Below are 113,365 nucleotides of genomic sequence, written 5' to 3'. Positions count from 1 at the left end.
GTAGAACACTGCCATCGACATACCCGAGGCTGGCGCGACCACATCCAGGTTGATGACCGCCTGCTGCCAACTGCCGCTGAAGATCAGCCAGCAGATGTACAACATCATCAGGTGCCCGATGACCAGGCAGAGGCGCTTGCCGGCCGGAGGCAGGCGTTTGACCAGACTGTCGAGCCCCAGATGGGCACGGTCCTTGAGCGCCACCAAGGCGCCGAGAAAAATCATCCAGACGAAGAACCAGCGCGACAGTTCCTCCGAGACGCTGATGCCTGAGTTGAAGGCATAACGCAGCACCACATTGCCGAACACCAGCACGATCATTGCGACCATGCACAGCACAATCAGCAGTTTGAGCAGTTTGAAATACAGATCGACGACCTTTGTCATCTTGAAGACCTCCCGGACTTGTCGAAGCACCGGCATCTCGCAACCGGCGCGATAGGACCGCAACGATGGGCGGGGAGCTATCGGGTCAGGACACAGCGACTGAGCGTTGTTCCGGGGCCGGAGCAACGAAGCGAGGGATAGGGGCTGAGCGCTTGCAGACGGGTACGCATGGGGGTTCCTCAATTTTTTATTATGGTCTTGGTCAAGCTGAGCAAGAGGTGTTGCGCCTAAAATGTACCAACCGGTTAGTTCGGTCAATCACCTTGGCGGGAGGCCCACACAAAGCGTGCGATTATCGGATAAGCGTGTGGGCCGGCTTATCCGGTCTTTTTCCTGTTCGACCCCGTGCCCGAGTGCGTTTTTTTATTTATCAACAGACAACTTTATTTATGAACTAGCACTGCACAAAACTGTTCAACTCCGCCGATCTGAAAATCCAATAATAAAATTGAACCTTATTTAACTTCTGCACTTCACCGGCAACCCGCCAACTCGATAACACTTCCAACCTCGACAACAAACAGGCGTCATTTCAATGACAAACATCCAGGCACCTTTATATAAAGCGGCGCCAAAAATAAGACCTCAATAGACTTGGCGTGATCAAGCCGCCCTTTCCAGCACTCAATAAATTACGAAAAAACCTTATATTTCAGAATCTTACACGATTTTTATTTCAGAATAAGAGCGCAACTTTCCAACCTCCCCTCAACCCTTCTTAGTCAAAACAACAAAATACCTTTCAAATAAAACTTTGCGCCCGTGTTCTTTGGTGTTATTACTTCGCCGCTCCAAACTGCAATAGGCCATTACGCAACTTTCCGCGTGCGTAACGCGCCTGCCTGATATTGGATCCCACTTAATTCAACTTGCTTGTTTACTCAAACGCATGATCGCGCTTGGGCGAACGGCTGTGCAGCGCAGCAAACTGCGCGAGGAAGGGCGTCATCGCTACTCATCAGTCACGGATCAGGATTCTTTCGATCTTCGGTACCCGTCCGGAAGCCATCAAGATGGCACCTTTGGTCAAGGCCCTCGCCGCCGAACCGGGCATTGAGTCGCTGATCTGTGTCACCGGCCAGCATCAGAGCATGCTTGAGCAGGTGCTGGACCTGTTCGATCTCAAGGCGCATTTCACCCTCAACGTGATGACGCCGCACCAGACGCTCAACTCGCTGACGGCTGCGTTGTACGGCGCGATCGACCCGGTACTGGAACAGACCCGGCCGGATCGGGTGCTGGTCCATGGCGACACCACCTCGGCCATGGTGGCTTCGATGGCCTCCTTTCATCGACGCATTCCCGTGGGCCATGTGGAAGCCGGGCTGCGCACCGGCGATATCTACAGCCCATGGCCGGAAGAAATGAACCGTCGTTGCATCGACCTCAGCGCCGACCTGCTGTTTGCCCCCACCGCACAATCTCGCGATAACCTGCTGGACGAACGTCTGCAGGGCCGCTGCCTGGTGACCGGCAATACCGTCATCGATGCGTTGCAGATGACCGCCCGGCGCATCGAGCAGGATGCACAACTGCGACAAACACTGGACCAACAGTTCCCGTTCCTGCAAACCGGACGCAAGCTGCTGCTGGTCACCGGCCACCGCCGGGAGAACTTTGGCGAAGGCTTCCTGGACATCTGCAAGGCCTTGCGTCACTTGGCCCAGCGTCCCGACATCCAGATCGTCTACCCGGTGCACCTCAATCCCAGCGTACTGGGCCCGGTGACGGAACAACTGGGTGACCTGCTCAACGTGCACCTGATCAAGCCCCTGGATTACCTGGCGTTCGTGCGCCTGATGCAACACGCCCACGTCATCCTCACCGACTCCGGTGGTGTGCAGGAAGAAGCGCCGTCCCTGGGCAAACCGGTGCTGGTGATGCGCGACGTCACCGAACGCCCCGAAGCCGTAGCTGCGGGCACGGTGCGTCTGGTCGGCACCTCCCCGGCCTCGATCATTGCCGGCGTGGACGCACTGTTCGACGACAAGGCCTTGTGGCGCCGCGCGTCTCAGGCAGCCAACCCCTATGGTGATGGCAAGGCCAGCCAGCGCATCGTCGATACCCTGATGGGGCGCCCGATGGACGAATTTCTCGTGGGCCAGTCGCAATTGCCCCAAGGCTGGGCTCACCCACCGATGTACGCGCCACGCCAGTTGCTCGCCTCCTAATCGCTGCTCCCCCTTATCAGAATCGAGATTTACCTGAATGAAGCCTTCCGTTGCCATCTCTACGGGTGCGCTCAGCGCCCTTGCCTGTGGCCTGAGCCTGCTTGCGCTCATGCCAACCTTTGCCTTGGCTGCCGATAGCCCGCTTACCCAGGCAATCCATCGGCTCAACGCCGATACCCGCCAGGAGCGCGAAGTCCGCTTGAGCGACCTGGGCATCAGTGCGCCGATCCTGCTGGGCGCCAGCGATTCCCGACGGGAACTGTATCTACCCGTGCCGGCCGGGGTTGCCCTCAATGAGGCGACCCTGCAACTGGACGCCAGCTATCTCAATGGCGAAGGGGGCCGCAACACCCTGCTGCTGTCGCTCGATGGCTATCCGGTGCGCGCCGAAGGACTCAGCGAACCTCAGGGCAGTGCCAGCGCCACACTGGGCGTCGACAAGGCTGCGCGCGACAACGGCCTGGTGCGGCTGGGCATTGCCTGGTCTTCGGTGGTCTCCCGGCCGTTGTGCGAAGACGACCGAGTCATCGGCAACGTGCTGCGCATCCAGCCCGACACACGCCTGAACTACAGCTACGACGCCAGCCAACTGCAGGATGTCGGTGCCGCCTGGACGGCATTGCCTGCTCAACCCGGGATCCTGGTTGCACCCGGTTCGTTGTCCGCCGACAGCTATGACGCGGCCTGGCGATTGGGCGTGGCCCTGGAGCGAATGGGCAAGCACAGCCGCATCCTGCCGTTCCCTGCCGTACAAGACAGTGTGGATTTGAGCGCTCTGCGCATCCCGGCCGAACTGTTGAGCCTCCCGGCCTTCGCCAGCCTCAACGCGAAGGGTCAGCACAGCCTGGCCAACCCGGCTGAGATCGGCGCGCTGCTGATGCTGGGGCAAACCCCGAATGTACAGGCCGATCTGGCCATCAACGACCCGCAATTGCTCCAGGCCATCAATCAGTCCCTGGATGCGTTGCAGAGTCAGGTCCAAAGCGTCGACCCAACGGCGGCCAGTGCATTGACCCAATGGCGCGCACAACACGTCAACGCAGCCACAGCAGGCGCCGGTCCAGACGATGTGCGCCTGGCGCTGCTGGGTACTCGCCCGGTCCTGATGATCGCCCCGCACGCCACCGGCAAAGCCCTGTCGCTGCTTGGTTCAGCGTGGAACAAACTGGCGCGCAGCCGTCAGTTGAACGTCAGCCAAGCGCAAACGCCTTTGAGCAAGGATGGCCGCGTGGCCCTGTCGCGACTGGGCGGCGCACCTGGCACCTATGACGTGGCCTCCCGATTCGACTGGAGCACTTCGTTCCCCTTGGGCAGCGTGGCGTATGACGGTCGCTTGCCGGTGACAGCCGTGGTGGACCTGTCCGCAGCACCGGGGGCTTCACACACCCCGCCCGTGGCCTCGCTGTTTTTCAACGATTTCCTGATCGGGGCCCAGCAGTTGACCACCGATGGTCAGTCACAACGCATCCAGGCCCATATCCCCAGCTATGCCCTGGGTTCAAAAAACGTATTGCGCGTCTCGTTCCAGCGCCAGCCTGTCAGCGATCGCTGCCTGGAAACACCCCAGGCCTTCCCGGTAGCGGTGCTGCCGAGCAGCCATATCGTGCTGGAAAAAATTGCCCTGGACGACGGTTTCTCCGGCATGGCCGCGCGCTTCGCCGTGGCGACCCAGATCCTCGTTCCCCAGGCATACCTCGACCAACCGGCCGCCAGTCTGGCCCGGGTGATCTCGGTGGCCGATGCCGCCGGTGTTTCACCGTTGCGCGCGCAGTTGAACGTCAGCGCCGATCCCAAAGCCGTGGTCAGCCCGGACAAAGCCTTCCTGGCGTTCGAGTTGCCGCTTGAGGACAGCAAGGAATCGGTCCTGGTCGATGAACAGGGACGTCTGCGCATCAACCATGAAGATCACTTGCTGCTGGATGTGCAGCCTCTCAACCAACTGGCTTCGCTACAAGTGGTGCAAGCCTCGGGACAGCATGGCCTGGTGTATCGGACCTTGGGCAGCCAAGCGCCCGACTTCGCCCAGCCGATTGTGCTGACCCGTGGCGATGTGGCGATTCTCGGCGACAGCGGCGCGGTGACGATCATCGACAGCAAGGACCCCAGCGGCAGTCGGTTGCTCGGCCGTGAAGAACCCAAAGGGCTGGATGCCTGGCGTAAACCCTCGCTGCTCTGGCTGATCCCTGGCGCCATTGTGTTGTTCCTTCTCCTGTTGCTGGCTGGCCGTAGCGCCCGTCGCAATCGCCAGTAACGGTACCCTTCGATGACGTCGCTTTATTGGCCCTATTGGCTGGCCCACTACTACAACTACCTGGAAGCGGCGACCATCGTCGTCGCGGTGGTGATCCTGATCTCCAGCCTGGACGACCTGATTATTGACCTGTGGTACTGGTCTCGCCGCCTGTACCGCAAGCTCACCGCGGACCGCAAATACCGGTCGCTGACCGTCGACCAACTGCTGGCCCGGGACGAACAGCCCCTGGCGATCATGGTGCCGGCCTGGCTGGAATACGACGTCATCGCACCGATGATCGAGAACATGGTTTCGACGCTCGATTACCAGAACTACGTGGTCTTCGTCGGCACCTATGTCAACGACCAGCGCACCATCGACGAAGTCGAGCGGATGCGCCGGCGCTACAAGCAACTGCACCGCGTGGAAGTGCCCCATGCCGGACCGACCTGCAAGGCCGACTGTCTGAACTGGGTGATCCAGGCGATCTTCCTGCACGAGAAAACCCATGGCATGACCTTCGCTGGGGTGGTGTTGCACGACAGCGAAGACGTGCTGCATCCATTGGAATTGCGGCTGTTCAACTACCTGCTGCCGCGCAAGGACATGATCCAGTTGCCCGTGGTGTCGCTGGAGCGCAACTGGTACGAATGGGTGGCGGGCGTCTACATGGACGAGTTCGCCGAATGGCACGGCAAGGACCTGGTGGTGCGTGAAAGCATGACCGACACCGTGCCCTCGGCCGGCGTCGGCACCTGTTTCTCCCATCGCGCGTTGCGGGTACTGGCCGGCGAAACCGAAAACCAGCCGTTCAACACCGACAGCCTCACCGAGGACTACGACGTCGGCGCGCGACTGGCCAAGGTCGGCATGAACGCCATCTTCGTGCGTTTCCCGGTGCAGTTTCGGGTGCTGCGCAAATCCTGGTTCCGCAAGCCCTACGAATCGACCCTGACAATGCCACTGTGCGTGCGCGAGTTCTTCCCAGACACCTTCCGCACGGCGTTCCGACAAAAGGCCCGCTGGACTCTGGGCATCGGCCTGCAAGGCTGGGAACAGATGGGCTGGAGCGGCTCGTTGGCCAACCGCTACCTGCTGTTTCGCGACCGCAAGGGCGTGGTGACGGCGTTCGTCAGTATCATCGCCTACGTGATTCTGGTGCAGCTGCTGGGCTTGATCATTCTGCGCAACAGCGGCTGGTGGGACGTCACCTTCCCGACGCCCTTTGAAACCAACGACCTGATCAAATACCTGCTGGTGGCCAACGGCATTGCCCTGCTCTGGCGGATCCTGCACCGTTGTTATTTCACCACCGTGCTGTACGGCTGGCAGCATGGCTTGCTGTCGATCCCGCGCATGCTGGTGGGTAACTTCGTCAACTTCATGGCCGCGTCCAGAGCCTGGCGGATGTTCCTGGTGGGCAAGGTGATGAATCGCAAACTGGTCTGGGACAAGACCATGCACGACTTCCCTTCCACCGACCTGGTGGCCATCGCGCCCCGCCGCCTGGGCAGCGTGTTGCTGTCCTGGCAGGCCATTACCGACACCCACCTGCAGAGTGCCCTGGACCAGCAACAATCACGCAACATGCCCCTGGGGCGCATTTTGCTCAACAACGGCTGGCTGGACGACGAAACCCTGGCCGAAGCCATCGCGTTCCAGAATGACCTGCCCCGGGTCTTCGACGTGGCGCAAAAAGCCGCCGCCTCCACCTCGTCACTGACCGGCGAGTTTGCCCTGCGCTGGCGGGTCATTCCCCTGGGCCGCAACGCTGACGGCTGCGAACAGATCGCCGTTGCCAACCCCCTGTCCGACGAAGGCCTGCAACAGATCGCCGCCGAACTGGGCAGCGAGCCGGTGCAACTGATTGCCAGGGAAAGTGAAATTCTCGCGCTGTTGCGCCAATTGCCGGAACGCAACGGCCACGCCGTACCGAATGCCAGTGCACCGCTACTGGGTGACTTGCTGATCGAAATGGGCCTGCTCGATCGCGATCAGTTCAGCCGCGCCATGTTGCAGTATCGACCGCAGCACCACGGTCGGATCGGCGATTACCTGGTCGACAGCGGTGTGCTGCCCCGGGCCACTATCGAACAGGTGGTGGCGCGTCAGCACAGCGTCTACCCCATGGAGCTTCCGGCATGAACCGCGCCCTTCTGACCCTCTTGGCCACGGGGCTGAGCCTGATACCGGCCGTGGCTGCTGCCGAAACCTTGCCATTGCCGTTGTCCGGCCCGGCCTACACCGCCGCCAACCAAGCCTACAGCGCCTACGAGCGCAAGGACTACGACCTGGCCATCGCCAAGGCGCGCGAGGCCCTGCGACTGCGTGCCGACGTGACGCGTCTGCACACCCTGATCGCCATGGCCGAACGTGACAAGAAACGGCGCGACCAGCCCCGGACCGCCGCTTCGTCCGCCGTGGCCGCGGCACCGGGCTTCATGGCCGCCACCCAAGGGTACAGGGCCTATGATCGCGAACGGTTCGGTCTGGCTGCGCAATCGGCTCGCGAGGCGATTGCCCAGGCTCCCCGTCGCCGGGAGTACCGGCTATTGCTGATCGACGCCTTGCAGCGCCAGCATCTTCTGGTCGAAGCCGACCAGGCTGTGGGCGAGGCGCTCAGGGTCTTCGCCAACGATGACGCGCTCCTGATGCGTCGAACGGCGATTCGTCGCCAACTGGCGGCGCCGCTGGCGGTCCAGGGCTACCGTGCCTTGCAGCAAGGCGATGCGGTGCTGGCCGTGGACAAGGCTCGCCAAGCCGTGGCTTGGGCTCCGGAAATCGCCGCCAACCAACAATTGCTCAACAGCGCGCTGCTGACGGCCGAGGATCGCGACGCACCGATTCTCGAGTGCCAGGAAAGTACCTTCGGCCTGACGTGCGCCACCCGGCCGGATAATACCGAAGGACAGGCACCGGTCAGTGATTTGCAGCTGGCCTATGATTCAGTCCGGGCCGGTGACGACGAGGCGGCCCACGCCGCGTTCCGCAGGGCCGATGCCAGCACCCGGCTCGCCCCGGCAGCGGCTCAGGATGCAGCTTACAACGCCATGCGCGTTCATGAAGACGACGAAGCGGTGGCGTATTTCAAGCGCGTCATCGATGCCCAGGCAACCGCTGAGTCGCCCATGTCAGCACAACAGCTGTTCGATACCCGTCGTGCCGTGGGCGACATTTCACGCACCATGGGCTTGACCAGCACCACCAGCTATCGCGGCAACAGTTCCAGTGGCCTGAGCGCTGCTCCGGGCACCAGCAACAGCGGCAGCCAAAGCAATGATCAACTGCAGAACAGCACTGAGCTGTCCTGGCGGCCGCTGGGGTATCGCAATGCGCGTTTCGTCGAACTCTACGGGCGCGTCACCGACACCCTGTGGAGCAAGAACAGCGACTCGGACACCGGTGCGGATGCCTTGCAAGGGGCGCTGGGGGTACGGATCAAACCCTTCAGCTCCATCAACATCATGGCCGCCTTTGAACGCACCTTTCCCCTAGGCTCCTCGAACGTCGAGGGCGACTGGCTCGCGCGCCTGGGCTACGGTTCGAGTATCGGCACCGACCTGCGGGTCGATGCGCCCAGTTGGTGGACTTCGCAGCTGTACGCCGAAGTCGGTCAATACATCAACGACGAACGCAATTATTTCAACAGCGAATGGCAAGTGGGACGCAGCTATGCCATCGGCGGTACCGGCTCGCGCTGGGTGACCTTCCCCCATGTCGTGGCGGCGGTCGACTACGATTCCAAGATGAAAAGCGGCGCCGACGGTGACTTCTCGTCAGGCAACGCCGGCGGGATCGGCGTGGGCAACAACGTACGCTACTGGTTCCGCGAAGACGCCTACAACGCCCCGCGCTCCTATGTGGATTTTTCCCTGCAGTACAGGGCCAGGGTATTTGGCGAGGAACGCGCCAAAGGCGTGTTCGCTCGCTTGACCTACTCCTATTGAGGCCGTTGATGTGATGTGCAATTGCAGGAAGACGTTCGCTTGAAAATCTTCGGCCATATCATCAGTCGCACGGCTGTGGCGGCGCTCTCGCTGGCCACGGCCCTCGGCGCAGGCACAGGGACGTATTACATGATGAACCAGGAGGTTGCACCGGACATCGTTGGCATCGTCTGGCAGCCAGACAACCAGACCGTGGGCATCAAAGGCGAGTGGGAAAAGCTGGGGGTGCGCGAGCTGCTGGTGCAATGGACGGTGGTGGATGACCAGGCCTTCGTGCCCGGCACCGGCCTGCCCAGCGTGCCGCTACTGCCTGACTGGGCGCGCATTGCCAAGGCGCCCTGGGCCCAGGATGTCATCCTCGGGCTGGCCGGCCATTTCAGTGAAAACCGCTCCAGGGACAACATCGAGCAACTGGCCACGGTGTCGGAGCGCATTGCGCAACTGCCGACGCCACTGCACGTGACCGGGTGGTACTTTCCGGCCGAGGTCGATCCCAGTTGGTCTCGCGCCAAGGAACTGCCCGCCTTGCTGGCCAAGCTGCCGCGCCCGTTGTGGATCAGCGTCTACGACGGCGCCAACATCGGCCCCGCCGCCACTGCCGACTGGCTCAAGCAATGGTTGCCGGACGATATTGGCGTGTTCTTCCAGGATGGCGTCGGCGTCTACGCCCGCACCGCCCCGGTGGCCCGGGACTACGCCGACACCCTGCGTGACCGGCTCGGGAAGGATCGCGTGCGGATCATCGTCGAAGCCTTCCGCCCCAAGTTCGGCGGCGGCTTTCGCTCGGCCACGGTTGCCGAACTCACACCCCAACTGGCCGCCTATGCCGGCTATCCGCTGTACCTGTTCGACGGCCCACATTACCTGACGCCTGAGTTGGTGGAGCAGCTGGAGCAATCCTTGGCCAAGCCGTGATCATGGCTCGAGGCCTTCGTCCTGGCCTGGCCCCATAGATTTGTATCGCTGTGTATATGAACGGCGAGTTGATACGAAATCGCTGACTTCGAGCCTTGCCGACACACAACGTCGATACACCTTCGCGTTTAACTGTGATCACCGGACAGCAGCACACCCGTTGCCACCGGCCCACTCAATCAAGCGCAAGGAGAATCACCATGTTCACTTTCTCGAAAGTTTCGTCCCTGGCAATCGCTCTGACACTGATGGGCGGGCTCGGCCTGTCAAACATCGCTTCGGCCACGGCCATGAGTGCAGCGGCGAAGGGTCAGGCTGCACAGTTGGTGGTTGAAGGCGGCTCCGATCGTCTGAGCCAGAACCGCGTAGCCGAAGGAGGCTCCGATCGCCTGCTTCAGAACCGCGTGGCTGAAGGTGGCTCCGATCGTCTGCTTCAGAACCGCGTGGCCGAGGGTGGCGCTGATCGTCTTCAGGAACTGCGCGAACGCAACGCTTAAGAGTTGCCGATAGCCGTGCCGAGTTTGGATCGAAGTCTCAGCGCAATGGATTATTCGGGGTTAGGGAGCTTGCCCTCTCACCCCGAATGTTTGCCTGGCTCACGGCTTGATGTTCTTCAGCTCGTTGAGCAGCGCCAACAGTTGCTGCATCTTTTCTTCACCAAACTGGTCTTCGATGCGGCGATAGTTGCTTTCCATCCCCTCACTCATCGACACGAAGCACTGCTGCCCACGCTCGGTCAGCCCTACGAAAACCCGACGCTGATCCTGGCTCGACTTCTGCCGACGCACCAGCCCATCACGCTCCAGACGGCTGAGCACACCGGTCATGCTGGGTTTGAGGATGCAGGCCTGATGAGCGAGCTGGTGGCTCTCCAGCTCTCCTTGCTGATGCAGGATACGGATCACCCGCCATTGTTGTTCCGTAAGGTCATGCTGGTTCAGCGCCGGGCGGAAAAAAGCCATGGCCGCTTCGCGCGCTTGCAACAGGGTCAGTGTCAATGAAGGTCTGGGGTTGGCCATGTTCGGACTGTTTGGATGGACGAGCTGGCAGCTTAGTGTTGCGGACAAGCGGCTGCAAGAAACAACGCCGCGCACTGGACGGCTGCATGACGCCGGTGGCGAGTGCTCCACCAGCAGCGACGCTCAACGCAACCCCGATTGCCGCTGGCGATACTCCCCTGGTGTGAGCCGGGCGTAGCGCTGGAAGAAACGACTGAAATACGCCGGGTCCTTGAACCCGAGCTGGTAGCAGATTTCATTGGCTGAACTGCCGGTAAACAACAGCAACCGCTTGGCCTCCTGCATCAGCCGTTCCATGATCAGTTGCTTGGAAGGCAGGTCGGCGATCCGTCGGCACACATCGTTGAGCCGCGCCTCGGTGACGCCGATGCCCTCGGCGTAGCGCGACAACGGCCAATGTTGCAGATAGTGAGCTTCGATCAGCTCATTGAAGCGGTGGAAAATCTTCAGGTCCTCATGCCGGGCCGGTCGTGCCTGCAGAGAATTGGAACACAGACGCAGCAGACTGATCATGATCAGCCGCGTCAAACCGTCCAGCGCCGCGCTGCGCCCCGGCCGCTCGGCACAGACCTCCTCGCTCAGCTCCTCGAACAGGTACTCCAGTCGCCGCACCTCCCCCGCCTGTTCCGGCCCCAACTGCGCCAACGCAACGCAGGCCGCAGGCATTTGCACACCCGCCGGCGCCAGGCTCGGATCAGCGTCGATCAACTGCCACACCAATTGCTGACGAACGGTCAACACATGCCCGTCACTGTCGGCTTCGGTCACAAAGGAATGGGGAATGGTGGGTGGCGTAAGGAAAAACATAGGCCCGGATTCGACGTATTGCTGGTCGTCCAGATACACCCGTACGGCGCCGCTTTTCACGTAGTGAACCTGAAAGAAACGGTCATGCCGATGCACCGGCATATTGCGACCGAAGAAACCCGCCAGGTTGGCAAGCCGATCGTAGTGAACCTCGGCATCGCTGTAACGCTGGTCGTACACCTGGCCAATGTTGATGTTGGGGATTGGCTGACGGTCAGTCATCACGCATTTCTCGTTTTTTATTCTGATTCAGGCAGCGGCTTGGATTCATCCTGCGCCGATTTCCCGAGGGCAACCAGTGTCCGGTGATTCTGCCACGCTTGACGATAGTTAACATCTTAATTATAACTGTTAACACATTAACAATATCTGCAGAGCCCTCATCTCTGCCGCTGCCAGGAGACAAGCATGAGCCGTGCCCTGCATGACGTCGCGACCGGCACCCTGTTTGGGGTTGCACTGAACTATCAGGGGCTGCTGAAACAGCGCCTCGCCGAGTTCGAGCAACCGCCTTACCAGAAGCCGCCGGTCAAACCGGTGTTGTTCATCAAGACACCCAACACCCGCAACCGGCACGACGCCGACGTGGTTCATCCAGGTCACGGCCAGCGGCTGCAACCGGGGCCCGCGCTTGGCGTGGTGATGGGCAAGTCGGCCAGCCGTGTCAGCGCCGCCGAAGCACTGGACTATGTGGCCGGCTATACCGTGGTCAATGAATTCAGCCTGCCGGAAGACAGCTATTACCGCCCCGCCGTCAAGGCCAAGTGCCGGGACGGCTTCTGTGCCATCGGGCCTGAACTGGTGCCCACGGCCAACGTTGCCGACCCCCATAGCCTGACAATCAGGCTGTACGTCAACGGCGAGGTGCGCCAGCACAACAACACGGCCAATTTCGTTCGCAACATTCCCCAATTGATCGCCGAGATCAGCGAGTTCATGACGTTGCATGCCGGCGACGTTCTGATCACTGGCACGCCCGAGGGCCGGGTTGATGTCGTGCCTGGCGATCGCGTCGAAGTGGAGATCAGCGGCCTGGGCCGCCTCGTCAATAGCGTTGTGGCCGAGCACACAGGAGCACGTTCATGAAACACGCGCGCATTGGTTTTGAAGGCCAGGTCCACACGGTCACCGTTGAAGCTCACAACGCCGTTCGCCTGGCCGACGGTAGGCTGCTGGCCGAGGATCAGGTCCAGTGGTTGCCGCCGGCCACCGGCAGCATGTTCGCCCTGGGCCTGAACTACGCCGATCACGCCGCCGAACTGGCGTTCAAGCCGCCAACCGAACCGTTGGCGTTCATCAAATCCCCGGGCACCTACACCGGCCACAACCAGATGACCTGGCGCCCCGACAACGTCGCTTACATGCACTACGAGTGCGAGCTGGTGGCGGTCATCGGCAAAGCCGCGCGCAACGTCAAGCGCGAGGACGCGCTGGGTTACCTGGCCGGTTACACCGTGTGCAACGACTATGCGATCCGCGACTACCTGGAAAACTACTACCGCCCCAACCTGCGGGTGAAAAACCGTGATGCCACCACACCTGTCGGCCCGTGGATGGTCGATGTGGCCGATGTACCGGACCCCGGCAACCTGAAATTGCGTACCTGGATCAACGGCGAACTGCGCCAGGAAGGCTCGACCCGCGACATGATTTTCGACATCCCCTACCTGATCGAATACCTGTCCAGCTTCATGACCCTGCAGCCCGGCGACATGATCGCCACCGGCACACCCGAAGGTCTGGCGGACGTGGTGCCCGGTGATGAAGTAGTGGTGGAAGTGGAAGGCGTCGGCCGCCTGGTCAATCGAATTGTCAGCGAAGCCGAGTTCTTCGCATCCCGTAAAGAGGCGTGAGCAGCATGATCAAGCACTGGATCAACGGCCGTGAGGTCGAAAGCAAAGATGTGTTCGTCAACTACAACCCGGCCACCGGTGAAGCCATTGGCGAAGTTGCCAGCGGCGGCGCCGAAGAAGTTGCCCAGGCCGTGGCTGCGGCCAAGGACGCTTTCCCGAAGTGGGCCAACACGCCGGCCAAGGAGCGCGCCCGACTGATGCGCAAGCTCGGTGAACTGATCGAGCAGAACGTGCCGAAACTGGCCGAACTGGAAACCCTCGACACTGGCTTGCCGATTCATCAGACCAAGAACGTGCTGATCCCGCGCGCCTCCCACAACTTCGACTTTTTCGCCGAAGTCTGCACGCGGATGGACGGCCACACCTATCCGGTCGACGACCAGATGCTTAACTACACCTTGTACCAACCAGTCGGTGTCTGTGCATTGGTCTCGCCCTGGAACGTGCCGTTCATGACCGCAACCTGGAAGACCGCGCCGTGCCTGGCGCTGGGCAACACCGCCGTGTTGAAAATGTCCGAGCTGTCGCCGCTGACCGCGAACGAGCTGGGGCGCCTGGCGGTGGAAGCCGGCATTCCCAACGGCGTGTTGAACGTGATCCAGGGTTACGGTGCCACGGCCGGCGACGCATTGGTGCGGCATCCGGATGTGCGGGCGATTTCCTTCACAGGCGGCACCGCCACCGGCAAGAAGATCATGCAGACCGCCGGGCTGAAAAAGTATTCGATGGAACTGGGCGGCAAGTCGCCGGTACTGATTTTCGAAGACGCCGACCTTGAACGGGCCCTCGACGCAGCGCTGTTCACCATCTTCTCGCTCAATGGCGAACGTTGCACCGCCGGCAGCCGGATCTTCATCCAGGAAAGCGTCTACCCACAGTTCGTGGCCGAATTCGCCGCCCGGGCCAAACGCCTGATCGTCGGTGATCCGCAAGACCCGAAAACCCAGGTCGGCTCGATGATCACCCAGGCCCACTACGACAAGGTCACCGGCTACATCAAGATCGGCCTCGAAGAAGGCGCCACGCTCCTGGCCGGCGGTCTGGAGCGCCCGGCCAACCTGCCGGCGCACTTGAGTCGCGGCCAGTTCATCCAGCCGACAGTGTTCGCCGACGTGGACAACAACATGCGCATCGCCCAGGAAGAAATCTTCGGCCCGGTGGTGTGCCTGATCCCGTTCAAGGACGAAGCACAAGCCTTGCAACTGGCCAACGAGACTGACTATGGGCTGGCCTCGTACATCTGGACCCAGGACATCGGCAAGGCCCATCGCCTGGCCCATGGCATCGAGGCCGGCATGGTGTTCATCAACAGCCAGAACGTGCGCGACCTGCGCCAGCCTTTCGGCGGCGTGAAGGGTTCCGGAACCGGCCGCGAAGGTGGACAGTACAGCTTTGAAGTCTTCGCCGAGATCAAGAACGTCTGCATCTCCATGGGCGGGCATCACATTCCGCGCTGGGGGGCATGATCACAGACAAATCGGGTGATTAACCTTGTGGCGAGGGGATTTTTTATCCCCGCTGGGCTGCGCAGCAGCCCTACACCCGACGACTCGGTGTGTCAGGCCTATTGAGGGGCCGCTCCGCGCCCCAGCGGGGATAAATCCCCTCGCCACAAGTGCAGTGATCTACCCAGAGCATCAAGACCCGATTCACCCGTTATCCGAGATTCAACAAGAACAATTTTTCAGGAGAATCATCATGGGCGAAGTCGTCCTGGCTGCGAAAATCTGCCACGTTCCCTCGATGTACCTGTCGGAGCTGCCGGGCAAACACCACGGCTGCCGCGCAGCGGCCATTGCCGGCCATAAGGAAATCGGTCGCCGCGCCCGTGAACTGGGCGCCGACACCGCCGTGGTGTTTGACGTGCACTGGCTGGTCAACAGCGCCTACCACGTCAACAGTGGCGCGCACTTCAAAGGCATCTACACCAGCAACGAGTTGCCGCACTTCATCAAGAACATGGAGTACGAATACTCCGGCGCTCCGGAACTGGGCGAATTGATCGCCGCCGAGGCCAATGCCGCCGACGTGCGCACCCTGGCCCACAACATCCCGAGCCTGGAGCTGGAATACGGCACGCTGGTGCCCATGCGCTACATGCACATGGATGTTCCGCAAGACCAGAAATTCAACGTGGTGTCGGTTGCCGCCTGGTGCGCCTGGCACCGTCTGCAAGACAGCTTCACCTTCGGTGCCGCCGTGCGCCGGGCCATCGAAAAAAGTGATCGCAAGGTGCTGGTGCTGGCTTCCGGCTCGCTGTCGCACCGCTTTTCCGATGATCGCAATGCCGAAGCCAACATCCACAACTGGACGCGCGAGTTCGACAAACAGGTCGACCTGCATGTCGTGGAGCTGTGGCGCCAGGGTCGCTGGAAAGAGTTCTGCGCCATGCTGCCCGATTACGCCGAGCACTGTTTCGGTGAGGGCAAGATGCATGACACCGCCATGCTTCTGGGGCTGCTCGGTGGGCCGGACTATGCCAAACCCGCCGAAATCATCACCGAACCTTTCGGCAGTTCCGGTACGGGCCAGATCAACGCCATTTTTCCAGTTTGAGCCACAGCGGCAGCCGACCACCCTCGACTTGCCGCTTGAAGCTTGCCACTCACAGCTGCCGACGCAGGAGGCCTCCATGCCCCACTTCATTGCCGAATACACCGACAACATCGAACAACAGGCCGATCTGCCCGGCCTGTTTGAAAAGGTTCACACCCTGCTGGGTGACAGCGGTGTGTTTCCCCTGGGTGGTATCCGCAGCCGTGGTGTGCGCCTGGATACCTGGCGCATGGCCGACGGCAAGCACGACTATGCCTTCGTCCACATGACCTTGAAGGTCGGCCATGGCCGTGACCTGGCTACCCGCCAGAAAGTGGCGCAAAAGCTCTTTGAAGTGATCACCGCGCACTTCGCCGAACTCCAGGCCCAGCGCTTGCTGGCGCTGTCGTTCGAGATGATCGAGCTGCACGAACAGCTCAACTTCAAGGCCAACAACGTTCACGCCTTCCTCAACGCCCAGGCCCATTAAACCCGCCTGCCCGTTCGCCCTTCGGCCTCTCTGACAAAAAGTACAAAATCATGAGCACAGCCAATACCGCCGACACTGCCGGCACAATCGCCCACGACCGCACCCATGCCACCGTCACCTGGCGACTGATGCCATTGCTGTTGGTCTGCTACCTTTTCGCCCACCTGGACCGCATCAACATTGGCTTTGCCAAGATGCAGATGAGCGCCGACCTGCAGTTCAGCGACACGGTCTATGGCTTCGGCGCGGGCCTGTTCTTCATCGCCTACGCGCTGTTCGGCGTGCCGAGCAACATCGCCCTGGACCGGGTCGGCCCGCGCCGCTGGATCGCCACGCTGATGGTGGTCTGGGGGGCTTTGTCCACCGGCATGTTCCTGATCGAAAGCGCCGCTGGGTTCTACGTGTTGCGCTTTCTGCTGGGGGTGGCCGAAGCCGGGTTCTTCCCGGGCATTCTGGTCTTTCTCAACCGTTGGTACCCGGCACGACGCCGCGCCCAGGTGACCGCGCTGTTTGCCATTGCCGTGCCGATGGCCGGCGTGATTGGCGGGCCCTTGTCGGGCGGCATCCTTGAACACTTTCATGACTTCGGTGGCCTGCGCGGCTGGCAGTGGATGTTCGTCATCGAAGGGCTGCCGGTGATTCTGCTCGGCCTGGTGGTGCTCAAGTGCCTGCCGGACAGTTTCGAGACGGTCAACTGGCTGACACCGCAAGCCAAACAGCAATTGCGCGCGCAACTGAGCGTTGAAGAACAACGCAAATCCATCACCTCGTTCTCGGCGATTCTCAACAACCCGCAGGTCTGGTTGCTGGTGGCGGTGTATTTCGCCGTGATGCTGGCGGTGAACACCCTGGCTTTCTGGATGCCCACGTTGATTCACGGCGCCGGAATCGGCAGTGACGGTCAGGTTGGATTGCTCAGCGCCGTGCCGTATCTGGCCGGCTGCTTTTTCATGATCGGCTGCGGCCGTTCGTCAGACCGCCATCGCGAACGGCGCTGGCACCTCTGCGTACCGCTGCTGATGGCGGCGGCAGGCATTGCCATCGCCGGTCTCTCACCCACCAGCCCAACCCTGGTACTGGGTGGCCTGATCATCGCGGGTATGGGTGCCAGTGCAGCGTTGCCGATGTTCTGGCAACTGCCACCGGCCTTCCTGTCCAACAGCACCCAGGCCGCCGGCATCGCACTGATCAGCTCCTTCGGCAGCATTGCCTCATTCCTGGCGCCCTATCTGATCGGCTGGATGCGCGACACCACCCAGAGCGCCAGCCTGGCCCTTTATGTGCTGGCGCTGCTCATCGCCGTGGGGGGCCTGCTGGTGCTTCGCACCCAGGCCGCCATCGTCAACCCTCAATAAGAGATGCTCTTCATGCTCGATCAAAACCTCATCCAGCAGGCCGCCGCCCGCCTCGACCACGCAGAACGTTCGCGCGAACAGGTGCGGCAGTTTTCCCTCGACCATCCGCATATCACCCTGGACGACGCTTACGCCATCCAGCGCGCCTGGGTTGCGCAAAAGATCAAGGACGGCCGCAAGCTGGTCGGCCACAAGATCGGCCTGACCTCCCGGGCCATGCAGGTCTCGTCGAACATCACTGAGCCGGACTATGGTGCCCTGCTCGATGACATGTTCTTCGACGAGGGCACCGACATCCCGTTCGAGCGCTTCATCGTGCCCCGGGTGGAAGTGGAACTGGCGTTCATCCTCGGCAAGCCGTTGAAAGGCCCGAACGTGACGGTATTCGACGTGCTGGACGCCACCGAATGGGTGATCCCGGCACTGGAAATCATTGATGCCCGCATCCAGCAGATCGATCCACAAAGCAAGGCCACCCGCAAAGTCTTCGACACCATCTCCGACAATGCCGCCAACGCCGGCGTGGTCATGGGCGGGCGCGCGGTGCGCCCCACTGAAATCGACCTGCGCAAGGTGCCTGCGGTGCTCTACCGCAACGGCGTGATCGAGGAATCCGGCGTCTCGGCAGCGGTGCTCAATCACCCGGCCAAAGGCGTGGCCTGGCTGGCGAACAAACTGGCGGCCTACGACGTCACCCTGCAGCCGGGGCAAATCATTCTAGGTGGCTCCTTCACCCGTCCCGTGGCGGCCAACCCGGGGGATACCTTCCATGTCGACTACGACATGCTCGGTTCCATCGCTTGCCGTTTCGTCTGATCGGAGACTGACTCATGGACATGCCCATCAATACCTTCAAGCAACGGCTGCGCAGCGGTGAGGCGCAGATTGGCCTGTGGCTGGGCCTGGCCGACGCCTACTGTGCGGAACTGGCGGCCAACGCCGGCTTCGACTGGTTGTTGATCGACGGCGAACACGCGCCCAATGATGTGCGCGGGATGCTCGGCCAGCTCCAGGCCGTGGCCCCCTACCCCAGCCAACCGGTGATCCGCCCAGTGGTCGGCGACACCGCATTGATCAAACAGGTGCTCGACATCGGTGTGCAAACCTTGCTGGTGCCGATGGTCGAAAGCGCCGGCCAGGCTCGCGAACTGGTGCGCGCCATTCACTACCCGCCTCAAGGCGTCCGAGGCGTCGGCAGTGCGCTGGCCCGTGCATCACGCTGGAACAGTATTGCCGGTTACCTCGATAAGGCCGACGAACAGATGTGCCTGCTGGTGCAGATCGAAAGCCGCGAGGGCCTGGCCAACCTGGATGCCATCGCCGCAGTGGAAGGTGTTGACGGGGTCTTCATAGGTCCGGCGGATCTGAGCGCGTCCATGGGTTTTCGTGGCAATCCCGGGCATCCGACCGTGCAAGCCGCCATCGAGGACGCCATCGCCCGCATCCGCCAGGCCGGCAAAGCGGCCGGGATTCTCAGCGCCGATGAACAGCTCGCCCGGCGTTATATCGAGCTGGGCGCTGGGTTTGTCGCGGTGGGGGTGGATACAACCGTGTTGATGCGCGGTTTGCAAAGCCTTGCGGCGACGTTCAAAGACACACCAAAACCTGCGGCTAGAGGTGTGTACTGATAGCAACACAAACCTCTGTGGAGAGGGGGCCTGTGGGAGCAAAGCTTGCTCGCGAAACCGGCACCTCGGTTTCTGAGAGACCGCGGTGCCTTCATCGCGGGCAAGCCTTGCTCCCACAGACGTTAACCAACCCGGGATCTCAACGCCTGATCGCTTTCAGGTCATTGAGCAACTCCAGCAACGTCTGCAACTTCTGCTCCCCCAACTTGCCCTGCAAACGCTGGTAATTCTCTTCCATGCTCTGGCTCATCGAATCGAAGCTCGCCTGCCCCTGCGGCGCCAGGCGCACCAGCACCCGCCGCTGATCCTGTTCGGCCTTGCGCCGTTCCACCATGCCCGCCGCTTCCATGCGCGTCAGCACGCCGGTCATGCTCGGTTTGAGAATGCAGGCCAGTTCAGCCAGGCGATTGATCTCCAGTTCGTCGTGCTGGCTGAGGATACGGATGACTCGCCATTGCTGTTCGGTCAAACCGTGCTGGTTGAGGGAGGGACGGAAAAAACCCATGGCCGCTTCACGGGCCTGTAGAAGGGTGAGGGTCAAGGATTGGCGCGGTTTGGGCATAGGTGTGTTCGCGAGGAAATTTAGTTAATGAGTTAACTAAATCTTAACAGCTTCGGCGCCAAGTTACCTTGGGGCGAAGGGATTTCTCTCCTCGCCACAAGGCTGAGTGTCGCGCTTGAACCCCTGTAACAACTCAAGCGCCTTTGATGACGCCTTTGAGCACGGCCTTGAAATGCTCCACCTGTTGCTCGCTGAACTGGCCGAATACCTTGTCCTGCTGCTCCTTGGCAATTGCCCAGAGTCCTTCGGTTTCGTCCACGCCCTTGACGGTCAGACGCACTCGCTCGCCCTCATCGGTGACCAGGCCCTTGCGCTTGAGGTTAGCCACGGCCTCTTCGATCTCACGCGCCGGCATCGCCACTTCCCGTTGCAGGTCGCACAGGTTCAGCCCTGCATCGTTTTCCAGCACCATCAACATCCGTGCTTCGCTGGTGCGCAGCCCGGTGGACAGCTGGCGCGGCTGGTAACTGGCCTGATAGGCCCGCAGCGCCTGGGTCATCAGGTAATACAGGTTGTGGCTCAAACGGCCCTGGAAGTGACTGCTGGGGGACTGTCCCTCCTCCCGTTTGGTCATGCGGGTGTGGGGCAAGATCATCGAGTAGGCGCCCTGGTGATAGAGCAACGGTGAGCGGCCGTAATCATCAAACGCCACGACTTTACCGATCATGATCCAGTGATCACCGCCATCGACCTGTTGGAATTTTTCACAGTGAAAACGCGCCGAGCAATCGACAAACACCGGAGCACCTCCCTCCCCGGCCTCGAACTGGATCTCGGCGAACCGATCCTCCTTGGGCCGAGCGAAGTTGTTCGACAGGTCGATCTGATCGGCGGCCAGCACGTTCACCGCAAAATGGCTGGCGGCCTCGAACACACCGTGACTGCTGGAGCGCTTGTCGATGCTCCAGAGAATCAGCGGCGGATCCAGGGACACCGAGTTGAAACTGTTGGCCGTCACACCGACCTTGCGACCATCTTCGGCGGCCGCGGTGACCACGGTCACGCCAGTGGCAAAGTTACCCAGGGCCCGGCGAAACGCACGGGTGTCGAAAGCGCTATCGCACACATCAGACATACAAGACTCCCGGCCGCCTCAGTCGACGGCCTCAATTGTTTTTATATGAGCCAGGCTCAGCGAGCAGGCGGTCAAACCATGGTGGGGTCGGGCTCCAGGCCCATCAGTTCACGGCCCAGAATCTGCGCGCAGACGTCGTAGTCGGTGTAGGCGTGAGCACCGGTCAAATGGGCATCGCGGAACAGTCGTTGCAGTTCATTGGTCTCGAACCAGGCGCCACCCCCGGCTGCTTCCATCAGGCGATCCACTGCCTGAATGCACATTTTGGTGGCGTACCCCTGGTTGGTCCGCCAAAACGCCAGGGTTTCGCGGCTGGGGTATTGGTGGCGCTCACTGTGCTCGGCATGCTCTTGCCAGGTTTTCTCCAGAAACGCCCGGGCTGCCGCCACCTGATGAGTGGACTCGGCCAGGCGCATCAGCGCTGGAGTGGCGGCGCCGACCGCCGCGCCGGTGTAGGCGCGCACGCGGGTTCGGGTTTTCTCGCGAAAAACCTCTAGCATGCGTTCCGCCACACCCAGGCTCACGGTGGAGAAACCGCTGGCGAAATACGGGCGATACGGCGAGTAGAAAATCTTGCTGTCGGGGTACAGGCCAAACCCGGCGGATTTGCCTTCCATCATGTCCTTGGCTTTCTGAATCCGGTGTTCCGGCACAAACGCGTTGTCGATGATCAAGGTCTTGCTGCCACTGCCGCGCATGCCTACCGCGTACCAGTCATCGCGGATTTCATAATCGCTGCGAGGCAGCACCGCGAAGCAATAGTCCTGGGTTCCTTCGGCATTTTTGCGGCGAAATCCCACGATCGCCCACTCGGCATGGTCACAGCCGCTGCTCCAGCCCATTTCGCCGCTGAACATCACACCGCCCTCGACCTCCTCGGTGCGACCGAAAGGTGCAATGCTGCTACTGGCAGTCGCATCGGGATCGTCACCCCAGACTTCTTCCTGGGTTTTGGCCGGGAACATTGCCAATTGATGGCTGTGGGTGCACAACAGGCTCATGGCCCAGGCGGTGCTGGCGCAGGAGCCGGCCAGCAACGCGATGCAGTCGGCGAACTGCGGTAGCGATATTTCCATGCCGCCGTACTTTTTCGGCTGGAAAGCCCGGTGCATGCCGATACCTTTGAGCAAGGCTATATTTTCGACAGGAACGCTACGGTCCTTCTCTGCCTGGAAGGCATTGGCGGCAATGACCGGCAGGATAGGCTTGAGGTCTTCGAGCAACGGATTTGGCTTTTTCATGGACGGGCTCTTTTATTATTGGCATCTGCCGATCCCGCCTTTGCCCGGCAACCCGGTGCTGCAGAAATGGCGGAATCAGTGATTAAGGCCCGTTCAGTATGGGTAATCCGGGGCAACTGAAAAATGCACCTTCCAGACCCAAGATTGTACTTTCCACGGTGCGACCTTCACTGCCATGGCGCGCTCGATCAAATCCGCCGGCACGGATGATCAAGACAGGCGCCAGCACCAGGGCTCTTAATAGGGCCATCGCGTGCAGTGTCTTGCGAAGGCGCTTGTCACGGCGTTTCTTTTCACTTTGTCAGGTTGCGTCATGATCAATATCGAAACGCCCACCTATTACACCGCCACCAAGAAATACAACCTCAGTTTCCCAACCCTGGAACAGGACGTGGAAGCCGACGTCGTGGTGATTGGCGGCGGTTTCTCCGGCATCAATACCGCGCTGGAACTCGCTGAAAAAGGCATTACCAATATCGTGGTGCTGGAGGCGCGTTACCTGGGGTTCGGCGGCACCGGGCGCAATGGCGGGCAGATCATGGCCGGCATCGGCCATGACCTGGAAAAAATCAAGAAGGATGTGGGAGAAGACGGGCTGCGGCAGGTCTTCGAGATCAGCGATCTGGGCGCGGACATCATCAAGGACCGCATCGCCAAGTACGACATCGATGCCGACTTCTGCCATGGCTACGGCTACATGGGCTTCAACGCTCGCCAGGAAAAAACCCTGCGGGCCTGGGAAAAAGACTTCAAGTCGATCAACAGCAAGCATGAGATCCGCTTTCTCGGCGGTTCCGACGTGCAGCAAATCATCGGGTCCAAGGCCTACAGCAGTGCATTGCTGCACATGGGCGGCGGGCACGTGCATTCGCTGAACCTGTTGCTGGGCGAAGCCAAGGCACTGGTCAGCCACGGCGTGCGGATTTTCGAGAACAGTCCGGCCCTGGAAGTCAGCTACGGCGAGCGCATCACCGTGCGCACCGGGCGTGGCTCGGTCAAGGCCAGCAAGCTGTTGTGGGCCTGCGACAGCTTCCTCAACAAACTGGAGCCGGAGCTGCATCGCTCGACCATCAATACCTATGCCTTCCAGATGATGACCGAGCCATTGTCGGAGGAGCTGATCCAGCGCATCAGCCCGATTCGCGGCGCCTACAGCGATATTCGCCCGGTGATCGACTACTACCGCGTCACCAATGAAAACCGCCTGCTGTTCGGTGCGGCGACGCCGTTGATAGAACACATCCCCCAGGACCTCAAGGCCTGGAATCGGCGCCTGATGCTGAAGATTTTCCCGTACCTCAAGGACGTGAAGATCGACCTGGCCTGGGGCGGCCCGATGGCGTGCAGCCCGAACCTGTTTCCGCAGATCGGCACCCTGCCCGGCCGCAGCAATGCGTTTTTCGTCCAGGGCTATTCAGGCTTTGGCGTCACCCCCAGCCACATCATCTGCAAGGTGCTGGCCGAAGGCATGAGCGAAGGCTCGGCGCGCTACGACCTGGTCAGCTCCGTCAGGCGTCCGACCATCATCGGCAAGGACGCCATCCGTCCACTGCTGCTGACCGCCGGCAAGTCCTGGCACCAGCTGTCGGGTTACTGGAATGGCCGTCGCTGATGGCCATGATGCCAGTCAGTTAGGCGCTCCCACAGATCCCAGCGCCTTCACGGACCGGTACTAGACATACATACCCGCTGTTTTTTTCACTCATCAGGAGTCACTGCCATGCCCCTTATCAACCTCAAGAAAGACATCCAGCTGTCCGACCTGGACGCCTGGGGCACCGTCGCCGATCTCGGTTCGCAGATTCTCGAAGGCGAAGTCAAAGCCTTCGGCAAAATGACCTTCGGCGCCCCCACCGATGCGGTCAGCAGCGCCTACTTCGGCACGACCAAGGGCAAGTTCCGAATGGTTTATCCGTTCGCCGAACAGGCCACCGTGGTCACTGGCGAAGTGGTGCTGACCGATGAAGCCAGCGGCCAGAGCACCCGCTACAAGGCCGGCGACAGCTGGTTCGTGACCAAAGGTACGCCGGTATTGTGGGAAGTGGTCAGCGAAAGTTTTGTCAAACACTACTTCGCGGTAGTCTGACCGGACCCGGCTGCCGGATTCACCGGCAGCCCTCTTGGCGAAGGTTGCGAGCATGTACGTCATCCCCTCCCAGGACATCGCCGGCCATTGCCTGCACGCGTTCACCCAGCTCGTTCCCGCCAGTCGAGCGGCCTTCTATTGCGTCGACCGACAGTTGCAAGCCCATGACTTCAGCCTGCATGGCATGAGCGGCGAGATGCATCGCGACTATCTGGACAATTATCGCCAGTTCGATCCGTTGCAGCCGCGCAACTACGTTTCCAGCGACCTGGCCGTGGTGCCTCTTGGGCTGGCCATGGCCCGCCAGCCAATCCGTGACAGCCATCGCTACCGCCATTTTTTACAGCGCTACGACGTGGTGGATGTGGTGGAAGTCTTCGCCCATTGGGGCAGTCGGCCTCAAGCGGCTATTTCCTTGTTGCGCACCGCCGAGCAAGGCGTCTTCACCAGCGAGCAACTGACGCAGCTCGCAGCGCTGCAAGCGTTACTGCAACTGGCCGTCGCCAACCTGCCGCCGCAGGACGACTCGCTCAGTAGCCTGACCCCCAAGGAACGCCAGATAGCGTTGCTGCTGCGCCAGGGCGTCAGTAACAAAGAGTTGGCCCGAGAGCTGGACGTCGGCCTGCCCACGGTCAAGACGCATCTGATCAACCTGTTTCGCAAGACCGGCGTGAGCAATCGAACCGAGCTGGTCAGCAGCCTGTTCCTCTAAGCCATTGCCTGTGCCGGTTCAACCATTCGGTTGATGGGCCAGCCCCGCGCAAGGCGCCATGATCCGGGTGGCTATCTCATCCAACCGGAGTCTTGCAATGACCACACCTACAGACTGGATCACCGTCGGCGCCCTGGCCGACGGCTTTGCCCCTGAAGCGTTCATCCTGCCGAACCTGGCCGACCTGAACGGTAAGACCTTCACCCTGAATTTCGCCAATGGCTGGCAGATCGAACACCGCTTCGAACAGCAAACCCTGTCATGGAACGCAGCCGATGGTCATTCCAGCGGCACCGCGCCTTATCGGGCCACGTCGGTGCGGCCAGGCCTCTACCTGGTGGATTTCGTCAAGCACGAAGGCGCACAACCCTGGTCGGTCAGCCTGGTACTTGATACCGCTCACGCGGCGTTCACCGCAGTGATCGGCAGCATGCCCGGGCAAGAACAAACTCGCGAAGGTCTGTACAGCCGCGCGCTGGCCGGCCAGCCACTGACGGGCGTGAAAGTGGAGTTCCTTCACGGCAGTCTCGACCGCCCCTGGCAGCAGGGCCTGTGCCCACATGCACCGACCACCGAACTGGTGGGCCTGCGCAACCTGTATCGCTACAGCCCCAGCGAAGTCTACGAACACATCTATCTCAACGACCGGTTCTATTCCTGGCAGTGCCTCAAGGGTGTCGAACAGGGCCTGTGCGATACCGACCGGTGTGACACCTACAAGATCGCCGATCAGTTGTACCTGTTCGTCTGGCGGGAAAAGATCATCCCGACCCTGGGCCTGGTGCTGATCGACATGCATCAGCACCGCAGCGACGGCAAGATTTTCGGTTATGCCGGCGCGTCTTTCGATGAGTTTTCCAATTTCCCCGTCAGTTCCTACTGCCAGGTTCTCAACCGGACGGAATATCCCGATGCCTGAATTGCGCACCATCGTGATCACGGGCGCGGGCACTGGCATCGGTGCCGCCTGCGCCCGGTTGTATGCCGCTGACGGCGCCAACCTGGTGCTGATCGGCCGACGCCGCGAACCTCTGGCGCAACTGGCCGAGGAAATAGGCGGCCTGGTGCTGGTGGGCGATGCCGCGTGCCCGACGACCTGGGACGGCTTCGTCGCACAGATCCGCGAGCGTTATGGCCGGCTCGATGTGCTGCTGGCCTGCGCTGGCGGCATGGGCCTGGGCAGCGCCACCCAGACCAGCCCGCAGACCTGGGAAGCGGCCATGCGCAGCAATCTCGACAGCGCCTTCTACAGCGCCCGGGCGTGCCTGCCGCTGCTGCAGGAAAGCGCTGGCAACATTGTGCTGATCGCATCCATCGCGTCGTTGGCGGCAGGCCCGCAAGTTTGCGGCTATACCACCGCCAAGCACGCGCTGCTGGGGCTGACCCGCTCCCTGGCGCGCGATTACGGCCCGCGCGGGGTGCGGGTCAACGCCGTCTGCCCGGGCTGGGTGCGCACGCCGATGGCTGATGAGGAAATGCAGGTCTTGATGCAGTTTCACGGCGAAACGCTGCAGCAGGCCTACGACAGGGTCTGCGCGGACGTGCCATTGCGCAGGCCCGCCAGCGCGCTGGAGATTGCCCATGTGTGTCGCTTCCTGGCCTCGAATCAAGCCTCGATCATCACTGGCGCGGCACTGGTGGTCGACGGTGGCTCCAGCATCGTAGACGTACCAACCCTGGCCTTCAGCCGGATGGAGGTCATGGATGCCTGATGATCTGGATTTCAGCGCAAAAACGGTGCTGGTCACAGGCGGTGCCCAGGGTATAGGCCGGGCCATCGTCGAAGCCTTCGCCTGGCGTGGGGGCCGTGTGGTGATCGCTGACCTGGACCTGGCACAGGCCGAGGCGGTGGCGAGCGAATTGACCGCTACAGGTTGTCAGGTACAGGCCGTGGGCGTGGACCTGGCCGATGCAACGGCGATCAGTACGCTGATGGCTGATCTGGAGCAGCGTCTGGGGAGGCTGGATGTTCTGGTGCACAACGCCGGGTACTTTCCCCTGACACCCTTTGCCGGGATCACACCAGCGATGCTTGAGCGCACGCTGGCAGTCAACCTTTCGGCGCTGTTCTGGCTGACTCAGGGAGCATTGCCGATGTTCCGTCGGCAGGGCCAGGGCTGCGTGCTGGTGACCTCCTCGGTCACCGGCCCGCGGGTGGCTTATCCAGGGCTCAGTCACTATGCGGCGTCCAAGGCCGGAGTCAACGGGTTCATCCGCAATGCGGCACTGGAACTGGCGAGTGAGCATATCCGGGTCAACGGCGTCGAACCCGGGATGATCGCGACACCGGCCATGGCGAACCTGGGGGATGATGCGGTCAATCAAGACATCGCCCGTCGGGTACCGCTGGGACGCCTGGGCACCCCGTCCGACATCGCCGGCGCCATGCTCTTTCTGGCATCGGACCTGGCCGCGTATGTGACCGGACAAACCCTGGTGGTGGACGGCGGCTCGACCTTGCCCGAAGTTTGAGCGTGTGGGAGCGGTGCGTCGGCTGGCGATGATGTCGACGCAGCCGTCATCACCGGCAGCCCTGCTCCCACAGCCCCATCCTCCCCCCATCCACTGTGGGAGCGAGCCTGCTCGCGATAGCCGTGGGTCAGCTTGAGCCGACCCTGAATGCGCCCACCACTCAAACCACCCCCTGTACCTGTTGCAGATGGCTGGCACGAAATTCCTTGGGCGATAGCTCGAACTGTTTCTTGAACGAACGGCTGAAATGGGCCGAATCGGTGAAGCCCCATTTGTAGGCGATCGAAGTGATGGATTCGTCCCGCAGGAACGGATTGGTCAGGTCATCGGCGCTGCGCTTGAGCCGGGCCCGCTGGATGTAGCGGCAGACGCTGTCATCCTGTTCTTCGAATAAACGGTACAGGTGGCGCACCGAAATGTTCAGACGGTTGGCCAGGCCCACCGGGCTCAAGCCGGGCTGGGCCAGGGACTCGTCGATGACTTTCTGCACATAACTGCGCAAGTGACTGCCTTGCAACGCAACGCCGTCATCCTCCGATCCGGTGCCCTGTTCCAGGGCCGAACCGAGCAGCGAAACAAACGCATTCTGCAAGGCTTCGCCTTCTCCTGTGGCGCCCTCACCGTCGGGAGTGTCCTTGCACAGCTGATCCATCAAGACGTGCAACATGCGCCCACAAGCCTTGCGCGAGGAGATCTTGCCGAAGGTCCGGGTTTCCCCGCCCAGTTTCCTGGACACATCCTGGCGGGACAGAGACAACACCGCGTGTTCAATCAGGCCGAACGGGCTGATCTCGAGCGAGCCCACCGAATCCATCAATAGCAGTTCGCCGGGCGCCAGCTGGATGCTCAGGCCGTTCTGAGTAATGCGCGAGTATCCACTGCGCTGACTGACCAGGAAGCAATCCTGGTCGTCATCGTGGTCGGGATTTGGCGAGTGACGCTTGATACAGCCAGCGTTGGTACGCAAGTTGGCGAGGGAAAGACCGCCACGGAAGAAATTCGACACCTCACCGATAAACAGCGCGCGATTAAAGGCCAGTTCCGTCTCGAAATGGCCGCAAGTCGCGCGCAGATCCCGGTTCCAGGTCTCCAGCCCGTCTTGCCCAACCTGATGCATACTCATGGCGCTCTCCGCAGTGGCTTATTGTTTTTGTACGGCAATAGTTAACATGTTATCTATATGCACGCAACAAGTACCTGATCGCCAGAGCAGTAGCACAATTGATGCCAGGGCAAAGCCCACAAATCAGAGTGTTCCCAGCACCCTTTGCAAGCCGCTCAAGACCGCCCACAAGGCAATCCGTTGCTCGCGGCTCAAAGCAATGTAGCGCCGAAAGGCCGGCATCCGATTCACCACCTCACTGCCGCCCATGTGCTCCAGCCGCACGCACCACTGGTGGTCTTGCAGATCGATGCGCAGGCGTTTGAAGTCCAGCGGCATGAGGGCTTGGTACAGCGCCGGATCGCCCTCTATCGCCGTCTTCAAACGAGCCGACATCTGATTGTCCCCTTCCTTGAGCCGACAACGAATACCCTGGCGACGCACGGCCCCGCCATGGTGCAGTTCCACGCGTGCCGTGCCCTCTCTCGACGCAGGCACGCGCAGCACGAACTCGGTCATCACCAGGTGCATCAACAACTGCGACTCGGTGCGCTCGACGATCTCCACCTGCAAGCAACCATCATCGGTGACGGCCATCGCCGTCACCGGGCCGGACATCTCGAATCGCGCCAGCCCGAGGTTGCGCCGCAAGTGTTCCAGCGTCACCCCGGGACGATAACCGACCGGGGCGCGGTGGGCACTGAACAGCTCAGACAGTCTTCGCAGCACGTTCGTCAAACTCGCTGACAGGTTGCCCTGGCTCATGGGAAAACTCCTTGGCCAGCACGTCTTCCACCGACGCGGGCTTGAATGGATTGACCTTCTGCACCACCAGGGTCCAGAACAAGGCGTAGGCCGCAGTGCCACCGAGCATCACCGCGAATGGAACGTAAATGTCTGCCGGATTCATGCCTGGTGGAGTGATGAACCACATGCCGATGACGATGCCGACACTGGACAGGATCTGAGGCAGCGGGAAAAACGGTGAGCGATAGGCCCGTGGCAGATCCGGACGACGGATCCGCAGGCTGATCACCGACACGGTCACCAACAGGTAGGCAAAACTCCAGGCACACACTGCAGCCAGCACCAGGTGCATGATGTTGTCGGTATTGCCGCCGAGCCACAGCGCGTGCAGACAGGGAATCAGCATCGCCACAAGGATGCACAGCACGGGGGTCTTGAAACGAGGGTGCAGATAGGTGAAAAACCGCGGCAGCGCACCATCCACCGCCATGCCATACAGAATCCGCGGCACACCGGCCATCAGGGTGTTGATGGTCGCCGCTCCGGCAAACAGGAAGCCGATCCCCAGCCACATCGGGCCGATATCGCCCATGACCTGCTCGGCGAATCGCGGAATCGCCATGGGCGTGTCCAGCAAGTGCACGCCGCTGGTGGCATCGAGCAGCACGTTTTCGACCTGGCGCTTCATCGCCGCGCCATAAATGAACATGCACGTGGCAACGCCGAACAACCCCAGCATCATGGCCCGCGGCATGGTCGTGGCCGAGCGCCGCAGGTCCGGCGCCAGTGGCGTGACGAACTCGCAACCGACAAACATGAACATGGCCATGCCCACCAGCGACAGCACCGTCACCAGGTCGGTGCCCACCACGGATGCGCCAAACCACCCCTCCAGCTCCACCGCCGGAGCGGCGATCAAGCCCAATACGCCGAACACCATCAGGGTCGTCCACATGCCGAACGTGAGGATGATCTCGGCCCGGCCGAAGGCGCTGACACCAAACGCGTTCAGCACGCCGAAGACCACGACGAACCCTACGCCCAACAGCCAGGAGCCACCCGCCGATTCGGCCAGGGTGTTGAGGTGCTCGAAATTCACCAGGGCCATGACCCCGGCCAGGATCGTTTCCGCAGTCCCGGCGAACACATGGACAATCAGGTAGGCCGACAGCGTACCGGTGATTGCAAAAAAGCGTCCCATGCCACAGTTGATGTAGTCGTAGACCGAGCCGGTGGTGGGCAGGATCGAGGCGGCTTCGGCGAAGGTGGTCGCCTGGGCCAGCATCATGACCACGGCGATCAACATCGCCACGGCAAAGGCGCTGCCGCCAATACCGAAGCCCATGGTGGCGGTGAGAATCACCGGGCTTGCCATGATCAGGCCAATGGTGCTGGCCAACGCGGTGGGAAAGCCCACCGTACCCCGGTTCAAGTGCTCGGTGAGCCTGTCATTGATCGACATCGTGAAGATCCTCGAAAGCGGATTTTTAGTATGGATGCCACTGCCGTCCAGGAGCCGGCGCTCAAGCCTTCCCCAGCCAGTCCCTGATCGAAACGGCGTCGCGTGCAGGATCACTGTGCGCCGCCCTCGGCCCGAGCGTCTTGCCCGTGTCTGCCGCCGGTTTTGTTGCTGCCTGCCAGCGCTCGCGCCTTGGCGGGCTGGATCAATTATCTGGCAGGCAGGTAAAAGACTTCCCTGCCCCGGTCTCCCCTTAATGGGCGCTCTGATGTCCTATCACACTGGGGAAAACACCATGGAGCACACCCGCAATACACCTTTGCTGCGCAACGCCATCGGCCTTGGGATCGCCCTGCTGGTGGCTGATTCGTCGGCCCAGGCCTATGAGCTTTACGCCGACGACGACACCACGGTTACCGGCAACTTCCTGGCGGTCTACGGGATGTTCAATAGTCGCAAGAACTATGACGGCACCCGCGGCGGCTCAAGTTGGCGTGAGGGTTTTATCAAGTATGGCCTGAGTATCGACCAGACACTCGGTGCCATGGGCAGCGTCTACGGGACGGCCAATCTGGTCAGCTCCGGCACCTGGGGCGACGGCGATGCCGCGGGCCTGAGCGACGGATCCGAACGCACCACCAAGTTCGATGAAGCGTTTGCCGGCTGGCGTTCAGGGGATCTGTTCCCGGCGCTGGGCAAGGACGGCGTCGACCTGTCCTACGGTCGCCAGGTCATTACCCTCGGCGATGGCTTCATCATCAATGACGACGGTCTGAATCTGGGCAAAGGCGTGGCCGACGGTGAGTTCAACCGCGGCGGCGCCTATTACCTGGCGGCCCGTCATGCCTTCGACAAGACCGCCGTGCTGCGCCTGGGCGGCCAGGAAGGCGTACACGGCAGCCTGATGTGGATCAAGTCCGACAACCGCGCCCAGGCCAATACCGAAATGGCCGCCGGTACCCTGCAATACAGCGCAGCACCAGGCACACTGGGGCTGACCTACATCCATGGCATCGACGTCGATGATCGCTACGCCAGCGAGTTCCAGAAGCAGCGCGAAGGCATGGACATCTACAGCCTGCGGGGCGCGGGGAATGCCGGCATCGACAATGCCCACTTTGCCTTCGAATATGCCTGGCAGGACAAGGACGCGGGCCCGGAGAAAGCCTGGTACACCGAAGCCGGCTACACCTTCGCTGAGCTGCCCTGGTCCCCGGACCTGACCTATCGCTACAGCCGCTACTCCAAGGACTGGGACTCGATGTTCAACGGCACGAGTCGCGGCTATGGCACCTGGTTCCAGGGCGAAGTCACCGGCAACTATTCCGGGCCGTTCAACAGCAACACCGCTGTCCAGCACCTGGGGCTCAAGCTCAAGCCAACAGAGGCAGTGACTATCGGCGCGCTATTCTTCGACTACAAGACCCTGCACACCCGCGACGCGCTGAATCTCGATGGACGGGAGCTGGACCTGTATGTGGAATGGGCCGTGAACGAACACCTGATCGTCACGCCACTGGTGGGTCTGTACAAGCCGGAAAAGGACGCGAGCAACGGCGGCAATCAAGTGAATGGCAACGGCACCAATGTCTACAGCCAACTGGTGGTAGCGGTTCCATTCTGAAGCAACCGGGAGCTGCCCCGAAGGCAGCTCCCGGGCGGATTATTGTTTGTGCTGATGCAACATGGTCTGGATCTGATGGGTCGCCTGACGAGTGCTTTCTGCCAGTTTGCGCACCTCATCGGCCACCACGGAAAAACCGCGCCCGACCTCGCCCGCCCTGGCCGCTTCAATGGCGGCGTTCAAGGCCAGCAGATTGGTCTGCTCGGCGATGCCCTTGATCACCCCCACCACGGTGGCAATCTGGGCGTAGGTCACTTGGTTCTGCTCCAGCATGCGCTGGTGGGTGGATTGGGCCGAGCGTTCATCGCTGATATCGCGCACCGCACCGATGACCCGAACCAGGCGTGCGTGCGAATCCCGTAACGCCCGACCACGCTCGCGACACCAGATGTAATCCCGGCTCTTATGGCGCATCCGGTATTCGAATACGTACTCGCCGCTGCCCTGGGAGCCAAGGATTTCCCGCTCGAAAATCGCCATGATCTTTGGCAGGTCGTCAGGGTGGGTGATGCTGACCTGGGCATCCCAGCCATCGGGTAACTCATCGGCGGTGTAGCCCAGCAGCGAGCGAAACTGACTGGAAAAACGCATGGCGCTGGCGGGGTGTTGCAGATCGCCATTGACCACCGTGATGTCCCAGCAGCCTTCGGTCAGGGTCGATTGCAGCAGCTCCCAGATGTGCGCTTGCTGCTGGAGTTGCTGCAACTGCTGGCGGTGTTCATCCAGGCGTGCTTCAAGCCGATGCTCGCGCTCCAGGGCCTGTTCCAACTGCTGGCGAGTCACCTCAAGTTCATGCTCACGTTGCCGGCCTCGCGCGCTCTGCTCGCTCACCTGTGCCTGGGCATTGTGCAGGTCTTCGCTTGCCTGCGTCATCTGCCGTGCGTGTTGCTCAAGACAGTCCCGCAGTGACGGATACACCTCCAGCATCGGGGCGTCGCCGCCCTCTCCGGCCAATGCGCGTTGTATTTGCGCGATCAACGCCAGCTTCTGTTTGTTGGTCTGGAGAAACATCGCCCGCCCCTTTGCCCGTCAGTCGAAACACTGATCTGAACGCAAACCGGTCGCGCTGGCTTGTACATGGCTGCAATGGCTTTTGCTCCTGGCTGCCAGCCCCTCCCGGAAACTGGCAGCCACAGACATACCCCGCGGCAGGCACAGTCAAGCCGCATCGGCCCCCAGGGATTAACCTCCAGACTTTCCCTTGCCCGCGATCAGGAAACCCTCATGAGCGATATTGCCCTGCTGCCTCAGGTCGAAGCTTTTCTCGCCCGACACCACGCGCTGTTCATCGACGGTCGTTATGTCCAAAGCCAAAGCGCGCAGACGCTGGACGTCGTCAACCCCGCCACCGGCCAGGTCATCGCACAGGTCAGCGAAGCCTCGCCAGGCGATATCGATGCGGCGGTGGAGTCGGCGCGGCGCGGGTTCAAGCAGTGGTCTGCGCTGGCACCGGCGGTGCGCGGTCACGTGCTGCTCAAGCTGGCGGACCTACTGGAGCGCCATCGCGAAGAACTGGCGCAGATCGAAACCTGCCAGTCGGGCAAGATCATCCAGATATCCCGCGCTTTCGAGGTCGACCAGGCCGCGCATTTTTTGCGTTATTACGCCGGCTGGGCCACCAAGATCAGCGGCCAGACCATCACCCCGTCGCTGCCCTCCTTCGCCGGTGAACGCTACACCGCGTTCACGCTGCGCGAACCGGTGGGCGTGGTGGTCGGCATCGTGCCGTGGAACTTCTCCACCATGATTGCCATCTGGAAACTCGCCTCGGCACTGGTGACCGGCTGCAGCATCATCATCAAACCCAGCGAGTTCACGCCGCTGACCATCCTGCGCATCGCCGAACTGGCCATGGACGCGGGCCTGCCACCGGGTGCCCTCAACGTGGTGACCGGCGGTGGTCAAGTAGGCAAAGGGTTGATCGAGCACCCTGGCACAAACAAGGTTTCGTTCACCGGTTCCGTGCCAACCGGCCTCGCCGTCGGCCAGAGCGCCATGGGCGCCGGGCTGACCCGTGCCACACTGGAACTGGGCGGCAAGAATGCGGCGGGTTTTCTGCCGGACGTGGCGGCGGACGTGGCGGTCAACGGCATCATCGAAGCGGGTTTTCTGCACTCAGGGCAAATCTGCGCGGCGGCCGAGCGGTTCTTTGTCCATCGTTCGCAGCTTGAACCGATCATGGACAAACTGGCCCAGCGCCTGAGCAAACTCAATATCGGCTCGCCCCTGGACGAAGCCACCGAGTTCGGCCCGGTCACCAACCGCCAGCATCAGCGCAAACTCGGTGAGTTCTTTGCCAAGGCCCGGGCGCAAGACAACACCATCATTCACGGCGGCAAGTTGATCGACGGACCGGGCTGTTATGTCGAGCCGACCATCATCCTTGCCAACAGTCGCAGCGATACCTTGCTTCACGAAGAGACCTTCGGCCCGATCGCCACGTTCTTGCCTTACGACAGTGAAGAAGAACTACTGGAGCTGATGAACGACACGCCGTTCGGCCTGAGTGCCAGCCTCTGGACCAATGACCTGGGCAAGGCCCTGCGCATGGTGCCCGCCATCGAAGCCGGCACCGTATGGGTGAACATGCACACCCTGCTCGACCCGGCCGTGCCCTTTGGCGGCAGCAAGTCTTCGGGGATGGGCCGGGAGTTCGGCAGCGCCTTCATCGACGACTACACGGAACTCAAGTCCGTGATGATTCGCTACTGAGCCGCGACGTGGCGCTCATCCCAGGTAACGCTTGAACCACTCAAGGGTGCGCCCCCACGCCAGTTCGGCAGCCGCTTCGTCATAGCGCGGGGTCGAGTCGTTGTGGAAGCCATGGTTGACGCCCGGATAGATATAGGCCTGATAGGTCTTCTTCCCGGCCTTGAGCGCTGCTTCATAGGCCGGCCAGCCTTCGTTGATGCGGGTGTCGAGTTCGGCGTAGTGGATCAGCAACGGTGCTTTGATTCGCGGCACGTCCTCAGGTTTGGGCCCGCGCCCGTAGAATGGCACCGCCGCGCCGAGCTCGGGATACGCCACGGCGGCGGCATTGGCCACCCCGCCGCCGTAGCAGAAACCGGTGATGCCGACTTTCTTGCCGCCAATGGCGTCGTGTTTCATCAGAAACTCAACAGCAGCGAAAAAATCGTTCATCAGCTTCTCGGGATCAACCTGCTGCTGAAGCTCGCGCCCCTTGTCATCGTTACCCGGATACCCGCCCACCGAGGTCAGGCCGTCCGGCGCCAGCGCCACGAAACCGGCCTTGGCCACACGCCGGGCGACGTCCTCGATATAGGGGTTCAAGCCACGGTTCTCATGGGCGACCACCACACCGGGCACCGGGCCGCTAGCCTTGGCTGGCCGGACCAGATAGCCGCGCACCTGACCGTGACCGTTGGGAGAGGGATAAGTGATGTACTGCGCCACGATATCCGGGTCGGTGAAGTTCACCTGCATCGCTTGGGCATAGTTGGGGCTCAACGACGCCAGCAGTGCGCCGGCCGTCAGCCCGCCCACCGCAAACTGACTGGCCCGCTCCAGGAAGATCCTTCGGGATATCTGGCCGTGGGCGTAAAAATCGTAAAGCTCGAGCAGTTCGGGGGCAAAGTCCTTGGCGGTCAGGCGAGTCATGGTTGGATCCTCTTCGGGGATCGAAAAATCATAGACGAAAAAAAACGCCGCTCGATGAGCGGCGTTTTTTATTCACCAGACAACGTCCGGTTTACAGCGCCATGTCGGCCGCCGGGTTGCTTTGCGGGGCAGCGGCCGGCGCAGTCGGTGCAGGCGCGGTGCGCTGCTGGCCGATCGTCGGTGGCGTGTCCAACTGCAGGACTTCGCTGGTGTAAGCCCACTCCTGAGCCACACGCTCAGGGCTTTCGTTGAGCTTGGTGCCGTAGCTTGGCACGATCTGATGCAGTTTTTCCTGCCAGGCCGGGGTGGCGACCTTGTCCTTGAAGACCTTCTCAAGCACCGTCAGCATGATCGGCGCAGCAGTCGAGGCACCTGGCGAAGCACCCAGCAGAGCGGCGATGCTGCCGTCCTGGGAGGCGACCACTTCAGTACCCAGTTTCAGGACGCCGCCCTTCTCTTCATCACGCTTGATGATCTGCACGCGCTGGCCGGCCTGCCACAGGCGCCAGTCTTGTTGCTTGGCGTCCGGGAAGTATTCCTTCAGGGCGTTGAAGCGATCTTCGTCCGACTGCATCAACTGGCCGGCCAGGTATTCAACCAGCGGGTACTGTTCGATACCCACCTTGGTCATCGGCCACACGTTGTGGGTGGTGGTGCTGGTCAGCAGGTCAAAGTACGAACCGTTCTTCAGGAACTTGGTGGAGAAAGTGGCGAACGGGCCAAACAGAATCACACGCTTGCCGTCGAGCACGCGGGTGTCCAGGTGCGGAACCGACATCGGCGGTGCGCCAACCGAAGCCTTGCCGTAGGCCTTGGCCAGGTGCATCTGGGCGACGGTCGGGTTCTCGGTCACCAGGAACGAGCCGCCTACCGGGAAGCCGGCGTATTCACGGGCTTCGGGGATGTCAGCTTCCTGCAGCAGGTGCAAGGCACCGCCGCCAGCGCCGATGAACACGAACTTGGCGTCGGTCTCGGTTTCGCTACCGTCCTTCAAGTTCTTGTACGCAACGCGCCAGGTGCCGTCTTCGTTGCGGGTGATGTCCTGCACTTCGCTGGACAGCTTGAGGGAGAAGTTCGGTTTGGTTTGCAGGTGAGCAGCAAACTGACGGGTGATTTCGCCGAAATTCACGTCGGTGCCCAAGGGACTCCAGGTGGCCGCGACTTTCTGGCTCGGATCACGCCCTTGCATCATCAGCGGTACCCACTTGTTGATCTGCTCGCGATCTTCGGAGTACTGCATGCCGGCGAACAACGGGCTGGCCTGAAGGGCTTCGTAGCGCTTCTTCAGGAACGCGATGTTGTCCTCGCCCCAGACAAAGCTCATGTGCGGGGTGGAGTTGATGAACGAGCGCGGGTTCTTCAGCACGCCGTTCTTGACCTGCCAGGCCCAGAACTGACGGGAAACCTGGAACGCTTCGTTGATCTCGATGGCCTTGGCGATTTCGACCTTGCCATTCTTGTCTTCGGGCGTGTAGTTCAGCTCGGCCAGCGCGGAGTGGCCGGTACCGGCGTTGTTCCAGCCGTTGGAACTCTCTTGGGCAACACCGTCCAGGCGCTCGACCATTTCCATGGTCCAGTCCGGTTCCAGCTCATTGAGCCAAACGCCGAGTGTCGAGCTCATGATGCCGCCACCAATGAGCAGGACATCCACTTTTTTTGCCTCGGCGGCGTGCGTGGTCGCAAGACCCATCGCCATCGCCAGGCCCAGCAGCGCCGTGTGTGTTTTCTTCAACATGTGTGTATCCCTAGGGTAGAACGCCATTCCGCCCACCAGTCCGGCAATGATAGACCACGCCATGGCCGGCATACGGCATGACTGGGGTCGAGACGAGACTGGAGGATGGACCTACAGGGGCCGAGAATCATCGGCCTCGCTTTTATGTCTCTCCGGCGCTGACTTCTTGTAGGTCTTGGCTTCAGCTGGGTGAGGGACACTGCAAAACGCTTGTAATCGGGCCAGACATGGCCGCGCCCGATTGTCGCAGCGGGGGGAGTTTACAGAATGAACTAAACAGACCGAAGCCTCTTTTTTCATTCAAGGCATAAACACCGACCAAATGACGGCGTTTTGATGGCGCGCTGGCTGAAAAATGTGGGAACGAGCCTGCTCGCGATGGCGGTGGCGCATTAGACAGTGATGCAAGCTGACCCAGTGCTATCGCGAGCAGGCTCGCTCCCACAAGGGATTGTTGGTGAAATCTGGCGTCACCTCTCCACCCGCTACCCGAGCAACTGACTCAACACCGCCCGCAATTTGCCGGGCTTGACCGGTTTGTTGAGCAGTGGCGCATTGAGTTTGCGCAAGGCGCGGCGGCACTGGTCGCTGCGATCGGCGGTGATGATCACCGCCGGGATCGTCTGTTGGAAATGCTCGCGCAAGTGCTTGACCACTTCGCACCCGACCACGCCATGGTCCAGGTGGAAATCCGCCAGGATCAGTTCCGGCGCGCGGCCTTGCAGCACGTCAAAGGCACCCGCCTCGTCCGTGGCGGTCAACACGTCACACCCCCACTGCCCCAGCAGCGCGGCCATGCTTTGCAAAATGCTCAGCTCATTGTCGATGACCAGCAGACGGCGGCCAGGCAGCGGGTTACCGGCGACGGCCTGGGCGGGCATCTGGGCCATGGGCAGCAGTCTTTCAGCAGACAACGGCACCTCGATGCTGAATACCGAACCGCGCCCCGGGCGGGAACGTACCTGGACCCGATAACCGAGAATGTGGGCGATACGCTCGACAATCGCCAAACCCAGGCCGACACCCTTGCGATCGGCAGCGCGACCTACGTCCAGCTGGTTGAACTCCAGGAAGATCGACTCCAGGCAGTCGGCAGCAATACCGCGCCCCGTGTCCCAGACCTCCAGGCTCAACCGCTCGCCCCGACGCCGCGCGGCCAACAGGATGCCGCCCTGAGCGGTGTAGCGACAGGCATTGCTGAGCAGGTTGCGCAAGATCCGGGTCATCAGCCGCAGGTCGGTCATCACTGTTTCGTCGCCGAAACGTACCCGTAGCTCCAAGCCGGCAGCGCCAGCCACCGATTGAAACTCCGAAGCCAGCGGCGCGAGCAACTCATCCAGCCGATACGGCGCCAGGTCCGGCCTGACTGCAGCCTGGTCCAGCCGGGAGATGTCCAGCAGGTCGGTGAGCAGGTCCTCCGCCCCTTCGAGCGCCTGGTGGGTACGCTCCACCAGCACGTGTTCGGAGGTGGTCAGCGAGCGTTCGCGTAATGTGGCGATCAGTAAGCGTGCGGCGTTGAGTGGTTGCAGCAGGTCATGGCTGGCGGCGGCCAGGTATTTGTCCTTGCTGCGGTTGGCCGCCTGCGCAGCGTCCCGAGCATCGCGCAGTTGTTGTTCGATCAGCTCGCGCTGGGTGATCTGTTGTTGCAGGTTGCGGTTGGCCTCCAGCAGCGCGTCGGTACGTTCGGCCACCCGCTGTTCCAACTGATCGTTGAGCTGTTGCAGGTGTTGCCGAGCCTGTTCCAGCTCATCGAGGCGCGCGGCCAGTTCCGGATAGTGGCTCTTGCGCGTGGAGTGATTGCCCAGACCGAGCAGCCCGGCCAGGGCTTTTTGCTGTTCGTCAGAGGGCTTCGCCATAGACGACCTCGACATCCCGCTGGCTCGACTCCCGAGGGTTGGTGAGAATGCACGGATCATGCATCGCATGTTGCGACAGGAACGGAATATCCGAAGTACTCACCCCGTGCAGCCCCAGGGTTTCGTGAAAGCCGATGGTGCGTTTGAGGGCAATCAGGTGTTCCACCAGCCGGGTGCGGATCTGCCGGTGATTGAGGCCCCGGCAATCGATACCCAGCGTCTGGGCAATCACCTTGAAACGCTCGGGCGCCGAGTTGTAGTTGAACGCCACCACATGCTCCACCAGCACCGCGTTGCACAAGCCATGGGGCAAATCCAGGAACCCGCCCAGGCTGTGGGACATCGCGTGCACCGCACCGAGAATCGCGTTGGAGAACGCCAGGCCGGCCTGCATGCTGCCCAGCATGATCTTTTCCCGCAGGGCGACATCCGCCGGGTTGGCGATCATCTGCACCAGATTGCTGTTGATCAGCCGCATGGCCTCCAGCGCATGGGGGTCGGTGAGCGGGCCGTGGCCGGTGGATACAAACGCCTCGATGGCATGCACCAGCGCATCGATGCCGGTGCAGGCGGACAGGAACGGGTCCATGCTCAGGGTCGTTTCCGGGTCGATCAGCGACACGTCCGGCACCGCGGCCTTGCTGACGATGGAAAACTTCATGCGCTCTTGCTGGTTGGAAATGATCACGAACTGCGACACGTCCGCCGAGGTGCCGGCGGTGGTGGGAATCAGGATCAACGGTGGGCTGGGCACGTGCAAGGTGTCCACGCCTTCGAATTCCAGGATATTGCGACCATGGGCAACGACGATGCCGATGCCTTTACCGCAATCCATGGGGCTGCCGCCACCGACCGCGACGATGACATCGCAGTGGTTTTCCCGGTACAGCTCGGCCCCGAGCATGACTTCTTCGACCCGGGGATTGGGCGAGACGGCACTGTAGATGCAGTAATCGATGGCCTGGGCCTGGAGGCTGGCCTCGACGTCGGCGACCCATCCTGCGGCGATCACGCCGGGATCGGTGACGATCAGCACCTTGCGTGCGCCGAACGTCTTGGCGTAATTGCCGACATTGTGCCGGCAACCGGCGCCAAACATGATTTCAGGTGAAACGAACTTGCGCAGCGGGCTGAGACTCTGGCTCATCGGTAAGCCTGTTCTTATTGTTCCGGGAATACCCTGAGCCTAAAGCATCCCACCGTGATTGCAATCAGACCAAATGGGTAGCCCGGCCTGAACATCTCAGGCCGGGCCAGCGCTCATCGGTTGGCGAAGTACATCGTCACTTCAAAGCCTATACGCAGGTCGGTGTACGCGGGTTTAGTCCACATGGGTCTTTCCTCTTCTTGTACCGGGCCATTCCGGCAGGTTCATTAATGCACAGGGCGCCCAGGGCTCGAATGCTACTTTCGAAGCGGTGAGTGGGGTGCGTTGGTAGCAATGCTGCAATCACACAAATCCAAATGTGGGAGCGAGCCTGCTCGCGATGACGTCGGAACATTCAACATAGAGGTTGAATGATCTACCGCTATCGCGAGCAAGCTCGCTCCCACAGGGGGGTGTTTCTGGGTTAGAAGAAGCCCAACGGATTAACGTCGTAGCTCACCAGCAGGTTCTTGGTCTGCTGGTAATGGTCGAGCATCATCTTGTGGGTTTCACGACCCACGCCGGACTTCTTGTAGCCACCGAACGCGGCGTGGGCCGGGTACAGGTGGTAGCAGTTGGTCCAGACACGCCCGGCCTTGATTGCCCGGCCCATGCGGTAGGCGCGATTGATGTCGCGGGTCCAGAGACCGGCGCCGAGACCGAACTCGGTGTCGTTGGCGATCGCCAGGGCTTCAGCTTCATCCTTGAACGTGGTCACGCCCACCACCGGGCCGAAGATCTCTTCCTGGAACACGCGCATCTTGTTGTGGCCCTTGAGCAGGGTCGGCTGGATGTAATAGCCGCTCGACAAATCCCCTTCAAGATGTTCCGCCGCGCCGCCCGTGAGCAGCTCGGCGCCCTCCTCCCGGGCGATGTCCAGGTACGAAAGAATCTTGTCGTACTGCTGCTGGGACGCCTGGGCGCCGACCATGGTTTCGGTATCCAGCGGATTGCCGCGCTTGATCTTGGCGATCTTCTTCATGACCTCGGCCATGAACGGCGCGTAGATCGACTCCTGCACCAGCGCCCGTGATGGGCAGGTGCAGACTTCGCCCTGGTTGAAGAACGCCAGCACCAGGCCTTCGGCGGCCTTTTCGATGAACGCCGGCTCAGCCTGCATGATGTCTTCGAAGAAGATGTTCGGCGACTTGCCGCCCAGCTCCACGGTGGACGGGATGATGTTCTCGGCGGCGCATTTCATGATGTGCGAGCCCACCGGGGTCGAGCCGGTGAAGGCGATCTTGGCGATGCGCTTGCTGGTGGCCAGGGCTTCACCGGCTTCGCGGCCAAAGCCATGGACGATGTTCAACACACCGGGCGGCAGCAGGTCGGCGATCAGCTCGACGAACACGGTGATCGACAACGGCGTCTGCTCCGCTGGCTTGAGCACGATGCAGTTACCCGCGGCCAGGGCCGGGGCGAGTTTCCAGGCGGCCATCAGCAGCGGGAAGTTCCACGGGATGATCTGTCCGACCACGCCCAGCGGTTCGTGGAAATGATAGGCGGTGGTCAGTTCATTGATCTCGGCGGCCCCACCCTCTTGGGCGCGGATGCAGCCGGCAAAATAACGGAAATGGTCGGCCGACAGCGGTACGTCGGCGTTGAGGGTTTCGCGCACGGCTTTGCCGTTGTCCCAGGTCTCGCTGACAGCCAGGCGTTCCAGGTTCTGTTCGATGCGGTCGGCGATTTTCAACAGCACCAGGGAGCGATCCTGCACCGAAGTCTTGCCCCAGGCATCGGCAGCGGCGTGGGCTGCGTCCAGGGCCTTGTCAATGTCAGCGGCGTTGGAGCGTGGGAACTCGGCGATGACCTCGCCGTTGACCGGGGACGTGTTGGTGAAATACTCGCCGTTAACCGGCGCGACGAATTCGCCGCCGATGAAATTGCCATAGCGCGGCTTGAAGGTAACGACGGCGCCTGGGGTTCCGGGTTGTGCATAGATCATAATGGGCCTCTGCCTGGTCGATGCCTGTCGCGGGACAGGCGATAGGCCGATGGTAGAGAGACCCGCATGCTGGACGAATGCGTCATTGGCAGGGGGGCTCTCGTTATTTGGTCGTAGGTTTGTGGATTTTTCAGGACACGAAAAGCGGGAACAAGCGCTGCCTTTGTGGCGAGGGGATTTATCCCCGCTCGAGTGCGCAGCGCTCGCAAAGATTTTGGGGCCGCTTCGCAGCCCAGCGGGGATAAATCCCCTCGCCACAAAAGCAGCCCCCGGCTCAATGACAACTCAGCGCTTGGCCACCAACTCTTTCGGCAACTTGAAGGTCCAGAGCATGCCGCCCTGGTTGAAGTCCTTCACGCGCTTGGCCACTTCGCCGCCCCACAACGGCACCGCGCCACCCCAGCCCGAGAGGACGGAGACGTATTGCTCGCCATCCATTTCCCAAGTGATGGGCGAACCGAGCACACCGGAGCCGGTCTGGAATTCCCAGACCTTTTCCCCAGTCTTGGCGTTGAAGGCCTGCAGGAATCCTTCAGGCGTGCCGGTGAACACCAGGTTGCCCTTGGTGGTCAGCACTCCGCCCCACAGCGGCGCGAAGTTCTTGTGACGCCAGACCTCCTTGCCAGTCTTGGGGTCGATGGCCCGCAGCACACCGATGTAGTCCTCGTTCAGCGGCTTGATGGTGAAACCGGCCCCCAGGAACGCCGCGCCCTTCTTGTAGGCGATGCCTTCGTTCCAGATGTCCATGCCCCATTCGTTGGACGGCACGTAGAACAACCCGGTGTCCTGGTTGTAGGCCATCGGCATCCAGTTCTTCGCCCCGAGGAACGCCGGCGCGACAAACACCGAGCTGCCCTTGGCTTCGCTGCCCGGCGCGCCCGGACGGCCGGCCTCGTTGTAGATCGGCCGCCCTTCCTTGTCCAGGCCGCTGGCCCAGGTGATCTTGTCGACAAACGGGAAGCCGCGGATGAACTTGCCGTTGGTGCGATCGAGCACGTAGAAGAAGCCGTTGCGGTCGGCGGTGGCCGCAGCCTTGATGTCCTTGCCCCCTTCCTTGTAGTTGAAGGAGATCAGTTCGTTGACGCCGTCATAGTCCCAGCCGTCGTGAGGGGTGCTCTGGAAGTGCCATTTGATGCTGCCGTCGTCTGGGTTGAGGGCCAGGCGCGACGAGGAATAGAGGTTGTCGCCAGGGCGCAGATGGGAGTTCCACGGTGCCGGGTTACCGGTGCCAAACAGCAGCAGATTGGTTTCCGGGTCGTAGTAGCCGCCCAGCCAGGGCGCCGCACCACCGGTCTTCCAGAGATCCCCCGGCCAGGTCTTGCCGGCTTCGCCACCGGAAATGCCATTCTCGATAGCCTTGCCGTCCTTGTAGACATAACCCATGTGCCCTTCCACGGTCGGACGGGTCCACAGCAGCTCGCCGTTTTTCGGGTCGTAGGCGCTGATCTTGCCCACCACGCCGAACTCGCCGCCCGCCACGCCGGTAATCAGCTTGCCATTGACGATCATGGGCGCGGCGCTGATGGAATAACCTTCCTTGTGGTCAGCGACTTTCTTGCTCCACACCACCTTGCCGGTGTCCTTGTTCAGGGCCACCAGCTTGGCGTCCAGGGTGCCGAAATACACCAGGTCGCCATACAGCGCCACGCCACGGTTGATCACGTCGCAGCAAGGACGAATGTCATCGGGCAGGCGCGCATCGTATTGCCAGAGTTTCTTGCCGGTGCGTGCATCCACCGCGAACACCCGCGAGTAGGAACCGGTGAGGTACATCACCCCATCCTTGATCATCGGCTGGGCCTGCTGGCCGCGCTGCTTTTCACCGCCGAAGGAGAACGCCCAGACCGGACGCAGATCCTTGACGTTATTCACGTTGAGCGTGTCGAGTGGGCTATAGCGTTGGCCTTGCACGCCGAGGCCGTTGGTCACGACCTGCTGCGGGTTTTTCGGGTCCTGGAGAATTTCCTGATCGGTCACGGCGGCCAAGGCCGAACCGGACAGCAGCATGGCACTGAGCAGCAGGCTCACGGCGAAGGGCTGGCGACGTGCGGGATGAGTCATGACGGCTACCTCTGCGGTTATTGTTATACCCGGGAAATTTTCCCGGTCTGCCGCAGATTCTTGGCCTTGGGGCCGTCGTCAACAATTGCCCGCTGTGTTGAGTTTTCTAGTTCCTTGGTACATGTGAAGACCGGATTGGACCGTTACAACGCTGTTCCCTCAGGAAGCCGGTAAGGTGGCGCCAGCCTTACGTGAACGGCATGCCGGCTTCAGGGCGAGTCGGCTTGGAAAAAATCGCGCAAGATTCGGGCGAATTCGTCGGGACGTTCGTCGGCCGGCCAGTGTCCGGCACCTTCAATGACGGTCCCACTCAGGTGCTGCGCCACCGGTTCGAGGAGCAGGCTGGTCTTCTCGGCGAACCCCCATCGACCACCAATGCCGAGCACGGGCATCTGCAGTTTGCCCCGCCGAGCGGTTTCGGAATGGTCGTCCATGTCCTGCCAGACCGCAGCGTAGTAATTGAGGCCCGCTCGCAGCGCGCCTGGTTTGATGATCTGCCGGACATATTCCTCGAAGTCCTCGCCGCTCACGCCCTCAGGGTTGGCGGACATCTTCCAGAAAAACCAGGAGAGCAGCTCGCGCTCCTTTCCGCGAATGAACATTTCCGCAACATCGGGCTGAGTGAAGAAGCTGAGTTGCCAGCTGCTGGCAACGTCCCAGTCTCGAGACGGCGTCAGCTTGGCCTCGTAGCCGAACCCCGGCAGCGCATATTCGGCGAGGGCCAGCCGTCGAACCTCGTTGGGGTGCGCGCCGGCATATTGGTAAGCAACGCCAACACCGTGATCGTAGCCCACAAGGAAGACCGGCCCCAGGTTGAGCTTCTCGATGAGGGCTCGTAGATCGCGCGCCATGGTCCGCTTGTCGTAGCCCCCGGGCGTAATCGACGATCCTCCGGCTCCGCGCAGATCCGGGGCAATGATTAGATACTGGTCGGCGAGTTCCGCCATGACCCGATTCCACATCAGAGAGTGTTGTGGCCAGCCGTGGAGAAGGACGATCGGTGCCCCTTGCCCGGTAAACCGATAGTGCATTTCGATGCCATTGGCGTGGACTTTGTCGTGGAGGATTTTTGTGATGGTCATTTCATCGCTGCTCCAGAGTTCTGCCTTGCGTAGAAAGCACTCTGCGGCCATGACATCTTCGGTTCCGCGACTTCGGCTATTTTTTCAGGCACCACACCCCTGCTGTGTCCTTAACAATGACCTTAGACCAAGGCCCGCCTTTTTTCATTTTTGGCGCTAGCCGGGGGATTTGCCGGGACTACTCAATCTTGGCATCTACTCGCTTCATCCCTACCCGCTCATAACGCGGATAAAGATGACTGACACTGCGAATCAGCTCATACCGACTCAAGCTGATTCCGGCAAAACGCTCGGGGATGGGGCTGCGGATCATCTCGGCCATGTCATCGCCCCGGGCCGCGCCGTCGCGCATCAGTTGGTCGAGCCAGCTGAGGTAGTCGCGCATTTGCAAGAAAGGCCGGGCATCGCTCGCCACTGGACCATGGCCGGGTACGATCTGCTTCCACGACAGGCTTTGCAGGGTGTCCAGATCCTTGAGCCAGACCTCCAGACCGGGGCTGTTCGGGGTGGTCAGGGCTCGTTCGTAGAACACCAGATCGCCGGCAAACAACACGCCGGTGGTTTCATCGAGGATCGCCAGGTCCGCCCCGGTGTGCCCGGCCAATGCCAGCAGACGCAACGAATGGTTGCCGACCTTCAGCGGACCGGGAACCAGCACTTGGTTTGGCAATACCACTTCGGTGCCACGCATCCAGTCACCGACCAGCCGGTACATGTTCTCGGCCATGGCATCGCCCTGCTGGCGCAACAGATCCGTGGTCCCCGCCAGCGCGCCGATGGGTACGTCGCTAAAGGCCTGGTTGCCCAAGACATGGTCGGGGTGATGATGGGTCAGCAACACCTGGATCACCGGCTTATCGGTGGTCGCGGCAATCGCCTGGCGCAAGGCCTGCCCGTAGCGCCGGGACGGGCCGCTGTCGATGACCACCACGCCGGCCTCGGTGACAATAAAAGCGGTGTTGACGATGTTGCCGCCGTTGGCCTTGGCAAAATTGTCCGTGCTGCCTTCCAGCAACCAAGTGCCTTCGGCGATCTGCCGGGGCTTGAGTGAATAGTCCGCTGCGGCCCATGTCGGCAGGCACAGGCCCAGCCAGATCAGCAACAACCAACGCATGGCGCGCTCCTTGTGGTCAGGGGACCGTTGCCTCGAATTCATTGCCGCTGTTGTCACGCAACAACAGGCGGGTCTGCCCGGGGCCTTGAATGTCGAAGCTCAGGTTGGGGTTTTCGCTGACGGCCGGGAACAGCTCCAGGCGCGCCAGCACCTGGCCGTCGGCGTCCAGCAACTGCGCCTGGTTGAGGTAAAACTCCGGGATGCCGCTCACCAGCCCATTGTCCATCGGGTGGGCGACTTGCAGGCGCAGGCGGCTGTCTTCACCTCGGGGGTAACGAGCTCCCAGCACTTCGCCCAAGTGTTCTTCCCAGCCCGGCTGGGTCCGCACCACGCTTGGCGCGGTGCAGCCGCCACCGGCCGCGTCGATCAACGTCGAGCCGACGTGCCACAGGCCGTCACGGGTCTGCACGGCAGCGCGCAACGGCGTGGCCTGCTCGATACGAATGCGGATCGACAGCCAGGGCAGCACCCGCTCCCCCGGCTGGAAATCGACGATCTTGGGCAGTGGGTTCAGTTCGGCCCAAACCAGCATGCGCACCACGTCGCCGGTGAATGCGCGGGCATCGATCTGCAATGGCACCTGGCGCGCGTCTTCGGCAAAAGGCGGCGCCAGCAACCGGACCCGGTCGTCGAACACGAACGGCGCCTCACCCAGCAATTGTTTGTGATAGAAGGCCCACATCACCGAGGGCACCGGGTCCTTCCCGGTCTCGAGCGCCGTCGCCGTCAACGGCAGGCAGCACAACAGCAGACCCCACGCTCGCCAGTTCATCCCTGCGCTCCTATTGATACATCTCGGGCACTTCGTAACGCAGGCCGTAATGGGCATAGATGGTTTTGAGACTGCCATCGCGGATCAACCCTTCCAGCGCTTCTTCCACCGCATAAGCCAGCTGCCGGTTGCTCTCATGCACCGCCATACCGATTTCCCACCGTTGCTTGCCCATGTTCGGGTAAGCATTTTCGGCCAATGCCAGTTGCGGATCGGCTGCCTCATGCAGTTGCCAGTCGATCTCCCCGCGCATGGCCATGACCGCGTCGACCTGCCCGGCCCGCATGGCCTTGAACGCCTGGCCTACGCCGGGAAAGTGATGGGTCCTGGCGCTGAGCATGCCGTTGAACACCGAGGTCAGGTAGAACGACGGCACGCTGTCGACTTCAACGCCAATGGGGTGCTGCTGGAATACCGCGACACTGCCTACACTTTCAAGCCGTCGGCGGTCGTACGCCACTTGCCAGCACTCCTGCTGATAAGGCCCGAACATGGCGACCTGGGCGTTTTCCAGTTCACCGATGTCGTTGCGCTTTTGCACGTAGTCGCGATCGTAAGGCACGCGCATCATCAGGTCGGCCAGTTGCCGACCATGCAGGGCGCTGCTGCGCCAGATGTAATCGCGCAGGTCGTCATCGAGCTTTTCGCCGGGCGGCGCCCAGATCAATCGCAGGCGCACGCCAAGGGCTTTGGCGAGGGCCTGGGCCAGCTCCACATCCACGCCCCGAGGCTGGCCGTGGTCTTCGAAGCTATAGGGGGCAAAATCCTTGTACACCGCCACTTTCAGCTCGCCGGCGGCGATCATTTCGTCGTAGTTACGCACCTGTGCCTGAACCGTCTGGCCACACAGCAACAGGCTGCAGAATATCCACGCGAACAGGCGCATGGCGATCACTCCTCGACGTGCACGCTGTCGAGATAGGTGCGCACCGCCCACAAGGCTTCCTGGCTTAAGTAGTCCGCCATTTTCGGCATGTAGACCCGGCCGTCGCGCACCGCGCCGTGACGCACGCGCTCGACAAACCACTCATCTCCGGCTTCGGCGGCGTCCAGCATGCGCAGATCCGGCGCAATCCCACCGGACTTGGCTTCCAGGCCGTGGCACGCGGCGCAGTTCTGGTTGTAGGCCGAGGCGCCGATTTCCACCGCTTTGTCTCGCTCGGGAGAACTGCGGTAAGGGTTTTGCGCGAGCCAACCATCGCCATCTGTTGGCAGGCCGGTGTCCTTGATCGGGGTCAGCCCTTTGGTTTCCACTGCCTGGGGCACTACGTTGCCATGGGCCCACACGGAGCCTGCGCCGGTCAGCCCTATCAGCAATGCGGTAGCGATGATGGCGTTGCGTTTTGTTGTCATTGTTATGCCCTCGAATTTGCACGCAAGACCTCTCTACAGAGGCCGTGCCGTCATCTTAGGAACGCCTGCACCCCAGCCGAATGCTGCTTTGGTGGCCGCACTCTAGTTCCTTGGTAGCGGGTCATCCGGCGCGGTTCGCAAAGACAGCTGGTTCGGGAAGTCTTCCCGGCAAGGGCGGGACTTTTTCCGTATCGGTAGAGCCCTGACGCGACCCAACCTAGTCAGGCCAAAACCTCACTGGGAATGCCCACCATGACAATAAAAACGCTCCCCGCCCTCTCTTCCCTGACCGTTGCCTTGCTGCTGGCCGGCAGCCTGTCCCTGACTCCGCAGGCGAACGCCGCAGTCACCTGGGAAGACATCGCCAACGACCACCTGACCACCCGCGACGTATTGCAATACGGCATGGGCACCAACGCCCAGCGCTGGAGCCCGCTGGCCCAGGTCAATGACAAGAACGTGTTCAAGCTCACGCCGGCCTGGTCTTATTCATTCGGCGACGAAAAGCAGCGCGGCCAGGAGTCCCAGGCCATCGTCAGCGACGGCGTGGTGTACGTCACCGGCTCTTACTCGCGGGTATTCGCCCTCGACGCCAAGACCGGCAAACGCCTGTGGACCTACAGCCATCGGCTGCCGGACAACATTCGCCCGTGCTGCGACGTGGTCAATCGGGGCGCGGCCATTTACGGCGACAAGATCTACTTCGGCACGCTGGATGCGCGGGTGGTCGCCCTGAATAAAAACACCGGCAAAGTGGTGTGGAACAAGAAGTTCGGCGATCACGCGGCCGGCTACACCATGACCGGAGCCCCGGTACTGATCAAGGACAAGACCAGCGGCAAGGTGCTGTTGATCCATGGCAGTTCCGGGGATGAGTTCGGCGTGGTCGGGCAACTGTTCGCCCGGGACCCGGACACCGGTGAAGAAGTCTGGATGCGGCCTTTCGTCGAAGGCCACATGGGCCGTCTCAACGGCAAGGACAGCACGCCGACCGGCGATGTGAAAGCACCGTCCTGGCCCGACGACAAAACCACCGAAACCGGCAAGGTCGAGGCCTGGAGCCACGGCGGCGGCGCACCTTGGCAGAGCGCCAGTTTCGACCCCGAAACCAACACCATCATCGTCGGCGCCGGCAACCCGGGGCCATGGAACACCTGGGCGCGCACGGCCAAGGATGGCAACCCGCAGGATTACGATAGCCTCTACACCTCCGGCCAGGTGGGCGTCGACCCGAGTACCGGCGAGGTGAAGTGGTTCTACCAGCACACGCCCAACGATGCCTGGGATTTCTCCGGCAACAACGAGCTGGTGCTGTTCGACTACAAAGACAAGGACGGCAAGCTGGTCAAGGCCACCGCCCACGCCGACCGCAACGGTTTTTTCTACGTCGTGGACCGCAACAACGGCAAGCTGCAGAACGCCTTCCCTTTCGTCGACAACATCACCTGGGCCAGCCACATCGACCTGAAGACCGGCCGCCCGGTGGAAAATCCAGGTCAGCGTCCGGCCAAGCCACTGCCGGGTGAAACCAAGGGCAAACCGGTGGAGGTCTCACCGCCCTTCCTGGGAGGCAAGAACTGGAATCCCATGGCTTACAGCCAGGACACCGGGCTGTTCTACGTGCCGGGCAACCAGTGGAAGGAGGAATACTGGACCGAAGAAGTGAACTACAAGAAAGGCTCGGCCTACCTGGGCATGGGCTTTCGCATCAAGCGCATGTATGACGATCACGTCGGCAGCCTGCGGGCGATGAACCCCACCACCGGTAAGGTGGTCTGGGAGCACAAGGAAGCCTTGCCGCTGTGGGCCGGGGTGCTCGCCACCAAGGGCAATCTGGTGTTCACCGGCACCGGCGACGGCTTCTTCAAGGCCTTCGACGCCAAGACCGGCCAGGAGCTGTGGAAGTTCCAGACCGGCAGCGGCATCGTCTCCCCGCCCATCACCTGGGAACAGGACGGCGAACAGTACATCGGCGTGACCGTCGGCTACGGCGGCGCCGTGCCGTTGTGGGGCGGCGACATGGCCGAGCTGACCAAGCCGGTGGCCCAGGGCGGGTCGTTCTGGGTGTTCAAGATTCCGAGTTGGGATAACAAGGTGGCCCGCCAATAACCCTTGCGGGAGCGATCCTGCTCGCGATAGCGGTGGTTCAGTTGGCAGTGATGTTGAATGTGCCGACGGCTTCGCGAGCAAGCCCGCTCCCACTCTTGATCTCATTGGACACAGATTCTGTGTCCAGCAAAGATCCCTTGTGGGAGCGAGCCTGCTCGCGATAGCGGTGGTTCAGTTGGCAGTGATGTTGAATGTGCCGACGGCTTCGCGAGCAAGCCCGCTCCCACTCTTGATCTCATTGGACACAGATTCTGTGTCTAGCAAAGATCCCTTGTGGGAGCGAGCCTGCTCGCGATGGCGGTGGTTCAGTTGGCAGTGATGTTGAATGTACCGCCGCAATCGCGAGCAGGCTCGCTCCCACAGTTAACTCGAGTTCCTGCCATGAACTATCCACTGGTTTTATTGATCGTGTTCGCCGCAAATGCCAGCGCCGCCGACCCCGACATGCCCCTGACCATCAACGGCTGCATCATCGCCGAGTCCAGCCAATGCCCCGGCGCCGACCTTCGCGGCGCCCGGCTGGCCAACCAGGACCTGCGCAAAATGAACCTCAGCGGTGCCGACCTGCGGGGCGCCGATCTGCGCCATGCGCGGCTGGACCTGGCCAATCTGGAAAAAGCCCGTCTGCAAGGCGCCAACCTGACCCGAGCCAGCTTGCAGCAAAGCAACCTGCGCCTGGCGGATTTCAGTGGGGCCACGCTCAAGGCTATCCAGGGCTGGGGCCTGTTTGCCCAGGGCGCGCAGTTCCAGAAAGCCGACCTGAGCGCCGCGTATCTTCAATTCGCCCGGCTGTCCGGCGCCCGAATGCACGAAACCAACCTGCAAGCCGCCGACCTGGAAATGGCCTGGCTGAGCAAGGCAGACCTCAAGGGCGCCGACCTGCGCGACGCCAACCTGCAGGAAGCCAAGCTTGGCGAAAGCAACCTGGAAGACGCCAACATGAGCGGTTCACGCCAGCATTACGGGAATTTTCAGGATGCGAATATGCAAGGGTGTACGGGTTGCCCGACGACTTGGGATTAGTACCCATTCAAGGACCGACACAGATCCCGTGGCGAGGGAGCTTGCTCCCGCTGGGCTGCGCAGCAGCCCCCATCCAGACAACTCAATCTTCCTGATGCACCGAAGCGATTGGTATTGGGGCTGCTTCGCAGCCCAGCGGGAGCAAGCTCCCTCGCCACAGTTGTGTATTGCTTTCAAGGATGGGATTCACCCCGCCACCCGCACCACGCCCATGTCGATCCCCAGGTGCACCAGTTCGGCATGGGAGCTGACCTGCAGCTTGCTCTTGAGCAGCGTCAAGTGATTGGACACGGTCTTGGCGCTGATGCACAACTGTTCGGCAATGGTGCGAGCCGGGGTGCCCCTGGCGAGCATGACGAAGATCTCCAGCTCGCGCTGGGTCATGCATTGCAAGCGCGGGTCGGTGTCGTGTCGGGTACTGGCGCAGGCCAACTGGGTGGCCAGGGCTTGTTCGATGTAGGCATGGCCGGCCAGCACCCGGCGCACGGCCTCCACCAGTATCTGAGGTGCCGAATTCTTGGTCAGGTAGCCCGCAGCCCCGGCGTCCAGCGCCTGACGGACCAATGGCAGTTCATCGTGCATGCTGAAGAACAGCACCCGCAGTTGCGGCAGGCGCTGGCGCAGGCGCCGGGTGGTTTCCAGCCCGCTGATACCGGGCAGGCCGAAATCCATGATCACCAGATGAGGCACCTGCTCCAGCACTTGACTCAACGCCTCCTCACCGGTGGCGGCTTCGCGCACGTGCAGCTCCGGCATCAGCGCCCGCAATAGGCTGGCATAGCCCTGCCGAACCACCGCATGATCGTCGACCAACAAGATGTTCATCACGCCTCCAGGGGAATATTCAAGGCCAGCGCCCAACCGGCACCGGGCTGGCTGATGATGCGCAGTTCGCCACCCAGGCTGCGGGCGCGCTCGGACATCGAGTGCAGGCCAACGCCCGCTCGATGGGGCCCGGTCGCTCCCCGGCCGTTGTCACGCACCAGCACTCGCAAACGCCCGGCCCGATGGTGCAGGCGAATCCGCACCTGCGTGGCGCCGGCATGCCGGACGACATTGGTCAGCGCTTCCTGCAACAGGCGATACAGGTGGGTCTTGTTCGAGCCCGACAACGGCGGCAACGGCGCGTTGATCCGCAGCTGACAGGCGATGCCCTGGTTTTGTTGCCACTGAGCCACCAGCAGCTCGATGGCCTCGGACAGCGGCAGGTGCTGAAGCACCACCGGATACAGGTCTTGCACCAGCGCACGGAATCCCTGTTGCAGATGCTCGCAATGACCCTCGAGCTGGCTGACGGTCTGCTCCAGCATCGGCGGCTGATCGATCACCAGCCGCAGCAAGCATGCCCGGGCGCGGATCCCTGCCACGTATTGGCCCAGGTCATCGTGCAGGGTCCGAGCCAGCTGCGTGCGTTCCTGCTCCTGCACAGCCAGCAGGGCTTGAGTAAGCCGGGTGTTATCGGCCTGCGCCTGAGTCAGGGCAGCGGTCATGCGATTGAAATGCACCGCCAATTGCCGGGCCTCCGGGATAGCATCAGCGGCCAGCCGCACCCGCAGATCGCCGGCGCAGACCTGACGCAGGGCCTGCAGCAATTCATCGAGCAATCCCATACCCCGGCGCACCGCCCAGCGGATCACCAGCAGGCTGACCAACAGCGCCAGCGCACAGACGCCGAGCAGTTGCACCAGGGAATCGAGGACTTCTTCGATTTCGTCCCGAGGATCGACCGCGATCCAGGCCCGGCGACCGTCGCGCAAATCCACCACCGCGGCAGCCGGAGCGTCGCCCAGTAACCAGCGACCAAGCCAGGCGCTCACCCCGCCCTCGCTGTTCCCCGGCTGCACCTGCCCCGCCGCCAACCAGTGAACCCGTACATGACGCAGACTGCCGGTCAACCGCGACTGGAGACTGGCCGGGTTGCGCTCGGCGGTTTCACTCAGGTAATGCACCACGGACTCGGCCGATTGCAGCTCACGTTTCACATCAGCCGTGGCTTGATGCAGCAACAGGACCGCACAAGCCAGGGTGACCAGGGCGAAAAACGCCGTCACCCAGAGGTTGATTCGCCAGAGGGCCGACATGGTTAGCGGCCCAACCCATGGCCGGCACAGTACTCCTGTGGGAGCGAGCCTGCTCGCGATGAGATCGGCACATTCAACAGCGCTGTCGACTGAACCACCGCTATCGCGAGCAAGCTCGCTCCCACAGGGGAACCTCTGTGCTCGCAGGTTTTGTGTTCGCGGCAGCTCTTTGGTTTGCCAGACAACCGATCCACGCCAATCAGACTCAAGATCAGCAACAACGGTAGCAGCAGGGCTTTGAGAATCCGCACGGTCTGTCCGCTCCTGATGAATGGCGATGACTGGCATCCTAAAACCCCGGCGTCGACAGCGGGTTACTACCTTGGTACTGGCCCGGCGGTACTTTCTGCATATTTCCCCCTGGACACAGGCTTCCTATGCTGGCGCTACCCGCAATGGAGGTGTTATGCGCCGGCTCGTCAGTTACGCCTTGATCCCTTTGCTCGCAGCGGCCAGCGCCGGGTTGCCGGTCGCCGCTCAGGCTGGCGACGGCGCGCCGCTGCAAGTGCGCATCGGCTACCTGGGTTACCGCCCCGACCCGGGCCCGCTGCTGTCCAACGTCATTGAAGAGCCCGCCGATGCCGGGCTGCGCGGGGCGCAGTTGGCGATTGTCGACAGCAACAGCACCGGGCGTTTTCTCAAGCACGATTACCAGCTGCAAAGCGCCAGCGTCGACAGCCCCGAAGCCTTGCTCCAGGCCGCCCAAGCGCAGCATGACCAGGGCCTGCGGTTGTTTGTGGTCAACGCACCATCCGCCAGCCTGCGCCAACTCAGTGCCGCCCTGCCCGACAGCCTGCTGTTCAATGCCGGCAGCGCCGACGACAGCCTGCGCACCACCGATTGCCTGGGCAACGTGCTCCACAGCCTGCCCGACCGGGCGATGCTCGCCGATGCCCTGGTGCAGTTCAGCGTCGTACGCAAATGGCAGCGGGCATTACTGATCGTCGGCCAGACCGCCGAGGACCAGGCCTATGCTGCCGCGCTACGACGAGCCATGAAGCGTTTCGGCATGAAGGCCGTCGCGCAAAAAGACTGGCAGTTCGACAACGACCAACGCCGCAGCGCCCAGGCCGACATGCCTTTGTTCACCCAGACCGCCGAATACGACGTGGTGCTGGTGGCCGACGAGCGCGGCGACTTCGGCGAATACGTGCCCTATCAGACCTGGTACCCGCGTCCGGTGGCCGGCACGCAAGGCCTGACCCCCACCGCCTGGCACAAGACCGTGGAAACCTACGGTGCGGCACAGCTGCAAAAACGCTTCGAAGCCCTGGCCGGGCGCTGGATGAATGATCGTGATTTCGCCGCCTGGATCGCCGTGCGCAGCATCGCCAGCGCCGTGAGCAAACTGCGCCAGGACGACCCATTGGCCATCCGCCAACTGGCGCTGAGCGAGCAATTGCCGCTGGACGGTTTCAAGGGGCGCAAGCTCAGTTACCGGCCGTGGAACGGGCAACTGCGCCAGCCGATTCCCCTGGTTCAGCCGCGGGCGCTGGTGAGCACCTCGCCCCAGGACGGTTTTCTGCACCCTACCAACGAAATGGACAGCCTGGGCTACGACCGGCCCGAAGTGAGCTGCCGCTACCCCTGATCCCTTCAAGAACAACAATAAGGAAACCGCCATGCGCCGCCCCCTGCTTGACCCGACCCGGTTCCAACCTGCCCTGCTTTGCCAGACCCTCACCCTGGCGGCGGCGTTGTTGGTCGCCGGCCCCGCCGCCGCCAGCATCGCCTGGGTTTCCAATGAGAAAGACAACAGCCTGAGCCTGATCGACATGCAGAGCCTGGAGGTCATCGAGACCCTGCCGGTGGGCCAACGCCCCCGAGGGCTGTTGCTGTCCCACGACAACCGCTTGCTGTACATCTGCGCCAGCGATTCGGACCGGGTCCAGGTGATGGACGTCGCCACCCGCAAGATCATCAAGGAATTGCCCTCCGGCAAGGACCCGGAGCAGTTCGCCTTGCACCCCAATGACCGCTGGCTCTACGTGTCCAACGAAGACGATGCCCTGGTGACCGTGATCGACACCCAGACTTCCGAGGTGCTGGGACAGATCGGCGTCGGCGTCGAGCCCGAAGGCATGGCCGTCAGCCCCGATGGCAAATGGGCGGTCAACACCAGTGAAACCACCAACATGCTGCACTGGATCGACACCAGCACCCAGACCTTGGCCGACAACACACTGGTGGACCAACGGCCGCGTTTCGTCGAGTTCAGTCGTGACGGTTCGCAGCTCTGGGCCTCGGCGGAAATCGGCGGCACGCTGACGATTCTCGATGTCGCCAGTCGCCAGGTGCTCAAGACGCTGACGTTCCAGATCAAGGGCGTTCACCCCGACAAGGTACAACCGGTGGGCATCAAGCTCAGCGCCGACGGCAAACTCGCCTTCGTCGCCCTGGGCCCGGCCAATCACGTCGCCGTCATCGATGCCAAGACCTTCGAAGTGCTGGATTACCTGCTGGTGGGGCGGCGCGTCTGGCAACTGGCATTCACCCCCGATCAACGCCAACTGCTGGCAACCAATGGCGTCAGCGGCGATGTGTCGGTGATCGACGTGCAGAGCCGCAAAGTGCTCAAGTCGGTGAAAGTGGGGCGTTACCCCTGGGGTGTAGTGGTGACGCCATGAACGCCCTGGAAGTCAGCGACCTGAGCTTCGCCTACGGCGCGCGCGAAGCCCTCAGGCAGGTGAGTTTCAACCTCGCAGCCGGGCGCTTCGCCGCGTTGCTGGGCCCCAATGGCGCCGGCAAATCGACGCTGATTGCCTTGCTCACGCGCCTGTATGACGTGCAGCGTGGTGAGGTCCGCGTCGGCGGCCATTCGTTGCAGACCTCGCCGCGGCCGGCCTTGCGCCAGTTGGGCGTGGTGTTCCAACAGAGCACCCTGGACCTGGACCTGAGTGTCGAGCAGAACCTGCGTTACCACGTCGCGCTGCATGGCCTGTCGCGGCGCCAGGGCAGTGTGCGCATCGACGCGGAACTGGCCCGCCAGCAGTTGACCGAGCGGCGCCAAGAACGAGTGCGTGCCCTGAATGGCGGCCATCGTCGCCGGGTGGAAATCGCCCGGGCGCTGCTGCATGAACCGCGCCTGTTACTGCTCGATGAACCCAGCGTTGGTCTTGACCCGGCCAGCCGGCTGGCTCTGAACCAACACGTCCGCCAGTTGTGCCACGAGGGCATCAGCGTGCTGTGGACCACGCACCTGCTGGACGAAGTACAGCCCAGCGACGATCTGCTGATCCTGCATCAAGGCCGCCTCGTCGCTAGCGCACGCGCCGACGCCGTGAGCCAGGCACACGGCGGCACCCTCGGTTCGGCCTTCACACATCTGACCGCAGCGGGAGTTCACTCATGAACGCGTATTGGCAATGCTTCAGCGGCATCGTGGTGCGTGAATGGCTGCGTTTCGTGCTGCAACGCACGCGCTTTCTCAGTGCCCTGGTGCGGCCGCTGCTGTGGCTGCTGGTGTTCGCCGCCGGCTTTCGTGCGGCACTGGGCATCGCCATCATTGCCCCCTATGACACCTACATCCCTTATGAGGTGTACATCGTGCCTGGGCTTGCCTGCATGATCCTGTTGTTCAATGGCATGCAGGGTTCGCTGTCGATGGTCTATGACCGGGAAATGGGCAGCATGCGCGTGCTGCTCACCAGCCCCCTGCCGCGGGCCTTCCTGCTGGCGAGCAAGTTGCTGGCAACCTCGCTGATCTCGTTGTTGCAGGTCTACGCATTTCTCGCCATTGCCTGGCTGTACGGCATCCAGCCACCGGCCATGGGTCTGCTGCTGGCATTTCCGGCGCTGCTGCTGGTGGCCCTGATGCTCAGCGCCCTGGGCCTGCTGCTGTCCAATGCCATTCGGCAACTGGAGAACTTTGCCGGGGTGATGAATTTCGTGATCTTCCCGATGTTCTTCCTGTCCTCGGCACTGTATCCATTGTGGAAAATGCTGGAGGCCAGCCCTTGGCTGTACTGGCTGTGCGCGGTGAGTCCGTTCACCCATGGGGTGGAGCTGGTGCGTTATGCGTTGTATGAACGGTTCAATCTGCTGGCAATGGTGGTGTGCGCGGGCTTGACCCTGGTGTTCGCATTACTGGCGGTGTGGACCTTCAATCCGCAGCATGCGGCGTTGCGCAAAGCAGGCTGATTGCACGACGAATAACCCTTGTGGGAGCGAGCCTGCTCGCGATAGCGGTGCGTCAGTCACGTCTCTGCCAACTGAACCACCGCTATCGCGAGCAGGCTCGCTCCCACAGGGGATAGAGCATGACCTAGGTTTGACACTTGTCTTTGAGCCCGAAATTACTACTTTAGTACCGGTTTTCCTGTCTATGGTCGCATTCACAAGACCTCGACCCTGGCATGTAATGGGCGCATAACAAAAAGGATAAATTCCCATGCCCCGTTTGCTGGTGATCGTCTTGCTGGGCCTGTGGCTGAATGTCGCCCAGGCTGACACTGCGCTGTTCTCCGCGCAGGGCTATCGCATTGCCCAGTACCGCAGCCCGACGCCCGCCACCGTCGATGGCGCAGAGACGCTCGATACCCAGGCACTGCAACAGCTGATGATGCAAACGCCATCTGCGATCCTGATCGACGTCTATCGCCGCCCCTGGCTCCAGGGACGCTTCATCGACAACGAGCCCCACGCCAACCTCCCCGGCAGCCTGTGGCTGGCCAATACCGGCGACGGCGAACTCGACCCGACCTGGCAGGATTACTTCAACCATCACCTGGGGAAAGCCACGGGCGGGCGAGCGGATCAACCGCTGGTCTTTTATTGCCGATCTGATTGCTGGTTGAGCTGGAACGCGGTAAAACGCGCCGCCGCCATGGGCTATAAACAGTTGTATTGGTACCGCGACGGCCTCGACGCCTGGGAGGCGGCCCGCCTGCCCTTGCAAGCGGCCCGGCCCGAACCCTTTCCCTGATTTCAATGAGTGCGTGCCCCCGCTCCACCCACACGACAATAACGAGGTGAATGGCCATGTATAAGATCCTGATAGCCGACGATCACCCACTGTTTCGCGAAGCCATCCACAACGTCATCAGCGACGGTTTTCCTGGCAGCGAGGTGATGGAAACCGCCGACCTGGACAGCGCCCTGGCGTTGACCCGCGAGCACGACGACCTCGACCTGATCCTGCTGGACCTGAACATGCCCGGCATGCACGGCCTCAATGGCCTGATCAACCTGCGCAACGAGGCGCCGACCATCCCCGTGGTGATCGTCTCCGCCGAACAGGACAAACAGGTGGTGCTGCAAGCCATTACCTACGGCGCGGTGGGGTTCATCACCAAGTCCTCGCCGCGCTCGCAGATGACCGACGCCATCGAGCAGATTCTCAACGGCAACGTGTACCTGCCACCGGACATCATCCGCACGCAGAAAAGCCCGATGGGCCGCCGCCTGAACGAAACCCCGGCCTTTGCGCCCGAGCTGCTCCAGGCCCTGACCCGTAAACAATTGCTGGTGCTGGAACGCATGACCAAGGGCGAGTCGAACAAACAGATCGCCTACACGCTGGAGATCGCCGAAACCACGGTCAAGGCTCACGTCTCGGCCATCCTGCGCAAGCTCAATGTGCACAATCGGGTGCAAGCGATTCTCAGTGCCGGGGATATTGATTTCGGGGCTTATCTGCGTCGTTGAACCGCGACACATCGCCCCTGTGGGAGCAAGGCTTGCCCGCGATGAAGATGACGCGATCTCCCCAGGATTCGCGGCGCCTGCATCGCGGGCAAGCCTTGCTCCCACACGAATCCCCTCGCCACAACAGCGTTCGGCTCAATGACTCTTGGGCCCACTCAACAAATGACTCATCGCAATCTTCAGTTTCATCGGCCGCACCGGCTTGTGCATCAGGGTGTGGCCGCGTTCGCGGATCTGCTGCTTGAGTTCGTTGCTGTAGTTGGCGGTGATCATCATGGCCGGGATCGCCGAGGCCCGGCGGGCGTTGATCCGGGCCACGGCGTCGACGCCGTTCTGCTCGTTGTCCAGGTGATAGTCGGCAATCAGCAGGTCGGCCTCGGCATGGTAGTTGTCCACCTGGCGCGCCAGGTCCTGCTCCGACAGCGCGGTCACCACCCGACAACCCCAACCTTCGAGCAACGTACGCATGCCGGCGCAGATGGCCGCGTCGTTATCCAGCACCCAGACCCGGGCCCCGCGCAAGCGCTCAAGCATCGGCTCGCTCATCTCCAGGCTCGGCAACGGCTTGGGCGCGGTGGCGCTCAGGGGCACGTCGATGGAGAACACCGAGCCCTTGCCCGGCCATGAACGCACCTGGATCCGGTGCCCAAGGATCCCGGCGATTTTCTCGACGATCGCCAGTCCCAGGCCCAACCCTCGATCCTGATCCGGGCGCTGTACATCGCCGCGCTTGAACTCCTGGAAGATCTCTTCAAGACGGTTTTCGGCAATGCCGATGCCGCTGTCCCAGACCTGGATGGACAAGCGCTGGCGGTGCCGGCGACAGCCCAGCACCACCCGCCCGCTGGGGGTATAGCGAATGGCATTGCTCAGCAGATTGCGCAGGATCCGCGCCAGCAACTGCATGTCGCTGCGCACCAGGGCCGAACACGGCACAAAGTGCAGTTCCAGCCCCTCACTGCGCGCCACCTGGACGTATTCGGCGGCCAGGTTGTCGAGCAACTCGCTGAGGGCGAACGGCGCGATATCGGCCTTGATCACCCCGGCATCAAGCTTGGAAATGTCCACCAGCGTGCCCAACAGGTTTTCCACGTCCTGCAGCGAGTGGCTGACGTTGCGCACCAGTTGCGCATTCGCCACCGGCTCACGGCGCTCGAGCAAAGCGCTGGTGAACAGCCGCGCGGCGTTGAGCGGTTGCAGCAGGTCATGGCTGACCGCCGCGAGGAATTTGGTTTTCGACAGGTTGGCCTGCTCGGCCTCGCGCTTGGCCTCGCGCAAGCGCAGCTCCACCCGGCTGCGCTCGTCGATTTCGCGCAATAGCTGGTCATTGAGGGTGGTCAGTTCGGCGGTGCGTTCCTGGACGCGCTGTTCCAGGTTCTGATAGGCCTGGTGCAGCGCCTCGGCGGTGCGACGCCGCTCGGTGATGTCGCGGATCAGCACGAAGATTCCCACCACTTCACCATTGGCCAGCCGATTGGGCACGTAGGAACGCAGCATATAGCGTTCCTGGTTGTTGATATTGGTCTCGGCAAACTCGAACGTCACACTCTCACCGGCCAAGGCCCGGGCCACGTAGGCCTCCAGGCGCTGGTAATGCTGTTCGCTGTGGGCCTCGCGCAGGCTCTGGCCGAGCATCACGCCACGGGGCCAGCAATACCATTGCTCGTAGACTTTGTTGGTAAATTCGTAGACCAAGTCGGCATTGAGGTAGGCGATCAGCGCCGGCACATGGTCGGTGATCAGGCGGATCCAGCGTTCGCTTTCACTCAGGGCCTCGGCGTGCTGGTAGCGCTCGGTGATGTCGGTGAAGGTGTTGACGTAGCCGCCGGTGGGTAGCGGATGGGTGCGAATCTCCAGGACCCGGCCATCCGACAGGCGCTGCTCGCTTTCGTGGATGAGCCGGCCATTGCTGTCGCGACTGGCCGGGGTCAGCAGTTGCAGTTCACTGTCGGCGATCACCTCGGAAAACGGCCGATGGGCCGCCACTGGCGCCAGACCGCTGAGTTCCAGGAAGCGACGATTCCACAACTCCAGCACACCCTGGGCATTGACCATGGCCACGCCCTGGGAAAGGTTGTCCACGGCCCGTTGCAACAAGTGCGATTTCTGCGCGATGGCCTGTTCGCGACGCACGGTTTCACTGAGTTTGACGTCGGTGATGTCGGTAAACAGAATCACTCGACCGCCTTCCTGGGTTGGTCGTTCGCTGACTTGCAGCCAGCGCCCGTTCTGCAAGCGGTAAAGCACATGCTCGTCGGCCTGGCCACGCGGTTCTTCGCTGAACAACCCGTTGGCGGTCATCAGTCGCTTGACCTCGGAAATGCGCATCCCGGCGATGATGCGCACGCGACTGTGGGCCCAAAACGCCTTGAAGCGGCTGTTGAACAGGACGATGCGCTGTTGTTCGTCGAACAGCACAAACGCATCGGAAATGCTCTCAATGGCATCGATCAGGTGCCGGTGGGCGGTTTCCGCGCGCAGCCGCGCTTCGCCCAGCAGGTGATTGCCGGCCTTGAGTTCGGCCATGGCCTGGTTCAGGGCATCGGTGCGCTCGCGAACCTGCTCGGCCAGCACCACTGAATGCTGGAATGCCGCATACGGGTCGTTGCCCCGGGTCACGCCGGACTCCACCCGTTCGATCAGTGCGTCGTTGATCCGCCGCAGTTTGCGGTTTTCGTGCTGCAGGCTGGCGATCTGCGCCTGCAGGTCAGCGATGGCCGGGGACGCGATGGCGGGCAATGGCAACTCCGGTGAAGGTCTGGTTGATGTGCATGCCATTGAACTGCTCTCCGTAGGTGTTGAAGCCCATCACGCGATGGTCGCGCAGGAACTGGCCGATCTGCTCCAGGCCACCGCGATCTTCCAGTTCCATGCGCCTGAGAAAACAGTCACAGCCGATGGTCAGCAGCAAGTCACCCAGGCGCCCCTGCAAGCCGCTGAACAGTTCTTGCAGGTTGTGCAGCAAAGGGCCCGGGGTCATCGCCGTGAGCACGATGCCGTTCTCCACCGCACAGTAAAAACTCAAACTCAGGTCCGAGTGCACCTGCTGGATCGCCCGCACGTAATACTGGTCGTTGATACGCACCGCCAGCGGATGGGCGGCGAAGACCCGGTAGTTCAACGCGTTCACCGGCACACCGATGTGCCGGGCATATTCCTCGGCGGCGGGCTCGGCATTGAGCTCGTAGACACGCCGCGAGGTGCTGTCGGCCCCGGTCACGACCAACTTCTCCTCCCGAGGCAGGATGTGATGGGTGGTGAACACCTCGAAATCCAGCCAGGTGTTGATCAGCACCACCACGGCCGCGCCGCTGTGGAACTGACCTTCGTAGTACACGTGGGTGTGAGTCAGGTAGTTGTCGTCGCCGGCCGAACCGCCGAAATGCGGAATGTCCCCCAGCGCCGCGCTCAACGCCGCCAGCACCATCTCCTCGCGACTGGACAACCCATCGAGCAAGGTCAGGGCAAAGCTGTGGCCCTTGATCGGCGCCAGCGCATTGCTGCGGCAACCGCTGGCCAGTCGTTCGACCATTTGCTGGGCGTCGATCAAGCTGAAGTGCTCCATTTCCCCGATCAGCTCGGCGGCAATGGAAAAATGCCGATGATCGAAACCCACCGCTGTGACGCAGTTGCGGCCATAGCCTTGACTGGTGATTTCTCCGGCGCTGGTGCAGCCCACCAGGCGAATCCCGCCGAAGCTCTGGGAGAGCGCCTGGCCAAGAGCCGGCAAGTCGTATTCGGCGGAGCAGAAAAACAGCACGAAACCCAAGTGCGGGTGCAACAACTGCCGCGCCAGCTCCTGGGCAACTTGCTGGACGTTCGTTGCCTGGGACATGGCGCTTATCACACCTTCGCTCTGGGCCTTTAGCATCTTCGCCTCCGACGGGTGCGTGACAGGAACCTTGAGTGTACGAAGCGGCGCCCGACTCACGAATGCTACTTGGGTAGCGGGTAGACGCTTCCATGGGAGGAGAACAGTGGCGGCCCCTGCCGCGATGCGCACGGCAGGGACCACCACAAAAAACCCCGGGCTTCGGCTGGAATGCTCCTGTGGTGAGGGGATTTATCCCCTCACCACAGGGTTGTGCATTGCTCCCGATGGATCCTCTTTACCAGGTCAACACCGCCCCCACCGCAAAGGTGTCGGTGTCTTCGTTCTGGGCGCTGGTGTCATGGCCGTTGATTTCGAACTGGTTGTATTCGGCCACGAGCTTGAGGTTGTCGTTGACGTCATGGAACAGCGCTATGCCACGGGTTTCATAGTCGGCGCCGCTGCCCACCACGCCATTGCCGTCGTCCTCGGTCTTGCCGTAGGACAGCGCCAGGCGGTTCTTGCCCAGTTTGTAGGAGCCCTGCAACAGGTAGCCGGTACTGTCGACATTGCGCAACGTCGCTTCGCCGGCGTTGTTGGTGAAGAACGGGTTGATACCCTTGGCCTGGAACCCGGAACCGGTGAGCGACAGGCCGCCCATCTTCGCCTGTACGCCATAGCCCAGGCCTTTGGAGGTCACTGAATCGACCGTGGTGTCGGTGTTGTCCGAGGTCTGGTAGCTGCCGTTGAGCCAGCTATAGATCTTCGCCCCACCCAGGTCGAACTGGTAGGTCACCTCACTTTCAGTACGCGGATTTTCCTGGTAGGCCTTGCCGGTGGCACTGCTGTCGTTGGTGTCCACCGGGTCCATGATGCCCACCGCCACCCGCAGCCCATCCATCACCGGCGTGCGGTAGGTGATCTGCGAAGTCGGGAACGGATACGGGTAGCCGCTGCCGATGTTGCCGAACGACACCCCGCCGCCGTCCACCAACCCGAGGGTGTCGCTGACCTGCCCGTAACCGGCCAGTAACTCGTCCAGCAGAATGTTGGAACGGGCGAACAGACCGAAGTCCTTGCCGACCAGCACTTCACCCCACTGCGGATTGGCGACGGTGCCGTAGAACTGCCGCACGTCGATGGCGGTGTCGGTGCCGTTGGTTTCGCTGTCGTTGATGGTCACCCAGAACGAGGCACGGGCGCCAAGCTTGAGGTCATCGACCTGCTTGCCCATGTTGAAGCCCAGGTAGTTGGGCAAGAAGCCCATCTTGACCCGCGCCTGCCGACGGTCGAACTGCTCCCCTGCCCGGTCAACATCGCTGTTGACGTAAAAGGCGTTGATATAGCCGTCGGTGGAAAAGGTGGTCTGGTCCTTGTCGTACAGCATGATTTCAGCCTGGGCCCACGACGTCAGGCCAAGGCTCGAAAGGCCGGCGATGACCGCAGGCAAAAAACGGTGGCGAGTATTTTTATTGTTGTGCATGGCGCGCTCCGCAACATGAGACGGGATGTCGGAGGCGATTATCGAAAGGCGACAGGCCGCGTCATACGCTGCCTTGGAGGCAATTGGCGGATGCTTTGGAGGCGCCGGCCCGGCGCGGCAGTTTGGGTGTAAGACTGCGATGTGACGGAGGGGCAATACTTAGGGCCTAACCCTGAAACTAAGGTGGGAGCGAGCCTGCTCGCGATGGCGGTGTGTCAGCCACCCTAAATGCTGCTGACCCAACGCCATCGCGAGCAGGCTCGCTCCCACAGGATCCTTGGCTCAGAACCTCGGTTTGACGGTTTTCCAGTCCGGCTTGTAGCGCTGCATCTGCCGCACATCGTCGCGCTGGCGGATGCCGCAACTGAGGAACTGCTCATGCAGCTTGCCCAGTTGATCGCGGTCCAGCTCCAGTCCAAGCCCCGGCGCACGGGTGATTTTCACGCAACCATCGACAATCGGCAGCTTGCCGCCCTTGATCACCTCTTCATCCGGTTCCTGCCACGGGTAATGGGTGTCACAGGCGTAATCCAGGTTCGACACCGAAGCCGCGACGTGGGCCATGGCCATCAGGCTGATTCCCAAGTGGGAGTTCGAATGCATCGACACGCCCAGGCCAAAGGTGTCGCACATTTTCGCCAGCGCCTGGGTGTCTCGCAGCCCGCCCCAGTAATGATGGTCGGCCAAGACGATCTGCACGCTGTTGAGGGCCACGCTGCGACGGAACTCGTCGAAATCGGTGACCACCATATTGGTCGCCAGCGGCAGGCCCGTGCGCCTGTGCAGTTCGGCCATGCCTTCGAGCCCTGGTGTGGGGTCTTCGTAATATTGCAGGTCATCGCCCAGCAGCTCGGCCATGCGAATGGAAGTTTCCAGCGACCAGTTGCCATTGGGATCGATGCGCAGCGGGTAGCCGGGAAACGCCTGTTTCAACGCCTTGATGCAGGAAACCTCGTGCTCCGGCTCCAGGGTGCCAGCCTTGAGCTTGATACTCTTGAAGCCGTAGTCCTGGATCATGCGCCGGGCCTGGGCGACGATCTGCTGTTCGTTGAGCGCCTCGCCCCAGCTGTCCGGCGGATACGGCGAATCGACGTGCTCGGCGTACTTGAAAAACAGATAGGCGCTGAACGGGATCTCATCCCGAATCGCCCCGCCCAGCAGATCCACCAGCGGCACGTTCAGGTAATGGGCTTGCAGGTCCAGGCAGGCCACTTCAAACGCTGAGTAAGCATTGCTCACCGCCTTGCTCGCATGGGAACCCGGCGCCAGCTCCGCACCGGCAACGCTGGCGGGCCGGTGGGCGGCCACGGTGGCCTGGACGATGGCCCGCAACTGGTTGAGGTTGAACGGGTCGAGCCCGATCAACTGGCTTTGCAGTTGCTGCTGGATCGCCAGGGCCGGCGCATCGCCGTAACTCTCTCCCAGGCCGATGTAACCGTTGTCGCTCTCGATCTCGATGATCGAACGCAACGCGTAGGGCTCATGAATGCCGCTGGCGTTGAGCAACGGCGGATCGCGAAAGGCGATGGGTGTGACGGTGACGCGGGTGATCTTCATGCAGCGGCTCCGATCATTGTTTTTGTAGAGAACGGGCCGATGATGGACGGAGGGTATTGTTCCCGTCTAATCTAACTTGGCACTTGATTGATACCTGGATTGAATCAATGTTTGAACTGGCCCAGCTACGCTGCTTCACTACGGTGGCGACCGAACTCAACTTCCGTCGCGCCGCCGAACGTCTGAACATGACCCAGCCTCCGCTGAGTCGGCAGATCCAGTTGCTGGAACATCACCTGGGTGTCGAACTGTTCACCCGCAGCACTCGCAGCGTGGCGCTCACCGCCGCCGGACGGGCGTTTTTCATCGAAGCGCAGAACCTGCTGGAGCAGGCGCAACAAGCCGCCGTGGCCGCCAAGCGGTTTGCCCAGGGCGACATCGGCTCAGTCACCATCAGCTTCGTCGGCAGCGCGGTGTATGAGTTTCTACCCAAAGTCATCGCCGAAGCCCGCTTGAAGCAACCCCAGGTAAAAATCGTTCTGTCGGAGATGAACACCTACCAGCAACACGAGGCCCTGCGCGCTCGCCGCATCGACCTGGGGATCGTCCGCTCGCCACTGCTGGAAACTGGCTACGCCACCGAGTGCCTGGTGCGCGAACCGTTCGTCCTGGCCGTGCCCGTCGGGCATCCGCTGGCCAGTGCCGATTCGGTGGGCGTCGAAGATCTCGACGGTGAACCCTTCCTGATGTACTCCCACTCCGCCTACCCACCTTTCAACGAACTGCTCACCGGCATGCTGCGCTCGGCCCGCGTTGCACCGCAGTTCGTGCAATGGCTGGGTTCCTCACTGACGATCCTGGCGCTGGTTAACGCCGGCATGGGTCTGGCACTGGTGCCCCGGTGTGCCACCAGCGTGGTGTTCAGGCAGGTGGTGTTTCGTGAGATCGATCTGGGTGAAGGGGTACAAAGCGAGTTGCACCTGGTATGGCGCCAGGACAATGACAACCCGGCGTTTGCCATGTTGCTGGAGGGCATTCGCGGGGCGGTTCGCGAGGGTCTCTGAATCTGAAGCCTACCGATGTCGCCCTCCGCAGTGACCAAACTTGACGACCTATTCCCGTCACCCCAAACAAGTTGTACGATGACAGACGAGATCAGCTGAAAACGCTAATCCGCTCCGATACCTACAAAAATAAGGAAATACCCATGAAAAAAGCCACATTGGTCATCAGCTTTCTGTGCCTGTTCAGCGGCTACGTCGCGGCTGCCTCTTCATCGGCCGAGCAGGAAGTGGCCCAGGCCGTCGACCACCTGACCCAAGCCATGCTGCACAAAGACATCCCACAACTCCAGGCACTGGCCGCCGAAAACCTGACCTACGGGCACTCCAGCGGGAAGATTCAGGACAAGAAAGCCTTCATTGCCGACATCGAAACCGGCAAGAGCGCGTTCAAGACCCTGGAGATGAAGGATCAGAAAATCACCCTGTCAGGCGATGTGGCCCTGGTGCGTCACCACTTCTCCGCGCAAGCGCTCAAAGGCACCGAAGTGGTTCCGACGGAAATCGAGAACTTTCAGATCTGGCAGAAGCAGAAGAATGGCAAGTGGCTGCTGATTGGGCGGCAGGCGTTTCGGTTCTGAGCTAAAAATCTCCGTGGGCGCCGTTAGTTAACGTGAAGCGGCAGGGATTCAATGTGGCGAGCGGATTTATCCCCTCGCCACAGGTCACCGTTACTTCAATCCGCCGCCCACTGCTCCCGGTACTGCAGCAGGAAATCGACAAAGGCGCGCACCCGCTGCGGCACGTACCGACCGTGGGGATACAGCAAGGTGAACGGACGTGAGCGCCCTGCGAAAGGCGCAAGTACCTCCACCAATTGTCCGTTGGCCAGCTCCTGCTCCACGATGAATTTGTAGGTCTGGAACAAGCCGGCGCCATGTTTGGCCAGCGTCACGCCGCCGAGCACATCGTCCGAACAGCAATAACCCCCTTCGCCGAACACCTCCTTTTCCTTGCCTTCGACATTGAACAACCAGGAAATCCGCCGGCCGCTACTAGGCAGCTCGAACTGGATGCACTCGTGGTCGTCCAGGTCTTCAAGGACCTGCGGCGTGCCGGCCTTGCGCAAGTAATCCGGGGACGCGACCACCACCAGTTTCGCGTCTTCCAGCAGCCGAGCGATCATCGATGAGTCGGGTTGCGCTCGCACCCGGATGGCGAGGTCATAACCTTCGGCAACGAAGTCGATGTTTCGGTTGCTCAGGTGCAGGTCCACCGTCACTTGCGGGTACAGCGCCCGAAAGGCCGGCAGCAAGGGCAGGATGCGGTGATGACCGTAGGTGGTGGGCAGGCTGATGCGCAGTTGCCCGGACGGCACCGATTGCGCGCCCATCATCTCCTGTTGCGCCTCCACCAGTTGCGTCAGCGCTTGCCGGCATTGCTCGAAATAGGTCTTGCCGGCTTCCGTCAGCCGAATGCTGCGTGTGGTGCGCACGAAAAGACGCGAACCCAGGCGCTCCTCCAGACGAAAAATCGAGCGACTCACCGCCGCCGGAGTCACACCGGCAAGCTGCGCCGCCGCAGTGAAACTCCCTGCCTCCGCCGCCAGGCAGAACAGTTCTATGCTGCCCAACTGCAAGTCTTCGAAATGACGCTTCATGATTCGTTACACCGCGTATCAACTGAAGTTTCCAGACACCTGTTTATCAGCCGCAGGCGTATAAATATAGTGGCCCCCGTGGCGCGGGAACCTCCTGCGCTCATTTCTCATCAGCAGGAGTGCATCATGCCTTTCGTCAATGTGCGTATAACCCGCGACGGCGTCACTCGCGAACAGAAAGCCCAGGTCATTTCCGAGATCACCGAAACCCTGCAACGGGTGCTGGGCAAGGACCCGCACTTGACCCACATCGTGATCGAGGAAGTCGACACCGATAACTGGGGTTACGCGGGTATGACGACGACGCAATACCGAAGCTTGCCCAAAGAGTGACGGTTCTACCTTCCCGAGCCCGGTCCAACTGACCGGGCTTTTTTGTGCCTGATGATTAACCCTGTGGGAGCGAGCCTGCTCGCGATGGCGATGGACCCGTCACATTGATGTTGGCTGGAATACCGTCATCGCGAGCAGGCTCGCTCCCACATTGAATTAATTACATGACGTATCAACTCAAGTACCAGCCCCCGTATTTATCAAACCCAAGCGCATCAATACCCTGATCTCAACCACCGCCAACATCGGCGCAACGGTTTCAATTCAATTGATCAGGAGTCCAATCATGAGCCTCAACAAAACCGTCATCATCACCGGCGCCTCCAGTGGCATCGGCCTGGGTCTGGTCCAGGCGTTCCTGGATCGGGGCTATAACGTGGTGGGCAATGCCCGCTCTCAGTCCGGCCTGGACAGCGCCGCGCAACAGCTCGCCCACCCGGCGAACTTCATTGGCGTGGCCGGTGATATCGCTGACCCGGCGACTTCAACCCGTCTCATCAACAAAGCCATCGAAACCTTCGGGGCCGTGGACGGGCTGGTGAACAACGCCGGCTTCTTCCTGCCAAAACCTTTCATCGAATACAGCCCCCAGGACCTGGAAGCGCTGCTGGACACCAACCTCAAGGGTCTGGTCTACGCCAGCCAGGCGGCTGCCGCACACATGATCGGTCGTCAGCAGGGTTTCATCATCAACATCTCCGCCGCCGTGGCCCTGCAACCGAACATCCAAGTGCCGGCGGCGCTGCCGGTGTTGATCAAAGGCGGAGTCAACCAGATGACCCGTGCCCTGGCGCTGGAGCTTTCGCCCCACAACATCAAGGTCAACGCGGTCGCCCCCGGCATCATCGACACGCCCATGCATGACCCGGCGCACCGCGACTTCCTCAACAACCTGGCCCCGGCCGGTCGAGTCGGCACCATCGAGGAAATTGCCGAGGCCGTGTTGTACCTGGCGCGCGCTGATTTCACGACCGGCGCGATACTGCCGGTAGACGGCGGGATGAGCACGGGCAAGTGGTAATACAGGCAAGTGGTAAAAAGAAAAACCCCGGAGGCACAACCTCCGGGGTTTTCATGACGCCTGGAGTTCAGAGCGTATAGGAGATGCCGGCCTGCACGGTTCGCGGTGCACCTGGGTAGGCATAGACGTTACCGAAAGCGCCTTCTTCGTAGTCGGCGTCGAACAGGTTCTTCAGGTCCAGGTTGAGGCGGATCCGCTCGTTGACCTTGTAGTAGCCGAGCAGGTCCACCACCGTGTAGCTGTCCATGGAGAACGCAGTCGCCGCCGTCTGGCCGGCCCGTTCATCCACATACTTGGCGCCTAGTCCCAGGCCCAGCCCTTTGAGGCCGCCATCCTGGAACTCATAGACGTTCAACAGGCTGAAGGTGTTTTTGGGCACGTTGAGCAAGCGGGTGCCGGACGGGATATTGATGTCCTTGGTCACTTCGGCATCCACATACGCGTAACCACCAATCACGCGCCACTCCGGCGTCAAATTGCCCGCCATGTTCAGGTCAAAACCACGGCTGCGCACTTCGCCAGCGGCCACGCTGAAGGTGGAATCCACTGGGTCAGTGGTGAGCACGTTACGTTTTTCGATCTGGTACACCGCCGCATCGACACTCAACTGACGATCCAAGGCTTCCCACTTGATCCCCATCTCATAAGACTTGCCCTCTTCCGGCTTGAACCCGCCGCCTTCGCGACTGGCACCGTTGTTGGGTTTGAACGAGCGCGCGGTATTGGCATAGACAGCCAAGGTGTCGGTCAAATCGTAGATCACACCCAGGCGCGGGGTGACCGCGCTGTCGGTGACGTCCCAGTTCCGACTACCAGGCGGGGTCTGAGGGACGAAACTCTCGTACTGATGCTCGAACCGCTCAAAACGTGCCCCGGCCAACAGCTTCAAGCGCTCAGTCAGCGCCACCTGATCCTGCACGAATACGCCAAACGTCTTGAGGTTTTCCTGATCATCGGTGGGCGTGCGTGTCAGCGCCGGGCGTGGCTGGCCATACACCGGATCGAAGATATCGATTGGATAAGCACTGCTCCCCGCGGCGGAACGTTTGATGATGGACTGGTAGTCGTAATCTTCATACTCGATGCCGGTCAACAGTGTGTGCTCGAACCCACCCGTGGAAAAACGCCCGGTGAGGTTAAGTTGGGTGTCCCGGTCAGTCCACTCCAGTTTGCGATAGTTGAAATTGCGCCCCAGGGTACGCCCGTCGGCGGCGATGCCGTTGCCTTCCACCGCGTTGCCCTGCAGGGTGCCGTCCAGCCATTGGGTGCCGCCGGCCAAGGTCCAGTCGTCGTTGAGCATGTGCTCGAAACGCACCTGCAGCATGTTGTTGTCGTTGTGCAACTTGCCGGCGTCTTTCTCGCCGAAGAACGTATCGCGCGAGGCGGTGCCGCGCTGGCCGGCGTAATGGGTCAAGCCACGGTCCAGCGGCGCATTGTTGCGCATGAAGTCGCCTTCGAAGGTCAGGCGCGTGGTGTCGTTGACCTGCCAGGTCACCACCGGCGCAATGCCGTAGCGTTCGGTCTCGACGTGGTCGCGGAACGTATCGCCACCCTCGCCGATCACGTTCAGGCGATACGCCAGGCGTCCTTCTTCGTCCAGCGGGCCTGAGGCATCCAGGGTCCCGCGACGCATGCCCTGGTCGCTGACCTGGCTGCCCAGGGTCACAGTGCGTTCGGCCAATGGCTGCTTGGACACCACGTTGAAGGTGCCGCCTGGATCGCCGCGGCCGTACAACATCGTCGCCGGGCCGCGCAGCACTTCCAGGCGCTCGATGGTGTTGGCATCTGGCATGTTCGGGTAACCGCGGTTGATCGGGAAACCGTTGCGGTAGAACTCGCCCGTGGTAAAGCCGCGGACCGTGAACGTGGTCAGGCCCTGGCCACCGAAGTTGTTCGCCCTGCCGACCCCGCCGGCGTAATCGAGCGCGTCTTGTAGCCGGGTGGCGCTGAGGTCTTCCACCACGTCGCGCGAAACCACGGAAATCGACTGTGGGGTTTCATGAATCGCGGTGTCGGTACGTGTCGCGCTGGCCGAACGGGTCGCGTGGTATCCCTTGACGGGCCCCTGCGCGGACTCGATATCCGAAAGACCCACGATGTCCGTGGCTTGCAGTTCCACCGGTGCGGAGGTTGCGGCCATGGGCTCGTCTGCCCACGTGGATACGGAATAAGCCTGGAGCACACACAGTGAAACGAGAATCCGACGCATCGATGCACAATCCTAACGAAAATACGTCAGCCCCCCAGAGGCCGACAAGAATGTGTCGCGAAAGATACAGCAACTCATTCTTGTTTGACACAAATTCCCATTCACAACCTAGCAAAATACCCCTTCCTGGCACGTGCCAACTGCACAACGCGACTGCTGGCAAAGTCGTATACCATATCCCCAACCAAGCCAAACGACCGCCGCCGTGACCTTATCCAAGTTCAATCTGCCTGATCTGGGCAACACCCCTTCCACTTCGGAAATCATCACCCGTCATCTGCGCGAAGCCATCGTGGCCGGGCATTTTGCCGAGGACGAGCCCATTCGCCAGGACGACATCGCCCGGCAGTTCAACGTCAGCAAGATTCCCGTGCGCGAAGCCCTCAAGCGCCTGGAAGCCGAGGGGCTGGTGATGTTCCAGCGCAATCGCGGGGCGATGGTCACGCGCATTTCCGAGGCGGAGCTGGCGCAGATGTTCGAGGTGCGGATGCTGCTGGAAGACAAAGTACTGCGTCTGGCGATTCCCAACATGACCGAAGAGACCTTCGTCCGCGCCGAGAGCATCTGCCGTGAGTTCATCGGTGAAGACGACGTGGGTCGTTGGGCTGAACTGAACTGGCAATTGCATGCCTGTCTCTACGAGCCGGCGCAACGCCCCTTTCTGGTGGGTTTGATCCGCTCGGTGCACGACAAGCTGGAGCGCTACCTGCGCATGCAGATGAGCCTTTCGGCCGGCAAGGAACGCGCCGACCACGAACACCGGGAAATTCTTGCGGCCTGCCGCGCCGGTGATGTGGAGCGGGCGGTGAAGTTACTGGACGAACACATCGCCGGCGTTTGCAAAACGCTGTTCGAGTTCCTGCCTTCGAGCCATTGATGCGCCGCTGCTGTGCCGATTTCGTCATGAGTGACAGATAAATCCATCAAGCCGTCACCCCCCAGCGCGGGCCACGCTTGCCGTCACTCATCTGAACGGACGTGGCCCCCCATGAAACGCATTACCGTGATCGATTCCCATACCGGCGGCGAACCGACCCGTCTGGTCACCGACGGTTTTCCCGACCTGGGCCAAGGCAGCATGGCCGAGCGCCGCCAGCGTCTGGCGACACAGCATGACGCCTGGCGCACCGCCTGTGTGCTGGAGCCACGGGGCAGCGATGTGCTGGTCGGTGCGCTGCTCTGTGAGCCGCAGGATCCGAGCGCCTGTGCCGGGGTGATCTTCTTCAACAACAGCGGCTACCTGGGCATGTGCGGCCACGGCACCATCGGCCTGGTGACGTCACTGGCACACCTGGGCAAGATCGGCCCTGGCGTGCACACCGTCGAAACCCCGGTGGGCACGGTGCAAGCGACCTTGCATGAGGACCGTTCGGTCAGCGTACGCAATGTGCCGGCCTACCGTTACCGCAAGGCCCTGAGCCTGGAGGTGCCCGGTATCGGCCCGGTGGTGGGCGATGTGGCCTGGGGCGGCAACTGGTTTTTCCTGATCGCGGACCATGGTCAGCGCGTGGCGGGCGACAACCTCGACGCGCTGACCGCCTACACCTACGCCGTGCAGCAGGCCTTGGAACAGCAAGGTCTGCGGGGTGAGGACGGTGGCCTGATCGATCACATCGAACTGTTCGCCGATGACCCGCACGCCGACAGCCGCAACTTCGTGCTCTGCCCCGGCAAGGCGTATGACCGCTCCCCATGCGGCACCGGCACCAGCGCCAAACTGGCGTGCCTGGCCGCTGACGGAAAACTGCAACCCGGGCAGATCTGGCGCCAGGCCAGTGTCATTGGCAGTGAATTCGAAGGCTCCTATGAGTTCGACGGCGAGCGCATCGTGCCGACCATTCGCGGCCGCGCCTACATCAGCGCCGAAACCACGCTGGTCATTGAGCCGGATGATCCGTTCGCCTGGGGCATCGTCCCGTGAACGCCGGCCACGTCGCCGATGTGATCATCATCGGTGCCGGCATCATCGGCGCCGCCTGCGCCCGGACGTTGGCCCGGCGAGGCTTGAAGGTCCTGGTACTCGATGCCGGTTGGCACGGTGCCACGGCCGCCGGCATGGGCCACTTGCTGGTGCTGGACGACAACCCGGCGGAACTGGCCCTCAGCCAATATTCCCTGCAGCGCTGGCGCCAGTTGGCCCCGGCCCTGCCCGACGCCTGCGCGTGGCGCAACAACGGCACCCTGTGGCTGGCGGCCAATGCCGAGGAAATGGCCGTTGCCCATAGCAAGTACCTGAACCTGCTGGCTCATGGCGAAGACTGCGAGCTGATCGGGCGTGCGGCCCTGCAGCAGCGTGAGCCGCAACTGCGCGAAGGCCTGGAGGGCGGCCTGCTGATCAAGGGCGACGGGATCCTGTACGCCCCGGCTGCCGCGCGCTGGATGCTGGACGAGGCCAATATTGCTCAGCAACGCGCCCAGGTCATTGAAGTGGACGGCCATCGAGTGCGTCTTGAGGACGGTCGCTGGTTGAACGCAGAAGCGGTGATTCTCGCCAATGGCATCCAGGCCACCGAGCTGTGCCCGGAGTTGCCGATCGAAGCCAAGAAGGGCCATTTGTTGATCACCGATCGTTACCCCGCCACCGTCTCCCACACCCTGGTGGAGCTGGGGTATGTCACCAGCGCTCACAACGCCAGCGGTCCATCGGTGGCGTGCAATATCCAGCCGCGTCCGACCGGGCAGCTGTTCATCGGTGCCTCGCGACAGTTCGGCACCGTCGACCCGCAGGTGGAAGGCTGGATGCTGGCAAAGATGCTCAAACGTGCTGTCGACTACATGCCAGGCCTGGCACACCTCAACGGCATCCGCGCCTGGACCGGTTTTCGCGCCGCCAGCCCCGACGGCCTGCCGCTGGTGGGGCAACATCCGCAACGCCCTGGCCTGTGGCTGGCGGTGGGTCACGAAGGCCTGGGCGTGACGACGGCACCCGCAACGGCCGATCTGTTGGCCGCGCAACTGTTCAACGAAACCTCGCCGCTGGCGACGCAACCGTACCTGCCACAGCGTTTTCTGGGAGAACCGGCCCATGCCTGATCTGTTTCTCGATGGTCGCCCGCTCACTGTCGTCAGCGGCACCAGCGTCGCCGCCGCCCTTGCCCTGGGAGCCGACGGTTGCGGCCGCACTTCGGTCAGCGGCCAGCGCCGCGCGCCTCTGTGCGGCATGGGCATTTGCCAGGAATGCCGGGTGATGATCGATGGCCATCGACGCCTGGCCTGCCAGACACTGTGTCGCGATGGCATGCAAGTGCAAACACGACCATGAACGAAACCACCGACCTGTTGATCATCGGCGCCGGCCCCGCCGGCATGGCTGCCGCCCTGGCCGCGGCAAGCAGCGGTATGCGCATTGTGCTGCTGGACGATAATCCATTGCCGGGCGGGCAGATCTGGCGCGACGGCCCCCAAGCTCACCTCCCCGCCGAGGCCCGACGTCTGCGCAACTCATTACAGGCCTGCGCCAATGTGCGCTGCCACGCCGGCACCCGCGTCATCGCCTGCGCCGCCGATAAAACCTTGCTGGTGGAAGATGCCGAGCGCGGCTGGCAGATCACCTACCAGCGCTTGATCCTGTGCACCGGCGCGCGCGAACTGCTGCTGCCCTTCCCCGGCTGGACGCTGCCGGGGGTGACCGCCGTCGGTGGTTTACAAGCATTGATCAAGAGTGGCCTGCCAGTGCGCGGCGAACGGCTGGTGATCGCCGGCAGCGGTCCGTTGTTGCTGGCCAGCGCCGCCACCGCCAAACATCAAGGGGCGCAGGTATTGCGGATCGCCGAGCAGGCCAATCATCGCGCCGTCGCCGGTTTCGCCGCGCAGTTGCCGCGCTGGCCGGGCAAGTTTTTGCAGTCGTTCAGCCTTTTCGATCCCCACTACCGCACCGGCACGCATGTGCTGGAGGCCCTGGGTCGCGAGCGGCTTGAGGGCGTGCGCCTGCTACAACAGGGCAAGACACTTGAACTGGCCTGCGACCGTCTTGCCTGTGGGTTCGGGCTCATTCCCAATACTCAGCTCGGCCAGGCCTTGGGCTGTGGTCTTGAAGGCCAGGCGCTAGCTGTTGACGCCTGGCAAGCGACTACCCGCCACGACCATTACGCCGCCGGTGAATGCACCGGGTTCGGTGGCAGCGAACTGGCGCTGGTGGAAGGCGCCATCGCCGGCCACAGCGCCGTTGGCAATAGTGTCGCCGCTCAACGCTTGTGGCCTCGCCGGGCACGCTGGCAAGGTTTCGCCCGGGCGTTGAACAAGGCCTTCGCCTTGGACGCGCGACTCAAGACCCTCGCTCGGGACGACACACTGGTGTGCCGCTGCGAAGACGTGCCGTATGGCGAGCTGGTCGACCACCAGGACTGGCGCGCAGCGAAACTGGCGAGCCGGTGCGGCATGGGGGCCTGCCAGGGACGGGTCTGCGCTGCCGCGCTGGAACATCTGTTCGGCTGGCCCTCACCCACGCCGCGCCCGCCCTTCAGCCCGGCGCGGATCGAGACTTTGCTGCACCTGGAAGAAACCCCGCCCACTTGAGCCCGTGCAAGCCCAACCTGTGGGAGCGAGCCTGCTCGCGATAGCGCCGGTTCAGCAGCATTGATGTTGACTGACACTCCGCTATCGCGAGCAGGCTCGCTCCCACAGTTGCTTCGGGTCATTCATAAAGAACTGTGCGAACCATCGTGCGATTGCGAGGTGACAGGTCCCGTATTTTCGATCGACACTGCGCTACCGCGAGCACGCTCGCTCCCATCAGAAGGCGATGCTGGACCATGTACCCCACGCTCACTTCCTTCGCCCCCTGCGATTTACCGACCCTGCTCAACAGCCTGCAACCCATCGCGCCGTTGCTCGACACCCTGTCGGACGTGGTGTTTTTCATCAAGGACAGGCAAGCCCGCTATGCCTTCGTCAACCAGACCCTGGCCCGGCGTTGCGGCTTCAAACAAAGCGCTGACCTGCTGGGCCTCACTGCCGAGCAGGTTTTTCCCGAGCGTTTCGGCCCGCTGTACACCGAGCAGGACCGACGGGTGCTGGCCAGCGGCCGGGAACTGGCCGACCAGCTCGAACTGCACCTGTACTACGGCAACCAGCCGGTGTGGTGCCTGACCCATAAACTCGCCCTGCATGCGCCCAACGGCCAGATCGTCGGCCTGGCCGGGATCTCCCGGGACTTGCAACTGCCCCAGTCGAGTCACCCCGCGTTCCACAAACTGGCGGCGGTGGATGCCCATATCAAACAGCACTTCGCCCACCCCATCAGCCTTGCCGACCTGACCGCTATCGCTGGGTTGTCAGTGGCGCAGTTGGAGCGCCACTGCAAGCGCATCTTCCAGCTCACGCCCCGGCAGATGATTCACAAGGCGCGGCTGGAAGAAGCCTCGCGATTGTTACTGGACCACGACCTGCCCATCACCGAAATCGCCCTGCGCTGCGGCTACACCGATCACAGCGCGTTCAGCCGGCAGTTCCGCGCCTTGACCAGCCTTTCACCCAGCCAGTATCGCGAAAATCAGCGCTGACCGGTGTTCCCTGGTGGGGCATGGGGACTGCGATTGCTCCTATCTGTAACACCGCACGCAAGCGTTGTTCGGCGTCTGACGCAGCTCCACGTCTTTTAATGCATGCACATCAAAGCCTTACCAATGACCACTGACTCAACCTCAAACCGGCACGCTGCTTGCTTTATTTAATATCGTATACGAAATCCTCAATACGATATTTCATCCGCATTTATTCGACAGCGAGGCATTTATGAAAAACCCTGCATTGGCTGTAGCCCTGAGCGTTGCCCTCACGCCCCTTTTCATCGCCCCCGCTCACGCCGACAAACTCGACGACATCATCGGCTCCGGCAAGCTGCGCTGCGCCGTGACCCTGGACTTCCCGCCCATGGGTTTTCGTGACGCTGGCAATAAACCCGCTGGTTTTGACGTGGACTATTGCCACGACCTGGCGAAAGTCCTTGGCGTGGAACCCGAAGTGGTGGAAACACCGTTCCCGGACCGGATCCCGGCGCTTGTTTCCGGCCGTGCGGACGTGATCGTCGCCTCCACCTCCGACACCCTGGAGCGGGCCAAGACCGTGGGCCTGACCGTGCCCTACTTCGCGTTCCAGATGGTAGTGCTGACCCGCGACGATACCGGCATCAACAGCTACGACGACCTCAAGGGCAAACCTCTGGGTAACACCAGCGGCACCTACGAAGCCATCGCCCTGGAAAAAGACCAGAAGAGTTGGGGCAGCGGCAGTTTCCGCGCCTACCAGTCGCAGAACGACACGCTGCTGGCCGTCGCCCAGGGCCACATCGATGCGACCGTGGTGACCAACACCGTGGCGGCCGCGACCATCAAGTCGGGCAAGTACAAGAACCTGAAAATCGCGGGCAACGCGCCCTATGTCATCGACTACGTGTCCCTTGGCGCCAAGCGCAACGAGTACGGGTTGATCAACTACCTTAACCTCTTCGTCAACCAGCAGGTGCGCACTGGCCGTTACAAGGAGCTGTTCGTCAAATGGGTGGGCACCGACATCCCGCCGGCCGACCTGGTGGTGCCGCAGGTTTACTACTGAGGATTGAAGTATGCCAAGCACGCCTACCCGTGTGACGGGCCGAAGTCTGGTGGAGGGTGCCGCCCAGGGCACCCTGCTGTACGCCGATGTGGGCCTGAGTTTCTGGGGCGGGGTCGAGCCGGCCAGCGGCGAGGTGATTGACCGCCATCATCCGTTGAGCGGCGAACGCCTGGCCGGGCGTGTGCTGGCGATTCCCAGCGGGCGTGGCTCCTGCACCGGCAGCAGCGTGCTGATGGAGCTGATCAGCAACGGCCACGCCCCTGCGGCCCTGGTGCTGGCCGAGGCCGATGAAATCCTGACCCTGGGCGTGCTGGTGGCGCAGGTGATTTTCCAGCGCTCCCTGCCGGTGGTGTGTGTCGGGCACGAGGCCTTCAAGCGGTTGCGCGGCCAGGGTTTTGTGCGCATTGAAGGCGCTTGCCTGACCTTGTCAGGTCAGCGCCCCAACGATGGCTGGCATGGGCTGGACTTTCCAACCCCCGCGCTCAGCGGTTCAACCATCAGCCTCAGCCAACAGGACCAGGCGCTGCTGGACGGCAGACACGGCAAGGCGGCCCAGGTCGCAATGCAGATTGTATTGCGCATGGCCCAGATCCAGGGCGCTACACAACTGCTGGATGTGACCCAGGCCCACATCGATGGCTGCATCTATACCGGCCCGGCCAGCCTGCGTTTTGCCGAACAACTGGTGCAGTGGGGCGCGAAGGTGCGCGTGCCCACCACGCTCAATTCGATCTCCGTGGACCAGCGGCGCTGGCGGGAACTGGGCGTCGACCCCGCCCTGGGTGAGCCGGCCAGCGCCTTGGGGGATGCCTACATGGCAATGGGTGCGCAGTTGAGTTTCACTTGTGCCCCCTACCTGCTCGACAGCGCGCCCAAGGCTGGCGAACAGATCGTCTGGGCCGAATCCAACGCCGTGGTCTACGCCAACAGCGTGCTCGGTGCCCGCACGCAGAAGTATCCGGACTTCCTGGACATCTGCATCGCCCTCTGTGGTCGCGCGCCATTGACCGGCTGCCATCTTGACGCACAGCGCAAAGCCGCGCTGATTATCGATGTGCCGCCGCTGGGGCCCGTGGACGACAGTTTCTATCCGCTGCTGGGTTATCACATCGGCAGCCTGACGGGCCGACGCATTCCACTGATCCGCGGCCTGGAGCACGCCGCCCCCACGCGGGACGACTTGAAAGCCTTCGGCGCCGCGTTCGCCACCACCAGCGCCGCGCCGCTGTTCCACATCGCCGGGGTGACGCCCGAGGCCCTCGACCCGGTCGATGTCCTGGAGCCTGGAGTCAGTTTGCCGCAGGACACTGTCAGCGTTGCCGGCCTGCTCGCCAGTTGGCGCGAACTCAACAGCGCCCGGCACCGCCAGGTGGACGTGGTCTCCCTGGGCAATCCGCATTTTTCCCTCAGCGAATTCGCCGCCCTGTCGGCCCTGTGCGCAGGCCGCCACAAACATCCGGAGGTGGTGCTGGCGATCACCTGTGGCCGAGCGGTACTGGAACAGGCTCGCGAAGCGGGCCATCTGCAGGCTATCGAAGCCTTCGGCGCGCTCCTGGTCACCGACACCTGCTGGTGCATGTTGGGCGAGCCGGTCATTCCGCCCGAGGCCACCACCCTAATGACCAACTCCGGCAAATACGCCCATTACGCACCGGGTCTGGTCGGTCGCGGCGTGCACTTCGCCAGCCTTGCGCAGTGCGTTGAAGCCGCGTGCAGCGCAACGGCCAGCGGTCAACCGCCGACGTGGCTGCAACCGACTGTCCATACGGGGGGCCTGACCGATGTTTGACTACAGTTTCCAGTGGCGCCCGGCCTTGCGTGCCCTGCCCGACATGCTCGCCGGGGCCTGGGTCACCTTCGAGACCGCGGCGCTGTCGATGATCTTCGGCGTGCTGATCGCCCTGGTGCTGACGGTGATGCGCCAGGCCCGCCATCCGCTGCTGCGCGGCGTGGGCAATGGCTGGGTGTCGATCGCCCGCAACACGCCCTCGCTGTTCCAGATCTACATCCTTTACTTCGGCCTCGGCTCTCTCGGGCTGCACGTCAGTTCCTGGCTGGCGTTGCTGGCCGGGATTACCTTCAACAACGCCGGTTACCTGGCGGAAAACTTTCGCGGCGGCCTCAAGGCCGTGCCGAGTACCCAGATGCGCGCCGCCCGCTCCCTGGGCATGAGCGCCTGGCAGGCCTACCGGATGATCATCGTGCCGCAACTGCTGCGCATCGTGTTCTACCCGCTGACCAACCAGATGGTCTGGGCGGTGCTGATGACTTCCCTGGGTGTGGTCGTGGGCCTGAACAACGACCTGACCGGCGTCACCCAGGAATACAACGTCAAGACCTTCCGCACCTTCGAATACTTCGCCCTCGCGGCGGTGCTGTATTACCTGATCGCCAAGCTGATCGTCGGGCTGGCCCGGCTGTTGTCCTGGCGATTGTTTCGTTACTGAGGGCGCGTCATGTTTACCACCAGCCTCACCCTTAACGACCTGCTGTTCTTGCTCGACGGGGCCTGGGTCACGCTGCAACTGACCGCGTGGTCGATCCTGCTGGGTTCCCTGGCCGGCTTGCTGTTCGGCCTGCTGCGGGCATTGCTGCCGCGGGCCAGCCTGCCACTGGCCTGGGTACTGGACGTGTTTCGCAGCGTTCCGCTGCTGATCCAGTTCGTGCTGTTCAACGCCCTCAAGAGCATCGTCGGCCTGAACCTGAGCGCCTTCGCGGTCGGTTGCATCGTGCTCGGCGTCTACGCCGCCGCCTACTTCACCGAGATCGTGCGCGGTGGCGTGCTGGCGGTGCCGTTGAGTACCCGGCGGGCCAGTCGCTCCCTGGGCCTGAGTTACCTGCAGGATCTGCGCTACATCGTCCTGCCGATTGCCACGCGGGTCGCATTCCCTGGCTGGCTGAACCTGGTGTTGGGCGTGATGAAAGACACCGCGCTGGTGATGTGGATCGGCATCGTCGAACTGCTGCGCGCCTCGCAAACCATCGTCACCCGCATCCAGGAACCGCTGCTGGTGCTGTGCATTGCGGGCCTCATTTACTACGTCATGAGCCTGGTGGTCGCCCGCCTTGGCGCACGTCTGGAAAGAAGGTGGCAGGAAAATGATTGAGATCGAGAACGTACACAAATCCTTTGGCGAGCTGGAAGTGGTCAAGGGCGTGAGCCTGACGGTGGACAAAGGGGAAGTGGTGTCGATCATCGGTGGCTCCGGCTCCGGCAAATCGACCCTGCTGATGTGCATCAACGGCCTGGAGCCGATCCACAAAGGCAGCATTCGCGTGGACGGCATCGAGGTCCACGACCGCGCCACCGACCTCAACCGCTTGCGGCAAAAGATCGGCATCGTGTTCCAGCAATGGAACGCTTTCCCCCATCTGACCGTGCTGGAAAACGTGATGCTGGCGCCTCGCAAAGTGCTGGGCAAAAGCAAGCAGGAGGCCGAAGCGCTGGCGCTGCGACAGCTGGAGCATGTGGGCCTGGGAGACAAGCTCAAGGCCTTCCCCGGCAAGCTTTCCGGTGGTCAACAACAGCGCATGGCGATCGCCCGGGCCCTGGCGATGTCGCCGGACTACATGCTCTTCGACGAAGCCACCTCGGCCCTGGACCCGCAATTGGTGGGCGAAGTGCTGGACACCATGCGCATGCTCGCCGAAGACGGCATGACCATGGTGCTGGTGACCCACGAGATCCGCTTCGCCCGGGACGTGTCCGACCGCGTGGCGTTTTTCTGCGACGGGCGGGTCCATGAGATCGGGCCACCGGATCAGGTGATTGGCCACCCTGTGCAGCCGGAGACGGCGGCGTTTCTCAAGTCGGTGAAATAGCGATGGCCCCATCGCGAGCAAGCTCGCTCCCACACTGTTTCGTGTACACCACAGAACCCTTTGTGGGAGCGAGCTTGCTCGCGATGAGGCCCTACAAGACAACACAAGGATTTGACTCATGCGCTCATCGAAAATCATCCATGTAGTCAGCTGCCACGCCGAAGGCGAAGTCGGCGATGTGATCGTCGGCGGCGTCGCACCACCGCCCGGTGCCACCGTATGGGAACAGTCACGCTGGATCGCCCAGGACCAGACCCTGCGCAACTTCGTCCTCAACGAGCCCCGTGGCGGCGTGTTCCGTCACGTCAACCTGCTGGTGCCGGCCAAGGACCCGCGGGCGCAGATGGCCTGGATCATCATGGAACCGGCAGACACACCGCCGATGTCCGGTTCCAACTCGTTGTGCGTCGCCACTGTGTTGCTCGATAGCGGCATCCTGCCCATGACCGAGCCCCAGACGCGCTTGGTCCTCGAAGCGCCCGGCGGGCTGATCGAAGCGGTGGCCGACTGCCGCGACGGTAAAGTCCAACGGGTGGAAATCAAGAACGTGCCCTCCTTCGCCGACCGCCTCGATGCCTGGATCGAAGTCGAGGGACTGGGGTCGCTGCAGGTGGACACTGCCTACGGCGGCGACAGTTTCGTCATCGTCGACGCCCAGCGCCTGGGTTTTGCTATCCGTCCTGATGAAGCGGCCGAATTGGTGGCCGTGGGGTTGAAAATCACCCGGGCCGCCAACGAGCAACTGGGCTTTGTCCATCCGTTGAACCCGGACTGGTCGCATATCTCGTTTTGCCAGATTGCCGCGCCCATCGTCCTGGAGAACGGCATCGCCAGCGGTGCCAACGCCGTGGTGATCCAGCCCGGCAAGATCGATCGCTCCCCCACCGGCACCGGTTGCTCGGCGCGCATGGCGGTGTTGCACGCCAAGGGGTTGATGCAAGTGGGAGAGCGTTTCATCGGCCGCTCGATCATCGGCTCCGAGTTCCACTGCCGTATCGATTCATTGACCGAAGTGGCCGGGCGTCCGGCGATTTATCCGTGCATCGCCGGGCGCGCGTGGATCACCGGCACGCATCAGTTGCTGCTCGACCCGGCAGATCCCTGGCCACAGGGGTATCGGCTTTCGGATACCTGGCCTGGCGCATGACTTCTTGAATTGGCATCGCCCCCTGTGGGAGCAAGCTTTGCTCCCACAAATTCCCTCGCCACATACCATTAACAACCGGAGACAACCATGAGCAAACGCATCAACTGGAGCGGCGTATTCCCCGCCGTCACCACGCAGTTCAACGATGACTTTTCCATCAACCTGGAAAAAACCCATCAAGTGATTTCCAACGTCATCCGCGATGGCGTGTCAGGCCTGGTGGTCTGCGGCTCGGTGGGGGAAAACACCTCCCTGAGCGCCGAGGAGAAAATCGCCGTGACCGAAGTGGCGGTGGATGCTGCCCGGGGCCGGGTGCCGGTGATCTGCGGCGTGGCCGAGTTCACCAGCGTGCAGGCGGCCAAGGTCGCCAACGCGGTGCGCCGGGTTGGCGTCGACGGCGTGATGCTGATGCCAGCGCTGGTCTATGGCTCCAAGCCGTTCGAGACCGCCGAGCATTTCCGCTACGTGGCCCGGCATGCCGACGTGCCGTTGATGGTCTACAACAACCCGCCGATCTACAAGAATGACGTGACCCCGGACATCCTGATTTCCCTGGCCGATTGCGACAACGTGGTGTGCTTCAAGGATTCGTCCGGCGACACCCGGCGCTTCATCGACGTGCGCAATGAAGTGGGCGACCGCTTTGTGTTGTTTGCAGGCCTGGACGACGTGGTGCTGGAAAGCTTGGCCGTGGGTGCCGAAGGCTGGGTCTCGGGGATGTCCAACGTGTTCCCCCAAGAAGGCGAAACCATTTTCCGCCTGGCCCGCGCCGGACGTTTTGCCGAAGCGATGCCGATCTATGAATGGCTGATGCCGATCCTGCACCTGGACGCCCGCGCCGACCTGGTGCAGTGCATCAAACTGTGCGAAGCCATCGCCGGTCGCGGCAGCTCCCTCACCCGCCCACCACGCCTGGCGCTGCCGGAGGAAGATCGCGTGTACGTCGAGCAGATCATGGCCAAGGCCCTGGCCAATCGGCCGGTGTTGCCGGATGTGGGGCTTTGACCGCAGGACATGGCGCTGACCGGCGGTGATAGCGCCGCCGCCATCGCGAGCAGGCTCGCTCCCACATTCACCACAAATCCCTGTGGGAGCGAGCCTGCTCGCGATAGCGGTCTGTCTGAATCGACTATGCTGGATGTGCCGCCCTCATCGTGAGCCAGCTCGCACACAAGGTGCCCCATGAACTATTTCCTGGCCCAGGCCCTGAACAATCAGTGGGCCAATCACCGACTACTCACTGCCTGCGCGCCGTTGAGCGAGGCCCAATACCAGGCACCGCGCACGGGGTTCTTCCCGTCCATCCAGGCCACGCTTTGCCACATCCTGGAAGTGGACCGCTATTACCTCACCGCCCTGGAAGGCGACCGTGACGGCCAGATAAAGGATTTTTCCGAGACGCTGGCCTTTGCCCAACTACGGCACAATCAAACTCAAACCGACCAGCGACTGGTGGCATTCTGCGAAGCCCTGCGGGAAACCGACCTCGCCCGCTCCGTCGATCTGGTGCGTGTCGACGAGGTGGTGCGCGAACGAATCGACCGACTGCTGTTGCACCTGTTCGAACATCAGATCCATCATCGCGGACAGGTCCACACCATGCTCAGTGCCACCCACGTCAAGCCGCCGCAACTCGATGAGTTCTTCCTCGACTGCGACCGCAGGTTTCGCGAAGAAGACGAGCAGTCACTGCAGCTCGGCGAAGACCGCGTCTGGCGCAACTACCTGCCGGGCTGAACCGATGATCCAACAGGAGACCTGCCATGAAACACATACTCGGTTGCATCGGCTTATCGTTGATGCTGGTGGCAACGACAGCCCTGGCCCATCACGGCTGGAGCGAGTACGACACTGACAACACCCTGCAACTCAACGGAACGATAGAAGAATCCGGCTATTCGCATCCCCATGGCTTCGTGCGCCTGAAAACGGCGGACAAAACCTGGACCGTGGTCCTCGCCCCGCCGTCACGCATGGAGAACCGAGGCCTGAGCAAGGACATGCTCAAGCCTGGCAACCAGGTGGGCGTGGTCGGCTATGCAAACCGCAACAAACCCGATGAGTTGCGCGCAGAACGCATCACCGTCGACAACAAGACCGTCGAGTTGCGCTGATGCAGGCCATCGAGGCAGGCAACGACCCGCAGGGCTGGCTGGACCAACTGGAAGGTTCGTCCCTGGCGCTGGCCATGCGCGGCGAACTGTGGCTCTACCCGTTGGTGGAGGTGGTGCACATCATCGGGTTTTCGCTGTTGGTGGGCGCGGTGGTGATGTTCGATTTGCGGGTGCTTGGGGTGTCCAAGGACATTGCCGTGACGGCGCTGGCCCGCCATCTACTGCCCTGGGCCCTTGCGGCCCTGCTGTTGATCGTACCCGCCGGCTTGATGATGTTCAGCGCCCATCCCCATGACTTCGCCGGCAATGGCGTGTTTATCCTCAAGCTGTGCCTGATTGCGGCAGCGGGCCTCAACGCCCTGGTGTTTCACCTCGGGATTTATCGCACGGTCAGCCAATGGAACACCGCCAGCGCGGCACCAGGACTGGCAAAAGCGCAGGCGGTGCTGTCCGTGGCGATATGGTTCACGGTGGTGTTGTGTGGGCGCTTGCTGGCCTATACCTGAGATAAAAAGTGCGATGGCCTTGCCGGCCATCGCCAATCGCCCACCTCAGGCGCGCTCAGATCCGTGCGGGTGACACGATGATTTTCACGTTGTGCTCCTTGTTGTTGACCAGTTCCTCGAACCCCTGGCCAACGATCTGCTCCAGCTGGATGCGCCCGGTCACCAGCGGCGAGATGTCCAGGCGCCCATCGGCGATGAAGGCAATCACGTCGGCGAATTCACCGTTGTAGGCCAGCGCGCCAAGTACCTGCTTCTCGGTGGAGACCAGTTCAAAGAAGTTGAACTCGCTCGGTTCCTCGAAAATCCCCACCAGCACACATTTGCCCGCCTTGCGGATCAGGTCGATGGCGAGTTTGGCGGTGTGCTTGTTGCCGATGCACTCGAAACTGACGTCGGCCCCCAGACCAGCGGTCAAACGACGGACTTCGGCCAGGGCGTCGCACTCGTTCGGATCGATCACATGACTGGCCCCGACTTCCAGGGCCTTGGCCTTGCGCGCACCGGACATTTCCAGGGCGATCACCTGCGCCGCGCCGGCGGCCTTGGCGCACATGATGGTGCACAGGCCGATCGTACCGGCGCCGACCACCACTACGTTCTGGCCCAACAGGCTGCCGGCCTTTTTCACCGCATGCATGCCCACCGCCAACGGCTCGATCAGCGCGCCGGCTTCGGCGGGAAAATCGGCAGGCAGTTTGTAAAGCAGATTGGCCGGCACATTGACCAGCTCCGCGAACGCACCGTTGTTCATCAGCCCGGTGAACGCCAGGTTTTCGCAGATGTTGTAGAGCCCGTGGGTGCAGTAATAGCAAGTGCCACAGTGCTGACAGGCATCGGCCGCCACCGGCTCGCCGACGCTGAAGCCCTCGACACCAGCCCCCAATTCGACGATTTCACCGCAGAACTCATGGCCGAGGATGCACTGGCCCTTGATGCCGGTCAGCGGATGCGGCGCGTCCACCGGAATGAACACCGGCCCGGCCACATATTCATGCAGGTCAGAACCACAGATGCCGCACCACTGCACGCGGATCTGCACCCAGCCGGCGGGCGGCGCTACGGGCAGCGGCACGTCTTCGACGCGGATGTCGTTGCGGCCATGCCAGACAGCGGCGCGCATGCTGCGGGTAGGCTTGATTGAAACGTTCATAGCGTTGCCTCCAGAATTTTGTAGGGGCGACGAATCACCGCGCCGCCCGCTTGATCAGTGCTGCTCAATGAACCCGAGGATCAACCGGTTGACCTGCTCGGCCGCTTCCATCTGCACCATGTGCCCCTGGCCAGGTAGCACCTCGACCTGGGCACTCAGCCCGTCGCTGTGGGCTGCCGGGATGATCGCGTCGTCGCTGCCCCAGATCACCAGCGTCGGCACGTGTCCGGCCTGCACCACTTCACGCAAATCCACCTGCTGGCGGCCGTCGGCGAACAGCGTCGCTGACAGTTGCAACAGCGCAGCGTCCACACCCTCCAGGCGCTTGTACTTGAGCATGTCATCGAGCATCTGCCGGTTGACCAGCTCGGCATTGGAGAACAGTTGCACCAGTTGCGGCTTGAGGGCGTTGCGGTTGGCCGCTTCGACAAAACCTTTGAGGTAGCTGCCATTGATCTGCGCGCCCAGCCCGGCACTGCCGATCAAGGTCAGCGACCGCACTCGCTGGGGCATCAGGCGCGCGGCGTTCAGCGACACCGCCCCACCCATGGAATGCCCCACCAGATGCACAGCGTTGATGTCCAGGTGATCGAGCAAGGCCAGCACCACGCCGCTCAGTTCGTCCAGGTCACCGCGTTGCAGTGTCTTGGCGGATTCGCCATGGCCCGGCAGGTCCAGGGCGATGACCCGACGCCCGGCCGCCAGTGCTTCGTGGTTGAACAGCCAATTGTTCAGGTCGCCGCCGAAACCATGCACCAGCAGCAGTGGCGTGCCGCCTTCGCCACGCTCGAAAAAGCGGATCACCCGGCCATCCAGTTCGACTTTCTGCGGTTTCGGGCCGCTGTCTTCGTCGGCAGCGTCGCCGGGCACAAAGGACGACTGGAACTGCTCGATGACCGCATCGATCTCGGCATCGCTCGCTTCACCGTCGACGACAATCCCGAGCAAGGCGCCGACCGCCAGGGTTTCGTCCTGTCGGGCAACCTGCCGCCGCAAGATCCCGGAGAACGGCGCTTCGACGCTGCTGGAAATCTTGTCGGTTTCCACATCCATCACTTCATCACCCTTGGTGATGGCCTGGCCCTCCTCCTTGAGCCAGGCATCGACCCGGCCTTCGGTCATCGACAGGCCCCACTTGGGCATGGTCAGGGTATGAATCTGGCTCATCAGCGCTTGCTCCACTCGATCACGTTGAGCACGGCTTGTTCGATCTTCGCCGCGTCAGGGATGTACAGGTCTTCCAGGGCATCGGAGAACGGCACCGGGGTATGGGGCGCGGTGACCATTTCAATCGGCGCCTTGAGCGCGCCAAAGGCTTTTTGCGCCACCAGCGCGGAAATGTCGGTGGCCATTGAGCAGCGTGGGTTGGCCTCATCGATGACCACCAGGCGCCCGGTTTTCTCGACGCTTTCCAGGATGCTGTCCTCGTCCATCGGGCTGGTGGTGCGCAGGTCGATGACCTCGCAATCGATGCCGCGCCCGGCCAGGCTGCGGGCCGCGTCCATGGCGGTATTGACCATGCGCCCGTACGAGACCAGGGTCACGTCTTTGCCGTCGCGCAGGAAATTGGCCTCGCCGAAGGGAATGGTGTAGAGCTCTTCCGGCACCTCGCCCTGCATGCTGTAGAGCAATTTGTGCTCGCAGAAGATCACCGGGTCGTTGTCGCGGATCGCCTGGATCAGCAAGCCCTTAGCGTCGTAGGGCGACGACGGGCACACCACTTTCAGCCCCGGAATGTGCGTCCACAAGGAGGTGAGCATTTGGGAATGCTGGGCGGCGGCGCGCAGGCCGGCACCGACCATGGTGCGGATCACCAGCGGCGTGGAGGCCTTGCCGCCGAACATGTAGCGAAACTTCGCCGCCTGGTTGAGGATCTGGTCCAGGCAGCACCCGGCGAAGTCGACGAACATCAGTTCGCACACCGGGCGCACGCCACAGGTAGCCGCCCCGACCGCCGCGCCGACGTAACCGATTTCCGACAGCGGCGTATCCAGCACACGCCCGGGAAACTGGTCGTAAAGCCCCTTGGTGACACCGAGCACACCGCCCCAGGCGTCGTTTTCACCGGGCGCGCCGGCACCACCGGCGACGTCCTCGCCCATGATGAAGACGCTGGAATCGCGGCGCATTTCCTGGGCCAGGGCTTCGTTGATTGCCTGCTGATAGCTGATTTTTCTCGCCATGATGGGATTCTCTGTTCTTGTTTTATGAAGAGCGTTCAGGGATAGGAGACGTAGACGTCGGTCAGCAGGTCCGCCGCGGTGGGCTTGGGATCGGACTTGGCTTTGTACACGGCGTTTTCGATCAGCAACTCGATCTCCTTGTCGATCTGGTCCAACTGCTCGACGGTGAGCAATCCGGCCCGCGTGGTGCGCTCGCGAAACTGCATCAGGCAATCCTGGTTCTCGCGAAAATGCTTGACCTCGTCGGGTGCCCGATAAGTCTGGGCATCGCCCTCGAAGTGGCCGTAGTAACGGGTCAGCTTGACCTCGATCAGCGAAGGCCCCTCCCCGGCACGGGCGCGTTCGACGGCGGCCCCGGCGGCTTCATGCACGGCAAAGAAGTCAAAGCCATCCACCGTCACCCCGGGCATGCCGAAACCGGCGGCGCGGTCGGCAATGTGATCGCAGGCCACCGACCAATTGGACGCGGTGGCTTCGGCGTAGCCATTGTTTTCAGCGATGAACAGGCACGGCAGGTTCCACACCGAGGCCATGTTCATGGCTTCGAATACCGCGCCTTCGTTGGAGCCACCATCACCGAAAAACACCACGGCGACGCTGTCGGTGCCCTTGAGCCGGGCGGCCAGCGCGGCGCCCACCACCAGGGGCGCGCCCGCCCCGACAATGCCATTGGCGCCGAGCATGCCTTTCTCGAAATCGGCAATGTGCATGGAGCCGCCCTTGCCTTGGCAGACGCCGGTCTTCTTGCCGTAGATCTCGGCCATCATCCCGTACACGTCCACGCCCTTGGCGATGCAATGACCGTGGCCTCGGTGGTTGGAGGCGATGCAATCGTCATCGCCCAAATGGGCCATGACGCCGGCGGCCGACGCCTCTTCGCCGGCATACAGGTGGACGAAACCGGGAATCTCGCCAGTGGCGAACTCCACGTGCAGGCGCTCTTCGAAAGCGCGGATGGTGCGCATCACCTGATAGGCGTGCAGCAGTTGATCGTGGGTGAGCGGTGTCGACATTTTTATTCTCCTGGGGTGTCTTCTTGAAGATTCAGAGGGTGTTGCGGGTGTTCGCGGCCGATGGCCAGCAAACGCTGTTGCGCGGCGTAGGCCAGCACCGCGTTGACATCGATGCTCAGCGGGCCGCCGGCATCGAGGGTGACCGTGGGCCGGTCCTGCGCGTTGAATTCGATTTCCCGTTCGCCGTCCAGGGCCAGGGTGCCTCTGGAGAGCGACAGGCCATGGGCGATGCCAGGCTCCAAGGGCCCGGCGGCGAGCACGCCACAGCCTTGCAACAGACCAGGGGCCAGCGGCACCAGCAACGCTTCGGGCGATTGCGGGTCCAGGCGCATCCAGGCACCACCCGCTGCCTGGCGTGACACCGGGAACCACAAGCCGCACAGCGCCGACAGGCCGATGGATTGCGGCTCGGCGAAGGTCACGAACACCTCGGCCAGGTCCTGCGCCCGACTGATGGCCCGGGCGCCGACAAAGCGCAGCGGCGACACGGCGACGTCCACCAGGGCGACTTCGCGCAAACCGCGTCCGGCATCGCAGACCAACAGGCGTTTGTTGCGACGCAGGCCGATCTGCGCAGGTATCCGGCCGCTGGCGTACAACCCACCGGCCAATCCGGCACTGGTGGCTTCGCGCAGTTCGGGGAAGGCGTTATTGGTGCCCGTGGAGAGGGTCAGCAGCGGGATATCACCGACTTCGGCGGCCACGGCCTTGTGGGTGCCGTCGCCGCCCAGCACGGCGATCAGGCTCACCTCGCGTTCTGCCATCAGGCGCGCGGCCTGACGCGTATCTTCGACGGTCTGGCGCAGCGTCAGGTCGAGAAATTCCAGGGCCGGCCAATGGCTGCTGCGCGCCTGGCGGCTGTGGCTGTTCTTCAGCACGGCGGCGGCAATGCCGGTCATGTCGGTCGGCATCAGGACCTGCTCGATACCGGTGGCACCAAAGGCGGCCAGCAGCCGCTGGATCACCGAAACCTTGTCGGTGCTGGAAAACAACCCGGCGTTGGCGGTCAGGCGTCGCACATCGCGCCCCGACGCCGGGTTGGCAATAATGCCCACGGTCAGTGGACGGCGACTCATGGCGCCACCGGCAGTTGAGTAGATGGACGACCTGGGCAGCAAAACCCTCGGTGCAGAGACATGGGACACCTCGTTTTTTATTATTGGCAGTCCGAACGGGTCGGTTGCAGACGCTAGAGCAAGGGCGGTGCCAGATACCGATAGAACCGGCGAAAGGCCCGGAACAGAGCCCTCGCAGCGCCTCCTCCGAGGGAATCCACCCACGCGCTGTGAGACGCGACATGTCAGCCTGCACGAGGTTTTGGCGAGACCGTGAGACGTGGCGTCTCACACTTGCCGGTGCGGCTCGCCGAGCTTGTCTGCGCACAACGAACGGCGCTTAATGAGCGCACAACGATAAGAAGCTGAAACGGAGGCCCGTATGCTTTCCGCTCACTCCCGGGCGCATGTGGATTGCGTCAGCCGCGTACTGAAAAACGCGGCGCAACTGCCACAGCTGCCCGTCCCGGACCTGATCCTCGACTCCTGGCGTCGCTCCATGGAGCAACATCATCTGGACCCCGGTTCGCTGCAGGGCCCGCGCATCCTGTCCCAGGACGTGCTCAAGCAATGCCGCGAGCGCTCGGAACTGTTCCTTAATATCGCCAGCGAAGAAGTCGCCCGGCTGCATGGTCGGGTGCGGGATGCCGACTACTGCGTGCTGCTCACCGATGCCCAGGGCCAGACCATCGATTACCGGGTGGAAACCACCATTCGCAATGACTGCCGCAAGGCCGGGCTGTACTTGGGCACCTGCTGGTCGGAGGGGGAAGAAGGCACCTGCGGCGTGGCGGCGGTGCTCACGGCCAAAACCCCGGTGACGGTGCACAAGCGCGATCATTTCCGGGCGGCGTTCATCGGCCTGACCTGCTCCGCCGCGCCGGTTTTCGACCCGCAAGGGCAGTTGCTCGGGGTTCTGGATGTCTCGGCGGTGCGTTCACCGGATGATCGACGCTCACAGCACCTGATCCGGCAGATGGTGGTCCAGAGCGCTCGGGAAATCGAACAGGCGTTTTTCATGAGCAGCGCCCAGGGCTACTGGGTACTGCGGGCCCATCGCAACGCCGGCTACGTCGACAGCCAGCCGGACTTGCTGTTCGCCTGGGACGACGACGGTTGCCTGCAAGCCCTGAACCCCGCAGCCCGCCAATACCTGCTGCAGCACTACGGCCAACTGCCGCAACACATCAGCCAGGTGTTCGACCAGCAACTGCTGCACCGTGCCCGCGACGAGCGTCTTTATCCGCTGTCCAGTCCCGGCATCGAGTCGCCTTTGCATGGTCGCTTGAGCGCGCCGCGACAGCGGGCCAATCCGCGCCCCCGGGTTGCCATGGCCCCGGTGGAGCTGGATCCTCGATTGGCCGACAGCCTGCGTCTGGCGGTACGGGTCAAGGATCGCAACTTGCCGGTGCTGATCCAAGGCGAAACCGGCTCTGGCAAGGAGGTATTTGCCCGCCAACTGCATCAGGCCAGCCAGCGCCGTGACCGGCCGTTCGTGGCATTGAACTGCGCGGCGATTCCCGAAAGCCTGATCGAAAGCGAGTTGTTCGGCTACGTTGCCGGGGCCTTCACCGGGGCCTCGGCGAAAGGTATGCAGGGCCTGCTGCAACAAGCCGATGGCGGCACACTGTTTCTGGATGAAATCGGTGACATGCCGCTGGCTTTGCAGACGCGCCTGCTACGGGTATTGGCCGAAGGTGAAGTGGCGCCACTGGGGGCGTCACGGCGCAGGGCCGTGGACATTCAGGTGATCTGCGCCACCCACCGCGACCTGGAGACATTAGTTGCCGCCGGCGGGTTTCGCGAGGATCTGTACTTTCGCCTCGGCGGCGCCCGCTTCCAACTGCCGCCGCTGCGTGAGCGCAGTGACCGGCTGGCGTTGATCAACCGCATTCTGGATGAGGAATCGGCGCAGTGCGGGGGGATGGCGCAATTGAGCGGCGCAGCCCTGGAATGCCTGCTCGGTTATCACTGGCCGGGCAATATCCGCCAGTTGCGCCATGTGCTGCGCTACGCCTGCGCGGTGAGCGAGGCGAGTGTGATCCAGCTCAGTCACCTGCCCGAGTCATTGCACTGCACACAAGCGCCTGTGGACGCACCACAACCCAGCGCCAGCCCGGAGCGTCAGATGCTGCTCGATGCGCTGGTGCGGCATCGCTGGAAGCCCACCGCCGCTGCACGGGCGCTGGGCATTTCCCGAGCGACCCTGTATCGAAGGGTTCACCTGCATGGCATCGAAATGCCCGGCAGAAGCCCGGCGTGAACCAACGCTTATCTTCGCGCCAGCGCATGCCGCACGCACTGTTCGTAGTAGGTCTGCTTGATGGCCGCGGGCTTGAGACGTGAAGCGCTGTTATAGGTCTGTTCGGTGATGCCCAGGGCGGTCATGCGCATCCACGGCCGGGGAAACTTGCGCACCTGCAACCTTTTACGCGCGCCGTACAAGGTGATCCCGGAAAGCTTCGACGCCTGGGCGCCGGCGGCAATGTCCGAACCCCAACGGCACACCGACTGCTGGTTTTTCGTCAGGGCCTTTGCCTGAGCCTCAAGCGAAACGGCGACCAAGAGACACGTCACCACGACCCACATAGAAATCCGCATAGGTTTGTCGCCCAACTTTCTGAAATAAAAGAAGTTTGACAACCTTGGAAAGAGCAAGGGGCCAGCACGGCTACGCAATTCCTAGTAGGGAGGGATTCATCTGTGGGAGCAAGGCTTGCCCGCGATGAACGATAACGCGGTTCAATTGTTCGACCGCGGTGCGGCTATCGCGGGCAAGCCTTGCTCCCACAGATCCCTTCGCCACAAGCAAGCTCCCTCGCCACGGGTTACTGGCTGGCCTTGGCTTCCTCCAACAATTGCTCAATCACCCGTTCCTGCTCGGCATACCGCCCTTCGCCAAAGTGGCTGTAGCGCACCTGCCCCTTGGCATCGATGAAGTAGTGGGCTGGCCAGTACTGATTGTTGAAGGCGCGCCAGATTGCATATTGGTTATCGATGGCCACCGGGTAGTTGATCCCCAGCTTGCGAACCTGCTCGCGCACGTTGTCGATGATTTTCTCGTAGCCGTACTCAGGTGTGTGCACGCCGATCACCACCAACCCCTCCTTCTCGTACTTGCGCGCCCAATCGTTCACATAGGGCAGCGTGCGCTGGCAGTTGATGCAGTCATAAGTCCAGAAATCCACCAGCACCACTTTGCCCCGCAGTGACTCGCTGCTCAAGGGTGGCGAGTTCAACCATTGCACGGCGCCCTCCAGGGACGGCATCTCGCCCTGAGGCTGAAGCGATTCCAGGGGGGCCGCGCTCGCCTTTTCGACCAGGTAATCGATGGCCTTGGGCACATTCTTCAGTACCCCCTGCTCCAGGGTCGCAGCCCCTTGGGAGGAGGTACTGGCCAACAGGCGATCATCGGCACCCGTGCCAATCGCCACGGCTGCCAGCAATACCACGACACCGGTACCCCGGCGCAGCCAGGTGGTGATCGGCAATGACAGCTTGAGGCGGTCGGCCAATCCGCGCCCGGCCAGGATCAGCACACCCAGCGACAAGGCACTGCCCAGCCCGTAAGCGAGCAGCAGCAGACTGGTTTCAGCGCTCGCGCCTTGCAGCATGGCCCCGGTCAGAATCACCCCGAGTATCGGCCCGGCACACGGCGCCCAGAGCAGCCCGGTGGCGACCCCGATCAGCACCGAGCCCACAGGCCCGGCCATCCGTCCGGCACCGTTATCGATACGGTTGCCCAGGCTCACCAGCGGCCGCGCCAGCCATATACCGACGCGGCTGAACATCAGCGACAAGGCGAACAGCACCATCACCCACAGAGCGATTTGCCGGCCAACGCTGCTGGCTCGCACCACCCACTCGCTGCTGACCACCGCCAGACTCGAAACCAGGGCAAACGTCAGCACCATGCCGGCCAGCGTCAGCAGTACCGAGCCCCGCGAGCGATTGGCCCGGGCAAACAGAAACGGCACCACCGGAAGGATGCAGGGACTGAGGATCGTCAGGATCCCGCCCAGAAAAGCAATCAAAAGCATGGCAACACCTCAACGGTAGGTAGATAGACTGAACACACCAAATCGGGCGGCGCCTCTGTGGGAGCAAAGCTTGCTCGCGATAAACGATGACGCGGTATTGCCAGGAATCGAGGCGCCTGCATCGCGAGCAAGCTTTGCTCCCACAGATTTACTGCCACAGGTTGGCTGCCACGGCGAGTCAGTTCTGGTTGCTGCAGTTGTCAGCCAGCTTGCGATAGTCCAGCGCCTGTTTGTGGCCCGCTGAGTCGAGGTAGGTCATGCGGGCATTCACCACGCCGCAGGCCGGGGTCGGATCTTCGCTGAGGGACAGGACCTTCTGGATATCCAGGTGGGTGCCATAGGCGTAGGTCTGAGCCTGGACATGACTCTCGGCCCGGGTCGACAAGGTGCAGATGTTCAGCGCGGCGAAAAGGCAGGCGGCGTAGACGGCTTTGGTGTTCATGGCGGTATCCTCGATGCATTCAATGGGTGTGTTTTTCGGCCGGGGCGTGTTGTGCCGCCTCGATGGATGCCATTGAATGCCCGTGAGGTATCGCGTCTGTATCGGGCAACGCGGCTTTTTGAATCCCTGTGTATCCGCCGCGCGCCAGATACACTGCAATACAAACCGCCGCGAGCCGGGCTGGCCGGCGCCTGTAGACTGATCACAACGAAACGCCAAGGGGCAGAACACCATGGATCACGTCGATCATGTGTTGATCGTGGATGACGATCGCGAAATCAGAGAGCTGGTGGGCAACTACCTGAAAAAGAACGGCCTGCGTACCACCGTGGTTGCCGATGGCCGGCAGATGCGTGCCTTTCTCGAAACGACTCCGGTGGACCTGATCGTGCTGGACATCATGATGCCGGGCGATGATGGCCTGGTGCTGTGCCGGGAACTGCGCGCCGGCAAACACAAGGCCACCCCGGTGCTGATGCTCACCGCCCGCAACGATGAAACCGACCGCATCATCGGCCTGGAAATGGGCGCCGACGATTACCTGGTCAAACCCTTCGCCGCCCGGGAGTTGCTGGCGCGGATCAACGCCGTGCTACGGCGTACCCGCATGCTGCCGCCCAACCTGGTGGTCACCGAAAGCGGTCGCCTGCTGGCGTTCGGCCGCTGGCGCCTGGACACCACTGCACGGCACCTGCTGGACACTGACGGCACCATGGTCGCCTTGAGCGGCGCCGAATATCGCCTGTTGCGGGTGTTCCTCGACCACCCGCAGCGGGTGCTCAATCGCGATCAGTTGCTGAACCTGACCCAGGGCCGGGACGCCGATCTGTTCGATCGCTCCATCGATCTGCTGGTCAGCCGCCTGCGTCAACGGTTGCTGGATGATGCCCGGGAGCCGGCCTACATCAAGACCGTGCGCAGCGAAGGCTATGTGTTCTCGTTGCCGGTGGAGATCCTTGAGGCGTCGGTATGACCCTGCCGCTGCGCTGGCCGCGCACCCTCGCCTCGCGCCTGTCGCTGATCTTCCTGATCGGCCTGATCCTGGCCCAGGGCCTGTCGTTCGGCGCCCAGTATTACGAACGCTACCAGAGTGCCAAGACCACCATGCTCGGCAACCTGGAAACCGACGTCTCGACCTCGGTCGCCATTCTCGACCGCCTGCCGGCTGCCGAGCGCCAGGCCTGGCTGCCGAAACTCGCCCGACGCAACTATGGCTACCTGCTCGATGAAGGTCAGCCAGGCCAGCGAATGCTTCCTGACAACGCCCCGGTGTCGGTGACTTCAATCCAGGAGGCCATCGGCCAAGCCTACGCCCTGACGTTCACCGACATTCCCGGACCGAAGCAGCATTACCAGGCGCACCTGCGCCTGGCCGACGGCAGCCCGCTGACCATCGACGTGCGCCCGGCGATGATGCCCCTCTCCCCCTGGCTCCCGGTGGTGTTGCTGGGGCAACTGGCGCTGTTGATCGGCTGCACCTGGCTGGCCGTGCGCATCGCCGTCGGCCCGCTGACCCGACTGGCCCAGGCGGTGGAAACCCTGGACCCGAATGCCCACAGCGTCCGCCTCGACGAAAAAGGCCCGACCGAAGTGGTGCATGCCGCCAAGGCGTTCAATGCCATGCAGGACCGTATCGCCGCCTACCTCAAGGAGCGCATGCAGTTGCTGGCGGCGATTTCCCATGACTTGCAAACCCCCATCACGCGCATGAAGCTGCGCGCCGAGTTCATGGACGACGGCATCGAAAAGGACAAGCTGTGTAGCGACCTGAGCGAAATGGAGCACTTGGTGCGCGAAGGTGTGGCCTATGCCCGCAGCATCCATGGCGCCACCGAAGCCAGCTGTCGCATCAACCTGGATGCGTTTCTCGACAGCCTGGTGTTCGACTATCAGGACATCGGCCAGGACGTGCAACTATCCGGGAAAAACGCCGCGGTCATCGACACCCGGCCCCATGCCCTACGCCGGTTGCTGGTCAATCTGGTGGACAACGCCTTGAAGTTCGGCGGCGCGGCGCAGATCCAGGTGCAGCGCACTGACAGCGGACAACTGGCGATTCAAGTGCTGGACCGTGGCCCCGGCATCAATGAGCAGGAGCTGGCCGAGGTGCTCAAACCGTTCTACCGGGTGGAAAGCTCGCGCAACCGGGAAACCGGTGGTACCGGGTTAGGGCTGGCCATCGCCCAGCAACTGGCGATCGCCATGGGCGGTTCGCTGACCTTGAGCAATCGTGACGGCGGCGGGTTGTGTGCCGAGTTGCGGCTCAGCCGGGAAATTTAACCCCGATCCACCTGTGGGAGCGAGCCTGCTCGCGATGGCGTCGGTATAGCCGACATCTGTGCAAGCTGCACCACTGCTATCGCGAGCAGGCTCGCTCCCACAAAGGTTCAGCCCCAGGCTTTAATGTACTCGGGCTTTGTATGCCAATGTGTCCGCCACAGGCACGGTTACACAGGCATGCAAACGCCCGAATTCCAGACACACCCCACTTACACCCGTTTGAAAAACTCCCTCGTGTTCCCGGTCGCTATTCAAGATCGGGCCCCACACCCAAGGAGCCTTCTCATGCCTGCTTCCACGTTTCGTTTCCAGGGCTGGTCGCTGTTCAGCCTGCTTGCCGCCCTGGTGCTGTTGATGACCGCACTGACCCTGGCGCTCAACCCGGACCTGACCGAGGGCGTGCGCAGCGCCATCCGCGCCACAGCCCGCTCATCCTTCGCCTTGTTTCTGCTGGCCTTTACCGCCTCGGCGTTCGCCGTGCTGGTGCCGTCGCCCCTGAGCCGGTCCCTGGTCCGCGAGCGACGCTTCATCGGTTTGGCCTTCGCGTTTTCCCATCTGGTGCACGCCGTGCTGATCTACAGCTATGGGCAGCTCAACCCCGAGTTCTGGCCGGGTCGCACCACCGTTGGCAATATCCCCGGCTCCGTCGGATACGTATTCATCCTGCTGCTGGCCCTGACCTCCTTCAAAAGCACCGCGCGCCTGATTGGCGGCAAAGCCTGGAAACGCCTGCACGTCAGCGGCATGTGGGTGTTGGTGGCGATCTTTGCCTACTCCAACTTCAAGCGCATTCCCATGAGTGCCTGGTACGTGCTGCCCTTCGGCCTGACCTGCGCCGCCATCGCGATTCGTCTGGTGGGCAAGCTCGCCCAAGCCAACGCGCGCCGAAGGAGTTCATCGCCGTTGGGCCGCGCAGCCGCCCCTCTGGTTGCCACTGACAGCTCGAATTGAGCCCTTGGGAGATCGATCATGTCTGCAGATGTTTTGAAAGGCCTGCGCACAACACTCGATCAGACCGGAACGTGGCTCGGGCCATTGGGCCTGCGCCTGTTCCTGGCCTGGGAGTTTTTCGAATCCGGTTGGGAGAAATGGCAGGGCGACAACTGGTTTGCCCAAATCCAGGCCGCGTTCCCCTTTCCCTTCAACCACTTGCCGGCCAGTTGGAACTGGGAACTGTCGATGTGGGCCGAACTGCTCTGCGCCCTCGCCCTGCTGATGGGCCTGGGCACTCGCCTTTCGGCGCTGGTGTTGATGGTCGTCACGGTCGTCGCCACCGCCGCCGTGCACTGGCCGGCGGATTGGTCAACCTTGAGTGAACTGGCCCAGGGGTACGCCATCACCAACAAAGGTCACGGCAACTTCAAACTGCCGTTGATCTATCTGGTGGCGCTGTTGCCGCTGCTGTTGCAGGGGGCCGGGAAGTTGAGTGTCGATGCGCTGCTCACTCGGGGATACCGCCGATAACATCGCCTGATACATATCCCTGTGGGAGCGAGCCTGCTCGCGATGGCGGTGGACCAGTCACATCGAAGTTGGCTGGAATACCGCTATCGCGAGCAGGCTCGCTCCCACAAGGAGGTTCTGCGCTTAACCGCCGGATTGCGCCTGCACCCCGACCACCCCTTCCCTGTGCATCTGGCGCAACAACATCACCGCGTTGTCCATGAATTCGTTTGAATCCACCCCCGCCTCCCGCGCCAGCGCAAACAACTGGTCGCGCCCAGCCAACCCGGGAAACTGCTCGATACGCTGCAACAGCCGCCAGGCCAACGGACTGAGCTCGGAAAAGCGCACCGCAAACCCAGGCGTTCGCCGCACCAGCAGCAGCGTCGGTTGCGGCGGTGGCGTCGTGGGCTGGTAGCCCGGCGCCAAGCGATGCACCGGCCAAAGGTACGCCAGCGGCCAGGCCAAAGGTGAAACACGCAAAGGCTGATCGAGCAATGCTGCCTCGTCACTGGCCGGCAGCGACTCGGCTTGCGCTTGCAGCAGTGCCATTTCGACCCACTCGTAGTGAGCCAGCTCGGCCACGAACGCCGGCTCCTCAGGCGACTGCCGGGCCGCGAGATAGCCCACGAACTCCCTGGCAATGTCTGCGAACCGGGGGGCGAGGCAACGATGCTCACGCAAGAAACGGCGTACGCAGGCCCGCCACGCCTCCTGCCCCAGCACGCTCACCAGTACCGGGAATGTGCCGCTGAGCAACGCACGCATGTTTTCGAAAATCAGGTCCCGATACACCTGCGCCCGAGCCACGTCCATGCCCGGCGGAATCGGGCAGTGATCAGGATCGCGCAGGTAGCGGGTCAACGCCTGCTGCTGTTGCTGCAGTGTCTGCATGATTTCAGCCATGGGCCACCGCCTGCCCCGGCTCGGCCTGATCCTGCAATCGGCGAATAGTTTGCAGTTCGGCGACCAGCACGGCGTAGGGCGGGAAATTGAAGTCCCGCTCGAGCAAGGTCGGCTGGACGCCGAAACGCGCGTAGGCCTGAGCCAGCAAAGCCCAGACCAGCGGTTTGACCGGCGCGCCATGACTGTCGATTTTCAAGGTATCGGACTCGTCGTAGTGCCCGGCCACGTGCATGCCCACCACCCGCTCAGGCGCAAGGCCAGCCAGGAATGCCTGGGGATCGAAGCCATGATTGACCGAGTTGACGTAGACATTGTTGACGTCCAGCAGCAGGTCGCAATCGGCTTCGTGCAATACCGCGCGGGTGAATTCCAGCTCCGTCATGTCTTGCTGCGGGGCGGCGTAATAGGAAACGTTCTCCACGGCCAGGCGGCGCCCCAGTACGTCCTGGGCCTGCCGAATCCGTGCCGCTACGTGATGCACCGCTTCCTCGGTAAAGGGCAACGGCAGCAAGTCATACAAGTGCCCTTCATCGCCGCAGTAACTCAGATGCTCGCTGTACATCGGTACATTGAAGCGCTCCAGGAAGTCGCGCACCTGCGCCAGAAACGCCAGGTCCAGCGGCGCCGGTCCGCCCAAAGACAGCGACAGGCCATGACACGACAACGGATAGCGTTCGGCCAGCCCATGCAAAGCGGCGCCGTGAGCGCCGCCAATGCCGATCCAGTTCTCCGGGGCCACTTCGAGAAAGTCGAAATCCCCAGCGGGGGCCTCGCGCAGTTCATCGAGCAAGGCGCGGCGCAGACCCAGGCCTACTGAGGGTTTGGTAATTGAGGGGGTGACCTGTACGGCGGGGCCTTTCAGGCCTGGATGTTGAGGCATGGCACATCTCCTTGGGGTAAGAGATGGGAAGCCATGAAGGGCGATTGCCAATCAGTCTGTAAAAACCAAACCCTGTGGCCAGGGAGCGGCTCCCTGGCCACAGTTGTTCGCTCGACAGGGCATCACTGGCGCCTGCCCCGTCAGGCTTCCCACCGGTGAAAGTCAGGACTCGATAGCCGCCCCGCACTTGCCCTCGCCGCATTTGCCTTCGGCGCTCTTGGCCTGGCCCGCCAGGTATTTCTCGGCCTCAGGCAACGAGATGCCGCCATCATGGTTGGCGTCGATCTTGTCGTATTCAGCCGCGCGCTCCGGCGCCGCCGCAATGAACTCCTCGCGTGAAACCTTGCCGTCGTGGTTGGTATCGGTCTTGGCGAATTTATCTTCGCCGCACTTGCCCTCAGCGGGTTTCTTCACCGTATCGGCCGCCGCCAGGGTGTAGCCCTGGGCCAGATCGTTCATGGTCAGGGCCGAGGCTGCGGTGGAAAGGCCAAGGCCGCCGACCAGGGCCAGACCGAGTGCAAGAGACGAACTGCTGGAGAAGTTGAGCATGGGGTGTTCCTCGAAAGATCAAATACGCCAGTCACCAGCACCGGGGATCGGTGTCGGCTGGCAGGCGTAGTTAACCGTCGATGTGTATCCGGGCTGTGTCGCCAGCCGAGGTGAAAACAAGCAAATGTATCCAGGCCGCCCTGCTACACACTGGGATACACGCCCATGCGCGCGTGGCCGGTCGATCCGAACGAGCGCGGCATCGTTGTGCAGATCGCCAAACAGCTGCCGGGGAATCGCCAGGACAAGGAATGAGCCAGGCCTCTGCGACGACCGTTTTGCCTGAAGGCCAATAGCCAAGCGCCTCTGCGCCGTGTCAACTGTCGGAACGGTTAAGTTAATTGAGCCGACAGCCGATACAGGGACGTGCGGGATATTTCGCGTTTAGCTGATGGCTTGTTTATGACTGAAGATGCTGGCAACGACTCCACTGTTTCGCCCCCAGGCCTGCCCAGCCAGAGCTTCACCCGTCGCACCTTCCCGGCCATCATGCTTTTGCTGTTCGTCATGTCAGCACTGGCTATCGCACTGTTGCTCAGCATTACCGGGGCCCAGGATAGGCGCGCCCGTGAACAGAGCCTGTTTTTCGCCCAGCGCGCCATCGACGGTATCCGCGCCGGCATCGGGCGGGACCTGAGTGACTATTCCAAGTGGAGCGACGCCTACCGGCATCTGCATGTCGAAATGGACAAAGACTGGGCCTATGACCAGGAAAACGTCGGCAGCAGCGTTTTCGGGCTCTACGGCTACCAGGCGGTGTTTGTCATTTCCCCGACCGGCAAAACCGTCTATTCGGTGATCAATGGCGATATGAGTGAGGTCGACGCCGACACGTGGCTGGCCGGTGACCTGCAAGGGCTGGCGAAGAAAGCCAGCGACCCGCAGAACCGCGATGAAGTCATCGTCGAGCTGCTGCATCACGACGGCGCTCCTGCGTTCGTCGCCGCCTCGGCCCTCACTGTAGGCACCGACGACAGCGTGCCCGAAATCCCGGGGCCGCCCAGTTTGCTGCTGTTCGTGAAAGTCCTTGATGCCGCCTCTTTGCAAAACCTGGCGCGAGACTTTGCCCTGCCGGATGCCCACATCACCCATGCGCCGGAGCAGATGGACACGGCCCGGATATCCCTTGACGGCCAGACCGGCGAGGCTTTGGCGTGGCGTCCGGAGACCCCCGGCAACGACCTGCGCAAGGCCCTGCTGCCCTTGCTGGTCCTGGCGCTGCTGGTGTTGGCCATCCTCGCGCTGGCGGTGCTGCGCCATGCCCTGGTCATGCTTCGCGCCCAGGAACGTCAATACGCCAGCCTGTTGGCCCACCGCAAGGCACTGGAACGTAGCGAAGAACGTTTTCGGGATATTGCCGAAGTGTCCTCCGACTGGTTATGGGAAGTGGATTCGACCGGGACGCTGACCTACCTGTCGGAACGTTTTGAACAAGTGACCGGCTTCAACCCCACACAATGGCTGGGCAAGCCCCTGCATCGGTTGCTCCATCCCCACGGTGGCTCGATTTCGATTGCCCAATGGCTGCTCGGCGGGGCCAACAGCGATTCGTCGGCCCCGTTGTTATGCGAGTACACCGCGCGCAATCAGCGTATCCGCACGTGCAAACTTTCGGTCCGCGCCATCGAAGCCGGCACCTTGGGCTTTCGGGGCACCGCCACCGACATTACCGAGGAGCTGCGGGCGCTGGCCCAGGTCAAGCACCTCTCGCTGCACGACCCGCTGACCGGGCTGGCCAATCGAAACCGGTTGTTCGATTGCCTCAGCGAACACCTGGACCCGGCCGACGGGGCACCGCTGGCGGTGCTGAACCTGGACATGGACCGGTTCAAGCCGGTCAACGATTCCCTGGGGCATGCCGTAGGCGACAAAGTGTTGCGGGAAGTGGCCCATATCCTTCAGCAGAACGTGCGCAGTTCCGACCTGGTGGCCCGTCTGGGCGGTGATGAGTTTGTCATCGTCATGCCCGATCCCGGCAGTCCCCGGGACCTGGAACAACTCTGTGAGCGCCTGATCGATTGCATGCAGCGCCCCATGCACCTGGACGGCAACACCTTGTACCTGGGCGTGAGCATCGGTGTGGCCTGGTCGCAACCCGGTGACGAGCGCGCCACTGAATTGTTGCGTCACGCGGACATCGCTTTGTATGCGGCCAAGGCGGCGGGCCGCAACACCTGGCGGGTCTATGAGGAGGCCATGGGCAACATGGCTCGCGATCGTCGGCGCTATGAGCAGCAACTGCGCGACGCCATGCAACGCGAACAACTGGAGCTGCGTTACTTGCCTCGCTTCGATGTGTGCGCCGAACAACTGCACGGCTTCGAGGCCCAGACTTTCTGGCACCATCCCGAGAAAGGTGAACTGGGTGGAGCGGACTTCATCCCGATCGCCGAAGCGTCTGGCCAACTGGAAGAGCTGGGAACCTGGATGTTGATCAACGTCTGCGAAGAAGCAGTGACCTGGCCCACCGCTGTCAACGTTTCCGTCGCGGTTTCGCCCAAGTGGTTCAGCAGCAGCTTCTTGCTCAATCAGGTGCGAACGGCCCTTGAGACAAGTGGCCTGGTCCCCCAGCGCCTGACCCTGGAAGTGGCCGAAGGGGTTCTGCTGATCGACCACAAAGCGGTCGCCAGTACCCTTCATGCGCTCAAGGACCTGGGCGTGCGCATCAATATCGACAAGTTCGGCACCAGCATCGCCTCCCTTCGCGAAGTACTGAACCAACCGTTCGACGGCATACGCTTTGATCGCAACATCCTGTCGCAGCTGGGCCTGGAACATGATCGCGAAGGCGTGCTGGCGATGATCCGACTCAGCCGCAGCGTGGGTCTCATGGTCACCGCCGAAGGCATCGAAAACGCCCGGCAATTCAGCCAATTGCGCAGCGTGGCCTGCGACCACGTACAAGGCCCCTACTTCGGCTCGGCCCTGGCCCGCTCGGAAATGGCCTCGTTCTTTACAACACCCCGGTGGTTATAGGGCATCGTTCTGGATGACTTGAAACCACTCTTTGCGCTCATCCAGCGTGTGCCGAATCAATTCGACAAGCATCTGCACTTGCGGCATGTCCAGGGCGTGACTGCCCACGGCCATCCATAACTGACGCTGCATCGGGTGCTCGAATACCCTCGGCAACGCGATCAGGCCACGGTCCAAGCCACTCATGTACTGAGGCAACAGACCGATGCAGGCGCTGCAACGAATCATTTCCAGCATCAACGCGTAGGATTGCACCTGCACCACGCCCGCGCGGCGTTGCTCCATCAGAGCGTTCCACGGCGCGAAGCTGTCCACCTGACCGTCTGGCTGCCATTGCACAAGCATGTAGTCGCTCAGGTCGTCCAGGCACTCGGGGCGGGTAGCCGGGCGTGAGTAGCGCTTGGCGATGTGTGGCACATAGTCCAGCCGTGCCAGTCGTTCGGGTGATTGTGTGGGGAAACTCGGCCCCGGTCCCAAGGCGTGCGAATCACTCAACCACAGCACCAGGTCGGCACTGATGGCTTGCAGCGCCAGCTCACTGTCCAGGGTGATAATCTGCAACCGCACACTGGCGTTGCGCCGCAGCAAAGAGATCAGGTCACGGCCCAGGATGTCGTGCAGAATCGACTCGGCCACGGCCAGGCGGACCCGTGGTTGATCATTGTGCGGCACTGAGCTTTCGTGGACCTGTGCAATCAATCGCGCCTGTAGCTGCCGGCCCTCGCGACTGAGGGTCAAGGCGCTGCCCTGGAAACTGAACAACGAGCGTTGCAGCGTCGCCTCCAGCTGCGCCAACTGCTTGCGCAGCCAGGTCGCTTTGACGTTCAGGCTGCGAGCCGCCTGCATGAAACAGCCGCAACGAGCACTGACCAAAAAACACTGCGCCACCTGAGGCGAAATGCCGGATGCCTGGACCAGCCAGGGCTCAGCGATGCGCGACGGTGAGCGATACTCGGTGACAGCCTGGCGTCCTGCGGGCTCGATGAATGACATAGGTGACTCCCTGTCGGTTGTACGGGATAAGCGTTGATGCACATTCCAGCCAAGCACACCTCCCGTGGCGAGGGAGCTTGCTCCCTCGCCACAAAAGCTTGGTGCGGGCTTGGCTAGCGCGCCTCCTCCAGCACCTTGCTCAACTGCGCGCCATCAATGCTCAGGGTCGCGGTGTCAAGCATGCCGTCCAGGTAAGCCTTGGCAATCTGTTCCTGGCGCTGGGCACGCAAGGCCTGGGTCAGGCGCTCGCGTACTTCCTCCAGGGTTGCTTCCCGGGGCGGCTGTTGTTCAGTGAGTTTGATCACATGGAAGCCCGCCGCGCTCTGCACCGGGTCCGATACGGCACCGAGTTTCAAACGCGCCACCGCCTCACGCACTGGCGGCACCAGTTGCTGCAACGGTTGCAGGCCACTGTCGCCACCGCGCTCGGCACTGGTGCGATCCTGGGAAAACCGGGTCGCCAGGGCGGCGAACTCTGCCGGCGACGCCTGGGCTTTCTGGCTCAACTCGACGGCTCTGCGGCGCGCCGCCTCCACTGTTTGCGGCTCGGTCGCGGCCAAGAATATCTGGCTGACCCGGTACAGCGCCGGCACTGCCCAGTTGGCTTTCCCTGCCTCGTAAGCCTGCTGCAATTCCTCCTCACTGGGATACTCGGCCGGCACCTGACTAACCGACTGCAAGTAATCACGAAACACGATCTGCTCAGCCGCCGCCCGGGTCTGGCTTTCCACCTCCGGGCGCTGACGCCAGCCCTGGGCATCGGCCTGTTCCAGCACGGCTTTTTCCGCCAGCCGCGTACGGATCCAACCCTCCAGGACCGCTCGGTTACCGAGCATCTGCTGACGAACTTCCGGCGCCAGCGCTGACAGCAACACTTTGAGCTCTTGCGGGCTGACTTGCTGGTTGCCCAAGCGGGCCAGACTCGGCGAATCGGCCGAGGCAACGCTGACGGTCTGCACCGCCGCTACCGGATCGCTGCCCGGCCTCAGGCCAAGCACAACAGCCACGGCGACCAGGCCCAACGCGGCGGCGCTGATAACAAAAGTCGGTTTTTTCACGATGCGGTGGCCTCCTCCAACGGCGGCTCGGCGGGTTCAACCTGGGGCTGCATCCGTGCCGCGTTCTGGCTGTACTCGCGCAGATAAACGATGAACTCCTGCAACAGGCGATCCCACAACTCCAGGTTGCTGCGCAAGTGATCTGCGCTGACACCTGCGGCGACCACGACATCCATTTCCATCACCAGGAACTCGCCCTGCACCGACAACCTTGCAAAACGCCGCGAAGCGTTCCATAGCTCGGCCAGACCGGCCGGCAACTCACCCTGTACCCGCAAGGCGCAGCTGAAGGTGAAGTCCAGATACTGATCAGGCGCGGCCGACAGGTTTCCGAAGCGCACCGCATAACCAATGCCCTGGCTGGCGCTAAGCAGTTGCACGATGCCGTTCTGTTCCGTTTCGTTGACCCGGTACCCGGCGGCTTGCAACAGCTCGGTCAGGGACGTTGGGCTGACGTGTTCAATCAATGAAGTCATGGTCGACTCTTCCTTGCGCTATCAATGGGTGATCGAGGCCTGGGGCGCATCGAAACGGTTCTTGTAGAGGTCATCGCCAAAGCCCTGGGCCAGCTCTTCGAAACGCACCCGGGTCTTGGCGGCGAAGGGCTGGCGGATTTTCATGACGTCGGTGACGTCAATGGTTTCGTAGGCGTGGAGCAGCGTCTTGGCGACTTCGTACATCTGCTGATTCTTGACCGAACATTGCTGCACTTGTGTGTCACGCTCACTCAGTTGAGCTTCCAGACGAGCACGTTCGGCTTCCTTGCCACGGGCCAGGACCAGCAACTCGTCATAGGCTTTCTTGAACTTGCCGATCTGGTCATTGCTGGCCGCCACCTGGGCCTGGGCCTGGCTGCGCAGGCTCTGCTCGTGCCCGGCCAATTGCTCGTTCAGGGCCTGGGCCTTGCTCAACTGCGCGGTCAATTGCTTGATCTGCTCCTGGGCTTGCCGGGCCTGGTCTTGCGCCGCCTGCCGGGCGGCGCTGGCCTGGGCCTGTTCACTCTGCAAGGTTTGCAACTGCGCGGTGGTGCTGCGCAATTGCGCCCGCAGGCGTTCTTCCATTCCTTCGCCGTGGGCCGTGCCGCTTAACAGCAGGCCCAGCACCAGCAACGCTACCGGACAATGGTTCATGGCTCGCCTTTTCATGAGGCCTCCCTGCGCTTAGAAGCGCGTGTTGATTTCAAGCTGCAAGACATCGATGTCATACGGCGCGCCGTACACCGCTTCGGAACTCAGCCAGCGACCGGTGGCGAAGACGTTGCTCGCCAGACCGTAGTTGCCGCCCAGGAAGTAACCTTTGGCATTGGTGCCACCCAGGTGAAACGACGAATCGTTGAAACCGTCCGGCAAGGCATCCGGCTGGATGTACTTGTAGCCGGCGAACAGGTTCCAGTCGCCCTGGCGCTTGAGTTCCAGTGAGTTGCCCAAGGTGAACTGGAGCATCCAGGCGTTGGCGCCGCTTTCCACCTCACCGTTTTCGTCCAGGTTGTTGGCGAACTGCCCTTCGGAGCGCTTGCGCATCTCGCCTTCGTCGTAGCCCAGGTTATGCACGTAGTTGGCCTGGCTGCGCAGTTTCAGGTCTTGCGGCAGATCGGTGTCCCACTGCAGATTCAGGTCCAGCAGGTTGAACTCCGAGGCCAGGCCGACATACTGCGGCTGTGGGGTGGTGGACGGGTTGAGAGGATTGGGTGTGATGTCCCGCAGCAGGAACACCGTGTTGCCCTTCTGCATGAACGCCACGCGCGAGCCATCGCTGTCGCAACCCGGGTCACCGGCCCACGGCTCGCATGGCGAGGAGCGCTGGCCTTCGATATCGTCGAAGCGGTAATAGGCCAGCGCGCCCTTGACGCGGTTGCTGTCGTTGATCGCCCAATTGGCCCCCAGCTGCGCCCCGTACAACCACTTGTTGTCGCTCTCCTCTTTGTCGGAACCGTTGCTGGTGCTGGTGTCGTTGGTGTACTCCACCGGGAACGCACCGACGGTGCCGAACAGGCCCCAGTCCTGATTGAGCTTGCGGTTGAAAATCGCCGCCACGCCGTCGAAGTTCAGGTCACCGGAATACAACAGGTCGGTGGCGTAAAACGGATTGGCGATTCGCCCGCCGGTCAGGGTCAAGTCGTCCGAGGGTTTCCAGGTCAGGTAACCCTGGTCGAGCCAGATGTCCTTCTTGCCGAAGCCGCCGCCCAGGGTCTGGGTGGTGGACACCGGGTTGTTGTCCGAGCCGGTGCCGATGCGAATGCCGGCGGTCCATTGCGGAGCGATCACCGCCTTCATGCCCAGGCGTGCGCGCAGGCGGAACAGGTTTTCCCGGTCTTCGCGAGTGTTGAGCAACGGCGGCAGACTGGAGCTGCTGTTGGGGTTGACGTCGTACGGTCCTCGGTCATTGAGCCGGGCGAAGTCGACGATTTCGTTGCTGTTGGTACCCGAGTAGTAGCGTGACTCATCGCGCAGACGAATGTCGCCATCAAAACTGATCCGCGAGACCCAATCCGGAAAGGTGTTGGGCTGGGCCCAGTTTTCCTGCTTGGCGGTGGCCATGACTTCAGCCTTGACCTGATCGCGAATCTGCTCGCGCACGATGTTTGGCACGTATTGCACCCGCACATCCCCCGGTGCGCCGGCCGGTGTTGCGACGACCGCCGTGGCCGCCTGGCGGGCCTGCACGGCTTCCCGTTCGGCCTGGGCGATCAAGCCATCGGCCTGGTCCTGCTTCAACACGCCCTGCTGTACCAGCAGGCGGATCAGATTGATCGTGGCGTTTTCCGACGGCGCCGGGGCGGCGGCCGCGTGCCCGGCCAGGCTCAATACAACCAGGCCGATTGCCCAAGACAATCGATTCACATTGGAAATCATCTGCACACAACTCCTGTTGGCAAACTTTCAAATATTCGGTTAACCCGGACGCCGTCCCTGCAAGGACAGGCGCACGGGCAAAGTCAGGGAGGCCGGTGGCCGCTCACTCAGAGGGGGAGCGCTGCGCAAGGCGGTGATGACTTGTTCATCCACTTGCCCGTTGCCGCTGGACTTGACCAGCTCGACCCGGGTGATCTCGCCCACGGCGCTCAGCCAGACGTCGGCCTGCAGTGAGAAGGCCAGGCTGCGCAGTTCGGGGTTTTCCCGAAGCAGGCGCTGGAAGGTGAACGCCAGGAACTGGCTGTAGGTGCCGTTACCCAGGCGTCCCCCTCCAGCCCCGGCCATGCCGCCGCCCTTGCCCGCACCGATGTTGAACGCGTCGTTGCCGGCCTGGGCATCACCGTCCATTTGCATGGGGTTCTCCAGGTCATCCACCGGTGACGGCGGCGCTTCTTCTTCGGGCTTGATCTCCTCGGGCTCCGGGGTCGGTTCTGGCTCGACCACTTTCTCCTCGACCTGGGGCTCCGGTTCCTTGGGTTTTTCCGGCGGCGGCGGGGGCGGCGGCGGCAGCGGAATAATGGTTGGCACCTTCGGCGCTTCACGGCGCACGCCACTCATGTCGTTGGCCCATTGCCACAGCAACCAGGCCGCCACGCCACCCAGCACCAGGGCGGCGGCCCACTTGAGCAGGCGCAGCGGCGCGTTCTTCACCGGGGGCGGGTTGATGGGAAGTTTGGCGGTCATGGTCAGCCCTGGCTCGGTTTGCCGGTCACGAGACCGACCTGTGACAGTTCCAGGCGCCGCAACAGATCCAGCACTTCGATGACTTTCTGGTACTGCACCGTGGCGTCGCCGCGCACGATCACCGGAAAATCCGGGCTCTGGGCTTTTTCGATACGCAGACGCTCCTCCAGCTCGCCCAGAGTCACCGGGTAGGCATCAAGGAACACCTGCCCGCCGTCATTCACCGAAATGGCCTTGGTCTTGGCTTCGGACAGCGACACCGAGGCGCTGGCCTTGGGCAGGTTGATCTGGATACCCGACACCTGTGCCGTAGCGGTGAGGATGAACATCACCAACACCACCATGAGCACGTCCACCAAAGGCGTGACGTTGATGCTGTCCACCGCGGCGTCATCGTCGTCATCGTGTGAAGCGTTTACGCTAGCCATGACTGCGCTCCTCAGGCCGGTACGGGCGATTGAACGTGATGGTCACGGCGATGCGCCGCTTCACCGGACTGACCTTCGCCGTGCATCTCCGCCAGGCGCGTGATGAACTCGTCGACGAACACCCGCATGTCGGCGCTGACTTCCTTGTTGCGGGTGATCAGCCGGTTGTAGCCAAACAGCGCAGGGATCGCGACGAACAAGCCCATGGCAGTGGCGAGCAAGGCCGCGGCCATGCCCGGGGCAATGGCGTTGATGTTCACGTCACCGGCCATGGCCGTGCCGAGGAACACCACCATGATCCCCAGCACCGTGCCGAGCAGGCCGATGTACGGCCCGCCGGCGATGGCGTTGGAGAGGGTCGAGAGTTTCGAGCTCAGTTGCTGGTTTTCCCGGGTGCGCACACCGTCCATGGAGCAGCGGATCGCTTCGATGGTGGCGGCCGACACCGACGAGGTATCGGCGCCCTGCTCGCGACGGGTGCGGATCTCCTTGACCGCCACCAGGTACAACCGCCACAGGGACGAATGTTGCAGGCGCTGGGCGAGGTCCTGATCGTCGGCGAACATTTCCAGGCGCGTGCCGATCGTGGCGAACTGCTCACGGAAGGCTTCGTTGGCGGCACTGAGGCGGCTGACCATGCGGTTCTTGCGGATCATGATGACCCACGACTGGAACATCATCAGCACCAGCACCGCGATGATCACCCAGGCGTCCAGCGGCACAGCGTTGAGCAGGAAACCCAGGCTGCCGAAACCGAAACCGGACTGCTCTTCATCGACACCATAGGCCACCAGTTTCGATTCAGCGCCCTGGGCATTGGCATCAGCCAACAGCAGCGGCGCCGCACGGGCGACCTTGGACAGCCGCACCTCGTCCATGGCCCCGCTGAACGGCACGAAAGCCCCGGTGGGAAGATCAGTTGAAGGGTCGGAGGCAAGCCCCGTAGAAAGATCGGCCCCCAGGGCCATCGGCGAATTGAACGCCGGCATCGCCACCGCCAGGCTCGCGGTTTCACGACCGTTGACGTACAGCACGACCCGGTCGCCCGAGGCGGTCAACGCCAGGTGTTGCCATTGGCCGGGGTTCAACGGTTGAGTCGAGACGGCACGCTGACCGTCAATGTCCAGGAATGGCACACCCTGGTTCACCCCCACCAACAGGCTGGCGGCGGCCTCACGGCGGGCCAGGATCACCTGCTCACCGCTGGCCTGATCCTGGCGCAGCCAGGCGCTGAATGTGAACGCCGCGCCGGCGC

105 protein-coding genes (2 of these 105 only partly in view) are annotated in these 113,365 nt (G+C 62.2%); 56 read left to right on the top strand and 49 right to left on the bottom strand.

The genetic code is table 11. The features are described from left to right. Positions 1-387 carry the 5' portion of a TRAP transporter small permease gene (locus T3A99_RS18285; protein ID WP_076385109.1) on the bottom strand. 162 nt of this gene lie to the left of the window's left edge, so the window shows 387 of its 549 coding nt (coding positions 1-387); its start codon is at positions 385-387; its stop codon lies off the left edge, out of view. Between the two features lie 1,013 nt (positions 388-1,400). Here T3A99_RS18285 and wecB point away from each other — a divergent pair. The 6 genes from wecB to T3A99_RS18255 all read left to right on the top strand — a co-directional run bounded on the left by wecB (position 1,401) and on the right by T3A99_RS18255 (position 10,150). Beyond that, complete coding sequence (gene wecB, locus T3A99_RS18280) at positions 1,401-2,558, top strand: non-hydrolyzing UDP-N-acetylglucosamine 2-epimerase (protein ID WP_047229892.1); 1,158 nt, start codon at positions 1,401-1,403, stop codon at positions 2,556-2,558. Positions 2,559-2,595: 37 nt separating this feature from the next. After that, positions 2,596-4,809: a hypothetical protein gene (locus T3A99_RS18275; protein ID WP_322834652.1), complete on the top strand. Its 2,214-nt coding sequence runs from the start codon at positions 2,596-2,598 to the stop codon at positions 4,807-4,809. Positions 4,810-4,821: 12 nt separating this feature from the next. Next, positions 4,822-6,936: a glycosyl transferase family protein gene (locus tag T3A99_RS18270; protein WP_139050423.1), complete on the top strand. Its 2,115-nt coding sequence runs from the start codon at positions 4,822-4,824 to the stop codon at positions 6,934-6,936. After that, entirely contained in the window at positions 6,933-8,738 is a 1,806-nt protein-coding gene (locus T3A99_RS18265) for an NfrA family protein (RefSeq protein ID WP_173407023.1), read from the top strand. Before T3A99_RS18270 ends, T3A99_RS18265 begins: the two co-directional genes overlap by 4 nt. 39 nt (positions 8,739-8,777) lie before the next feature. Next, positions 8,778-9,653, top strand: coding sequence for a hypothetical protein (locus tag T3A99_RS18260; protein ID WP_274090846.1), 876 nt, complete (start codon positions 8,778-8,780; stop codon positions 9,651-9,653). A gap of 200 nt (positions 9,654-9,853) precedes the next feature. Then, positions 9,854-10,150, top strand: a complete 297-nt coding sequence (locus tag T3A99_RS18255; RefSeq protein ID WP_047229897.1) for a hypothetical protein — start codon at positions 9,854-9,856, stop codon at positions 10,148-10,150. Between the two features lie 99 nt (positions 10,151-10,249). On the opposite strand, the gene hpaR (T3A99_RS18250) is transcribed toward T3A99_RS18255, so the two are convergent. Together hpaR (T3A99_RS18250) and hpaA are read right to left on the bottom strand one after the other, a co-directional pair. Then, positions 10,250-10,672: a homoprotocatechuate degradation operon regulator HpaR gene (hpaR, locus tag T3A99_RS18250; protein WP_047229898.1), complete on the bottom strand. Its 423-nt coding sequence runs from the start codon at positions 10,670-10,672 to the stop codon at positions 10,250-10,252. A 123-nt stretch (positions 10,673-10,795) separates the two neighbouring features. Further along, entirely contained in the window at positions 10,796-11,701 is a 906-nt protein-coding gene (gene hpaA / locus T3A99_RS18245) for a 4-hydroxyphenylacetate catabolism regulatory protein HpaA (protein WP_076385117.1), read from the bottom strand. Positions 11,702-11,887: 186 nt separating this feature from the next. Here hpaA and T3A99_RS18240 point away from each other — a divergent pair, with 186 nt between their 5' ends. The 8 genes from T3A99_RS18240 (at position 11,888) to hpaI (ending at position 19,340) form a co-directional block, all read left to right on the top strand. Continuing rightward, positions 11,888-12,565, top strand: a complete 678-nt coding sequence (locus T3A99_RS18240) for a fumarylacetoacetate hydrolase family protein (protein ID WP_047229900.1) — start codon at positions 11,888-11,890, stop codon at positions 12,563-12,565. Further along, positions 12,562-13,332: a fumarylacetoacetate hydrolase family protein gene (locus T3A99_RS18235; RefSeq protein WP_107321715.1), complete on the top strand. Its 771-nt coding sequence runs from the start codon at positions 12,562-12,564 to the stop codon at positions 13,330-13,332. The genes T3A99_RS18240 and T3A99_RS18235 overlap by 4 nt, the downstream gene beginning before the upstream one ends. A gap of 5 nt (positions 13,333-13,337) precedes the next feature. Then, on the top strand, positions 13,338-14,798 hold the full coding sequence (gene hpaE, locus T3A99_RS18230; RefSeq protein ID WP_047229902.1) for a 5-carboxymethyl-2-hydroxymuconate semialdehyde dehydrogenase: 1,461 nt from the start codon (positions 13,338-13,340) through the stop codon (positions 14,796-14,798). Between the two features lie 232 nt (positions 14,799-15,030). Beyond that, a complete protein-coding gene (hpaD, locus tag T3A99_RS18225) occupies positions 15,031-15,888 on the top strand; it encodes a 3,4-dihydroxyphenylacetate 2,3-dioxygenase (protein ID WP_107321714.1) in 858 nt (285 codons plus the stop codon). Positions 15,889-15,964: 76 nt separating this feature from the next. After that, entirely contained in the window at positions 15,965-16,357 is a 393-nt protein-coding gene (locus T3A99_RS18220; protein ID WP_047229904.1) for a 5-carboxymethyl-2-hydroxymuconate Delta-isomerase, read from the top strand. 50 nt (positions 16,358-16,407) lie between these two features. Further along, complete coding sequence (locus T3A99_RS18215; RefSeq protein WP_047229905.1) at positions 16,408-17,712, top strand: MFS transporter; 1,305 nt, start codon at positions 16,408-16,410, stop codon at positions 17,710-17,712. 12 nt (positions 17,713-17,724) lie between these two features. Beyond that, on the top strand, positions 17,725-18,528 hold the full coding sequence (hpaH, locus tag T3A99_RS18210) for a 2-oxo-hept-4-ene-1,7-dioate hydratase (RefSeq protein WP_047229906.1): 804 nt from the start codon (positions 17,725-17,727) through the stop codon (positions 18,526-18,528). 14 nt (positions 18,529-18,542) lie between these two features. Next, on the top strand, positions 18,543-19,340 hold the full coding sequence (gene hpaI, locus T3A99_RS18205) for a 4-hydroxy-2-oxoheptanedioate aldolase (protein WP_107321713.1): 798 nt from the start codon (positions 18,543-18,545) through the stop codon (positions 19,338-19,340). A 139-nt stretch (positions 19,341-19,479) separates the two neighbouring features. Here the strand turns inward: hpaI and hpaR (T3A99_RS18200) are convergent, their stop codons facing one another. From hpaR (T3A99_RS18200) to T3A99_RS18190, 3 genes are all read right to left on the bottom strand, one after another. Next, complete coding sequence (gene hpaR, locus T3A99_RS18200; RefSeq protein WP_047229908.1) at positions 19,480-19,902, bottom strand: homoprotocatechuate degradation operon regulator HpaR; 423 nt, start codon at positions 19,900-19,902, stop codon at positions 19,480-19,482. A 133-nt stretch (positions 19,903-20,035) separates the two neighbouring features. After that, positions 20,036-20,977, bottom strand: a complete 942-nt coding sequence (locus tag T3A99_RS18195; RefSeq protein WP_047229909.1) for a p-hydroxyphenylacetate 3-hydroxylase reductase component — start codon at positions 20,975-20,977, stop codon at positions 20,036-20,038. 71 nt (positions 20,978-21,048) lie between these two features. Then, positions 21,049-22,218 (bottom strand): p-hydroxyphenylacetate 3-hydroxylase oxygenase component, encoded by a 1,170-nt coding sequence (locus T3A99_RS18190; protein ID WP_047229910.1) that lies wholly within the window; start codon positions 22,216-22,218, stop codon positions 21,049-21,051. 313 nt (positions 22,219-22,531) lie between these two features. Between T3A99_RS18190 and T3A99_RS18185 the strand changes: the two genes are divergently transcribed. The 6 genes from T3A99_RS18185 to T3A99_RS18160 all read left to right on the top strand — a co-directional run bounded on the left by T3A99_RS18185 (position 22,532) and on the right by T3A99_RS18160 (position 27,488). Continuing rightward, on the top strand, positions 22,532-23,830 hold the full coding sequence (locus T3A99_RS18185) for an NAD(P)/FAD-dependent oxidoreductase (RefSeq protein ID WP_047229911.1): 1,299 nt from the start codon (positions 22,532-22,534) through the stop codon (positions 23,828-23,830). Between the two features lie 108 nt (positions 23,831-23,938). Next, positions 23,939-24,304 (top strand): cupin domain-containing protein, encoded by a 366-nt coding sequence (locus tag T3A99_RS18180; RefSeq protein ID WP_047229912.1) that lies wholly within the window; start codon positions 23,939-23,941, stop codon positions 24,302-24,304. 52 nt (positions 24,305-24,356) lie between these two features. After that, positions 24,357-25,016: a helix-turn-helix transcriptional regulator gene (locus tag T3A99_RS18175; RefSeq protein WP_107321711.1), complete on the top strand. Its 660-nt coding sequence runs from the start codon at positions 24,357-24,359 to the stop codon at positions 25,014-25,016. 97 nt (positions 25,017-25,113) lie between these two features. Then, positions 25,114-25,935: a molybdenum cofactor biosynthesis F family protein gene (locus T3A99_RS18170; protein WP_322834651.1), complete on the top strand. Its 822-nt coding sequence runs from the start codon at positions 25,114-25,116 to the stop codon at positions 25,933-25,935. Beyond that, positions 25,928-26,728, top strand: a complete 801-nt coding sequence (locus tag T3A99_RS18165) for an SDR family oxidoreductase (protein ID WP_322834650.1) — start codon at positions 25,928-25,930, stop codon at positions 26,726-26,728. The genes T3A99_RS18170 and T3A99_RS18165 overlap by 8 nt, the downstream gene beginning before the upstream one ends. Further along, positions 26,721-27,488 (top strand): SDR family oxidoreductase, encoded by a 768-nt coding sequence (locus T3A99_RS18160; RefSeq protein ID WP_274090842.1) that lies wholly within the window; start codon positions 26,721-26,723, stop codon positions 27,486-27,488. The genes T3A99_RS18165 and T3A99_RS18160 overlap by 8 nt, the downstream gene beginning before the upstream one ends. Positions 27,489-27,648: 160 nt before the next feature. On the opposite strand, the gene feaR is transcribed toward T3A99_RS18160, so the two are convergent. The 3 genes from feaR to T3A99_RS18145 all read right to left on the bottom strand — a co-directional run bounded on the left by feaR (position 27,649) and on the right by T3A99_RS18145 (position 30,799). Further along, positions 27,649-28,611, bottom strand: a complete 963-nt coding sequence (gene feaR / locus T3A99_RS18155) for a transcriptional regulator FeaR (protein ID WP_139050440.1) — start codon at positions 28,609-28,611, stop codon at positions 27,649-27,651. Between the two features lie 123 nt (positions 28,612-28,734). Continuing rightward, the gene (locus tag T3A99_RS18150; RefSeq protein ID WP_322834649.1) at positions 28,735-29,355 is read right to left on the bottom strand and encodes a DUF3156 family protein; all 621 of its coding nucleotides are present in this window, start codon (positions 29,353-29,355) and stop codon (positions 28,735-28,737) included. Beyond that, complete coding sequence (locus tag T3A99_RS18145; RefSeq protein WP_139050442.1) at positions 29,300-30,799, bottom strand: APC family permease; 1,500 nt, start codon at positions 30,797-30,799, stop codon at positions 29,300-29,302. Before T3A99_RS18145 ends, T3A99_RS18150 begins: the two co-directional genes overlap by 56 nt. 292 nt (positions 30,800-31,091) lie before the next feature. Between T3A99_RS18145 and T3A99_RS18140 the strand changes: the two genes are divergently transcribed. Beyond that, complete coding sequence (locus tag T3A99_RS18140) at positions 31,092-32,420, top strand: alginate export family protein (RefSeq protein ID WP_281460150.1); 1,329 nt, start codon at positions 31,092-31,094, stop codon at positions 32,418-32,420. A 39-nt stretch (positions 32,421-32,459) separates the two neighbouring features. On the opposite strand, the gene T3A99_RS18135 is transcribed toward T3A99_RS18140, so the two are convergent. Further along, positions 32,460-33,431 carry a methyl-accepting chemotaxis protein gene (locus tag T3A99_RS18135; RefSeq protein ID WP_047229920.1) on the bottom strand — a complete coding sequence of 324 codons (972 nt, stop codon included), beginning with the start codon at positions 33,429-33,431 and terminating at the stop codon, positions 32,460-32,462. Positions 33,432-33,644: 213 nt separating this feature from the next. On the opposite strand from T3A99_RS18135, the gene T3A99_RS18130 reads away from it, so the two are divergent. After that, positions 33,645-35,132 (top strand): aldehyde dehydrogenase family protein, encoded by a 1,488-nt coding sequence (locus tag T3A99_RS18130; RefSeq protein WP_322834648.1) that lies wholly within the window; start codon positions 33,645-33,647, stop codon positions 35,130-35,132. A gap of 15 nt (positions 35,133-35,147) precedes the next feature. Here the strand turns inward: T3A99_RS18130 and yghX are convergent, their stop codons facing one another. The 12 genes from yghX to pedF form a co-directional block, all read right to left on the bottom strand. Then, on the bottom strand, positions 35,148-36,038 hold the full coding sequence (gene yghX, locus T3A99_RS18125) for a YghX family hydrolase (protein ID WP_107321704.1): 891 nt from the start codon (positions 36,036-36,038) through the stop codon (positions 35,148-35,150). A gap of 91 nt (positions 36,039-36,129) precedes the next feature. Next, positions 36,130-37,773 carry a malate dehydrogenase (quinone) gene (gene mqo / locus T3A99_RS18120; RefSeq protein WP_274090837.1) on the bottom strand — a complete coding sequence of 548 codons (1,644 nt, stop codon included), beginning with the start codon at positions 37,771-37,773 and terminating at the stop codon, positions 36,130-36,132. 485 nt (positions 37,774-38,258) lie between these two features. Continuing rightward, a complete protein-coding gene (locus T3A99_RS18115; protein ID WP_322834647.1) occupies positions 38,259-39,629 on the bottom strand; it encodes a hybrid sensor histidine kinase/response regulator in 1,371 nt (456 codons plus the stop codon). Then, entirely contained in the window at positions 39,613-40,776 is a 1,164-nt protein-coding gene (gene ercA, locus T3A99_RS18110; protein WP_076385145.1) for an alcohol dehydrogenase-like regulatory protein ErcA, read from the bottom strand. Before ercA ends, T3A99_RS18115 begins: the two co-directional genes overlap by 17 nt. Positions 40,777-40,889: 113 nt before the next feature. Then, positions 40,890-40,961 (bottom strand): pyrroloquinoline quinone precursor peptide PqqA, encoded by a 72-nt coding sequence (gene pqqA / locus T3A99_RS18105; protein ID WP_003243383.1) that lies wholly within the window; start codon positions 40,959-40,961, stop codon positions 40,890-40,892. Positions 40,962-41,200: 239 nt separating this feature from the next. Next, positions 41,201-42,721 (bottom strand): aldehyde dehydrogenase family protein, encoded by a 1,521-nt coding sequence (locus T3A99_RS18100; RefSeq protein WP_076385147.1) that lies wholly within the window; start codon positions 42,719-42,721, stop codon positions 41,201-41,203. 285 nt (positions 42,722-43,006) lie between these two features. Further along, positions 43,007-44,782 carry a PQQ-dependent methanol/ethanol family dehydrogenase gene (locus T3A99_RS18095; protein ID WP_076385149.1) on the bottom strand — a complete coding sequence of 592 codons (1,776 nt, stop codon included), beginning with the start codon at positions 44,780-44,782 and terminating at the stop codon, positions 43,007-43,009. Between the two features lie 209 nt (positions 44,783-44,991). After that, the gene (locus T3A99_RS18090; protein WP_322834646.1) at positions 44,992-45,864 is read right to left on the bottom strand and encodes an alpha/beta hydrolase; all 873 of its coding nucleotides are present in this window, start codon (positions 45,862-45,864) and stop codon (positions 44,992-44,994) included. A gap of 178 nt (positions 45,865-46,042) precedes the next feature. Beyond that, entirely contained in the window at positions 46,043-46,978 is a 936-nt protein-coding gene (locus T3A99_RS18085; RefSeq protein ID WP_322834645.1) for a quinoprotein relay system zinc metallohydrolase 1, read from the bottom strand. Between the two features lie 16 nt (positions 46,979-46,994). Further along, positions 46,995-47,750, bottom strand: coding sequence for a quinoprotein dehydrogenase-associated SoxYZ-like carrier (locus T3A99_RS18080; protein WP_139050450.1), 756 nt, complete (start codon positions 47,748-47,750; stop codon positions 46,995-46,997). A gap of 10 nt (positions 47,751-47,760) precedes the next feature. Continuing rightward, complete coding sequence (locus tag T3A99_RS18075; protein ID WP_047229004.1) at positions 47,761-48,636, bottom strand: substrate-binding periplasmic protein; 876 nt, start codon at positions 48,634-48,636, stop codon at positions 47,761-47,763. 5 nt (positions 48,637-48,641) lie between these two features. Continuing rightward, the gene (gene pedF, locus T3A99_RS18070) at positions 48,642-49,103 is read right to left on the bottom strand and encodes a cytochrome c-550 PedF (protein WP_076385155.1); all 462 of its coding nucleotides are present in this window, start codon (positions 49,101-49,103) and stop codon (positions 48,642-48,644) included. A gap of 252 nt (positions 49,104-49,355) precedes the next feature. Here pedF and exaA point away from each other — a divergent pair, with 252 nt between their 5' ends. Continuing rightward, on the top strand, positions 49,356-51,212 hold the full coding sequence (gene exaA / locus T3A99_RS18065) for a quinoprotein ethanol dehydrogenase (protein WP_047229002.1): 1,857 nt from the start codon (positions 49,356-49,358) through the stop codon (positions 51,210-51,212). A gap of 381 nt (positions 51,213-51,593) precedes the next feature. Next, positions 51,594-52,235: a pentapeptide repeat-containing protein gene (locus T3A99_RS18060; RefSeq protein ID WP_139050453.1), complete on the top strand. Its 642-nt coding sequence runs from the start codon at positions 51,594-51,596 to the stop codon at positions 52,233-52,235. A gap of 186 nt (positions 52,236-52,421) precedes the next feature. Here T3A99_RS18060 and T3A99_RS18055 read toward each other — a convergent pair whose 3' ends face one another. Both T3A99_RS18055 and T3A99_RS18050 read right to left on the bottom strand, forming a co-directional pair. Beyond that, on the bottom strand, positions 52,422-53,060 hold the full coding sequence (locus T3A99_RS18055) for a response regulator transcription factor (RefSeq protein WP_047229000.1): 639 nt from the start codon (positions 53,058-53,060) through the stop codon (positions 52,422-52,424). Continuing rightward, positions 53,060-54,316, bottom strand: a complete 1,257-nt coding sequence (locus T3A99_RS18050) for a sensor histidine kinase (protein ID WP_047228999.1) — start codon at positions 54,314-54,316, stop codon at positions 53,060-53,062. The genes T3A99_RS18055 and T3A99_RS18050 overlap by 1 nt, the downstream gene beginning before the upstream one ends. Positions 54,317-54,722: 406 nt before the next feature. Between T3A99_RS18050 and T3A99_RS18045 the strand changes: the two genes are divergently transcribed. The 6 genes from T3A99_RS18045 (at position 54,723) to T3A99_RS18020 (ending at position 59,962) form a co-directional block, all read left to right on the top strand. Beyond that, positions 54,723-55,907, top strand: a complete 1,185-nt coding sequence (locus tag T3A99_RS18045) for an ABC transporter substrate-binding protein (protein WP_322834644.1) — start codon at positions 54,723-54,725, stop codon at positions 55,905-55,907. Between the two features lie 31 nt (positions 55,908-55,938). Continuing rightward, positions 55,939-56,943 carry a YVTN family beta-propeller repeat protein gene (locus T3A99_RS18040; protein WP_047228996.1) on the top strand — a complete coding sequence of 335 codons (1,005 nt, stop codon included), beginning with the start codon at positions 55,939-55,941 and terminating at the stop codon, positions 56,941-56,943. Beyond that, entirely contained in the window at positions 56,940-57,668 is a 729-nt protein-coding gene (locus T3A99_RS18035) for an ABC transporter ATP-binding protein (RefSeq protein ID WP_160892500.1), read from the top strand. The genes T3A99_RS18040 and T3A99_RS18035 overlap by 4 nt, the downstream gene beginning before the upstream one ends. Next, on the top strand, positions 57,665-58,456 hold the full coding sequence (locus T3A99_RS18030; RefSeq protein WP_076385171.1) for an ABC transporter permease: 792 nt from the start codon (positions 57,665-57,667) through the stop codon (positions 58,454-58,456). Before T3A99_RS18035 ends, T3A99_RS18030 begins: the two co-directional genes overlap by 4 nt. Positions 58,457-58,706: 250 nt before the next feature. Next, complete coding sequence (locus tag T3A99_RS18025; protein ID WP_310662925.1) at positions 58,707-59,240, top strand: PQQ-dependent catabolism-associated CXXCW motif protein; 534 nt, start codon at positions 58,707-58,709, stop codon at positions 59,238-59,240. 56 nt (positions 59,241-59,296) lie between these two features. Beyond that, positions 59,297-59,962: a response regulator transcription factor gene (locus tag T3A99_RS18020; RefSeq protein WP_047229013.1), complete on the top strand. Its 666-nt coding sequence runs from the start codon at positions 59,297-59,299 to the stop codon at positions 59,960-59,962. A gap of 135 nt (positions 59,963-60,097) precedes the next feature. Here T3A99_RS18020 and nahK read toward each other — a convergent pair whose 3' ends face one another. The 4 genes from nahK to T3A99_RS18000 form a co-directional block, all read right to left on the bottom strand. Then, positions 60,098-62,740: a hybrid sensor histidine kinase/response regulator NahK/ErcS' gene (nahK, locus tag T3A99_RS18015; protein ID WP_080962912.1), complete on the bottom strand. Its 2,643-nt coding sequence runs from the start codon at positions 62,738-62,740 to the stop codon at positions 60,098-60,100. Further along, positions 62,670-63,833 carry a nitric oxide-sensing protein NosP gene (gene nosP / locus T3A99_RS18010; protein ID WP_322834643.1) on the bottom strand — a complete coding sequence of 388 codons (1,164 nt, stop codon included), beginning with the start codon at positions 63,831-63,833 and terminating at the stop codon, positions 62,670-62,672. Before nosP ends, nahK begins: the two co-directional genes overlap by 71 nt. Positions 63,834-64,071: 238 nt before the next feature. Next, entirely contained in the window at positions 64,072-65,256 is a 1,185-nt protein-coding gene (locus tag T3A99_RS18005; RefSeq protein ID WP_076385177.1) for a porin, read from the bottom strand. A 282-nt stretch (positions 65,257-65,538) separates the two neighbouring features. Then, on the bottom strand, positions 65,539-66,813 hold the full coding sequence (locus T3A99_RS18000; protein ID WP_288913431.1) for a glucarate dehydratase family protein: 1,275 nt from the start codon (positions 66,811-66,813) through the stop codon (positions 65,539-65,541). A 107-nt stretch (positions 66,814-66,920) separates the two neighbouring features. Between T3A99_RS18000 and T3A99_RS17995 the strand changes: the two genes are divergently transcribed. Both T3A99_RS17995 and T3A99_RS17990 read left to right on the top strand, forming a co-directional pair. Next, entirely contained in the window at positions 66,921-67,817 is an 897-nt protein-coding gene (locus T3A99_RS17995) for a LysR substrate-binding domain-containing protein (protein WP_047228988.1), read from the top strand. Between the two features lie 143 nt (positions 67,818-67,960). Then, a complete protein-coding gene (locus tag T3A99_RS17990; protein WP_047228987.1) occupies positions 67,961-68,395 on the top strand; it encodes a nuclear transport factor 2 family protein in 435 nt (144 codons plus the stop codon). A 95-nt stretch (positions 68,396-68,490) separates the two neighbouring features. Here the strand turns inward: T3A99_RS17990 and T3A99_RS17985 are convergent, their stop codons facing one another. Then, the gene (locus tag T3A99_RS17985; protein ID WP_322834642.1) at positions 68,491-69,414 is read right to left on the bottom strand and encodes a LysR family transcriptional regulator; all 924 of its coding nucleotides are present in this window, start codon (positions 69,412-69,414) and stop codon (positions 68,491-68,493) included. 126 nt (positions 69,415-69,540) lie between these two features. On the opposite strand from T3A99_RS17985, the gene T3A99_RS17980 reads away from it, so the two are divergent. Together T3A99_RS17980 and T3A99_RS17975 are read left to right on the top strand one after the other, a co-directional pair. After that, a complete protein-coding gene (locus T3A99_RS17980; protein WP_003202537.1) occupies positions 69,541-69,747 on the top strand; it encodes a tautomerase family protein in 207 nt (68 codons plus the stop codon). A gap of 286 nt (positions 69,748-70,033) precedes the next feature. Beyond that, positions 70,034-70,768, top strand: coding sequence for an SDR family NAD(P)-dependent oxidoreductase (locus tag T3A99_RS17975; RefSeq protein WP_281459300.1), 735 nt, complete (start codon positions 70,034-70,036; stop codon positions 70,766-70,768). A 67-nt stretch (positions 70,769-70,835) separates the two neighbouring features. Here the strand turns inward: T3A99_RS17975 and T3A99_RS17970 are convergent, their stop codons facing one another. Next, the gene (locus T3A99_RS17970) at positions 70,836-72,977 is read right to left on the bottom strand and encodes a TonB-dependent siderophore receptor (protein ID WP_322834641.1); all 2,142 of its coding nucleotides are present in this window, start codon (positions 72,975-72,977) and stop codon (positions 70,836-70,838) included. A gap of 205 nt (positions 72,978-73,182) precedes the next feature. Here T3A99_RS17970 and T3A99_RS17965 point away from each other — a divergent pair, with 205 nt between their 5' ends. The 16 genes from T3A99_RS17965 (at position 73,183) to T3A99_RS17890 (ending at position 87,118) form a co-directional block, all read left to right on the top strand. Continuing rightward, the gene (locus T3A99_RS17965) at positions 73,183-73,854 is read left to right on the top strand and encodes a GntR family transcriptional regulator (RefSeq protein WP_047228982.1); all 672 of its coding nucleotides are present in this window, start codon (positions 73,183-73,185) and stop codon (positions 73,852-73,854) included. Between the two features lie 111 nt (positions 73,855-73,965). Next, positions 73,966-74,898 (top strand): 4-hydroxyproline epimerase, encoded by a 933-nt coding sequence (locus T3A99_RS17960; protein ID WP_047228981.1) that lies wholly within the window; start codon positions 73,966-73,968, stop codon positions 74,896-74,898. Next, positions 74,895-76,010, top strand: coding sequence for an FAD-binding oxidoreductase (locus tag T3A99_RS17955; protein WP_322834640.1), 1,116 nt, complete (start codon positions 74,895-74,897; stop codon positions 76,008-76,010). The genes T3A99_RS17960 and T3A99_RS17955 overlap by 4 nt, the downstream gene beginning before the upstream one ends. Continuing rightward, positions 76,003-76,239, top strand: coding sequence for a 2Fe-2S iron-sulfur cluster-binding protein (locus T3A99_RS17950; RefSeq protein WP_076385187.1), 237 nt, complete (start codon positions 76,003-76,005; stop codon positions 76,237-76,239). Before T3A99_RS17955 ends, T3A99_RS17950 begins: the two co-directional genes overlap by 8 nt. Further along, the gene (locus T3A99_RS17945) at positions 76,236-77,492 is read left to right on the top strand and encodes an FAD/NAD(P)-binding oxidoreductase (RefSeq protein ID WP_322834639.1); all 1,257 of its coding nucleotides are present in this window, start codon (positions 76,236-76,238) and stop codon (positions 77,490-77,492) included. The genes T3A99_RS17950 and T3A99_RS17945 overlap by 4 nt, the downstream gene beginning before the upstream one ends. 236 nt (positions 77,493-77,728) lie before the next feature. Then, the gene (locus tag T3A99_RS17940) at positions 77,729-78,478 is read left to right on the top strand and encodes an AraC family transcriptional regulator (protein WP_076385191.1); all 750 of its coding nucleotides are present in this window, start codon (positions 77,729-77,731) and stop codon (positions 78,476-78,478) included. 232 nt (positions 78,479-78,710) lie between these two features. Beyond that, a complete protein-coding gene (locus T3A99_RS17935; RefSeq protein ID WP_047228976.1) occupies positions 78,711-79,529 on the top strand; it encodes a transporter substrate-binding domain-containing protein in 819 nt (272 codons plus the stop codon). 10 nt (positions 79,530-79,539) lie between these two features. Beyond that, positions 79,540-81,318 (top strand): aconitase X, encoded by a 1,779-nt coding sequence (locus tag T3A99_RS17930; RefSeq protein WP_322834638.1) that lies wholly within the window; start codon positions 79,540-79,542, stop codon positions 81,316-81,318. Beyond that, positions 81,311-81,976: an amino acid ABC transporter permease gene (locus T3A99_RS17925; RefSeq protein WP_047228974.1), complete on the top strand. Its 666-nt coding sequence runs from the start codon at positions 81,311-81,313 to the stop codon at positions 81,974-81,976. The genes T3A99_RS17930 and T3A99_RS17925 overlap by 8 nt, the downstream gene beginning before the upstream one ends. Before the next feature lie 9 nt (positions 81,977-81,985). After that, positions 81,986-82,636 (top strand): amino acid ABC transporter permease, encoded by a 651-nt coding sequence (locus tag T3A99_RS17920; protein ID WP_076385195.1) that lies wholly within the window; start codon positions 81,986-81,988, stop codon positions 82,634-82,636. Beyond that, on the top strand, positions 82,629-83,351 hold the full coding sequence (locus T3A99_RS17915; protein ID WP_322834637.1) for an amino acid ABC transporter ATP-binding protein: 723 nt from the start codon (positions 82,629-82,631) through the stop codon (positions 83,349-83,351). The genes T3A99_RS17920 and T3A99_RS17915 overlap by 8 nt, the downstream gene beginning before the upstream one ends. 118 nt (positions 83,352-83,469) lie before the next feature. Beyond that, positions 83,470-84,498 (top strand): trans-3-hydroxy-L-proline dehydratase, encoded by a 1,029-nt coding sequence (locus T3A99_RS17910; RefSeq protein ID WP_139050470.1) that lies wholly within the window; start codon positions 83,470-83,472, stop codon positions 84,496-84,498. An 87-nt stretch (positions 84,499-84,585) separates the two neighbouring features. Continuing rightward, positions 84,586-85,503 carry a dihydrodipicolinate synthase family protein gene (locus T3A99_RS17905; protein ID WP_310662917.1) on the top strand — a complete coding sequence of 306 codons (918 nt, stop codon included), beginning with the start codon at positions 84,586-84,588 and terminating at the stop codon, positions 85,501-85,503. A gap of 177 nt (positions 85,504-85,680) precedes the next feature. Continuing rightward, complete coding sequence (locus T3A99_RS17900) at positions 85,681-86,235, top strand: DinB family protein (protein WP_322834636.1); 555 nt, start codon at positions 85,681-85,683, stop codon at positions 86,233-86,235. A gap of 26 nt (positions 86,236-86,261) precedes the next feature. Further along, a complete protein-coding gene (locus T3A99_RS17895; RefSeq protein WP_047228968.1) occupies positions 86,262-86,612 on the top strand; it encodes a DUF6152 family protein in 351 nt (116 codons plus the stop codon). After that, positions 86,612-87,118: a DUF6644 family protein gene (locus T3A99_RS17890; RefSeq protein WP_274091103.1), complete on the top strand. Its 507-nt coding sequence runs from the start codon at positions 86,612-86,614 to the stop codon at positions 87,116-87,118. Before T3A99_RS17895 ends, T3A99_RS17890 begins: the two co-directional genes overlap by 1 nt. A gap of 55 nt (positions 87,119-87,173) precedes the next feature. Here the strand turns inward: T3A99_RS17890 and T3A99_RS17885 are convergent, their stop codons facing one another. The 5 genes from T3A99_RS17885 to T3A99_RS17865 all read right to left on the bottom strand — a co-directional run bounded on the left by T3A99_RS17885 (position 87,174) and on the right by T3A99_RS17865 (position 92,540). Then, positions 87,174-88,238 (bottom strand): 2,3-butanediol dehydrogenase, encoded by a 1,065-nt coding sequence (locus T3A99_RS17885; RefSeq protein WP_230682633.1) that lies wholly within the window; start codon positions 88,236-88,238, stop codon positions 87,174-87,176. Between the two features lie 84 nt (positions 88,239-88,322). Further along, the gene (locus T3A99_RS17880) at positions 88,323-89,435 is read right to left on the bottom strand and encodes an acetoin dehydrogenase dihydrolipoyllysine-residue acetyltransferase subunit (RefSeq protein ID WP_322834635.1); all 1,113 of its coding nucleotides are present in this window, start codon (positions 89,433-89,435) and stop codon (positions 88,323-88,325) included. Then, positions 89,435-90,451, bottom strand: coding sequence for an alpha-ketoacid dehydrogenase subunit beta (locus T3A99_RS17875; protein WP_047228964.1), 1,017 nt, complete (start codon positions 90,449-90,451; stop codon positions 89,435-89,437). The genes T3A99_RS17880 and T3A99_RS17875 overlap by 1 nt, the downstream gene beginning before the upstream one ends. Before the next feature lie 35 nt (positions 90,452-90,486). Then, a complete protein-coding gene (locus T3A99_RS17870) occupies positions 90,487-91,464 on the bottom strand; it encodes a thiamine pyrophosphate-dependent dehydrogenase E1 component subunit alpha (RefSeq protein WP_047228963.1) in 978 nt (325 codons plus the stop codon). Between the two features lie 2 nt (positions 91,465-91,466). After that, a complete protein-coding gene (locus T3A99_RS17865) occupies positions 91,467-92,540 on the bottom strand; it encodes an ATP-NAD kinase family protein (protein ID WP_139050474.1) in 1,074 nt (357 codons plus the stop codon). Positions 92,541-92,901: 361 nt separating this feature from the next. Here T3A99_RS17865 and T3A99_RS17860 point away from each other — a divergent pair, with 361 nt between their 5' ends. After that, positions 92,902-94,782, top strand: a complete 1,881-nt coding sequence (locus T3A99_RS17860) for a sigma-54-dependent Fis family transcriptional regulator (RefSeq protein ID WP_322834634.1) — start codon at positions 92,902-92,904, stop codon at positions 94,780-94,782. An 8-nt stretch (positions 94,783-94,790) separates the two neighbouring features. Here the strand turns inward: T3A99_RS17860 and T3A99_RS17855 are convergent, their stop codons facing one another. From T3A99_RS17855 to T3A99_RS17845, 3 genes are all read right to left on the bottom strand, one after another. Then, complete coding sequence (locus tag T3A99_RS17855) at positions 94,791-95,120, bottom strand: hypothetical protein (protein ID WP_047229012.1); 330 nt, start codon at positions 95,118-95,120, stop codon at positions 94,791-94,793. 227 nt (positions 95,121-95,347) lie between these two features. Next, positions 95,348-96,559: a cytochrome c biogenesis protein DipZ gene (locus T3A99_RS17850; protein ID WP_047228960.1), complete on the bottom strand. Its 1,212-nt coding sequence runs from the start codon at positions 96,557-96,559 to the stop codon at positions 95,348-95,350. Positions 96,560-96,737: 178 nt separating this feature from the next. Beyond that, positions 96,738-97,001: a DUF2790 domain-containing protein gene (locus tag T3A99_RS17845; RefSeq protein ID WP_322834633.1), complete on the bottom strand. Its 264-nt coding sequence runs from the start codon at positions 96,999-97,001 to the stop codon at positions 96,738-96,740. 232 nt (positions 97,002-97,233) lie between these two features. Here T3A99_RS17845 and T3A99_RS17840 point away from each other — a divergent pair, with 232 nt between their 5' ends. The 4 genes from T3A99_RS17840 (at position 97,234) to T3A99_RS17825 (ending at position 100,745) form a co-directional block, all read left to right on the top strand. Continuing rightward, a complete protein-coding gene (locus tag T3A99_RS17840) occupies positions 97,234-97,974 on the top strand; it encodes a response regulator (protein WP_003202589.1) in 741 nt (246 codons plus the stop codon). Further along, on the top strand, positions 97,971-99,281 hold the full coding sequence (locus tag T3A99_RS17835) for an ATP-binding protein (protein ID WP_322834632.1): 1,311 nt from the start codon (positions 97,971-97,973) through the stop codon (positions 99,279-99,281). The genes T3A99_RS17840 and T3A99_RS17835 overlap by 4 nt, the downstream gene beginning before the upstream one ends. A gap of 285 nt (positions 99,282-99,566) precedes the next feature. Continuing rightward, the gene (locus T3A99_RS17830; protein WP_274091099.1) at positions 99,567-100,232 is read left to right on the top strand and encodes a ferric reductase-like transmembrane domain-containing protein; all 666 of its coding nucleotides are present in this window, start codon (positions 99,567-99,569) and stop codon (positions 100,230-100,232) included. A gap of 18 nt (positions 100,233-100,250) precedes the next feature. Beyond that, the gene (locus tag T3A99_RS17825) at positions 100,251-100,745 is read left to right on the top strand and encodes a DoxX family protein (RefSeq protein WP_047228956.1); all 495 of its coding nucleotides are present in this window, start codon (positions 100,251-100,253) and stop codon (positions 100,743-100,745) included. 123 nt (positions 100,746-100,868) lie between these two features. On the opposite strand, the gene T3A99_RS17820 is transcribed toward T3A99_RS17825, so the two are convergent. The 3 genes from T3A99_RS17820 to T3A99_RS17810 all read right to left on the bottom strand — a co-directional run bounded on the left by T3A99_RS17820 (position 100,869) and on the right by T3A99_RS17810 (position 103,059). Next, complete coding sequence (locus tag T3A99_RS17820) at positions 100,869-101,630, bottom strand: DNA-binding domain-containing protein (protein ID WP_322834631.1); 762 nt, start codon at positions 101,628-101,630, stop codon at positions 100,869-100,871. Further along, positions 101,623-102,510 carry a DUF692 domain-containing protein gene (locus T3A99_RS17815; protein ID WP_322834630.1) on the bottom strand — a complete coding sequence of 296 codons (888 nt, stop codon included), beginning with the start codon at positions 102,508-102,510 and terminating at the stop codon, positions 101,623-101,625. Before T3A99_RS17815 ends, T3A99_RS17820 begins: the two co-directional genes overlap by 8 nt. 162 nt (positions 102,511-102,672) lie before the next feature. After that, entirely contained in the window at positions 102,673-103,059 is a 387-nt protein-coding gene (locus tag T3A99_RS17810; protein WP_047228954.1) for an EF-hand domain-containing protein, read from the bottom strand. 402 nt (positions 103,060-103,461) lie between these two features. Here T3A99_RS17810 and T3A99_RS17805 point away from each other — a divergent pair, with 402 nt between their 5' ends. Further along, positions 103,462-106,035, top strand: coding sequence for an EAL domain-containing protein (locus T3A99_RS17805; RefSeq protein WP_322834629.1), 2,574 nt, complete (start codon positions 103,462-103,464; stop codon positions 106,033-106,035). On the opposite strand, the gene T3A99_RS17800 is transcribed toward T3A99_RS17805, so the two are convergent. From T3A99_RS17800 to T3A99_RS17765, 8 genes are all read right to left on the bottom strand, one after another. Continuing rightward, the gene (locus tag T3A99_RS17800; RefSeq protein ID WP_047228952.1) at positions 106,030-107,028 is read right to left on the bottom strand and encodes a LysR family transcriptional regulator; all 999 of its coding nucleotides are present in this window, start codon (positions 107,026-107,028) and stop codon (positions 106,030-106,032) included. The two genes, T3A99_RS17805 and T3A99_RS17800, sit on opposite strands and share 6 nt — an antisense overlap. Positions 107,029-107,141: 113 nt before the next feature. Then, a complete protein-coding gene (locus tag T3A99_RS17795; protein ID WP_322834628.1) occupies positions 107,142-108,086 on the bottom strand; it encodes a peptidylprolyl isomerase in 945 nt (314 codons plus the stop codon). Beyond that, the gene (locus tag T3A99_RS17790; protein ID WP_076385216.1) at positions 108,083-108,562 is read right to left on the bottom strand and encodes a YbjN domain-containing protein; all 480 of its coding nucleotides are present in this window, start codon (positions 108,560-108,562) and stop codon (positions 108,083-108,085) included. Before T3A99_RS17790 ends, T3A99_RS17795 begins: the two co-directional genes overlap by 4 nt. Before the next feature lie 21 nt (positions 108,563-108,583). Further along, positions 108,584-109,231, bottom strand: a complete 648-nt coding sequence (locus T3A99_RS17785) for a hypothetical protein (protein WP_047228949.1) — start codon at positions 109,229-109,231, stop codon at positions 108,584-108,586. A 15-nt stretch (positions 109,232-109,246) separates the two neighbouring features. Then, positions 109,247-110,938, bottom strand: a complete 1,692-nt coding sequence (locus tag T3A99_RS17780; RefSeq protein WP_322834627.1) for a putative porin — start codon at positions 110,936-110,938, stop codon at positions 109,247-109,249. 39 nt (positions 110,939-110,977) lie between these two features. Next, positions 110,978-111,682, bottom strand: a complete 705-nt coding sequence (locus T3A99_RS17775; RefSeq protein WP_322834626.1) for an energy transducer TonB — start codon at positions 111,680-111,682, stop codon at positions 110,978-110,980. Positions 111,683-111,684: 2 nt separating this feature from the next. Then, positions 111,685-112,110 (bottom strand): ExbD/TolR family protein, encoded by a 426-nt coding sequence (locus T3A99_RS17770; protein ID WP_092455456.1) that lies wholly within the window; start codon positions 112,108-112,110, stop codon positions 111,685-111,687. Between the two features lie 11 nt (positions 112,111-112,121). Next, positions 112,122-113,365 carry the 3' portion of a DUF2341 domain-containing protein gene (locus T3A99_RS17765; RefSeq protein ID WP_047228945.1) on the bottom strand. 592 nt of this gene lie beyond the right edge of the window, so only the last 1,244 of its 1,836 coding nucleotides appear in the window; the start codon falls outside the window, past its right edge; it ends in the stop codon at positions 112,122-112,124.

The sequence above is a fragment of the Pseudomonas sp. N-137 genome, assembly GCF_034555295.1.
GTDB classification, from domain to species: domain Bacteria; phylum Pseudomonadota; class Gammaproteobacteria; order Pseudomonadales; family Pseudomonadaceae; genus Aquipseudomonas; species Aquipseudomonas rhizophila.
The sequence above is the reverse complement of the archived record's forward strand: the minus strand, read 5'-3'. Positions and strand labels throughout refer to the sequence as shown.

Excerpts from the sequence above, each read along its gene's own strand:
- T3A99_RS18180 (WP_047229912.1), top strand. The coding sequence starts at position 23,939 with ATGCCCCTTATCAACCTCAAGAAAGACATCCAGCTGTCCGACCTGGAC.
- T3A99_RS17815 (WP_322834630.1), bottom strand. The coding sequence starts at position 102,510 with ATGCCTCAACATCCAGGCCTGAAAGGCCCCGCCGTACAGGTCACCCCC.
- T3A99_RS17800 (WP_047228952.1), bottom strand. The coding sequence starts at position 107,028 with ATGTCATTCATCGAGCCCGCAGGACGCCAGGCTGTCACCGAGTATCGC.
- T3A99_RS18040 (WP_047228996.1), top strand. The coding sequence starts at position 55,939 with ATGCGCCGCCCCCTGCTTGACCCGACCCGGTTCCAACCTGCCCTGCTT.
- T3A99_RS17885 (WP_230682633.1), bottom strand. The coding sequence starts at position 88,238 with ATGCGCGCCGCTGTCTGGCATGGCCGCAACGACATCCGCGTCGAAGAC.
- hpaR (WP_047229908.1), bottom strand. The coding sequence starts at position 19,902 with ATGCCCAAACCGCGCCAATCCTTGACCCTCACCCTTCTACAGGCCCGT.
- T3A99_RS17920 (WP_076385195.1), top strand. The coding sequence starts at position 81,986 with ATGTTTACCACCAGCCTCACCCTTAACGACCTGCTGTTCTTGCTCGAC.
- T3A99_RS17865 (WP_139050474.1), bottom strand. The coding sequence starts at position 92,540 with ATGAGTCGCCGTCCACTGACCGTGGGCATTATTGCCAACCCGGCGTCG.
- hpaE (WP_047229902.1), top strand. The coding sequence starts at position 13,338 with ATGATCAAGCACTGGATCAACGGCCGTGAGGTCGAAAGCAAAGATGTG.
- T3A99_RS17785 (WP_047228949.1), bottom strand. The coding sequence starts at position 109,231 with ATGAAAAGGCGAGCCATGAACCATTGTCCGGTAGCGTTGCTGGTGCTG.
- T3A99_RS18270 (WP_139050423.1), top strand. The coding sequence starts at position 4,822 with ATGACGTCGCTTTATTGGCCCTATTGGCTGGCCCACTACTACAACTAC.
- hpaR (WP_047229898.1), bottom strand. The coding sequence starts at position 10,672 with ATGGCCAACCCCAGACCTTCATTGACACTGACCCTGTTGCAAGCGCGC.
- yghX (WP_107321704.1), bottom strand. The coding sequence starts at position 36,038 with ATGACTCGCCTGACCGCCAAGGACTTTGCCCCCGAACTGCTCGAGCTT.
- T3A99_RS17945 (WP_322834639.1), top strand. The coding sequence starts at position 76,236 with ATGAACGAAACCACCGACCTGTTGATCATCGGCGCCGGCCCCGCCGGC.
- T3A99_RS18240 (WP_047229900.1), top strand. The coding sequence starts at position 11,888 with ATGAGCCGTGCCCTGCATGACGTCGCGACCGGCACCCTGTTTGGGGTT.
- T3A99_RS18075 (WP_047229004.1), bottom strand. The coding sequence starts at position 48,636 with ATGCGCCTGTTCGCGTGGATATTCTGCAGCCTGTTGCTGTGTGGCCAG.
- T3A99_RS18275 (WP_322834652.1), top strand. The coding sequence starts at position 2,596 with ATGAAGCCTTCCGTTGCCATCTCTACGGGTGCGCTCAGCGCCCTTGCC.
- T3A99_RS18160 (WP_274090842.1), top strand. The coding sequence starts at position 26,721 with ATGCCTGATGATCTGGATTTCAGCGCAAAAACGGTGCTGGTCACAGGC.
- pedF (WP_076385155.1), bottom strand. The coding sequence starts at position 49,103 with ATGACAACAAAACGCAACGCCATCATCGCTACCGCATTGCTGATAGGG.
- T3A99_RS17770 (WP_092455456.1), bottom strand. The coding sequence starts at position 112,110 with ATGGCTAGCGTAAACGCTTCACACGATGACGACGATGACGCCGCGGTG.
- T3A99_RS17910 (WP_139050470.1), top strand. The coding sequence starts at position 83,470 with ATGCGCTCATCGAAAATCATCCATGTAGTCAGCTGCCACGCCGAAGGC.
- T3A99_RS18025 (WP_310662925.1), top strand. The coding sequence starts at position 58,707 with ATGCCCCGTTTGCTGGTGATCGTCTTGCTGGGCCTGTGGCTGAATGTC.
- T3A99_RS18255 (WP_047229897.1), top strand. The coding sequence starts at position 9,854 with ATGTTCACTTTCTCGAAAGTTTCGTCCCTGGCAATCGCTCTGACACTG.
- T3A99_RS17905 (WP_310662917.1), top strand. The coding sequence starts at position 84,586 with ATGAGCAAACGCATCAACTGGAGCGGCGTATTCCCCGCCGTCACCACG.
- T3A99_RS18140 (WP_281460150.1), top strand. The coding sequence starts at position 31,092 with ATGGAGCACACCCGCAATACACCTTTGCTGCGCAACGCCATCGGCCTT.
- T3A99_RS17995 (WP_047228988.1), top strand. The coding sequence starts at position 66,921 with ATGTTTGAACTGGCCCAGCTACGCTGCTTCACTACGGTGGCGACCGAA.
- T3A99_RS18235 (WP_107321715.1), top strand. The coding sequence starts at position 12,562 with ATGAAACACGCGCGCATTGGTTTTGAAGGCCAGGTCCACACGGTCACC.
- T3A99_RS17985 (WP_322834642.1), bottom strand. The coding sequence starts at position 69,414 with ATGAAGCGTCATTTCGAAGACTTGCAGTTGGGCAGCATAGAACTGTTC.
- T3A99_RS17775 (WP_322834626.1), bottom strand. The coding sequence starts at position 111,682 with ATGACCGCCAAACTTCCCATCAACCCGCCCCCGGTGAAGAACGCGCCG.
- T3A99_RS18085 (WP_322834645.1), bottom strand. The coding sequence starts at position 46,978 with ATGCGTTGGTTGTTGCTGATCTGGCTGGGCCTGTGCCTGCCGACATGG.
- T3A99_RS17970 (WP_322834641.1), bottom strand. The coding sequence starts at position 72,977 with ATGCGTCGGATTCTCGTTTCACTGTGTGTGCTCCAGGCTTATTCCGTA.
- T3A99_RS17930 (WP_322834638.1), top strand. The coding sequence starts at position 79,540 with ATGCCAAGCACGCCTACCCGTGTGACGGGCCGAAGTCTGGTGGAGGGT.
- nosP (WP_322834643.1), bottom strand. The coding sequence starts at position 63,833 with ATGCTAAAGGCCCAGAGCGAAGGTGTGATAAGCGCCATGTCCCAGGCA.
- T3A99_RS18135 (WP_047229920.1), bottom strand. The coding sequence starts at position 33,431 with ATGTTTCTCCAGACCAACAAACAGAAGCTGGCGTTGATCGCGCAAATA.
- T3A99_RS18080 (WP_139050450.1), bottom strand. The coding sequence starts at position 47,750 with ATGAACTGGCGAGCGTGGGGTCTGCTGTTGTGCTGCCTGCCGTTGACG.
- T3A99_RS17805 (WP_322834629.1), top strand. The coding sequence starts at position 103,462 with ATGACTGAAGATGCTGGCAACGACTCCACTGTTTCGCCCCCAGGCCTG.
- hpaA (WP_076385117.1), bottom strand. The coding sequence starts at position 11,701 with ATGACTGACCGTCAGCCAATCCCCAACATCAACATTGGCCAGGTGTAC.
- T3A99_RS17925 (WP_047228974.1), top strand. The coding sequence starts at position 81,311 with ATGTTTGACTACAGTTTCCAGTGGCGCCCGGCCTTGCGTGCCCTGCCC.
- T3A99_RS17960 (WP_047228981.1), top strand. The coding sequence starts at position 73,966 with ATGAAACGCATTACCGTGATCGATTCCCATACCGGCGGCGAACCGACC.
- T3A99_RS18190 (WP_047229910.1), bottom strand. The coding sequence starts at position 22,218 with ATGAAAAAGCCAAATCCGTTGCTCGAAGACCTCAAGCCTATCCTGCCG.
- T3A99_RS18185 (WP_047229911.1), top strand. The coding sequence starts at position 22,532 with ATGATCAATATCGAAACGCCCACCTATTACACCGCCACCAAGAAATAC.
- T3A99_RS18000 (WP_288913431.1), bottom strand. The coding sequence starts at position 66,813 with ATGAAGATCACCCGCGTCACCGTCACACCCATCGCCTTTCGCGATCCG.
- T3A99_RS17860 (WP_322834634.1), top strand. The coding sequence starts at position 92,902 with ATGCTTTCCGCTCACTCCCGGGCGCATGTGGATTGCGTCAGCCGCGTA.
- T3A99_RS17870 (WP_047228963.1), bottom strand. The coding sequence starts at position 91,464 with ATGTCGACACCGCTCACCCACGATCAACTGCTGCACGCCTATCAGGTG.
- T3A99_RS18030 (WP_076385171.1), top strand. The coding sequence starts at position 57,665 with ATGAACGCGTATTGGCAATGCTTCAGCGGCATCGTGGTGCGTGAATGG.
- mqo (WP_274090837.1), bottom strand. The coding sequence starts at position 37,773 with ATGTTGAAGAAAACACACACGGCGCTGCTGGGCCTGGCGATGGCGATG.
- T3A99_RS18215 (WP_047229905.1), top strand. The coding sequence starts at position 16,408 with ATGAGCACAGCCAATACCGCCGACACTGCCGGCACAATCGCCCACGAC.
- T3A99_RS18045 (WP_322834644.1), top strand. The coding sequence starts at position 54,723 with ATGCGCCGGCTCGTCAGTTACGCCTTGATCCCTTTGCTCGCAGCGGCC.
- T3A99_RS18130 (WP_322834648.1), top strand. The coding sequence starts at position 33,645 with ATGAGCGATATTGCCCTGCTGCCTCAGGTCGAAGCTTTTCTCGCCCGA.
- T3A99_RS17835 (WP_322834632.1), top strand. The coding sequence starts at position 97,971 with ATGACCCTGCCGCTGCGCTGGCCGCGCACCCTCGCCTCGCGCCTGTCG.
- T3A99_RS18090 (WP_322834646.1), bottom strand. The coding sequence starts at position 45,864 with ATGACCATCACAAAAATCCTCCACGACAAAGTCCACGCCAATGGCATC.
- T3A99_RS17890 (WP_274091103.1), top strand. The coding sequence starts at position 86,612 with ATGCAGGCCATCGAGGCAGGCAACGACCCGCAGGGCTGGCTGGACCAA.
- T3A99_RS17875 (WP_047228964.1), bottom strand. The coding sequence starts at position 90,451 with ATGGCGAGAAAAATCAGCTATCAGCAGGCAATCAACGAAGCCCTGGCC.
- T3A99_RS18100 (WP_076385147.1), bottom strand. The coding sequence starts at position 42,721 with ATGATCTATGCACAACCCGGAACCCCAGGCGCCGTCGTTACCTTCAAG.
- T3A99_RS17975 (WP_281459300.1), top strand. The coding sequence starts at position 70,034 with ATGAGCCTCAACAAAACCGTCATCATCACCGGCGCCTCCAGTGGCATC.
- T3A99_RS18020 (WP_047229013.1), top strand. The coding sequence starts at position 59,297 with ATGTATAAGATCCTGATAGCCGACGATCACCCACTGTTTCGCGAAGCC.
- hpaH (WP_047229906.1), top strand. The coding sequence starts at position 17,725 with ATGCTCGATCAAAACCTCATCCAGCAGGCCGCCGCCCGCCTCGACCAC.
- T3A99_RS18035 (WP_160892500.1), top strand. The coding sequence starts at position 56,940 with ATGAACGCCCTGGAAGTCAGCGACCTGAGCTTCGCCTACGGCGCGCGC.
- T3A99_RS18265 (WP_173407023.1), top strand. The coding sequence starts at position 6,933 with ATGAACCGCGCCCTTCTGACCCTCTTGGCCACGGGGCTGAGCCTGATA.
- T3A99_RS17990 (WP_047228987.1), top strand. The coding sequence starts at position 67,961 with ATGAAAAAAGCCACATTGGTCATCAGCTTTCTGTGCCTGTTCAGCGGC.
- T3A99_RS18170 (WP_322834651.1), top strand. The coding sequence starts at position 25,114 with ATGACCACACCTACAGACTGGATCACCGTCGGCGCCCTGGCCGACGGC.
- ercA (WP_076385145.1), bottom strand. The coding sequence starts at position 40,776 with ATGAGCCAGAGTCTCAGCCCGCTGCGCAAGTTCGTTTCACCTGAAATC.
- T3A99_RS17950 (WP_076385187.1), top strand. The coding sequence starts at position 76,003 with ATGCCTGATCTGTTTCTCGATGGTCGCCCGCTCACTGTCGTCAGCGGC.
- exaA (WP_047229002.1), top strand. The coding sequence starts at position 49,356 with ATGACAATAAAAACGCTCCCCGCCCTCTCTTCCCTGACCGTTGCCTTG.
- T3A99_RS17825 (WP_047228956.1), top strand. The coding sequence starts at position 100,251 with ATGTCTGCAGATGTTTTGAAAGGCCTGCGCACAACACTCGATCAGACC.
- T3A99_RS17840 (WP_003202589.1), top strand. The coding sequence starts at position 97,234 with ATGGATCACGTCGATCATGTGTTGATCGTGGATGACGATCGCGAAATC.
- T3A99_RS17855 (WP_047229012.1), bottom strand. The coding sequence starts at position 95,120 with ATGCGGATTTCTATGTGGGTCGTGGTGACGTGTCTCTTGGTCGCCGTT.
- feaR (WP_139050440.1), bottom strand. The coding sequence starts at position 28,611 with ATGAGTATGCATCAGGTTGGGCAAGACGGGCTGGAGACCTGGAACCGG.
- T3A99_RS18165 (WP_322834650.1), top strand. The coding sequence starts at position 25,928 with ATGCCTGAATTGCGCACCATCGTGATCACGGGCGCGGGCACTGGCATC.
- T3A99_RS18095 (WP_076385149.1), bottom strand. The coding sequence starts at position 44,782 with ATGACTCATCCCGCACGTCGCCAGCCCTTCGCCGTGAGCCTGCTGCTC.
- T3A99_RS18005 (WP_076385177.1), bottom strand. The coding sequence starts at position 65,256 with ATGCACAACAATAAAAATACTCGCCACCGTTTTTTGCCTGCGGTCATC.
- T3A99_RS17980 (WP_003202537.1), top strand. The coding sequence starts at position 69,541 with ATGCCTTTCGTCAATGTGCGTATAACCCGCGACGGCGTCACTCGCGAA.
- T3A99_RS17880 (WP_322834635.1), bottom strand. The coding sequence starts at position 89,435 with ATGAGCCAGATTCATACCCTGACCATGCCCAAGTGGGGCCTGTCGATG.
- T3A99_RS18145 (WP_139050442.1), bottom strand. The coding sequence starts at position 30,799 with ATGTCGATCAATGACAGGCTCACCGAGCACTTGAACCGGGGTACGGTG.
- T3A99_RS18150 (WP_322834649.1), bottom strand. The coding sequence starts at position 29,355 with ATGAGCCAGGGCAACCTGTCAGCGAGTTTGACGAACGTGCTGCGAAGA.
- T3A99_RS17830 (WP_274091099.1), top strand. The coding sequence starts at position 99,567 with ATGCCTGCTTCCACGTTTCGTTTCCAGGGCTGGTCGCTGTTCAGCCTG.
- T3A99_RS17900 (WP_322834636.1), top strand. The coding sequence starts at position 85,681 with ATGAACTATTTCCTGGCCCAGGCCCTGAACAATCAGTGGGCCAATCAC.
- T3A99_RS17810 (WP_047228954.1), bottom strand. The coding sequence starts at position 103,059 with ATGCTCAACTTCTCCAGCAGTTCGTCTCTTGCACTCGGTCTGGCCCTG.
- T3A99_RS17820 (WP_322834631.1), bottom strand. The coding sequence starts at position 101,630 with ATGGCTGAAATCATGCAGACACTGCAGCAACAGCAGCAGGCGTTGACC.
- T3A99_RS17940 (WP_076385191.1), top strand. The coding sequence starts at position 77,729 with ATGTACCCCACGCTCACTTCCTTCGCCCCCTGCGATTTACCGACCCTG.
- T3A99_RS17845 (WP_322834633.1), bottom strand. The coding sequence starts at position 97,001 with ATGAACACCAAAGCCGTCTACGCCGCCTGCCTTTTCGCCGCGCTGAAC.
- T3A99_RS18115 (WP_322834647.1), bottom strand. The coding sequence starts at position 39,629 with ATGGCGAAGCCCTCTGACGAACAGCAAAAAGCCCTGGCCGGGCTGCTC.
- T3A99_RS17895 (WP_047228968.1), top strand. The coding sequence starts at position 86,262 with ATGAAACACATACTCGGTTGCATCGGCTTATCGTTGATGCTGGTGGCA.
- T3A99_RS18060 (WP_139050453.1), top strand. The coding sequence starts at position 51,594 with ATGAACTATCCACTGGTTTTATTGATCGTGTTCGCCGCAAATGCCAGC.
- nahK (WP_080962912.1), bottom strand. The coding sequence starts at position 62,740 with ATGGCATGCACATCAACCAGACCTTCACCGGAGTTGCCATTGCCCGCC.
- T3A99_RS17850 (WP_047228960.1), bottom strand. The coding sequence starts at position 96,559 with ATGCTTTTGATTGCTTTTCTGGGCGGGATCCTGACGATCCTCAGTCCC.
- T3A99_RS17935 (WP_047228976.1), top strand. The coding sequence starts at position 78,711 with ATGAAAAACCCTGCATTGGCTGTAGCCCTGAGCGTTGCCCTCACGCCC.
- T3A99_RS17780 (WP_322834627.1), bottom strand. The coding sequence starts at position 110,938 with ATGATTTCCAATGTGAATCGATTGTCTTGGGCAATCGGCCTGGTTGTA.
- T3A99_RS18220 (WP_047229904.1), top strand. The coding sequence starts at position 15,965 with ATGCCCCACTTCATTGCCGAATACACCGACAACATCGAACAACAGGCC.
- T3A99_RS17790 (WP_076385216.1), bottom strand. The coding sequence starts at position 108,562 with ATGACTTCATTGATTGAACACGTCAGCCCAACGTCCCTGACCGAGCTG.
- T3A99_RS18195 (WP_047229909.1), bottom strand. The coding sequence starts at position 20,977 with ATGTCTGATGTGTGCGATAGCGCTTTCGACACCCGTGCGTTTCGCCGG.
- hpaD (WP_107321714.1), top strand. The coding sequence starts at position 15,031 with ATGGGCGAAGTCGTCCTGGCTGCGAAAATCTGCCACGTTCCCTCGATG.
- wecB (WP_047229892.1), top strand. The coding sequence starts at position 1,401 with ATGGCACCTTTGGTCAAGGCCCTCGCCGCCGAACCGGGCATTGAGTCG.
- hpaI (WP_107321713.1), top strand. The coding sequence starts at position 18,543 with ATGGACATGCCCATCAATACCTTCAAGCAACGGCTGCGCAGCGGTGAG.
- T3A99_RS18175 (WP_107321711.1), top strand. The coding sequence starts at position 24,357 with ATGTACGTCATCCCCTCCCAGGACATCGCCGGCCATTGCCTGCACGCG.
- T3A99_RS18055 (WP_047229000.1), bottom strand. The coding sequence starts at position 53,060 with ATGAACATCTTGTTGGTCGACGATCATGCGGTGGTTCGGCAGGGCTAT.
- T3A99_RS18050 (WP_047228999.1), bottom strand. The coding sequence starts at position 54,316 with ATGTCGGCCCTCTGGCGAATCAACCTCTGGGTGACGGCGTTTTTCGCC.
- T3A99_RS17915 (WP_322834637.1), top strand. The coding sequence starts at position 82,629 with ATGATTGAGATCGAGAACGTACACAAATCCTTTGGCGAGCTGGAAGTG.